The sequence below is a fragment of the Gilliamella sp. wkB7 genome (assembly GCF_001693435.1).
GTDB lineage: Bacteria > Pseudomonadota > Gammaproteobacteria > Enterobacterales > Orbaceae > Gilliamella > Gilliamella apicola_N.
This window is the reverse complement of the sequence record NZ_CM004509.1, coordinates 1,960,829-2,076,171: the sequence shown is the minus strand read 5'-3', so window position 1 is coordinate 2,076,171 and position 115,343 is coordinate 1,960,829. Positions and strand designations below refer to the sequence as shown.

Annotated in this window: 103 protein-coding genes, 3 tRNA genes, 3 rRNA genes and 1 other RNA gene (1 of these 110 cut by a window edge); 54 read left to right on the top strand and 56 right to left on the bottom strand. The window is 35.1% G+C overall.

Going from position 1 to position 115,343, the window contains the following annotated elements:
- The 6 genes from A9G17_RS09185 to A9G17_RS09160 form a co-directional block, all read right to left on the bottom strand.
- Nucleotides 1-448, bottom strand: the 5' end (the start) of a protein-coding gene (locus A9G17_RS09185; RefSeq protein ID WP_065738447.1) for a BglG family transcription antiterminator. It extends 1,616 nt beyond the left edge of the window; only the first 448 of its 2,064 coding nucleotides appear in the window; the start codon lies at nucleotides 446-448; its stop codon lies off the left edge, out of view.
- Between the two features lie 93 nt (nucleotides 449-541).
- Nucleotides 542-1,924: a PTS galactitol transporter subunit IIC gene (locus A9G17_RS09180; RefSeq protein ID WP_065738446.1), complete on the bottom strand. Its 1,383-nt coding sequence runs from the start codon at nucleotides 1,922-1,924 to the stop codon at nucleotides 542-544.
- Between the two features lie 9 nt (nucleotides 1,925-1,933).
- Nucleotides 1,934-2,212, bottom strand: a complete 279-nt coding sequence (locus tag A9G17_RS09175; RefSeq protein ID WP_065738445.1) for a PTS sugar transporter subunit IIB — start codon at nucleotides 2,210-2,212, stop codon at nucleotides 1,934-1,936.
- A 9-nt stretch (nucleotides 2,213-2,221) separates the two neighbouring features.
- Nucleotides 2,222-2,698, bottom strand: a complete 477-nt coding sequence (locus A9G17_RS09170) for a PTS sugar transporter subunit IIA (protein WP_065738444.1) — start codon at nucleotides 2,696-2,698, stop codon at nucleotides 2,222-2,224.
- 310 nt (nucleotides 2,699-3,008) lie between these two features.
- On the bottom strand, nucleotides 3,009-4,364 hold the full coding sequence (locus A9G17_RS09165; RefSeq protein ID WP_065738443.1) for a PFL family protein: 1,356 nt from the start codon (nucleotides 4,362-4,364) through the stop codon (nucleotides 3,009-3,011).
- A 37-nt stretch (nucleotides 4,365-4,401) separates the two neighbouring features.
- Nucleotides 4,402-4,671, bottom strand: coding sequence for an ACT domain-containing protein (locus A9G17_RS09160; protein ID WP_065738442.1), 270 nt, complete (start codon nucleotides 4,669-4,671; stop codon nucleotides 4,402-4,404).
- A 145-nt stretch (nucleotides 4,672-4,816) separates the two neighbouring features.
- On the opposite strand from A9G17_RS09160, the gene A9G17_RS09155 reads away from it, so the two are divergent.
- Complete coding sequence (locus A9G17_RS09155; RefSeq protein WP_065738441.1) at nucleotides 4,817-6,031, top strand: pyridoxal phosphate-dependent aminotransferase; 1,215 nt, start codon at nucleotides 4,817-4,819, stop codon at nucleotides 6,029-6,031.
- Between the two features lie 366 nt (nucleotides 6,032-6,397).
- Here the strand turns inward: A9G17_RS09155 and A9G17_RS09150 are convergent, their stop codons facing one another.
- Nucleotides 6,398-7,153, bottom strand: coding sequence for a M48 family metalloprotease (locus A9G17_RS09150; protein WP_065738440.1), 756 nt, complete (start codon nucleotides 7,151-7,153; stop codon nucleotides 6,398-6,400).
- Nucleotides 7,154-7,339: 186 nt separating this feature from the next.
- On the opposite strand from A9G17_RS09150, the gene queA reads away from it, so the two are divergent.
- Nucleotides 7,340-8,383 (top strand): tRNA preQ1(34) S-adenosylmethionine ribosyltransferase-isomerase QueA, encoded by a 1,044-nt coding sequence (gene queA, locus A9G17_RS09145; RefSeq protein WP_065738439.1) that lies wholly within the window; start codon nucleotides 7,340-7,342, stop codon nucleotides 8,381-8,383.
- A gap of 89 nt (nucleotides 8,384-8,472) precedes the next feature.
- Here the strand turns inward: queA and A9G17_RS09140 are convergent, their stop codons facing one another.
- Nucleotides 8,473-9,156, bottom strand: coding sequence for a M48 family metalloprotease (locus A9G17_RS09140; RefSeq protein ID WP_065738438.1), 684 nt, complete (start codon nucleotides 9,154-9,156; stop codon nucleotides 8,473-8,475).
- A 138-nt stretch (nucleotides 9,157-9,294) separates the two neighbouring features.
- On the opposite strand from A9G17_RS09140, the gene tgt reads away from it, so the two are divergent.
- The 4 genes from tgt to A9G17_RS13475 all read left to right on the top strand — a co-directional run bounded on the left by tgt (nucleotide 9,295) and on the right by A9G17_RS13475 (nucleotide 11,099).
- A complete protein-coding gene (gene tgt / locus A9G17_RS09135) occupies nucleotides 9,295-10,443 on the top strand; it encodes a tRNA guanosine(34) transglycosylase Tgt (protein ID WP_065738437.1) in 1,149 nt (382 codons plus the stop codon).
- 60 nt (nucleotides 10,444-10,503) lie between these two features.
- Nucleotides 10,504-10,580 (top strand) — tRNA-Pro (locus A9G17_RS09130).
- Between the two features lie 40 nt (nucleotides 10,581-10,620).
- Nucleotides 10,621-10,744, top strand: a non-coding RNA gene (locus A9G17_RS09125) — RtT sRNA.
- A gap of 247 nt (nucleotides 10,745-10,991) precedes the next feature.
- A complete protein-coding gene (locus A9G17_RS13475) occupies nucleotides 10,992-11,099 on the top strand; it encodes an Arm DNA-binding domain-containing protein (RefSeq protein ID WP_367301807.1) in 108 nt (35 codons plus the stop codon).
- Between the two features lie 207 nt (nucleotides 11,100-11,306).
- Here the strand turns inward: A9G17_RS13475 and A9G17_RS09120 are convergent, their stop codons facing one another.
- The 3 genes from A9G17_RS09120 to A9G17_RS09110 all read right to left on the bottom strand — a co-directional run bounded on the left by A9G17_RS09120 (nucleotide 11,307) and on the right by A9G17_RS09110 (nucleotide 16,847).
- Nucleotides 11,307-13,073 carry an ABC transporter ATP-binding protein gene (locus A9G17_RS09120; RefSeq protein WP_065738436.1) on the bottom strand — a complete coding sequence of 589 codons (1,767 nt, stop codon included), beginning with the start codon at nucleotides 13,071-13,073 and terminating at the stop codon, nucleotides 11,307-11,309.
- Complete coding sequence (locus tag A9G17_RS09115; RefSeq protein ID WP_176714265.1) at nucleotides 13,063-14,721, bottom strand: ABC transporter ATP-binding protein; 1,659 nt, start codon at nucleotides 14,719-14,721, stop codon at nucleotides 13,063-13,065. Before A9G17_RS09115 ends, A9G17_RS09120 begins: the two co-directional genes overlap by 11 nt.
- A gap of 125 nt (nucleotides 14,722-14,846) precedes the next feature.
- A complete protein-coding gene (locus A9G17_RS09110; protein ID WP_065738434.1) occupies nucleotides 14,847-16,847 on the bottom strand; it encodes a TonB-dependent receptor in 2,001 nt (666 codons plus the stop codon).
- 149 nt (nucleotides 16,848-16,996) lie between these two features.
- Between A9G17_RS09110 and A9G17_RS09105 the strand changes: the two genes are divergently transcribed.
- On the top strand, nucleotides 16,997-17,926 hold the full coding sequence (locus tag A9G17_RS09105) for an AraC family transcriptional regulator (RefSeq protein ID WP_065738433.1): 930 nt from the start codon (nucleotides 16,997-16,999) through the stop codon (nucleotides 17,924-17,926).
- Between the two features lie 8 nt (nucleotides 17,927-17,934).
- Here the strand turns inward: A9G17_RS09105 and A9G17_RS09100 are convergent, their stop codons facing one another.
- On the bottom strand, nucleotides 17,935-19,122 hold the full coding sequence (locus tag A9G17_RS09100) for an MFS transporter (protein WP_176714264.1): 1,188 nt from the start codon (nucleotides 19,120-19,122) through the stop codon (nucleotides 17,935-17,937).
- Nucleotides 19,123-19,952: 830 nt separating this feature from the next.
- Nucleotides 19,953-20,984, bottom strand: a complete 1,032-nt coding sequence (locus A9G17_RS09095) for a LacI family DNA-binding transcriptional regulator (protein ID WP_065738431.1) — start codon at nucleotides 20,982-20,984, stop codon at nucleotides 19,953-19,955.
- 328 nt (nucleotides 20,985-21,312) lie between these two features.
- Here A9G17_RS09095 and A9G17_RS09090 point away from each other — a divergent pair, with 328 nt between their 5' ends.
- The 4 genes from A9G17_RS09090 (at nucleotide 21,313) to rimL (ending at nucleotide 24,176) form a co-directional block, all read left to right on the top strand.
- A complete protein-coding gene (locus tag A9G17_RS09090) occupies nucleotides 21,313-21,756 on the top strand; it encodes a PTS sugar transporter subunit IIA (protein WP_065738430.1) in 444 nt (147 codons plus the stop codon).
- A gap of 30 nt (nucleotides 21,757-21,786) precedes the next feature.
- The gene (locus A9G17_RS09085; RefSeq protein WP_065738429.1) at nucleotides 21,787-22,059 is read left to right on the top strand and encodes a PTS sugar transporter subunit IIB; all 273 of its coding nucleotides are present in this window, start codon (nucleotides 21,787-21,789) and stop codon (nucleotides 22,057-22,059) included.
- 20 nt (nucleotides 22,060-22,079) lie between these two features.
- Nucleotides 22,080-23,441 carry a PTS ascorbate transporter subunit IIC gene (locus A9G17_RS09080; protein WP_065738428.1) on the top strand — a complete coding sequence of 454 codons (1,362 nt, stop codon included), beginning with the start codon at nucleotides 22,080-22,082 and terminating at the stop codon, nucleotides 23,439-23,441.
- Between the two features lie 183 nt (nucleotides 23,442-23,624).
- The gene (gene rimL / locus A9G17_RS09075; protein WP_065738427.1) at nucleotides 23,625-24,176 is read left to right on the top strand and encodes a 50S ribosomal protein L7/L12-serine acetyltransferase; all 552 of its coding nucleotides are present in this window, start codon (nucleotides 23,625-23,627) and stop codon (nucleotides 24,174-24,176) included.
- Between the two features lie 167 nt (nucleotides 24,177-24,343).
- Here the strand turns inward: rimL and A9G17_RS09070 are convergent, their stop codons facing one another.
- The 3 genes from A9G17_RS09070 to A9G17_RS09060 form a co-directional block, all read right to left on the bottom strand.
- Nucleotides 24,344-25,792, bottom strand: coding sequence for an APC family permease (locus tag A9G17_RS09070; protein ID WP_081301727.1), 1,449 nt, complete (start codon nucleotides 25,790-25,792; stop codon nucleotides 24,344-24,346).
- A 195-nt stretch (nucleotides 25,793-25,987) separates the two neighbouring features.
- Complete coding sequence (gene adhP, locus A9G17_RS09065) at nucleotides 25,988-27,022, bottom strand: alcohol dehydrogenase AdhP (protein ID WP_065738426.1); 1,035 nt, start codon at nucleotides 27,020-27,022, stop codon at nucleotides 25,988-25,990.
- A gap of 496 nt (nucleotides 27,023-27,518) precedes the next feature.
- Nucleotides 27,519-28,838 (bottom strand): MFS transporter, encoded by a 1,320-nt coding sequence (locus tag A9G17_RS09060; RefSeq protein ID WP_065738425.1) that lies wholly within the window; start codon nucleotides 28,836-28,838, stop codon nucleotides 27,519-27,521.
- A 245-nt stretch (nucleotides 28,839-29,083) separates the two neighbouring features.
- Here A9G17_RS09060 and A9G17_RS09055 point away from each other — a divergent pair, with 245 nt between their 5' ends.
- Nucleotides 29,084-30,118: a tagatose 1,6-diphosphate aldolase gene (locus A9G17_RS09055; RefSeq protein WP_176714279.1), complete on the top strand. Its 1,035-nt coding sequence runs from the start codon at nucleotides 29,084-29,086 to the stop codon at nucleotides 30,116-30,118.
- Between the two features lie 145 nt (nucleotides 30,119-30,263).
- Here the strand turns inward: A9G17_RS09055 and grxB are convergent, their stop codons facing one another.
- Both grxB and A9G17_RS09045 read right to left on the bottom strand, forming a co-directional pair.
- Nucleotides 30,264-30,914 carry a glutaredoxin 2 gene (gene grxB, locus A9G17_RS09050; RefSeq protein WP_065738423.1) on the bottom strand — a complete coding sequence of 217 codons (651 nt, stop codon included), beginning with the start codon at nucleotides 30,912-30,914 and terminating at the stop codon, nucleotides 30,264-30,266.
- A 2-nt stretch (nucleotides 30,915-30,916) separates the two neighbouring features.
- Complete coding sequence (locus tag A9G17_RS09045; RefSeq protein ID WP_141677578.1) at nucleotides 30,917-31,537, bottom strand: Pr6Pr family membrane protein; 621 nt, start codon at nucleotides 31,535-31,537, stop codon at nucleotides 30,917-30,919.
- 840 nt (nucleotides 31,538-32,377) lie between these two features.
- On the opposite strand from A9G17_RS09045, the gene A9G17_RS09040 reads away from it, so the two are divergent.
- From A9G17_RS09040 to A9G17_RS08970, 16 genes are all read left to right on the top strand, one after another.
- A complete protein-coding gene (locus tag A9G17_RS09040) occupies nucleotides 32,378-35,152 on the top strand; it encodes a type VI secretion system Vgr family protein (RefSeq protein WP_065738421.1) in 2,775 nt (924 codons plus the stop codon).
- Between the two features lie 25 nt (nucleotides 35,153-35,177).
- Entirely contained in the window at nucleotides 35,178-37,553 is a 2,376-nt protein-coding gene (locus A9G17_RS09035; protein ID WP_141677577.1) for a hypothetical protein, read from the top strand.
- 32 nt (nucleotides 37,554-37,585) lie between these two features.
- Nucleotides 37,586-38,545, top strand: a complete 960-nt coding sequence (locus A9G17_RS09030) for a hypothetical protein (protein ID WP_065738419.1) — start codon at nucleotides 37,586-37,588, stop codon at nucleotides 38,543-38,545.
- On the top strand, nucleotides 38,542-39,180 hold the full coding sequence (locus A9G17_RS09025) for a hypothetical protein (protein ID WP_065738418.1): 639 nt from the start codon (nucleotides 38,542-38,544) through the stop codon (nucleotides 39,178-39,180). The genes A9G17_RS09030 and A9G17_RS09025 overlap by 4 nt, the downstream gene beginning before the upstream one ends.
- Before the next feature lie 63 nt (nucleotides 39,181-39,243).
- A complete protein-coding gene (locus A9G17_RS09020; RefSeq protein ID WP_065738417.1) occupies nucleotides 39,244-39,843 on the top strand; it encodes a hypothetical protein in 600 nt (199 codons plus the stop codon).
- 382 nt (nucleotides 39,844-40,225) lie between these two features.
- A complete protein-coding gene (locus A9G17_RS09015) occupies nucleotides 40,226-40,591 on the top strand; it encodes a hypothetical protein (RefSeq protein ID WP_065738416.1) in 366 nt (121 codons plus the stop codon).
- A 152-nt stretch (nucleotides 40,592-40,743) separates the two neighbouring features.
- Complete coding sequence (locus A9G17_RS09010; RefSeq protein ID WP_065738415.1) at nucleotides 40,744-41,328, top strand: hypothetical protein; 585 nt, start codon at nucleotides 40,744-40,746, stop codon at nucleotides 41,326-41,328.
- Between the two features lie 334 nt (nucleotides 41,329-41,662).
- Nucleotides 41,663-42,436 carry a hypothetical protein gene (locus tag A9G17_RS09005; RefSeq protein ID WP_065738414.1) on the top strand — a complete coding sequence of 258 codons (774 nt, stop codon included), beginning with the start codon at nucleotides 41,663-41,665 and terminating at the stop codon, nucleotides 42,434-42,436.
- Nucleotides 42,433-42,843, top strand: a complete 411-nt coding sequence (locus tag A9G17_RS09000; RefSeq protein ID WP_065738413.1) for a hypothetical protein — start codon at nucleotides 42,433-42,435, stop codon at nucleotides 42,841-42,843. Before A9G17_RS09005 ends, A9G17_RS09000 begins: the two co-directional genes overlap by 4 nt.
- An 88-nt stretch (nucleotides 42,844-42,931) precedes the next feature.
- Entirely contained in the window at nucleotides 42,932-43,096 is a 165-nt protein-coding gene (locus A9G17_RS13085; protein ID WP_176714263.1) for a hypothetical protein, read from the top strand.
- A gap of 294 nt (nucleotides 43,097-43,390) precedes the next feature.
- Nucleotides 43,391-44,290 (top strand): site-specific tyrosine recombinase XerD, encoded by a 900-nt coding sequence (gene xerD / locus A9G17_RS08995; RefSeq protein ID WP_065739133.1) that lies wholly within the window; start codon nucleotides 43,391-43,393, stop codon nucleotides 44,288-44,290.
- 25 nt (nucleotides 44,291-44,315) lie between these two features.
- Nucleotides 44,316-45,020: a bifunctional protein-disulfide isomerase/oxidoreductase DsbC gene (gene dsbC / locus A9G17_RS08990; RefSeq protein ID WP_065738412.1), complete on the top strand. Its 705-nt coding sequence runs from the start codon at nucleotides 44,316-44,318 to the stop codon at nucleotides 45,018-45,020.
- An 80-nt stretch (nucleotides 45,021-45,100) separates the two neighbouring features.
- On the top strand, nucleotides 45,101-46,837 hold the full coding sequence (gene recJ, locus A9G17_RS08985; RefSeq protein WP_065738411.1) for a single-stranded-DNA-specific exonuclease RecJ: 1,737 nt from the start codon (nucleotides 45,101-45,103) through the stop codon (nucleotides 46,835-46,837).
- Between the two features lie 123 nt (nucleotides 46,838-46,960).
- A complete protein-coding gene (gene mpl, locus A9G17_RS08980; RefSeq protein ID WP_065738410.1) occupies nucleotides 46,961-48,355 on the top strand; it encodes a UDP-N-acetylmuramate:L-alanyl-gamma-D-glutamyl-meso-diaminopimelate ligase in 1,395 nt (464 codons plus the stop codon).
- A 70-nt stretch (nucleotides 48,356-48,425) separates the two neighbouring features.
- Entirely contained in the window at nucleotides 48,426-49,910 is a 1,485-nt protein-coding gene (locus A9G17_RS08975; RefSeq protein ID WP_065738409.1) for a bifunctional ADP-dependent NAD(P)H-hydrate dehydratase/NAD(P)H-hydrate epimerase, read from the top strand.
- 46 nt (nucleotides 49,911-49,956) lie between these two features.
- Nucleotides 49,957-50,316: a helix-turn-helix domain-containing protein gene (locus tag A9G17_RS08970; RefSeq protein WP_065738408.1), complete on the top strand. Its 360-nt coding sequence runs from the start codon at nucleotides 49,957-49,959 to the stop codon at nucleotides 50,314-50,316.
- Nucleotides 50,317-50,409: 93 nt separating this feature from the next.
- On the opposite strand, the gene A9G17_RS08965 is transcribed toward A9G17_RS08970, so the two are convergent.
- Together A9G17_RS08965 and A9G17_RS08960 are read right to left on the bottom strand one after the other, a co-directional pair.
- A complete protein-coding gene (locus A9G17_RS08965; protein ID WP_065738407.1) occupies nucleotides 50,410-51,777 on the bottom strand; it encodes an L-serine ammonia-lyase in 1,368 nt (455 codons plus the stop codon).
- A gap of 196 nt (nucleotides 51,778-51,973) precedes the next feature.
- The gene (locus A9G17_RS08960) at nucleotides 51,974-53,275 is read right to left on the bottom strand and encodes a serine/threonine transporter (RefSeq protein WP_065738406.1); all 1,302 of its coding nucleotides are present in this window, start codon (nucleotides 53,273-53,275) and stop codon (nucleotides 51,974-51,976) included.
- Between the two features lie 422 nt (nucleotides 53,276-53,697).
- On the opposite strand from A9G17_RS08960, the gene proS reads away from it, so the two are divergent.
- From proS to A9G17_RS08945, 3 genes are all read left to right on the top strand, one after another.
- The gene (gene proS, locus A9G17_RS08955) at nucleotides 53,698-55,419 is read left to right on the top strand and encodes a proline--tRNA ligase (RefSeq protein WP_065738405.1); all 1,722 of its coding nucleotides are present in this window, start codon (nucleotides 53,698-53,700) and stop codon (nucleotides 55,417-55,419) included.
- A gap of 23 nt (nucleotides 55,420-55,442) precedes the next feature.
- Nucleotides 55,443-56,027: a fused DSP-PTPase phosphatase/NAD kinase-like protein gene (locus A9G17_RS08950; protein ID WP_081301726.1), complete on the top strand. Its 585-nt coding sequence runs from the start codon at nucleotides 55,443-55,445 to the stop codon at nucleotides 56,025-56,027.
- Between the two features lie 119 nt (nucleotides 56,028-56,146).
- On the top strand, nucleotides 56,147-57,601 hold the full coding sequence (locus tag A9G17_RS08945; RefSeq protein WP_065738404.1) for a beta-barrel assembly-enhancing protease: 1,455 nt from the start codon (nucleotides 56,147-56,149) through the stop codon (nucleotides 57,599-57,601).
- A 68-nt stretch (nucleotides 57,602-57,669) separates the two neighbouring features.
- Here the strand turns inward: A9G17_RS08945 and A9G17_RS08940 are convergent, their stop codons facing one another.
- Together A9G17_RS08940 and rluC are read right to left on the bottom strand one after the other, a co-directional pair.
- Nucleotides 57,670-58,332 (bottom strand): histidine phosphatase family protein, encoded by a 663-nt coding sequence (locus A9G17_RS08940; protein WP_065738403.1) that lies wholly within the window; start codon nucleotides 58,330-58,332, stop codon nucleotides 57,670-57,672.
- 17 nt (nucleotides 58,333-58,349) lie between these two features.
- Complete coding sequence (gene rluC / locus A9G17_RS08935; RefSeq protein ID WP_065738402.1) at nucleotides 58,350-59,339, bottom strand: 23S rRNA pseudouridine(955/2504/2580) synthase RluC; 990 nt, start codon at nucleotides 59,337-59,339, stop codon at nucleotides 58,350-58,352.
- Between the two features lie 148 nt (nucleotides 59,340-59,487).
- Here rluC and dsbB point away from each other — a divergent pair, with 148 nt between their 5' ends.
- The 4 genes from dsbB (at nucleotide 59,488) to rapZ (ending at nucleotide 62,370) form a co-directional block, all read left to right on the top strand.
- Nucleotides 59,488-60,006: a disulfide bond formation protein DsbB gene (gene dsbB / locus A9G17_RS08930; protein WP_065738401.1), complete on the top strand. Its 519-nt coding sequence runs from the start codon at nucleotides 59,488-59,490 to the stop codon at nucleotides 60,004-60,006.
- 92 nt (nucleotides 60,007-60,098) lie between these two features.
- The gene (gene rluA / locus A9G17_RS08925) at nucleotides 60,099-60,755 is read left to right on the top strand and encodes a bifunctional tRNA pseudouridine(32) synthase/23S rRNA pseudouridine(746) synthase RluA (protein WP_065738400.1); all 657 of its coding nucleotides are present in this window, start codon (nucleotides 60,099-60,101) and stop codon (nucleotides 60,753-60,755) included.
- Between the two features lie 85 nt (nucleotides 60,756-60,840).
- On the top strand, nucleotides 60,841-61,437 hold the full coding sequence (locus A9G17_RS08920; protein WP_065738399.1) for an XTP/dITP diphosphatase: 597 nt from the start codon (nucleotides 60,841-60,843) through the stop codon (nucleotides 61,435-61,437).
- Between the two features lie 84 nt (nucleotides 61,438-61,521).
- A complete protein-coding gene (gene rapZ / locus A9G17_RS08915; protein WP_065738398.1) occupies nucleotides 61,522-62,370 on the top strand; it encodes an RNase adapter RapZ in 849 nt (282 codons plus the stop codon).
- Here rapZ and A9G17_RS08910 read toward each other — a convergent pair whose 3' ends face one another.
- Together A9G17_RS08910 and envC are read right to left on the bottom strand one after the other, a co-directional pair.
- Nucleotides 62,371-63,201 carry a divergent polysaccharide deacetylase family protein gene (locus tag A9G17_RS08910; RefSeq protein WP_065738397.1) on the bottom strand — a complete coding sequence of 277 codons (831 nt, stop codon included), beginning with the start codon at nucleotides 63,199-63,201 and terminating at the stop codon, nucleotides 62,371-62,373. It abuts the gene before it with no gap.
- The gene (gene envC / locus A9G17_RS08905) at nucleotides 63,189-64,400 is read right to left on the bottom strand and encodes a murein hydrolase activator EnvC (RefSeq protein ID WP_065738396.1); all 1,212 of its coding nucleotides are present in this window, start codon (nucleotides 64,398-64,400) and stop codon (nucleotides 63,189-63,191) included. Before envC ends, A9G17_RS08910 begins: the two co-directional genes overlap by 13 nt.
- A gap of 209 nt (nucleotides 64,401-64,609) precedes the next feature.
- Between envC and glyQ the strand changes: the two genes are divergently transcribed.
- The 4 genes from glyQ (at nucleotide 64,610) to ybaK (ending at nucleotide 69,077) form a co-directional block, all read left to right on the top strand.
- Entirely contained in the window at nucleotides 64,610-65,542 is a 933-nt protein-coding gene (glyQ, locus tag A9G17_RS08900; protein ID WP_065738395.1) for a glycine--tRNA ligase subunit alpha, read from the top strand.
- A gap of 10 nt (nucleotides 65,543-65,552) precedes the next feature.
- Entirely contained in the window at nucleotides 65,553-67,622 is a 2,070-nt protein-coding gene (gene glyS, locus A9G17_RS08895) for a glycine--tRNA ligase subunit beta (protein WP_065739131.1), read from the top strand.
- Between the two features lie 67 nt (nucleotides 67,623-67,689).
- The gene (locus A9G17_RS08890; protein WP_065738394.1) at nucleotides 67,690-68,493 is read left to right on the top strand and encodes a hypothetical protein; all 804 of its coding nucleotides are present in this window, start codon (nucleotides 67,690-67,692) and stop codon (nucleotides 68,491-68,493) included.
- 98 nt (nucleotides 68,494-68,591) lie between these two features.
- Nucleotides 68,592-69,077 carry a Cys-tRNA(Pro) deacylase gene (ybaK, locus tag A9G17_RS08885; protein WP_065738393.1) on the top strand — a complete coding sequence of 162 codons (486 nt, stop codon included), beginning with the start codon at nucleotides 68,592-68,594 and terminating at the stop codon, nucleotides 69,075-69,077.
- A 137-nt stretch (nucleotides 69,078-69,214) separates the two neighbouring features.
- On the opposite strand, the gene A9G17_RS08880 is transcribed toward ybaK, so the two are convergent.
- The 4 genes from A9G17_RS08880 to A9G17_RS08865 all read right to left on the bottom strand — a co-directional run bounded on the left by A9G17_RS08880 (nucleotide 69,215) and on the right by A9G17_RS08865 (nucleotide 72,315).
- Complete coding sequence (locus A9G17_RS08880; protein WP_065738392.1) at nucleotides 69,215-69,487, bottom strand: HU family DNA-binding protein; 273 nt, start codon at nucleotides 69,485-69,487, stop codon at nucleotides 69,215-69,217.
- Nucleotides 69,488-69,661: 174 nt separating this feature from the next.
- Nucleotides 69,662-70,255 carry a YjaG family protein gene (locus A9G17_RS08875; RefSeq protein WP_065738391.1) on the bottom strand — a complete coding sequence of 198 codons (594 nt, stop codon included), beginning with the start codon at nucleotides 70,253-70,255 and terminating at the stop codon, nucleotides 69,662-69,664.
- Nucleotides 70,248-71,321 carry a uroporphyrinogen decarboxylase gene (gene hemE / locus A9G17_RS08870; protein WP_065738390.1) on the bottom strand — a complete coding sequence of 358 codons (1,074 nt, stop codon included), beginning with the start codon at nucleotides 71,319-71,321 and terminating at the stop codon, nucleotides 70,248-70,250. The genes A9G17_RS08875 and hemE overlap by 8 nt, the downstream gene beginning before the upstream one ends.
- Before the next feature lie 88 nt (nucleotides 71,322-71,409).
- The gene (locus A9G17_RS08865; RefSeq protein ID WP_065738389.1) at nucleotides 71,410-72,315 is read right to left on the bottom strand and encodes a LysR family transcriptional regulator ArgP; all 906 of its coding nucleotides are present in this window, start codon (nucleotides 72,313-72,315) and stop codon (nucleotides 71,410-71,412) included.
- A 207-nt stretch (nucleotides 72,316-72,522) separates the two neighbouring features.
- Between A9G17_RS08865 and rpiA the strand changes: the two genes are divergently transcribed.
- Nucleotides 72,523-73,188 (top strand): ribose-5-phosphate isomerase RpiA, encoded by a 666-nt coding sequence (gene rpiA, locus A9G17_RS08860; protein WP_065738388.1) that lies wholly within the window; start codon nucleotides 72,523-72,525, stop codon nucleotides 73,186-73,188.
- A gap of 68 nt (nucleotides 73,189-73,256) precedes the next feature.
- The gene (serA, locus tag A9G17_RS08855) at nucleotides 73,257-74,498 is read left to right on the top strand and encodes a phosphoglycerate dehydrogenase (RefSeq protein ID WP_065738387.1); all 1,242 of its coding nucleotides are present in this window, start codon (nucleotides 73,257-73,259) and stop codon (nucleotides 74,496-74,498) included.
- Between the two features lie 212 nt (nucleotides 74,499-74,710).
- Here the strand turns inward: serA and srlR are convergent, their stop codons facing one another.
- The 6 genes from srlR to srlA all read right to left on the bottom strand — a co-directional run bounded on the left by srlR (nucleotide 74,711) and on the right by srlA (nucleotide 78,844).
- Nucleotides 74,711-75,490 carry a glucitol operon DNA-binding transcriptional repressor SrlR gene (gene srlR / locus A9G17_RS08850; protein WP_065738386.1) on the bottom strand — a complete coding sequence of 260 codons (780 nt, stop codon included), beginning with the start codon at nucleotides 75,488-75,490 and terminating at the stop codon, nucleotides 74,711-74,713.
- Nucleotides 75,491-75,593: 103 nt separating this feature from the next.
- Nucleotides 75,594-75,959, bottom strand: coding sequence for a transcriptional regulator GutM (locus A9G17_RS08845; protein ID WP_065738385.1), 366 nt, complete (start codon nucleotides 75,957-75,959; stop codon nucleotides 75,594-75,596).
- 73 nt (nucleotides 75,960-76,032) lie between these two features.
- The gene (gene srlD / locus A9G17_RS08840; RefSeq protein WP_065738384.1) at nucleotides 76,033-76,812 is read right to left on the bottom strand and encodes a sorbitol-6-phosphate dehydrogenase; all 780 of its coding nucleotides are present in this window, start codon (nucleotides 76,810-76,812) and stop codon (nucleotides 76,033-76,035) included.
- A 12-nt stretch (nucleotides 76,813-76,824) separates the two neighbouring features.
- Nucleotides 76,825-77,193 carry a PTS glucitol/sorbitol transporter subunit IIA gene (srlB, locus tag A9G17_RS08835; RefSeq protein ID WP_065738383.1) on the bottom strand — a complete coding sequence of 123 codons (369 nt, stop codon included), beginning with the start codon at nucleotides 77,191-77,193 and terminating at the stop codon, nucleotides 76,825-76,827.
- Between the two features lie 90 nt (nucleotides 77,194-77,283).
- Entirely contained in the window at nucleotides 77,284-78,276 is a 993-nt protein-coding gene (gene srlE, locus A9G17_RS08830; RefSeq protein WP_065738382.1) for a PTS glucitol/sorbitol transporter subunit IIB, read from the bottom strand.
- Nucleotides 78,277-78,295: 19 nt separating this feature from the next.
- Complete coding sequence (gene srlA / locus A9G17_RS08825; RefSeq protein ID WP_065738381.1) at nucleotides 78,296-78,844, bottom strand: PTS glucitol/sorbitol transporter subunit IIC; 549 nt, start codon at nucleotides 78,842-78,844, stop codon at nucleotides 78,296-78,298.
- 274 nt (nucleotides 78,845-79,118) lie between these two features.
- Here srlA and A9G17_RS08820 point away from each other — a divergent pair, with 274 nt between their 5' ends.
- From A9G17_RS08820 to A9G17_RS08770, 11 genes are all read left to right on the top strand, one after another.
- The gene (locus A9G17_RS08820; protein WP_025314541.1) at nucleotides 79,119-79,679 is read left to right on the top strand and encodes a Dps family protein; all 561 of its coding nucleotides are present in this window, start codon (nucleotides 79,119-79,121) and stop codon (nucleotides 79,677-79,679) included.
- An 82-nt stretch (nucleotides 79,680-79,761) separates the two neighbouring features.
- Nucleotides 79,762-80,310, top strand: a complete 549-nt coding sequence (locus A9G17_RS08815) for an NADPH-dependent FMN reductase (protein ID WP_065738380.1) — start codon at nucleotides 79,762-79,764, stop codon at nucleotides 80,308-80,310.
- Between the two features lie 69 nt (nucleotides 80,311-80,379).
- A complete protein-coding gene (mutH, locus tag A9G17_RS08810; RefSeq protein WP_065738379.1) occupies nucleotides 80,380-81,063 on the top strand; it encodes a DNA mismatch repair endonuclease MutH in 684 nt (227 codons plus the stop codon).
- A 216-nt stretch (nucleotides 81,064-81,279) separates the two neighbouring features.
- A complete protein-coding gene (locus tag A9G17_RS08805; RefSeq protein ID WP_065738378.1) occupies nucleotides 81,280-81,699 on the top strand; it encodes a PTS sugar transporter subunit IIA in 420 nt (139 codons plus the stop codon).
- Nucleotides 81,700-82,191, top strand: coding sequence for a PTS sugar transporter subunit IIB (locus A9G17_RS08800; RefSeq protein ID WP_065738377.1), 492 nt, complete (start codon nucleotides 81,700-81,702; stop codon nucleotides 82,189-82,191). It begins immediately after the preceding gene.
- A gap of 34 nt (nucleotides 82,192-82,225) precedes the next feature.
- Entirely contained in the window at nucleotides 82,226-83,044 is an 819-nt protein-coding gene (locus A9G17_RS08795; protein ID WP_065738376.1) for a PTS mannose/fructose/sorbose transporter subunit IIC, read from the top strand.
- Between the two features lie 18 nt (nucleotides 83,045-83,062).
- On the top strand, nucleotides 83,063-83,893 hold the full coding sequence (locus A9G17_RS08790; RefSeq protein WP_065738375.1) for a mannose/fructose/sorbose PTS transporter subunit IID: 831 nt from the start codon (nucleotides 83,063-83,065) through the stop codon (nucleotides 83,891-83,893).
- Between the two features lie 160 nt (nucleotides 83,894-84,053).
- The gene (locus A9G17_RS08785) at nucleotides 84,054-85,298 is read left to right on the top strand and encodes a zinc-binding dehydrogenase (protein ID WP_065738374.1); all 1,245 of its coding nucleotides are present in this window, start codon (nucleotides 84,054-84,056) and stop codon (nucleotides 85,296-85,298) included.
- Nucleotides 85,299-85,406: 108 nt separating this feature from the next.
- Entirely contained in the window at nucleotides 85,407-86,378 is a 972-nt protein-coding gene (locus A9G17_RS08780) for a sugar-binding transcriptional regulator (protein WP_065738373.1), read from the top strand.
- 175 nt (nucleotides 86,379-86,553) lie between these two features.
- Nucleotides 86,554-87,969, top strand: a complete 1,416-nt coding sequence (locus A9G17_RS08775) for a glycoside hydrolase family 28 protein (RefSeq protein WP_081301725.1) — start codon at nucleotides 86,554-86,556, stop codon at nucleotides 87,967-87,969.
- 570 nt (nucleotides 87,970-88,539) lie between these two features.
- The gene (locus tag A9G17_RS08770) at nucleotides 88,540-89,793 is read left to right on the top strand and encodes a PTS ascorbate transporter subunit IIC (protein WP_065738372.1); all 1,254 of its coding nucleotides are present in this window, start codon (nucleotides 88,540-88,542) and stop codon (nucleotides 89,791-89,793) included.
- An 86-nt stretch (nucleotides 89,794-89,879) separates the two neighbouring features.
- Here the strand turns inward: A9G17_RS08770 and argA are convergent, their stop codons facing one another.
- The 6 genes from argA to aroE all read right to left on the bottom strand — a co-directional run bounded on the left by argA (nucleotide 89,880) and on the right by aroE (nucleotide 96,369).
- Nucleotides 89,880-91,208: an amino-acid N-acetyltransferase gene (gene argA, locus A9G17_RS08765; protein WP_065738371.1), complete on the bottom strand. Its 1,329-nt coding sequence runs from the start codon at nucleotides 91,206-91,208 to the stop codon at nucleotides 89,880-89,882.
- 247 nt (nucleotides 91,209-91,455) lie between these two features.
- Entirely contained in the window at nucleotides 91,456-92,751 is a 1,296-nt protein-coding gene (locus tag A9G17_RS08760; protein WP_065738370.1) for an MFS transporter, read from the bottom strand.
- A 69-nt stretch (nucleotides 92,752-92,820) separates the two neighbouring features.
- Nucleotides 92,821-94,020, bottom strand: a complete 1,200-nt coding sequence (locus A9G17_RS08755; RefSeq protein WP_065738369.1) for an MFS transporter — start codon at nucleotides 94,018-94,020, stop codon at nucleotides 92,821-92,823.
- Nucleotides 94,021-94,299: 279 nt separating this feature from the next.
- Nucleotides 94,300-94,812, bottom strand: coding sequence for a shikimate kinase AroL (gene aroL, locus A9G17_RS08750; protein WP_065738368.1), 513 nt, complete (start codon nucleotides 94,810-94,812; stop codon nucleotides 94,300-94,302).
- A gap of 223 nt (nucleotides 94,813-95,035) precedes the next feature.
- Nucleotides 95,036-95,389 (bottom strand): Aca2/YdiL-like domain-containing protein, encoded by a 354-nt coding sequence (locus A9G17_RS08745; protein ID WP_065738367.1) that lies wholly within the window; start codon nucleotides 95,387-95,389, stop codon nucleotides 95,036-95,038.
- 149 nt (nucleotides 95,390-95,538) lie between these two features.
- Complete coding sequence (aroE, locus tag A9G17_RS08740) at nucleotides 95,539-96,369, bottom strand: shikimate dehydrogenase (RefSeq protein ID WP_065738366.1); 831 nt, start codon at nucleotides 96,367-96,369, stop codon at nucleotides 95,539-95,541.
- Between the two features lie 688 nt (nucleotides 96,370-97,057).
- Here aroE and rpmB point away from each other — a divergent pair.
- Both rpmB and rpmG read left to right on the top strand, forming a co-directional pair.
- Nucleotides 97,058-97,294 (top strand): 50S ribosomal protein L28, encoded by a 237-nt coding sequence (gene rpmB, locus A9G17_RS08735; protein ID WP_025314527.1) that lies wholly within the window; start codon nucleotides 97,058-97,060, stop codon nucleotides 97,292-97,294.
- A gap of 15 nt (nucleotides 97,295-97,309) precedes the next feature.
- Nucleotides 97,310-97,477: a 50S ribosomal protein L33 gene (gene rpmG / locus A9G17_RS08730; RefSeq protein ID WP_025314526.1), complete on the top strand. Its 168-nt coding sequence runs from the start codon at nucleotides 97,310-97,312 to the stop codon at nucleotides 97,475-97,477.
- 261 nt (nucleotides 97,478-97,738) lie between these two features.
- Here rpmG and gltP read toward each other — a convergent pair whose 3' ends face one another.
- From gltP to A9G17_RS13465, 16 genes are all read right to left on the bottom strand, one after another.
- A complete protein-coding gene (gltP, locus tag A9G17_RS08725; protein WP_065739129.1) occupies nucleotides 97,739-99,049 on the bottom strand; it encodes a glutamate/aspartate:proton symporter GltP in 1,311 nt (436 codons plus the stop codon).
- 87 nt (nucleotides 99,050-99,136) lie between these two features.
- On the bottom strand, nucleotides 99,137-101,827 hold the full coding sequence (gene gyrA / locus A9G17_RS08720; protein ID WP_065738365.1) for a DNA topoisomerase (ATP-hydrolyzing) subunit A: 2,691 nt from the start codon (nucleotides 101,825-101,827) through the stop codon (nucleotides 99,137-99,139).
- 98 nt (nucleotides 101,828-101,925) lie between these two features.
- Nucleotides 101,926-102,504, bottom strand: coding sequence for an SIS domain-containing protein (locus A9G17_RS08715; RefSeq protein ID WP_065738364.1), 579 nt, complete (start codon nucleotides 102,502-102,504; stop codon nucleotides 101,926-101,928).
- Nucleotides 102,505-102,520: 16 nt separating this feature from the next.
- Nucleotides 102,521-102,889, bottom strand: a complete 369-nt coding sequence (locus A9G17_RS08710; RefSeq protein WP_065738363.1) for a YraN family protein — start codon at nucleotides 102,887-102,889, stop codon at nucleotides 102,521-102,523.
- Nucleotides 102,858-104,693, bottom strand: a complete 1,836-nt coding sequence (locus A9G17_RS08705; RefSeq protein WP_065738362.1) for a penicillin-binding protein activator — start codon at nucleotides 104,691-104,693, stop codon at nucleotides 102,858-102,860. The genes A9G17_RS08710 and A9G17_RS08705 overlap by 32 nt, the downstream gene beginning before the upstream one ends.
- Before the next feature lie 22 nt (nucleotides 104,694-104,715).
- Nucleotides 104,716-105,798 (bottom strand): 23S rRNA (cytidine(2498)-2'-O)-methyltransferase RlmM, encoded by a 1,083-nt coding sequence (gene rlmM, locus A9G17_RS08700; protein ID WP_065738361.1) that lies wholly within the window; start codon nucleotides 105,796-105,798, stop codon nucleotides 104,716-104,718.
- A gap of 46 nt (nucleotides 105,799-105,844) precedes the next feature.
- Nucleotides 105,845-106,795, bottom strand: a complete 951-nt coding sequence (lpxL, locus tag A9G17_RS08695; RefSeq protein ID WP_065738360.1) for an LpxL/LpxP family Kdo(2)-lipid IV(A) lauroyl/palmitoleoyl acyltransferase — start codon at nucleotides 106,793-106,795, stop codon at nucleotides 105,845-105,847.
- A 224-nt stretch (nucleotides 106,796-107,019) separates the two neighbouring features.
- Nucleotides 107,020-107,814: a thymidylate synthase gene (thyA, locus tag A9G17_RS08690; protein WP_065738359.1), complete on the bottom strand. Its 795-nt coding sequence runs from the start codon at nucleotides 107,812-107,814 to the stop codon at nucleotides 107,020-107,022.
- Nucleotides 107,811-108,680: a prolipoprotein diacylglyceryl transferase gene (lgt, locus tag A9G17_RS08685; RefSeq protein WP_065738358.1), complete on the bottom strand. Its 870-nt coding sequence runs from the start codon at nucleotides 108,678-108,680 to the stop codon at nucleotides 107,811-107,813. The genes thyA and lgt overlap by 4 nt, the downstream gene beginning before the upstream one ends.
- Entirely contained in the window at nucleotides 108,677-109,249 is a 573-nt protein-coding gene (gene rppH / locus A9G17_RS08680; protein WP_039128604.1) for an RNA pyrophosphohydrolase, read from the bottom strand. The genes lgt and rppH overlap by 4 nt, the downstream gene beginning before the upstream one ends.
- A gap of 96 nt (nucleotides 109,250-109,345) precedes the next feature.
- Entirely contained in the window at nucleotides 109,346-109,906 is a 561-nt protein-coding gene (locus A9G17_RS08675; protein WP_081301724.1) for a YgjV family protein, read from the bottom strand.
- 184 nt (nucleotides 109,907-110,090) lie between these two features.
- A 5S ribosomal RNA gene (gene rrf, locus A9G17_RS08670) occupies nucleotides 110,091-110,206 on the bottom strand.
- 128 nt (nucleotides 110,207-110,334) lie between these two features.
- Nucleotides 110,335-113,233 (bottom strand): 23S ribosomal RNA (locus A9G17_RS13470).
- A 215-nt stretch (nucleotides 113,234-113,448) separates the two neighbouring features.
- A tRNA-Ala gene (locus A9G17_RS08660) sits at nucleotides 113,449-113,524 on the bottom strand.
- A gap of 57 nt (nucleotides 113,525-113,581) precedes the next feature.
- Nucleotides 113,582-113,658, bottom strand: a tRNA-Ile gene (locus tag A9G17_RS08655).
- 56 nt (nucleotides 113,659-113,714) lie between these two features.
- Nucleotides 113,715-115,252, bottom strand: a 16S ribosomal RNA gene (locus A9G17_RS13465).
- Together the 16S, 23S and 5S rRNA genes with 2 tRNA genes alongside form the textbook arrangement of a ribosomal RNA operon.
- Nucleotides 115,253-115,343 lie beyond the last annotated feature (91 nt).

Below are 115,343 nucleotides of genomic sequence, written 5' to 3'. Positions count from 1 at the left end.
TGTAACCATTTTCACGGTCATAACTTATTTGTAGATGATATTGCACTATCATGAGTTGTACTTTTTTAATATCATTAATAACAGTATTTTGGCTAACAGTCAGCGCTGAAGATAAATGTATTAATGAAAATCTTTCGGTTCGGGTTAATAAAAAGAACAAAAGCAAATGGACTCGCTCATCTTCTGAATATATATAACGTCCGATAGCCTTTGAAACAGGTTCATCTCTAAATGTTTCAATGACATGTTTTGGTACACTAAATTTTCCTGTTTTAAAACGTTTAATTAATTCAAGATTAGAAGACTCAAGGAAATCATTAATTTTCTTAAATGTATAACTAAGTTGTTTGCGTGTTAACCCAAATTCAGCTTGAAGTTCTACGCCACTGACACTGGGATTTTGAATCAAGGCATTTAGAACAGTATGAATTCTCTTATCAACAACCATATAACAATTACCTTTTTGTTCGTTGTCTGATGGTAATTATCATTACCATCAGAGATACTAAACACTATTTTCAACGAATGTTTAAATGCTCATTTATCCATTACTTTCAGCTAAATCTTGTATTGTTTCCCTGCGCAGTTCACGGGCATAAAAGAAATATCCTACACACCAATAGACTGCAAAAATTAAGGGTACAAAATAACCTTGCAAACATTGCCAAATAAAAGAAAACGCATAGGTAAAGACCGGTGCATCAATAGAACTATTTGAAATTAATTGATTGGTTGGAATATCAATTGCTTTAGTTGATAAACCTAAATCTGTGATAATAGGCGCAAATTGGGTACCAACAAATAAGAAAAATGGCACACCTATGATTGCTAAAATCACCATTCTCAAAGTATTACCTTTAGTTAAAATATAAGCAGGAACAATAAGAGCAATGTTGATAATGCCAGCAAATGGTAAAAGTTTATTACCCGGTAAAATAACAGCCCAAATTAAAGTAAAAGGAATAGCAACAATTATAGTAAACCAAATCTCACTGGCTCCTCCCATAAATGGCCAGTCCAAACCGACAAACAATTTACGTCCAGCAAAACGCTTATTCATGTAATCACTAATTGCTTCAGAAATTGGCGAAAGTGCCTGCATAAATAATTTAGAAATCATTGGAAATAACATTAATGCGGTAGCAGCTTGCACACCTAACATTAAAATGGCTGCCACATCATAACCGGCAATAATTCCAAAGGTCACGCCCAATAAAAAACCAATCACATGATTTTCAGCAAAAATACCAATTTTGGCGCGTAACGTTGCTGCATCCATTGGTTTATTTAAAATAGGAATTTTGCGAAGTAACAGATCAAAAGGATAATAAATTGCACTGAAAAATAACATTCGATGAGTACATGTAACGCCTGGTATACCGGTTAATTTTTCAATACGATGTTGATTAATATCACCAGAATTAAGTTCCAATATGATTTGTAATGTGGCAACAATAAAAGCAAGAACCAATGCCACAACAGCCCCTAAAATTGGTGTAGCAACGGCGACAACAATAAAAGCTGTAAAAATTTTTCCCCATACATTCCATAAATCAGCGTTAAATGTATCTGTCTTTTTTAAAACGAGCATTAAAATATTGACGCCCACTTGTAAAGGAAACATAAGAAAAGCATACGGCCAAGCCCAAGATACGTTTGCCATAGTTGTCCAACCGCCATCAACAATACTAAGTTCTATGCCTGTGCGTTCCATCATAGTTTGTGCTGCTGAGCCAATAGCGCTTACCATAAAACCGATCAACATACTCATACCAACAAATGCAACACCTAATGTAATAGCGGCTGATGCACCATCTCTAAATTTCATTCGGACAATTAAGCCAGCAATGAGCATAATGAAAGGTACAAAAACTGGAGCACCTAAATTTAAAATATAATTTATAATTGTTCCAAGAAAATCCATAATGCACTCCTATTTACAGGCATCGATAATTTTTTGTAATTCAGTTTCCATATTTATTCCCGTTAAAAATGCAATGCCATTAATCACTGGGATAGGGTATTGTTTTTCAATTTTGGTTATCGCTATGTATGCCGCGCTACTTTTGATATGAGAATCAACCGATTTCAGATCAACAACTTCGACCTTTATGTCTTCAAGATTTCGTTCTTTTAATAAACGTGTAACCTTACTTGCAACTGTTTGAGATGTAGCAACTCCACTGCCACATGCAACAATAACTTTTTTCATAATGCCTCCTTATAAATTAATATTCGACGTGAGTAGTGTAAAAACTTCATGTTTGTTTTTTGCATGGAAAAGCGACTCTAAAAAACATGAATTCACAAAGCAGGACATTAATTTTTGCAACAAATCAATATGTCCATTTTTTTCGTTAAACCCGAGTAAAAAAACAAAATTAGCTTTTAAAACATGGTCATTATTTGCCATTTCGCACCATGGAATGGTTCCTTTAACTCGAGTAAAAAAGATAAATGGTTTAATCACATGTTCAATGTCAGTATGAGGCATAGCAACTACATAAGGTTCTGTAGGTAAAGCGGTTGGGAATGAAGATTCTCTTTTTTTAATTGCTTCTAAGAAAGAGTCATTAACATATCCTTTCTTTCTTAAAACAGAAAATGTGAACTCAAAAAATTGATTAGTATTTTGGAAGTCTTTATCTAAAAGAATTAAATCTTCAAAAAACATTTGCTCGCTAGATTCATTCCCCATTTCATCCTCCATCATTATGTGATCAGCAAATTTTTAAAATATTAGTCATTTGCTACTGCTAGAATTAAATTAGCATTGTTTAGATGTGATTGATTTTAGGAAATAAAAATAAAAGAAACTAATGGATTTGATACCAAATAGTCGCCATGGTATTGCTCATCATAGGGAGCGTTATAACACCAGTAATCACAATTTTACTGAGCAGAGTTTTATAAATATATTTTTGAGGAAAAATAGAAGATAAATAGATTGATATCCGTCTGCTTTCCACAGACGGAATATGGAAGATAACCAATTTATTATTAATTGATTAGTTTTTGAATGAATGAATTGGAGCCGGAATTCGTCCACCACGATTGATAAAATCACAAGAGGAAAATTTATTTACTGACATCACTGGCGCATGTCCAAGTAACCCACCGAATTCAATATTATCCCCTACTTTTAAACCAACAGCTGGAATAATTCGCACCGCAGTAGTTTTGTGATTAATGACACCAATTGCAGCTTCATCAGCAATAATTGCCGAAATAGTTTCTGCTGGGGTATCGCCCGGAATGGCAATCATATCAAGCCCTACTGAGCAAACACAGGTCATTGCTTCAAGTTTTTCCAAATTTAATGCACCATTATTTACTGCATCAATCATCCCCGCATCTTCTGATACAGGAATAAAGGCACCGCTTAAGCCGCCCACATGTCCACAAGCCATTACACCGCCTTTTTTAACGGCATCATTTAGCATTGCCAGTGCTGCCGTTGTTCCATGAGTGCCAACGGCTTCTAAACCCATTTCCTCTAAAATGTGTGCAACAGAATCACCAATAGCTGGAGTTGGTGCTAAGGATAGATCAACAATACCGAATTTCACCCCTAAACGCTCTGATGCTTCTTTACCAACAAGCTGCCCCATTCGAGTAATTTTGAATGCGGTTTTTTTGATTGTTTCAGCAACAACATCAAACGATTCACCTTTCACTTTTTCAAGCGCTCGTTTTACAACGCCAGGACCGCTGACCCCCACATTAATAACACAATCCGCCTCACCGACACCGTGAAATGCCCCAGCCATAAAAGGATTATCTTCAACTGCATTAGCAAACACCACTAATTTGGCGCATGCCATACTGCTATTATCTGCCGTTAATGCCGCGGCTTCTTTAATGATCTGCCCCATTAGTTTTACAGCATCCATGTTGATGCCCGTTTGCGTGGAGCCAACATTAACCGATGAGCAGACTCTTTCTGTTTGTGCTAATGCTTGAGGAATTGATTTAATTAAAATTTCATCGCCTTTATGGCATCCTTTTTGTACTAATGCTGAAAAACCACCAATAAAGTTAACACCCACTGCTTTAGCTGCGGCATCAAGCGTTTTAGCGAACTCAACGTAATCTTTATCGTCACTCGCACCAGCAATCAGCGAGATAGGCGTAACTGAAATACGTTTATTAATAATTGGAATGCCAAATTCTGAGGTAATCTCATTCCCAACTTTGACAAGATCTTTCGCTAATCGCGTAATTTTTTCATAGATTTTTTGACGAGCTTTTTCACCATCACTGTCTATACAATCCAGAAGAGAAATACCCATGGTAATTGTGCGGATATCAAGTTTTTCTTCCTCAATCATTTTAATCGTTTCGAGGATTTGTTTAGTTTCCATAAGTATTATCCTTTAATAATAAAGTACAAAATTTAGATTATAAACGATGCATCGCATCAAAAATTTCTTCCCGTTGAATATTCACTTTTACTTTTAGTTTGTCACCAGTCTCAGTCAATGCAGTCTTAACATCATCAAATGACATATTAATTTTAGATAAATCTAATAACATAATCATGGTGAAATATTCACCCATAATGGTTTGACTTACATCTAAAATATTAATATTTAACTCATATAATTTCTGACTGATACCTGCAATAATCCCCGTTTGATCTTTTCCAATTACCGTTAAAATAGTTTTCATAACACACTCCGCACAAATTTCACACAATCAAAAGATATTTCTTAGGCTAATTATAATAACATCTTCAAAAATTATCTAAATAGGAGTAGATTGTTTTTTTAATTAAAAAATAAAAACTATCACAATAAATAGAAAGGGTAGAATCATGGTAAATTTCCAAAAATCCAATAAATTGGATCATGTTTGTTACGATATACGTGGACCAATTCTTGAACATGCAAAACGTCTTGAAGAAGAAGGTCAAACTATCCTCAAACTCAATATTGGAAATCCCGCCCCGTTTGGTTTTACTGCTCCTGATGAATTATTAGTGGATGTCATTCGCAATCTACCTACTTCGCAAGGATATTGTGATTCAAAAGGTCTCTACTCTGCCCGTAAAGCGGTTATGCAATATTATCAATCCAGAGGAATTACTAATTTAGATGTGGAAGATATCTATATCGGAAATGGTGTTTCAGAATTAATCGTTCAATCAATGCAAGCACTACTTAATAGTGGAGATGAAGTTTTGGTTCCGATGCCTGATTATCCATTATGGACAGCCGCAATTAGTCTATCTGGAGGTAATGCGGTTCACTATTTATGTGATGAAGAGGCTGATTGGTCACCAGATTTAGAAGATATTAAGCGCAAAATCACTTCCAAAACAAAAGGAATTGTGATTATTAATCCTAACAATCCAACAGGTGCAGTTTACAGTAAAGAGGTATTACTTGAGATTGCCGAAATTGCTCGACAGAATAATTTGATTATTTTTGCTGATGAAATTTATGATAAAATTTTATTTGATGATGCTGTTCATCATTCAATCGCAGCTCTAGCACCCGATCTTTTTGTCATAACCATGAGCGGTTTATCAAAAACGTATCGAGCAGCAGGATTTAGACAAGGATGGATGGCACTTTGTGGACCAAAACAGCACGTAAAAGGTTATGTTGAAGGTTTAAACATGCTAGCTTCAATGCGTTTATGTGCAAATGTGCCACTGCAACATGCCATTCAAGCGGCTTTGGGGGGGTATCAAAGTATTAATGAGTTTATTGTACCTGGCGGGCGACTCTATGATCAATGTATGCTGGCATGGCAATTACTCAATGATATTCCTGGCGTATCATGCACTAAACCACAAGGTGCTTTATATTTATTCCCAAAACTTGATCAGAAAAAATTTAATATTCATAACGACCAAAAATTAGTTTTAGACTTTTTGTTACAACAAAAAGTATTATTGGTACAAGGAACTGGATTTAACTGGCATCAACCCGATCATGTTAGGATTGTCGCCTTACCTCATACAGGTGAACTTGAAGATGCGATTGAAAGATTTGCTAAATTTCTATCTTCCTATAAACAGTAAAATACAAAATAACCCCAGTCCTTACTGGGGTTAATGACAGAAATATTTTAAATTCAGTTATGAACCACATCAAACTTACAAAGTGTTTTCCACTTCTTCAATATTAAGTCCTAATACTGTTAGTAGATTTTTATAAATAAAATTTATTTTGTTGTCATTGAGTAAGACTAATTATTTCCACCATATTACTTTCGCCATACTTATCTTGAGTATACTGAATTACGAAAAGAACCATACATTACTTAATGGGTATAAGAAAAGAAATAAGTTTACTGACAATAATTTTGTACTAATTTAGAATTGTAATTGCATAAAAGTTATATAAAAAAACGCCATGAATGGCGCTTTTATAATATTAGGTCGTTTTTATTTTTTTATTTCTGCAAGTTTTTTGCGGATATTTGCTGCTCGTGATTTAGAAGATGGGTGACTACTCAATATTGAAGAATCTCCACCACCTAATTTATCAAATGCAGTAGCAAGTCCTGCTGGATTAATTTTTTTCTTAACTAAGAAATCAAATGAATAATTATCAGCTTCTTGTTCTTGTTTTTGTGAGAATTGAGAATTAACAACTGCTGATGCTAAAGCACCTAACTTAGATTTAGATATTGAAGCGATTGCTGCATTACCAGACGCAGCGGCAGCATCTTGAGCAATTTCGGTTGCATAAGCAATTTGCATTGCTTTTTTACTATGACCTAAAGCAACATGACCTAACTCATGACCTAAAACACCTTGAATTTCATTATCTGTCATCAAGTCCATTAAACCACTATAGACACGTACACAACCATTCGCCATTGCCCAAGCATTAACATCTTTAGTGATATATACTTTATAATTAACTGGTGTGCCATCAATTTTGTTACCTAAACCTTTAACGATTTTCTTTAATCTTTTAGTATAAGCGTTATTTGCAGAAGCAACTTTTGACTGAGCGTCCATTTGTGCACAAGCATCTTTACTTAATTGTTTAACTTCATCGTCACTTAATGCTGCAGCTTTAAGACCTTTCATTCCTAGGTTAGCTAAATCATCTGGATTCATATTACAACCAGTTAGAGACATAGCTGCAACTAAAGGTAATGCAACTAATAATGTTTTTTGATGTTTTTTCATAATATTTTCCTTATTTAAATAATTATTTATATCCATCTAAACTAAGTTAAGTTAGACGCAGGAATTTTAAACTAACTTTAATAATAATCAATAAATAATTGCTTGTTTTAACACTTGAAAAATAATTACTTGATTACTCAGTATATGAGATTTAGACTAATCACCCATTTTTTAAGGTACAAACTTATGCAATTATCTGATTTCGATTTTACACTTCCTAAAGAACTCATTGCCAAATATCCAGCAAAAACGAGAAGTGCATGCCGACTTTTATCGCTTGATGGAAACACAGGTAACATTAACCATGTTTTTTTTACTGATATTGTCGACAAAATTAATCCAGGCGATTTGCTTATTTTTAATAACACTAGAGTTATACCTGCTCGCGTTTATGGAAAAAAATCATCTGGTGGTAAAATTGAAATACTTATTGAACGATTATTAGATGGGAATCGTGCACTTGCACATGTAAAAGCGTCAAAATCGCCTAAAGAAGGAGCAGAATTAATATTAGGAGAAGACTCATCGGTTATTGTAACTATGGTAGCTCGTCATGATAGCCTCTTTGAATTACAATTTCCGGACGATGTACTTACTATTTTAAATAAAATTGGTCATATACCTTTACCACCTTATATTGACAGACCTGATGATGACCAAGATCGTGAAGTTTATCAAACCGTATACAATAAAGTACCTGGAGCGGTTGCAGCCCCTACAGCTGGACTTCATTTTGATGAAAGCTTATTAGAAAAATTGAAACAAAAAGGCGTTGAAATGGCTTTTGTCACTTTACATGTTGGTGCAGGGACATTTCAACCGGTAAGAGTTGAGAATATCGAAACGCATGTTATGCACGCAGAGTATGCGGAGGTTCCGGAAGAAGTTGTTAAAGCGGTATTAGCCTGCAAAGCCAGAGGTAATAAAGTCATCGCTGTGGGAACTACCTCGGTTAGAGCTCTTGAAAGCGCAGCACAAAAAACTGGGGAAATTGCTCCTTTTTTTGCTGATACACAGATATTTATTTACCCAGGCTACCACTTTAATGTCATTGATTCACTAATCACAAATTTTCATCTACCCGAATCAACATTAATTATGCTTGTATCAGCATTTGCAGGATATGAAAATACAATGAATGCTTATCAAGAAGCGGTTAAGCAACAATATCGATTTTTTAGTTATGGTGATGCAATGTTTATCACTAAACAATCGAATGAATCACGCTAAAATTTTATCAACATTTAATGGAAAGTTGCTTAATCAAGCTGATATGGCAAATTTGGTTGGTAACTTTTCCATTTAACCATTTTTATTACCTATTTATTCTTTAATTTATCTAAAATATTATTCTTGCGATGCAAATTTGATGGATGAGATGTCGGATATTCTGATGCATGAATGGGCATTTTAGATAACATATTTACCAAACCTATGGGATCAATTTTTTCTTTTAATAAAAGATTCAAAGCATATTCATCTGCCTCAACTTCATATTGTTGTGCAATTTCTTGTTTTACCATGATAATAATTTCATTGGCTTTATCAGTAATTTCAATATAAGGAGCCTGACGAAATGATTTTATAGTATGTTTAAGTGCAATATGTCCTTGTTCATGCGCCAATACGGCTTGCAATTCATTATCCGTTAATAATTTAATCAATCCACTGTTCACTCGAATACATCCATTTGCAGTTGACCAAGCATTGGGTTCCGTATTCAAATAAACCTTATAATTTATTTCGTTATTATTAATATTGTTAGGTAATGTTTTAGCGATTTTATTTAAGCGTTTACTTAAAGCATGATTATTGGCTGGAATTGTCGCCCTATGATCCATTTCATTACACGCTTGCTGACTAATAGCAAGTATGTCTTGTTCGGATAAAATTTTTACTGCTTCAGACGGTATTCGTTCAGCTGTACGAATGTTTGTATGATTTTGGCATGCGGTCGACAAAAATATCAATAATAATGAAAATATCAATATAATATAGTTCACAATTCTTAAAATCCTTTCAAAAGTTGTTAATTCAAGTCAAGCACGATAAACTATCCGCCGCAATGTAATAGTACACAACGCATTATATCAATAATTCGCGCCAAACTGTTTATTTGGTCGCAAGAGGTAAATAAATAAATGAAATTTGAATTAGATAATACCGACGGTTTAGCTCGTCGTGGACGTATGAAATTCGATCGTCGTGGAGTCGAATATACGGTAGAAACCCCTGCATTTATGCCTGTCGGAACTTATGGAACGGTAAAAGGTATGACGCCGGAAGAAGTAGCCGCAACGGGAGCTCAAATCTTATTAGGCAATACTTTCCATTTATGGCTAAGACCTGGTCAAGAAATCATGCGTAAACATGGTGATCTGCATGATTTCATGCAATGGCATGGCCCAATCTTAACAGATTCAGGTGGTTTTCAGGTATTTAGTTTAGGTGATATTCGAAAAATTAAAGAAGAAGGCGTCTACTTTAGAAATCCAATCAATGGAGATAAAATCTTTTTATCACCCGAAATTTCTATGGAAATCCAATATGATCTTGGTTCTGACATCGTCATGATATTTGACGAGTGTGCACCATTTCCTGCCGATTGGGATTATGTCAAAAAATCAATGGAGATGTCACTACGTTGGGCCAAACGCAGCAGAAAACGCTTTGATGAATTAGGCAATAAAAATGCCTTATTTGGTATTGTTCAAGGTGGTATACATCAAGAATTACGTGACATATCAATTAAAGGATTAACAGAAATTGGGTTTGATGGTTATGCTGTCGGAGGTCTTGCCGTTGGCGAACCTAAAGAGGATATGCATCGTATTTTGGAAGGTACATGCCCACAATTACCAGCTGATAAACCACGTTATTTGATGGGCGTTGGTAAACCAGAAGATTTGGTGGAGGGTGTGCGTCGTGGCATCGATATGTTTGACTGTGTAATGCCAACTCGTAATGCACGCAATGGTCACCTATTTGTAACCGATGGTGTAATCAAAATTCGTAATGCCAAATATAAAGATGATACAACACCGCTGGATCCTCATTGTGATTGTTACACATGTAAAAATTATACAAAATCTTATCTACATCACTTAGATAAATGTGGGGAAATTTTAGGTGCACGATTAAATACTATTCATAATTTGCGTTATTACCAACGCCTAATGGCAGAGATTCGTGAAGCTGTGGCAAATAAACGTTATGAAGAATTTGTTATCGAATTTTATCAACGTATTGGTAAAAAACCTGCCCCATTCACAAAATCTGAAAATAACTAGTATATTTTTTTAGGTAAGTATTGACACTTTTTAGTTAGCGCAGTATTATGCGCTTCCTAACGGCGAGTAGCGCAGCTTGGTAGCGCAACTGGTTTGGGACCAGTGGGTCGGAGGTTCGAATCCTCTCTCGCCGACCAATTTTAAATAAAAAAGCTTACTCATTGAGTAGGCTTTTTTATTATCTGCATTCTGAGAGGATGAGAACCGACCAGAGGTTCGAGTCGAGCGCAGCGAGACAACGTTGCTTTAGCAACGACCCGCAGAGCGAGCATGAAATGCGAGTAATCCTCTCCGCCGACAACCTTTTTTAGTGTTCATAAATCCCTACTAAATACATAAAACATGTTATTCAATTAGTTACAAAACGCCACTATTCTTGCAAGTCCTATGTCGTCCCTTGATATCCAAGAAGATTTGATGACCAAAATGAAGTCATTATTCTAACAAAAAGATGTGACCCGATGAAACTGACAGACACTTTTATTCGTAATGTAAAGTCAAAAACAAAGTCATTTAAACTCACTGATAGCTGAAAACTTTATTTATTAATATCTCCTACCAGTTCAAAATCGTGGTATCGTAGATTTCGATTTTCAAGCAAAGAAACGCAGATAGGATTTGGCTCTTATCCAGCCGTATATACCCAGAGAACTTAATATAAAATTGTATGAAGTCGGTAATACAGCAAAATATACACTGTTTTAATTTAACCGGCATACTATTGTAGCGGTCACCGAAAAATAAGCATAATGAGTCTGTGTTCGGGGAATTAATTTTACCGCTCCCGTTTTACCGCCTGATATATCACATCACATTGTGTAAAATCGTTTAATTTTATCTGTGTTGAAGTAGTCATCGCGTTATCATTCCTCGTTTGATGGGGTAAGCTGCCATGAAAGCGATTGCTGTTGACGCTGCCACAATTGAGCATAAAGACCATTTTGGCGAAGCAAGCCCTCATGCTCCCCTTGTTCCACCAAACATCCAGCGTTCATAACAAGTATTTTCTGAGCTTTTTGTATTGTGTTTAAACGATGAGCAATAATTACAACAGTACAATGCTGAGACAAGTTTTCTAATACTCTATGTATTGCCAGTTCAGTGGAAGCATCAATACTGGCTGTCGCTTCATCCAATAAAATGATAGGGGCTTTTTTTAATAATGCCCTAGCAATTGAAAGTCGTTGACGTTCTCCGCCTGATAATGAGTAACCGTTATCACCAAGAATTGTTTGATAACCATCGGGCAACTGCTGAATAAATTTATCCGCTTGAGCTAATTTAGCAGCCTTAATCACTTCCTCAGTTGTTGCAGTCTGATTACCCATCAAAATGTTGTCAAATACTGATGCAGAAAACAAAACCACATCTTGAAATACCATGGCAATATTGCGATGTAAGATCTCACTAGAAATTATCTTAGTATCATGTTCACCCCAAAGAATCTGACCGGAGCTTGGTATCCACATTTGACCAATCAGTTGCAACAAAGTGCTTTTCCCTGAACCACTTGGACCAACAATAGCTGTTATGCCATTACCATGAATGTGGCAGTTAATATTTTGTAAGGTCGGACTGGATTGCTCAGGATAGGTAAAACTGACCTGTTGCACAGTAATTTCATTGGATTCAGGGATTACAGAGGAATTCCCATCATTATATGTGGTGACCGGTGTTTCACTCAGTAGTTTTTTGATACGTTCCATGGCTCGTGAACTAAATCGAAGTTTTATTAATCCATCGCCAAGTATTTGTAACTGTCGATAGACAATCAGTGAAAAAAAATTGATCAGGATAAAGTGCTGAATATCTAAATGTTCCTGAAACAACAAATATCCACCTGATACGAGTAATAATAGAAAACTGGACTCACAGACAAAACCAAACAATGCGACTAATGCAGAGGGTTTAGTTTCCAACATCAGTTGCGCTTGATATTGTCGAAACAACGCATTAGAAAGACGCTTCCAGGCTATACCAAACTGACCAAAGCAGCGAATAACGTTAATGCCCTGTATATAATCATATAACTCTGCTTGTGCATCACTGGCAGTATCCAACATTTTTTCATCATAACGACTAATGACTCGCTGTGTTAATGTCATAACCCAAAAGGAAAAGGGAATCGTTATAATGACCAGCAAAGCTAAAAAGATATCAATCCAACATAGAAGTGCCAATATTAATAGCATCGTGACTATTGTACTGGTAAAGACAGCCAAAAAATGCGACCACAACCATTCGATTAGCTCAAGATCGGATGTTAAACGAACACTTAAATCACCTGTTCGTTTAGCTGAAAACCAACCTAGTGGTAAAGCGTGTAGATGGTTAATAATTCGAATTCTAGCTTCAGCCATCATGGCATAAGTACCACCAAAAACGTGGCTTAATGCCAAATTACTTAAATATATTCGCCCCAACAGGCAGGACAATAAACCGACCGTGCTTAGCAGGATTATCTGTAACGAAATGGTTGTATTGAAAACGGATAGGATAAGTTGTGCAATAATGTAATAATTTACTGTCAATAAACAACCATCAAGTGCCGCCAGAAATAATCCTTTCGTTAACCGACGATCTTGATAACCAGCCAACTGATAACCGGCGCGAATAAATTTAATGATCATCTATTTTCTCTCCATCCAACTCAATATCTTGCCAGAGTTGGCAATAACAGGGACAATTCAAAAGCAGTTCGTCATGGCGTCCCTGACCAACCAATTTCCCTTGATCGACAACAATTATTTGATCGGCATGAATAACCGTTTTTAGGCGATGAGCAATCATTAGAACACTTCGCCCATTACAAAGATTGGAGATAGCCTGTTGAATAAGCCACTCGTTCTCACTATCTGCATAAGCAGTTGCTTCATCCAAAATTAAAAGAGGAGCATCTCTTAATAATGTTCTGGCAATGGAAAGGCGTTGGCGTTCGCCTCCCGATAAGCGAGCGCCATTTTCACCAATTTGGGTGTCATATCCTTGTGGTAGAGAGAGAATAAATTCATGAGCACAGGCTGCCTGTGTTGCTGCAATTACCTGCTCATTATTGGCATCCGGTCGGCCGAGTAATAAATTTTCCATAACTGTGCCATTAAAAAGATATACATTCTGAGATACCATTGATATCTGTTTAAACAACTCTTCCACAGGCCAATGCTGGATATTGAGCCCACCTAAAGTGATTTCACCGTTATCACAGTCAAGTAATCGTGTTGCTAAACGTGCAATTGTTGTTTTCCCTGCCCCACTGGGTCCAACAATAGCCGTTAACCCATGTGGCAACGTATTAAAGGTTACTTCTTGAAGGGCTGTTTTTTGCTGATCGTAACAGTAAGAAACGAGAGAGAACGACAGCACAAGGTTTCCCGTTGGTAAACTCGCCGTATCAATCTCATGAGATACCATCATCTGTGATGCATTAACTATCTGATTAAGACGATCTAAAGAGCCCTGCCGCTGGGCTTGCTCCGAAAACGCAAATACAAGGCGTGAAAACGGCTGAAGTATCACAGGAGCGACCAATAAACACAGTAACCAATCAACTGGTGTTAAACTCCCTTGAAAACAGCGCCAAGCTCCAATAGGAGCCACTAAGACTAAATTGCTTGAAAGTAAACAATTAAAACAATTCCAACCAAACATATTCTTTTTACAGTAGTTTTCTATCCAAGGTGCGACATCACGAATTGTCTGACTGAGTTGACGAAACGAATCAGCCCTCAGCCCAAAGCTTTTAATCACTACAATGCCACGGATATATTCACTCACCTTTTGCGCTATATTGATCTGTAATTCTCCCCATTGACGCGCTTGTTCATTACTGTGTCGCATAGATAACCACTGGCACCAAACCGCCACTGGCAATAATAGGACGGCAGTAAACGCCATCGGTGCATCTACGTAAATTAACAATGATAATCCGACGATCGGCACAGTAAGCGCTGAAGCTACATCAGGCAAAAAATGAGCTAGAAAACTTTCTAATGCGGCAGTATCATCGTTAATTACTTTACGTAAATCACTTGCTGTATGAGTACTGAAAAACGATAAAGGAACTAATCCCAGCTTGTGAGTTAAATGTAACTTTAAATGATAAGCTAGTTTTAATGCACCGTGATGAGCACTAACATGGCTAATCACAATTAATCCCCAGCGAAGCAACATTACAATGAATGCCACAGCCAGACATGAATAGATAAGTTCAAGAGACACTGTGGCAATAGTCAGTTCTTCTACCATGAGGTAAAGTATCCAAATGGGTACCAGCGTCATAATGGTTGAGATGATTGCTGTCAGTATTGATATCCAAAAAGCCTTACCCATTAACTTTACTAATAGGATAAAACTGAGTGGTTCAGAAATATTCATGACTTTGCCCGAACTTATATGTGCCAAACTTAAAATAACTCAATTTTTATGTTAGCGCCCGCAGTTAAGCCTTCGTTGAATTGAGCAAAAGCTCTATTACCTCGGGCGTAACCGTATGTACGGTAGCGTTTATCAAAAATATTGTTGATATAACCGTACACAGTAGTTCGTTCATTGATTTGCCAGCCAAGACTAATATCAGTTGTACTATAACTACCCTGACGTAGTTGATTGCTACCATCAAAGTAAAGAGGACCAGTCACATTCACAGCTATTCTAGGCATTACAGCACCTATTGACGTTGCAACCAAGCCATCTACACTAAACCCAGCGCCATACCTAGGAATAAAAGGAACTCGATTATTAGCATAATCATCAGCAGTTACATTACTGGCAAACTTAGAGTGGGCTAAATTGCCATTTAGTGTTGCGGCCCATCCGGTTGTAAATAACCATTTTGCATCAGCTTCAATACCAAAGGCATTTGCACTACCCGCATTTTTCAATGTTTGAGAACCCATCGGACCAGAGTAAAGCTGCATATTTCGAGTATGGGTATAGTAGAGGGCACTTTGAAGCTGAAAATCTTCCATTTCATAGCGTGAACCAATCTCATAGTTAATTGATTTTTCAGCAACAAAAGGCTTTGCAGGAGTACCGGCTTGTGGTGTAATAGTAAAACCAGCAGACTTATATCCTTGTGCGACGCGCGTATAGACACGCCAGTTCGGTGTTAAAAGATAACCAGCTGAAAACTGTCCTAAGAGTTGATTATCACTATTATTCCCGGCGGACCAGTTGCTATTTTTACCATAATGCGTCTTCGCTTTATCATGAGAAGCGCGTAAACCTGCTCCCAAATCAAATTGGGAAACATGCCAAGTTCCATCCATATAAATGGCTAATGATTGCGAGGAGACTGAAGAATCTGTTGAACTGGATTTACGACTTTCATCAATATCCAGTCGGTATAACCCCAATACCCCATCCCATAAGCGGTCATCGCCTTGTGTTGCCGCGCGAATTTCCTGTGTATTTTGATTCCAATGCTCTGAGGATTGTGCTGAGAAAGGACCATAAGGAAAACGACGTTCATATTTCAGTTGTTGCCAAGCACTACTAGCCGTCAGTAACCAATCGCCGAAATCATAACTTCCATTTAGAGTCTGACTATGTGTACGACGATGCATACGCGGATCTAAACTACCCGCAGACGTTAATAATTTGCGGCTGTGTGTATTTTTATAGTCTAAATATGTATCCTGAGTTGAATGAGTTCTATCTTCTGTTGCACTAAAATTGATTTCCCAAGGTGCGGCTATCGGAGCTAACCTGAATTTAATATTACCCGTATTTTCATCTGATCCCCCCAATCTTTGCGAACCAGTGGATGGGTTATTGAATGCCCCCGGTTGTTTCTGACGCAGCAATGTGATGCTGCCATAGAATACATCCTCTACCAGAGGACCACTGAGATTCAAACGGCTATGGTAGCCTTTTCGGCTAGCACCACCACCATCAATGTAACCGCGAAATAGGTTATTAGGCTTGGCAGTACTAATATTAACTATACCGCCCTGCGCACTGCGACCATAAAGAGTGGCTTGCGGGCCTTTCATCATGGAGACATGATCAACGTCGATCAAAGACTGGACTAAATTAGTCGACAATTGTGGTACGCCATCAACATAAAATGTGATTGCAGGTGTATATAAATCCTGAGCAGAAGAGATACCTCTTAGTGATATCGCAGGGAATAGCAAATTACCACTGCTTTGTATATTCAAGCCGGGCAATACCCGAGAAAGTTTATTAGTATTATCTACCCCCGCGGCTTCGAGTTTAGCCTGAGAAATGGTATTAGAAGATACATTCAGTGAAGATGCTGCATTATTAGATTGTTTACTTGCAGTTACAATAATAGTATCAAAGTTAGTTTCTCGGTCGCTTTGTTTAGATACTTGTTCTGCCAGCAATTTCTCATTATATAACAAACCTAAAACGCACAAATATATAAGTTTTTTTTTCATTGATTATTATCCACTGTTACTTTTCTTTTTGAGCTAAAAACTCATTGTAAAATAGAAATTTGATAATGCTGGTGTACAAAATCTTCAAAAAAAGTATAATTAAGGATAATGATAATTATTATCATTTGATTATAATAAAGAGGTGACTGATGAAAACCATTCGCTATAGTAAAAATACTCCCAAACTGGCAAAAGACAAACAACTCTTTGAAAACACCGAATGGTTTAATATACAAGGATTGCTTAATGCTGGCTTCGTAGAAATGGCTCCGTTACAAGATATTCGAAATAACACAAAGGTTGATAAGCATTTATCATTAGTGTTTATGCTCAATGGGGCTGTGCATCATCATATACATGGATCTAAATCAGTCGTGTCTTATCAACCCAATAGAGTCTATCTCTCTTACTCACACGATACCATATATGGCACTGATTTTTTTCCTGCTAATTACTGTTATAACATCATATTGTTACAATTCCGTCCCGACGAGTTATTAGAGATATTCAATGAGCGCTCACTAAATAGCTATCGTGCTAATATGCAATTTTCTTCACCTAATTTCTGTATTTGGCGTTTAACACTAACACCTGTCCTCAAAGATATAGCACAACGATTGCTAGCTGCCAGAAGATCTTCTGATGCTTTATCACTACTCAATATACAGAGATTAAGCCTTAACGCGCTGTGGTTAACATTAGAACAATTAAAATACTCCTCATCGACAGATGGAGAACCAATGAGGAGCAACTTAACTGGTCGAGATCGCAAAAATGTAATAAATGCACAATTATTTATACACGAGCACTTTCAAACTCATTTAATCATAAAAGATATTGCTAAAGTTATTGGAGTGAGTGAGTCTAAATTAAATAGAGACTTTAAAAAGATGTTCAATATTGGTATACACCGCTATATTATCAACTATCGCTTGCAACAGGTGACAAAATTACTCAATGAAAGCACATTAACCATCAGTGACATTGCAATTCGATGTGGCTTTACCTGTGCTGGTCATCTCTCCAGACGATTTGTTGAGGTGTTTGGTGTCACACCTCATGCTTATCGTTGCAATTAATACAAAATCTATACTGCTTTTAAGATTGAGCTTCGATATAAAAAAATAAGTACGAATAAAGCACAGCCTAAAGTAAGATTGAAGAGTGTAACGTAACCCATATAATGAGCAACTATACCACCGATATAACCAGAACATCCTGCAGCAAGCGCTGCTCCGCATTGAAATAATGTAAAATCTAATCCAGCTTGCTTCAACGATGCTTGTGTGGTTAGGAACGAGTAAAGACAAACTAAGCCCACGGAAAAAGTATAGTTAAAAAACAGATAGCTAACAATAAGCCCTATTGGATTTATATCAGGCTGAAGACTTAATATGATAAAGCAACTGATTGACAAGCATTTAAATAAGGTCGCCAATAAGAGTGCCCAGCGATAGCCTATAATCCGGATAAAGAGCATACCTGATAAAGTGCCTAGCATCCCACAAGCAGCACCGCCAAAACTGGTTACTTTGCCTAAATTCTCTAAAGAAAGTCCGGCGTCAATCGCAAAAGGAGATAGCATAGATGAAATTAAACGACCACTAATCTCAAAGAAAAAGACTAAAACGATCGCCTTTAGCATCATTGGTTGCTTTAGTGTTTTAATGAGAGATGGTCTCTGATAGCTTTTTTCTGTAACAGGAAGCTGATTGATACTCGGTGCTAATAACAAAGGTAGCAATAAAAAGAGTAGTAATCCACTATAAACAAGTAAGGAGAATTGCCATCCCCATTTATCACATAGATAGATTAACCCACCACCGCCTACTGCCATTCCTAAATAACCACATCCAATTCGTAATCCATTGCCGATACCGTATGATTTTGAATTTAAATTCTCAATCATATAAGCATCACAAGCAATCTCACTCGTGCAACAAACTAATGATAATAAAATTAATAGTGAGATTAGTGTGATGAACATATTTTCATGAATGAATGATAGGCCAATTAATATCACCGCCAGAGCCACTTGTCCTGTAATGACAATTTGTTTGCTGCGAATTTTCCCAGATGCAGTGACTCTATAACGCTCAACGCCACCCGCCCAGAGTACTCGAAGTGTCCAAGGAATCATAGCAAGTGACACTAAACCAATTGTGTACAAATCCACATTATGACTCCGTAGCCAGGCCGGTATCGCTTGAAAGACAATACCACCGATTAATGTTTGAACAAAATAAAATGAGCCAATTGCAAATATAAGTTTCAAAAGAACGCCACCATTAAATATAAAAATATCCACAAAAGTACAAAGTTTTTTTCATCAATTATTATCCACTGTTACTTTTTTGGAGCAAAAAACCCATTCTAAAATAGATATTGGATAATGCTGGTGTACAAAATCTTCAAAAAAAGCATAATCAAGTTTAATGATAACTATTATCATTTGATTATAATAAGTATTACTTAATTTTTAGTCGTTATTTTTATAATAGTTATGATTAAAATGGTAAGGCTTTATTATGATGTGTGTATCAATTTTCCAATTGTTCAGGCTCCGCAATATATTTTCGAACAATTTCATTTTTTATTTCACTTTTATTTGTCATCAAACCTCCAATAGATTATTCATTTATATTTATTAGAAATTGAAATAAGAAAGAAAGTAAGTAATAAAAAGTAATAAAAGGTATATTTCATCGGAAAGAGCGTCATCCATATAGCGCTTAGCAGTATTATTCTGCATATTGTAATAAATAACCCCAAAATATTAATGTCTCGCTGTCATCTTTTATTATCTCGATCCCTATCTGAGTTTGGATCGTAAATATGCCATTGAAGCACAAAGGAGCCTATTTTTTGCTAATAGTTTTCTGACTTTGCAAATCTGTCGTTAGCTATGTAGCAAATATTCTTAGAATAATAAGGCTATTTGCTATATAGCTAATGCAATGCGAGTAATCCTCTCTTGCCGACCAAAATTAAATAAAAAAGCTTACTCATTGAGTAGTTTTTTATTATCCATATGTTAGAAGATGAAAACCGACCGTAGGTACGGGTCGAACGTAATAATTTAAATACCCTATCTTATTAAGCTATTTAAACGCTCGCTCGCAATCGAACGACTGGTGCTAACGCTGATAAATCTGTTTCATGTGTTACTTTTTTATTCTTTAAATTATCTAACAGCAGAGAGGCTGAATATTCACCGATTTCTTTATACGGTAAAGCGACCGTTGTTAATGCAGGAAAGCTCACTTGGCTAAACTCATTATCACCAAAGCCAGTTACAGCTAATTGATAAGGTACTCGAATATGTCGACGCTGACATTCATATAGGACTCCACAAGCTAATTCATCAGTTGTACAAATTAATGCGTCTAGTTCTGGCCAATTTAATAACATATCGGGTAATAACTCACTTCCAGTACTAAAATTGGCTGGTTTAGCAGCATTAATAACTCGATGTGTAGGGCGATGATAAGCTAACATGGCTTTATACCAGCCGTGTAGACGCTGTTGAAAAATTTGATATTCTTGATTAGCACAAAGTAACCCAATGTGTTGATAACCTTTTTTAATGACATGCTCAGTGAGCATATACATAGCCAAACTATCATCTATTCCAACATCCATATTAGTTAATCCATCATAATCTTTACCAATATTCAAAATAGGAACAATTTTATTTTGTAAAATTTGCTTAATAAAACTTTCATCTTCAACTTGAAATAGTAATATTGCTTCAAGGTTATGACTATATAAAGCATCTAACATTTGTGATTCAAAATTATAATAATGATAAGATTCAATAAGTAAGGTTGTGTACCCCTCTTTTGCTAAGTGTGTTTGAAGCGAATTTAACCATAGTTGAGCTGAATGATCGTATATTTTGGGTGTGATAACTGCAATGACTCGATTTGCCGATGCGGAGGCTAGCAAACTTGCAGCAACATTGGGTTTATATCCTAAAGCATCGACAGCAATTTGAATTTTTTGACGAAGTTTATCTGAAACTCGATCTGGAGTTCGTAAAGCTCTAGATACGGTCATTGTTCCGACACCCGCATATCTAGCGACATCGAATAAAGTAATCTGTCCAGTAGTTTTACGCTTCTTTATTTCTTGCATCTTTCATTCCGATTGAATTTAATCTAAATTTTTTCAAATAAATCTTATATTAGTAGTAGCAAAGCAGAAAAATCGATAATAGACAATCAATAATAGAAAAGTGTGATATAATCACTTCGAAATCACTCTCATTTCTATAATATTATTACGTCTAAATAACTAATTTATAATCGTTATATCAAAAATGTTACTTTCATCACAAAATGAGAAAAATTTTCATCAAGTTTGATAGCGCTATCACACTTCTAATATTTTTTTATTTCTATTCTTATTTAGTATGTTATTTTTTAAACTAACAATTGATGATATCAGGTTTAATGGAGGAAAAATGTTAGGTAAATGGTTAACCAGCCAAACAGTCAATGTTGTTGATTCTGTTGAAGATTGGAAAGAAGCGATACAAATTTGCGCAAAACCATTATTAGAAAATAATGCCATTTCGCCAAATTATGTCCAAGCAATTTTTCAATTACATGAATCAATTGGACCTTACTATGTATTGGCACCGGGTATCGCTATGCCGCATGCTAGACCAGAGCAAGGTGTCAATCAACTGGGCTTATCTATGTTACTGGTCAAACAAGGCGTGAAATTTAATTCAACAGAAAACGACCCCGTATATTTAATTACTTTATTAGCGGCCAGTGATAGTTCAAGCCATATTGAAATGTTAACTCAATTAGCTGAGCTGTTTAGTGAATCAAACGATATGCAGACAATTTTTAAGGCACAAAATAGTGATCAAATATTAGCTGTGATCAATCGTTATTAAATTTAATAAAATTAGAAAAGGATAAATAAAATGAAAATTATGGCAGTTTGTGGTTCAGGTCTTGGTAGCAGTTTTATGGTTGAAATGAATATCAAAAAAGTTCTAAAAAAATTAAATATTGATGCAGAAGTAACGCATGCAGATCTTGCATCAGCAACACCAGAACAAGCTGATTTATTTGTTATGACTAAAGATTTAGCAGACAGTTCTGGCATTCCTAGCGATAAACTGGTAGTTATAAATAATATAATTGATATCAATGATTTGGAGTCCAAACTCGTTGAACATTTTGATAAGCAATAGTCTGATAATGAGGTGTTGCGATGATTCAAGAAGTTGTTAAATTTTTCGTTGATATTTTAAAAGTACCGGCCGTATTAGTTGGTATGATTGCTATGGTTGGGTTAATAGCCCAACGCAAATCCTTTGCTGATACGGTAAAAGGAACAATTAAAACTATTTTAGGATTTTTAGTATTGGGTGGTGGCGCAACTGTACTTATTAGTGCGATTACACCATTAGGCATGATGTTTGAAGAGGCTTTTAAACTACAAGGTATTGTCCCAAATAATGAAGCTATCGTATCTATGGCATTAAATGATTATGGTGCAGCAACAGCATTAATTATGGCTTTTGGAATGATTGCTAATATTGTGGTTGCGCGTTTTACATGCTTAAAATTTATCTTTTTAACTGGACATCATACCTTTTATATGGCGTGTATGATCAGCATTATTCTAACGGTTGCGGGTTTTGAAGGTTGGCAATTAGTCTTTACTGGAGCCCTAGTACTTGGGTTAATTATGGCATTTTTCCCTGCAATAGCTCAACCATATATGCGCAAAATCACAGGAAATAATGATGTTGGATTTGGTCACTTTGGTACCTTAGGTTATGTATTGGCAGGAGCGCTTGGTCAAGTAGCTGGTAAAAACTCTCGCTCAACGGAAGAGATGAATTTACCTAAAAATCTAAGTTTCTTGCGTGATAGTTCAATTTCAATTTCATTAACAATGATGATTATCTATTTGATCCTTGCCGTTTTTGCTGGACCTGATTATGTCCAAACAAAGTTAAGTAATGGTGATAATTACCTAGTTTATGCAATTATCGAAGCAATTACCTTTGCTGCTGGGGTATTTATTATTCTACAAGGCGTACGGTTAATTCTTGCTGAAATTGTTCCAGCATTTACAGGTTTTTCAGAAAAACTCGTGCCGAATGCCAAACCAGCATTAGATTGTCCAGTTGTTTTCCCATATGCACCAAACGCTGTATTAATTGGTTTTTTATTTAGTTTCCTTGGTGGATTAGTTGGTCTATTTGTATTAGGTCAATTAAATGCTGTACTAATTCTACCTGGCGTAGTTCCTCATTTCTTCTGTGGTGCAACTGCTGGTGTTTTCGGTAATGCTATGGGCGGACGTCGAGGTGCAATGCTTGGCGCATTTGCTAATGGTTTATTAGTCACATTTTTACCTGTCCTTTTATTACCTGTTTTAGGTTCGCTTGGTTTTGCTAATACGACTTTCTCTGATGTCGATTTCTGTGGTATTGGTATTATTTTAGGTAATATGGCTAAATGGTTTAACAAAGATATAATAATGATTATTGTTGTTGCTATTTTTGCTCTTCTGGTTATCCATAACTACATGTTAAAAAATAAGAAAACCGCAAATGATTAAGCTTAAAATTTTTTAATTAATTTCAGGTAACAATTAAATTACCAGATCAAATGATCTGGTAATTTTTTATAATTAATGCTAAAGATAAAACTAAAAATATAATTCTTTAATTAAGTAAAGATTATGTTATTCTTTAATTTATATTAACACAGAATTGGTTATACTCTCTTAAAGGAATAATTAATGACAAATACCAATCAACAAAGTATCTTTGTCAATGAACATATTCATTTAGTGCCATCAGATCGACAATACTCAACTAAGTTATACAATATTATTGATGTTAATCGTGATAGTTTTAGTCAATTTATGGCTTGGCCTAAGTTTGTCAATAATGAAGCAGACACATCAAATTTTTTAGATAATTGTTCAGTCGAGCATCAAAAAGATATTACCAAAACTTATGTAATTTTACTAAATAATAACCCTGTCGGCTTACTGTCTTTCAATCGAATAGATAAAAACAATAAGACAGCCTATATTGGTTATTGGCTCAATAGCCAAGCAGAAGGTAAAGGTATTATGACACAAGCAATTCAAGCACTTACTCATTACTATGCATCACAAAAAATAATTAAACGATTTGTTATTAAATGCTCAGTGGATAATCCTAAAAGTAATGCGGTTGCTAAGCGATGCGGTTTTAGTTATGAAGGAACGCTCAAACAGGCTGAATACTTAAATGGAATTTATCATGATCAAAATATTTATGGTCTAATTTCAACATATATTTAAAATTTTCACCAAACTGTAACAAAATGATTACTCACTAACTTTATATTAAATATTTTATTAATGATTAATTTAAAGAAAAATTACGCACAAAAAACCGACTAATGTCGGTTTTTTAGTTTTATAACGTTTAAATGACTCATTTTGCAATAAATTAAATTAATCACTTATTATTTACTTACCATGCCACCATAAAGAGCTAACAGAGCAACGATGATCATTGCAGAAACTGCGATGGTATATTGCATTTTCACTTTATATTTCTTCATTTCACCAAGTGAAAGCTCTTTATTCTTATTCTTTCTGTGGTAATAATAATATAAAGGTAAACCGATTAAAGTTAGAATTATTGACGCAATACCATTAAAAGTTTGATAAACAAGCATACCATAAATAACATACATAGCCCCTAGAATTGCGATAATTGGAATGATTGGATAACCAATAACTTTATAAGATCTTGGGACATCGGCATATTTTTTACGAGCGATGATTACCCCAATAAATGTTAATAAATAAAATACCCAAATTGAAAACATTGAGATTTCAGATAAACGATCAGCATCCAGTAAAATTGAATATAAAAAAGAAAATATCACTAATACACATATAGCATTAACTGGTGAGCGGCTATCATCATCGATTGTACTTAAATAACGCGCTCCAATGATGGTTCCTCGTTCTGCCATACTGAAAATTGTACGAGATAACGTCATAATATAACCATTAATCCCACCTAAAATTGAGATCATAATGCCAACAGCAACTAAATTACCACCCAAATTGCCAAACATACGTTGTGAGGCAACGGCCGAAGCATCATGACCAAGTGATACCATCTCTTGGACAGGAAAAATTTTGAACAATGCAATATTGATACAGGCATAAACAATAACTAAAAATATGATACCCAAAATAATTGCTTTAGGTAGTACTTTTGCCGGATTATGAATTTCACCAGCAACAGAGGCAACTTGAGCCCAACCATCATAAGCAAATAAAGTAGCCAAAATAGCTACAGCAAATGGAGCATAAGTTTCAATCCCTTGACCACTAGCACTAAATAATGCTACTTGACCATTACCTTTCCATAGTCCAAATATGGCTAACAATAAAATAGGAATAAGCTTACAAGCAGTAGCTATGGTTTGCAAATAACCTGCTTGCTTAACACCAATAGCGTTAATAACAGCAATAAATCCTAAAACGCCAGCACTTACTGCCATTTTATAAGAATCATCAATACCAAATAACAGACAAAATACCGAACTAAAATATCCTACCAATGCTCCAACTAATGATGGAGCAAAAAGCACGGTAATCATCCAACCATAAAGATGAGAAACTTTTGAGCCGTAAATTTTTTCCAGATAAACCAACATACCGCCCGTACGTGGAAACATAACACCTAATTCACAAAGCGTTAATCCACCACAAATAGAAAAAATACCACCAATGATCCACGCTAATAGTGCATAGTTATAATCACCGGCAACTTCTAATACAGCAGGTGGTTTCATAAATGCACCAGCCCCTAAAACCATACCAACAACCAGCGACAATGCAGAAACTAAACCAAGATCTTTCCGTAAATTATTTTCTAAATTGTGATCTTCCATATAGGTCCTCTTAAAACGTATTAAATTAGCGAGTAAAATTAATTTATGATAGGGATTTATTAATAAAATACAAGAAAGATTAATATTATTGATAGTAAATGTAGCGAAAGTAAAACGGATAAATTAATATTTGATCAAGAAAAAAGCCAGCATCAAGCCAGCTTTTATTTGCTTTTAACTTAAATGGAAAAACAATTATTTCTGTTTTTTCATTTTCATATCAACAACCATACGACCGCGAATTTTACCTTGTCTCATTTCGTTAATCATATCGTTGATATCTTCTAATGGACGTTTTTCAACAATTGGTACAACTTTACCTTCAGCACTAAATTGGAATGCTTCAGCTAAATCTTCACGCGTACCAACCAAAGAACCTAAAACTTGAATACCATCTAATACTGTTTTAGGAATACTTAAATCCATCGTTTCAGAAGGGAGACCTAAAGCGACAACTCTACCCAAAGGACGAACTGACTCAATCGCTTGATTAAAAGCTGTTTTAGTTACCGATGTTACCACCGCACCATGCACACCACCACCTGTATGTTCTTTAATATAAGCGCCTACGTCTGCCACTTTTTTAGGATTAACAACCAAGTCGGCACCCAGTTCTTTACATAGTTCTAATTGGCTGTCGCTATTACTAATTGCCACGACCTTATTGTTAAACACTTTTTTGCCATATTCAACAGCCAAAGTGCCTAAACCACCAATACCAAATACCGCAAGCCATTGTCCAGGTTTTGTGTCTGCGACTTTAATACCTTTGTAAGTTGTTACTCCTGCACAAGTTACACTGGTTGCTTGAGCGGGATCTAATCCTTCTGGCACTTTAACAGCGTAATCTGCTTTGACAATACACTGTTCTGCCATACCACCATCGACACTATATCCAGAATTTAAAGCATTACGGCAAAAGGTTTCCTGACCTGAAATACAATACTCACACGAACCACAACCTGCATGGAACCAAGCAATACTAACACGATCACCAATTTTTAAGCTTTTTACATCTGGAGCTATTTTAGTAACGATCCCTACTCCCTCATGTCCAATAACACGACCGGGTTTTTTACCAAAATCACCCGCCGCGACATGAAGATCTGTATGACAAAGACCACAATATTCAACTTCAACTAAAGCTTCGCCTGCTTCTAATTGACGGAGAGGAATATCTTTAATATCAACTTGACCATCGCACTCTTGTCTAACAACTGCTGCCTTCATTTTTTTCTCCTAGATAATTTCAAAATAAAATATAACTTGGTTTATTTTATCCTAACTATTATGAAAAAAAATGAGTTATTTCACAAAATTATTAAAAACATTGATTATTTAATAATCTCGATTGAAATGTACGTATAACCTCAAACTTTTTGACAAAAAATTGTGAATTCCTAAAAAATGTCTTTAATTAACTTTATTGATAGTTTGCTCTGCTTTTTATTTTATCCAGTTTAACAATAAACCATATCAATAAACTTAATTGGGATTTGACTAAATAAATTGTTGACTATAAGTAAGTTAGAGATTGATAATCGATAGTAATTAACTCCATTTTACATTCATATTATAAATATTTTTTGAGCAATTAACGATAGTATAAGGCTTTTTGTAAAATTCAGTCATGAAATAAATAGAGGATAAAGGACAGGAAAGTGTTTTTATATTTTAAAGGAACGAGACTGAATACTCGTTCCTTATTTAACATTAGAAATTATGGTTAACCAATATCTTTTGCAATGTATTTTTGACTATTATTATTTATTAATAAAAATAGTCCAATTAATGCACCAAGTGCGAATAACCCAACAACATACATAGCCGGTGCCATTTTGCTCACAAAGTCACTCAAAAACGATATGAGTAAGGGCGTTAATCCACCTGCAATGGCATACGCCATATTAAATGAAAACGACACCCCACTATAACGAATTTGGGTAGGAAAGACTTTCACCATAAAATAGGCAAAAGACCCAACAATACCCACGCAGAATCCTGCTAGTGAATAAGTGATAAATAAAAGTTGATGATTATCTAAGGATAAATAAAAAATAGCGATAGAAAGCGCTGCAATAATACAACCAATCAATATGACCTTACCCATCGCACACTTATCCATCATTATGCCATAAAAAGTACAACTTATAATCAGACCTATTATTGCTAATATATTGCCTTGTAAAGCATCAATTGGTGAATAACCAAATGATTTTTGCAATAAAATAGGAGTCATTAACATAATGACCATAATACCGGCTGATAAAACCCATGTCAGTAACATAGATAATATTGTCTGTGGTAAATATTGAGTTATCACGGTAACGACAGGAATTTTATTAGCCAGTTCTTGTTGTTTACGTTTCTGAATTTCAAGAAAAATTGGAGTTTCTTTTAGCCAACGGCGCAAATACATTGCGATCAAACCAAAAATACCGCCAATAATAAAAGGAATACGCCATCCCCAATCGATTAATTGTTCCGGTGAAATGCTTTTATTCATAACAGTTGAAACCAAAGAACCGATTAAAATACCTAAACTTAAGCCGCTAGTTAAAATTCCACATGCTAAACCAATTTTATCTTTTGGTACGTGCTCAGCGACAAACGTCCAAGCACCAGGTACTTCGCCCCCTACTGCCAATCCCTGGCATAATCGCATAAGTAATAATAATAAAGGTGCAAAAATTCCAATATGGGTATAAGTAGGTAAACAACCGATAAATAACGTCGGTAAGGCCATAAGCAGAATGCTAAGTGTAAACATTCGTTTGCGACCAAACAGATCACCAAAGTGAGCCATAATAATTCCGCCAAAAGGACGAATTAAATAACCTGCTGCAAAAATACCGAATGTTTGTACCTGACTTAACCATGCAGGCATATCATCTGGAAAAAACAGATGACTGATAGTAATTGAAAAAAATACAAATATTATAAAATCATAAAATTCTAAAGCTCCGCCTAAAGCAGACAATGCTAATGTTTTATAGTCTTGTTTATTTAAAGTACGCGTTTGCGTAATTGGTGCTGTGTATGACATGGTCTTCCTTGTAAATTATTTTTTACACATAGTGTATTTTGATGAACCAATATACCTGAACACCATTTTTTTTTAAAGATGATATCCACTAAAACGACAACCTACATTTTATTATCGGCATGAAATAAAAACTTTTTTAAATATAAGTAGATTGATCAAATAAACAGCACTAAATGATTAATATATATTTACAAATTAAAACTACAATCAAAAGATCTTTTTAAATGGAGAGTTATAAAATGGCTATAAAACGTATTACTCGAGGTAAATTCACACGCATGCAACAATTATCTAACCAAGATGGTGTTATTGCGGCATTAGCGATTGACCAACGTGGTTCAATGGTAAAAATGATGGAGTCGGCAGTCGGTAAAGATCGCTATCATGTAGATATGGTGTATGAATTTAAAGAGCTTGTCTCACAAGAATTAACAAAATATGTTAGTGCAATCTTGTTAGATGAAGAGTATGGCTTTAAAGGTATGACTAAAAAAAATAAAGATGCTGGATTAATTATATCTTATGAAAAAACAGGATATGATGCCAATACTCCAGGTCGACTACCCGATGTATTGCCAGAGGACTCTCTACAACGGTTATTAAAAAAAGGAACCGATGCTGCAAAAGTCTTGGTTTATTATAATCCAGATGATCCTCAAGATATTCTAGAAAAAAAACATGCATTTTTAGAACGTATCGGTACAGAAGCGAGAGCAGCAGATATCCCGTTATTTGTTGAGCCGATTGTCTATGATAATGTAGTAACTGATGATAAAAGCCCTGAATTTGCCAAAATAAAGCCTCAAAAAGTCATTAACACCATTAAAGAGTTCACTAAAAATCAATATTATATTGATGTACTAAAAGTTGAAGTTCCAGTACTTTTCAAAAATGTTGAAGGATTTAATGATAATAATGTTGTTGTTTACACCCAAAAACAAGCAGCTGATTATTTTAAACAGGCCAGTGATGTAGCAACTCGTCCATTTATCTATTTGAGTGCTGGGGTACCGACTAAAACTTTCCATCAAGAATTAATTTTTGCGGGTGAAAATGGCGCTAAATACAGTGGTATTTTAGGTGGGCGTGCAACTTGGTTTGAAGGTGTTGCAGCGTATGCAAAAGAAGGTAAAGAAGGCTTAAAACGCTGGTTAGACCAAACTGGACGTGAAAATGTTGAGCACCTCAATAAAATTTTAAAACAGTATGCGACACCTTGGTACGATATTTATGGTGGCAAACAAAACATAGAAGTGATCGATATTAAATTAGGAGATTAATTAATTTCAGATCTAATCCCAATAGTTATAAATTATAGGTAAGCAAAGGTAGAGTACAGGGTTTTATCCTATTTACCTGTACTCTCTTTTAAAGCTCTAAAGATTTTCTGCTAATAAAAGATAAATTAAAACTTCCAGAATGATTTTAAATTGCTTTATCAAAAAATAAGTTCACTTTGGTTAGTTTAGCCATTGACTCGATATAATCCTTAACTTTAGGCGGAAAATGTAATCCTTTTACACAAGTCAAATTACGTAATACAGGAAACAAACAGATATCATCTAAAGATAATTGCCCATTACACGCTTGTGGCGAGATAATCAATGGTTCAAGCTCGTTTAATAACTTGGATATTTCAAATACCAATGAATCAGTTTGTGCTAAACATTCATCAAATGAGCCGATTTTTTTAGTTTTACTCGTGACAAAGTAATTAATCGCACTTTGAGTTGCAAATTCTGCTAAGCCAAGTTTGATATAACGTGGACACTCTAATTTATAATCATATTGCTGTAGTTGTTTAATTAATTTTTCAATATTTGGCGATTTTGGGCCGATTAAGATAGGCTTTCCTCCATAATGATTATCGACATAATCAACAATATCCAGACTTTCAGGCATATAACTACCATCCTCTTTTTGTAAAATTGGTGCCATCTTTTGACCAATCATACTTTCAGGAGACTTAAAATCATCACTCAAAAAGACATGTAGCTCAACAGGGATATCTTTTAAACCAAAAATCATTCTAGCCCTTACACAAAAAGGACAGTGTTCATAAATATATAATTTCATTTCTACCTCCTTAAGCAATCAATCGCCCATAATAAATAGGCAAACCCTATAAATGCCAGCATGACAATGCTCGCATTAAACAATGCATGTGGATAACCGATTTTTGTCACATTGATAAAAGGATACGGATAATAATGAGTAAAAAAACCTAGTACAAAAATATAAACGGCATAAATTAACATGGTAGTTAATGATCCTATAATGACGCGAAAGCTAATGCGTCGAAATGGTCCCCAAATCAGCCAACTCAATATGCCTAGTAGAGGAATAACAACATGTAAACTTTCATTAGCAAATCGCATAAATATATTTGGTGGAACATGAATGCCACGTAAAAGCGAGTTATACACAATAGCTGTTATAATTACACCTACCAACCCATTTAATCGAATAATGCGAAAAATAAAACGATTACAATTCGGACTAAAAGCTAACCATAAACAACTTATTGCCAACATAAGGTTAGATAATACAGTAAAAAAACTATAATAAAACACCATACGCCCTATTGATGTTGCTGGCTGCCAACTTCGAAGCTGCATATGCCAATAAGTATAAGTTTCAAGACCAACAACCAACATCACATATAATGCGATAAAAAGATTAATATTTCGTTTTAACATAACAAACATAAAAAAATAAAACCGTATTGCAGTATATATCAGTAAATCTAAAAAAAAGAAAATATAAAAATAGATTAATTTGTTATTTTTATTAAAAATAATGTCAAAACGTTTTATCCTATTGGGGTATTTTAATAAAAGTCGTTTTTTAGATATAAAAGCTCAACCTAAATTCTACTCACTGTTCACTATTGTAAATTGCGTTTAGAATTTAAATTTAGAATGTTTTTATTATGAAATGGTATAGACTCCTGAATATTTTTTACAAAATAAATTATAGCCTACTGATATAATTAATTTTTTAAATAAAACTCAACCCAATTATTTATTCAAACTAAAATCCTATTTTTTGTCCTAACAATAATTAAAAAAATTTTTCATCATTGTACAGTCCGTTATTTTTGTCAAAAAGTTTCAGGTCATGGCTATGTTTGAGTAAAAATGATTATTGTATATAAATCTTAATAAAATTCAGTGAAAAATTATCCAATAAAAAATCTGCAAAAAACCAAATTCTTTTAGTCCTTGTTTGATCATGTTTAGGTGACAAACTTTTAACGATATTTCATTTTATTTATTAATAATATCAGTAAGTTATACATATAATTAAAATTTAAAGAAATGTAAAAAAAGATTGCAAAACATTCAAAACAGTGTAATTTATACCATTTTTAGATTGTTTTTTAACTTAAATTCATTAAAAAAGCGTTTTATTTGTAATAAATTTTCAAATAATCAAATTGTTATTAAAAACATAATACTAAAAATTATTAATAATAATAAATAATTCAATAAAACAAAGTTGTATTTGCAGTGCACGTGAAATATATCGAGGATAACATGGATAAAGGATTAACCAATTTGATGGAACAATTGGGCAATGGTTTAAGTCGGGGTTTAAAGCAAGGTTTGGTTAATGGAGTCGGTCATAATCGCTATACGTTAAATATTGATGGTTTGTCTGCTGAGGTTTCAATCTTACAAGTCGAGGGTAATGAGCAGCTTAACCAGCCTTGGCACTATACGATTACTTTCACCTGCTCGGATAAACAACTTTCTGTTGAGTCATTTCTTAACAAAAATGCCCATTTGAGTTTTAATCCTGCTAATTCTGGCAGTTTAAGCGACTTTGCAACTCAAGGACTTAATGCACTTAATTCCTTAACTTCGGCTAATCCATTAGATGCATTAAAACACTCTGAGCCATTAAAACAGTTAGATAAGCTCAAGCAATCCAATCCAATCGACTCACTTAACTCTTTAACCCAATTTAATCCGCTTAATCCGTTAAATTCACTATTATCTCAAGGCAGCTCACGCACTCTTTATGGTGTGATAACCCAGTTCAGTCAATTATCAGTCAGTAACGATGAAGCCCGTTATCAGGTTGTTTTATCCTCGCAATTAGCCAAACTGGCATTAAGTCATAACTGTGCCATTTTTCAAAATCAAAGCGTTATCAGTGTGGTTGAAGAGGTCTTACGTGGTCATGGTTATACAGGGATTGATTATCGTTTAGCACTTAAAGAGCAATATCCGGAGCGTGAATTTATCACCCAGTGGCAGGAGAGTGACCTTGAGTTTATTCAAAGACTGCTTGCTGATGTGGGGGTCTATTTCCGATTTGAAACGCATGGTGAACACAACTGTGATGTGTTGGTCATCAGTGATTATGAGCAAGGTTATCAGCAGGTGGCTGATATTGTGTACAAACAACCGAGCGGCACACTGGATAACAGCGTTGAAAGTGTCTGGGATATAACCTTACACAGTCAGATGGTGGAATCTTCGGTACAAGTACAGGATTATAACTACCGCGATGCAGAGGCGAATTTACTGGGTGAGGTTAACAGCCAACAGAAAGATAACACCACTTACGGTACTGATTACCGTTATGATGAGCACTATAAAGGGTTAAATAGCAATGGTAATGGTAGTAATACCAATAACAATGATATAAATAATCATAACAGTAATAATGATGAAAACAGTGGTGATATCGATACCGACGGCAGTCAAGGCAGTAACGGCAATAGTAATGACAACGAAAATAATAGCGTTAACACTAACAGTAGTAATAGCAATAACAACAGCAGTGATATTAACCGTAATCAAGCTAACACGAGTAATGGTGTTGAAAGTGGTGTATGGTATGCTCGCATTCGCCATGAACACGCCATTAGCCGTCAAATTGTTATCCGGGGTAAAAGTAATCAGGCCAATTTAGCTCCGGGTCAACATATCCGCATCAAAGGCAGTACGATTGCCGGAATAGATGAGGGGGTAATGATATTAACGGTGCAAGGACAGGGAAACCGCAGTGATGCTTATGAACTGAGTTTTACCGCCATACCTTACCAGCCATTAAAACCTTACCGCCCGGAGCCGATTCCTTTTCCGACTATTGACGGCACCTTACCGGCAAGGGTAACCAGTCCGAATAATGACACCTATGGTTATATTGATACACAAGGGCGCTATCGAGTTAAATTTAACTTTGATTTAAAAGAGTGGCGAAACGGTGAAGAAAGTTTATGGTTAAGACTGGCTAAACCGTATGCAGGCAGTACCTATGGTTTTCACTTTCCTCTGATTGACGGCACAGAAGTTGCAGTTGCATTTACTAACGGTAATCCGGACCGACCTTATATTGCTCATGCGATGCATGACAGTGGCCACCCTGACCATGTGACTACCATAAACAAACATCGAAATGTAATTCGTACTCCTGCTAACAACAAACTGCGGATGGATGATAAGCGCGGACAAGAGCACATTAAGTTAGCGACCGAATACGGTAAAACCCAGCTTAACATCGGGCATTTAGTTGACCAAAACAAAGAGCAGCGTGGTGAGGGATTTGAACTGCGCACCGATGAGTGGGGGGCAATTGCTGCCAATAAAGGTTTATACCTGACCAGTCAGACCGAGCCTAAGGCACAGGGTAAACAGCTTGATATGCAAGGTGCCATTACCCAGCTTGAAAATGCATTATCAATTGCTAAAGCACTGCAAAATGCAGCAACTGCCTCTGAAGCTCATGGTGCGGATACCGACAGTCAAGAGCAACTTAAAGCGACATTAACCCAATTAGCCCAAAGTGGCATTATTGCTTATGCGCAAGAGGGCATCGCTTTAACCAGTCCGGAAAACATCCAACTGTCCACATCAAACAGCGTATCGGTGACCAGTGAAAACCAAACTGACATCAATGCGTTAAAAAACATTACTGTCTCATCCGGTGAATCCATCGGTCTGTTTGCTCATAAATCAGGAATGAAAGTCTTTGCCAATCAAGGTGATGTTGAGGTACAGGCACAAAATGCCAACCTGAATATGGCCGCCAAACAAGATATTAAAATAGACAGTGTGGATGGAAAATTAACAGTCACCGCAAGTGAAGAGCTGAAGTTAATGTGTGGTGGTTCATACATCAACCTCAGTAGTGCCGGGATTGAACTGGGTACGGTGGATAATGTTTATATAAAAAGTAGTGCACTACAAAAAATGGGGCCTAGTACATTAGATAATGAGAAACGGAGTTTCACAAAAAATATGCTTGAAGTAGCTATAGTACGTTTAATAAACAGCCATTATGTTAATTTTTCAGGATAATCTATAAAGGAATAATAAAATGTCCATGAAAAAAACAACGAAATTCATTTTTCCGGTTGGTGAAAAAGAATTAAGCCAAGATACTTATTATAGAGCGTTATCCGAAGCTGATCATGGTTTTTATCCATTTGGAGAAAATGGTTTATGGCATGGTGGAATACATCTCGATAAAAAAGTATTAAACAAGCTTGGTAATGATGAGCAATTATATTGCATGGCTAATGGTGAAGTCGTTGCCTATCGTATCAATGATATCTACTACAACATAACCTATTCAGAAGATAATGTACCTCTTCCACTACGCTCTATTTTAGAAAATGTTGCTTATTTTTCCACTGGTTTCACCTTAGTCAGACATCTTTTACAAATGCCGAAAATCATTGGCGTAAAAGAGGAGCAACCGGCAATAACCTTATACAGTTTGTATATGCATCAGCTTGATTGGTATGGTTATCAGGAAAAAATGAAAGATGAAAAAACAAACGTACAATATCCTCACTATTGGCAACTTGGTTCAGGAAAAGTTGACGAGAATAAGGCGGATACTGTTTTCGGCAGCGTAATTAGAGCAAATGGCAAAGGAACCGAAGTGGTTGGCCTGTTGTTAAAAGGGAGTAAAATTCGTTTAGCTAAACAACACCCAAAGCAACCAGGTTGGTATAAAATTGATTTGATATCAAAAGGAACATTGGTAACCACAACTGAATTTAAAAAACAGTTAGATAATATTACCGGTTATGTTTGGCATAAGGACCTATCTCCGCTACCAACCGGAAACACAGCAGATGCCAATCAAGATTATGAAGTTGTAAAAGAAGACAATAACACTGTTGGTAAGTCAAATGTGAAAGTAAAGGGCATAGCGGTATATGAAGCTGCAGATGACAAACAAAAATTGACTTATTTACCACTAACGGCAACATTTGAATTAGATGGGCAAGAAAACGGATACGCTAAAATTCGTAAGATTAAAGATTGTCATGTTCCAAACTTATTAAAAGAAAATGACAGTGAAGACGCAGCGCATAAAGGTTATGTCAAAGTAACCTCACTGACTTCATTCACGTTTAAACCTGAAAAATTCAATGACATTGTGGTATTAAAATCGCCGATTGCAATTTCAAGTGGCGATTTTATCGGTTATATCGGACATAATCAATATCAAACAAACTATTTTAATGAGCCTACACAACCTCCTATATGTACAATAAAACGACCATCAGATACAAAATTACCGCCTTTGTTACATGTTGAATTATTTACCTGCGAGGATTTATCAGCATTTATTACCAAAACCCGAGCTTTAGCCGATAATTTACCCGAAAGTGAAAAAAACCTAATTCTGGTTGAAAAAAAGGCAAGATTGATAAAAGAATTAAAAGCGGATGGTAACTTAAATTCAGGATTAGGGATAAAGTTTATTAGTAATAAAGATAATTATTACATTAAAATTAATCTGGAATATACCTTAAATTCAAGGGAGTACTATACTGAAAATAATCTAATAACACAACGATATAGGTTTATAAATGATATTGAAGAACTTGGGGACAGGTCATCGAATAAGAAAAAAGAAATTATTTTAACAAATGACCAAAAATTTTGGTTAAAAAATAGATATAATGAAATTCATCCGCAGTTAGCCATTTCAGATATTCCAGATAAGGTTGAACTGGTTGAAATTGATCACACTAGCTCATCTGTCAAAATACGTTTTTGTGTGGATACTAAATATTATTGGGTAGCGTCAAAAGATGTCTCTCACTTATTTGGACAAATTGGAATATTCAATAACGCCATTCCTTATTGGAATAATTTTCCATTATCACTTGATAATCTACCTCCTGCAACCAAAGATAACACGGTACATTTTCCAAGGACCGTATCATTAGATTCATTAAGTAATGAGAATTTAATCACTATAGAAGATGAAAGCACGGGTTCAATTTGGGTAAAAGTCACCGCAGGAAATGAAGATCGTAGGTCAATAACAGGTTGGGTAAACATCAAAAAAGATGCTCAAGAGCACGTTAAACGAATCAGTCCCTGGCATTGGCAAGGATTTGAGACAGTAATCGAAAAAGCTTCTGTAGGAGAATTTTATACTAAAATAAACGATAACCGAGCAGGAACATTAGATATTAAAGAATACACTGATTCAATGAAAGTTATGCATAAAATCTTAATTGAATCACTTTTATATTCTGTTCAGCGAAAAAAAGGACTGCCACCTTTTACTGTTGAATTTCTGAAAGATGGCCTACGCAATAGTTGGATAGCCGAAATGATAGGTCACTTAATAATAAAATATGAAAGTGAATGGTATGCAGACAAAGCGCTAACCAAATGGAATGAAATAGATAATTTACTTGAGGAAGAAAAACAAAAACAAAAAATTTAATTGAAAAACAGTTAGATGAAAATAACATAACGATGCCTTATAAGCGCGATCATGCCTTAAGCATGGTGGATAACGTGCATGAAAAAACTAAATCAATTTGGCAGTTAGAAAAAGAGCAACGTATTAAACCATCCCTTTGGTGGCGAGAAGTAGCACTATCTCAAGCAACCCAATCATCAAACAACCAAACACCACAAACACCCGCACTAAGCAATCTTTCTGCTGATGGCAAAGCATGGTTTATTCATCCAGTATCAGTGATGGGTAGATTTATAAGCCCAGGTATAGTGACATATCATATTTACCACGATGGAAAAATTGAAAGACATATTCCCGAGAATATTAATACAGAATATAAAAATAAATATAAATATGTCTATCACGACAAAAACAGTAATTTTCATCAATTAGGTATTTATGAGTTTATTATAATAAAAAATAAGTATTTATCGAGGTCTGATAAAAGATATGGCAATACTGAATATATTCATCTTATTGATTTAAGAGAAGTAACTCAAAAATACGAAAAATATGGATTAAAATATCGTTTTAATGTTGACTCAAACCAAGAACGTTATTTTATGAATCGAGATACCTTGGCAAGTTTTTTTGGCGCAATGCTTGAAGTGAATTTTACTGATATCAGTTGTAACGGTTTTAGTACTGGAAAAGGCGAATCAGGTGTTAGTAAAAGTCATAAGAATGGTTATCATGGTGACTTCAAATATTTAAGAAAAGACAAGAAACTATATAAAGGAGAAGGATCAAGTCTTAATATCAGATTGAATCCTGGAGAACTGGATGTTGATAGACAAAATCAGTGGATTGATGCTTTGTATAAATTTGGCTGGACAAATATGTTGGGTTGGAGTTATACCTTAAAAGGAGAAAAATACTTTTTAAACCATATTCCAAAAGAAACTACAAATCACGATCATCATTTACATGTTGAATATTATGATATGAAGAAAGTTAAGGAAATCAAAGAATGAAACCATTAATTTATCCCATTATTTTTTTCTTAGCTATGTTAGGAAATGTTAATATTGCAATTGCAGATACTTTTAAAAATGAACTTAAGCATTATAAAAAAATAGCTCTACCTTACACTTCCAATGACATAACTAAATATTATTGGGAAGATGAAGCAGGAGGATTACATATATCACCAAACTCCAAAATGCCATTCAGATTTTCGGCTAAAGAGTTCTCTTATAAACCAAGCTTAGTTAGAATCCCATTAAAATATTCTTTTTATTTTCCTGCTGTTTATTTTAATTATAAAAATATTACTTATAAAGGTATTATCTTTATGACACATATCGATAATGATGAACCAATATTTTATTTTCAATTAAATAGTTATGATAAAAAAGGTAATTTTATTGATGCAATTATGTTAGATGAAAGATATTCAGCTGAGGGAGAGGTATTAAGATGGAGTGATTTTAAAATACTTACTGATGGACAAATAATAGTCAATCAAATGGAGCAAATGCTTATTGATGATGATATGGAGTTTAAGAATGGAGATATTCATTTTCTCACAAAGAATATATATCAAATGAGTTCAACTGGTATTTTTAAAAAGGTCAAAGAAACTATTATCTATGACCGATATAATTAAAACGTAAGAATATAATAATTAACTATTAATAAAGAGTTAATCAAGATTTTAGGGAAATATGCAATGAAAATATCTTATTCTTCAGGCTTGTTATTATTAATATATACATCATTTTGTTATAGTGACACCTATATTATTGATGAAAAATATACAGGTGCACCATTTGTGAAAGATGGTGATATGTCCGGATGTGGTTTTAATTATGATTATTGGCAAGATTTAACAAATGAAGAACGAAAATTGGAGGCAGAGCGTTGCTCTTTAAACACCACTAAATTTAATTTTAATAAACTCTATGATTTAATCGATAAAAAAACGGTCATCTACCGTGATGGCGATTTTGAGCTTATTATGGACAGAAAGCATCAAGAATCTGATAAAAAAGATAAAATAATTTATGATTATGATAATCCAATTCATGACATAGTTTATGAAATAGATTTATCTTTAGTTTACAAAAAGGAAATTAAAAGTAGGATAAGTTTAGCAAGCTATTCTTATAATTCTGATCGTGCTTTTTACCTAAATAGTCAATACTACTATTTTGATGCTAGCGGAGATATCTACATAATTTCATTTAAAGAATACAGTGAAAATATTAAAGATATAAATCATATTCATTATAAAATAGATAAAGATAATTTAAAGTTTATTAAGTTATGATGATTAAAAATCAAATCAAAAACTCAAAATTTATTGTTATTAGGATATATGATTTTATAGGATGAAAAAGATCAAAGCATAAAAGACTTAATTTATCCAATTATTTGCTTGGTTGTGTTAGAGAATATTAACAATACAATTGCAGATACTTTTAAAAATGAACTCAAGTATTATAAAAAAGTAAACTTGCCCTATTGCTCTAAATTTTTATAAAAATTCTATTACTAGGCGGAATATAGATTATTTTCGTCTTCTGATTTTCTATATAACCATCTATTAGAGAAGACTTTCATAATACTTGGTTATCAAATTATATTAGCAATAATCAATTCAACACATTGAAAAATAAAAAATTATAAAAATATTGCAGGGAATTTTAAAAGTGAACGTAAAGGGCATAGCGGTATATGAAACTACTGATGATAAACAAAAATTGACTTATTTACCACTAACGGCAACATTTGAATTAGATGGGCAAGAAAACGGATACGCTAAAATTCGTAAGATTAAAGATTGTCATGTTCCAAACTTATTAAAAGAAAATGACAGTGAAGACGCAGCGCATAAAGGTTATGTCAAAGTAACCTCACTGACTTCATTCACGTTTAAACCTGAAAAATTCAATGACATTGTGATATTAAAATCACCGATTGCAATTTCTAGTGGCGATTTTATTGGTTATATCGGGCATAATCAACTCAAAAAAATAGTTTTAAAGAGCCTACACAAGCATCTATATCCACAATAAAACGACCATCAGATAAAAAATTACCGCAACTGTTACATGTTGAATTATTTACCTGTGAGGATTTATCAGCATTTATTACCCAAACCCGTGCTTTAGCCGATAATTTACCCGAAAGTGAAAAAAACTTAATTCTGGTTGAAAAAGGTGCAAGATTGATACAAGCATCAGAAGCGGATGGAAAATTAAATTCAGGATTAGGAATAAAGTTTACCAGTGATAAAGATAGTTATTACGTTAAAATTAACTTGGAATATACTTTAAATTCACTGGAATACTATTCTGAAAATAATCTAAAATCACAAACTATCTTTAATAATAACACGAAAAAAATTGCTGACAGGCTGTCGAATGAGAAGAAAGAAATCATTCTAACTCACTACCAAAAACATTGTTTAGAAAATAGATATAATAAAATTTATCCGCAGTTAACCATGTCCGATATTCCAGATAAGGTTGAACTTGTTGAAGTTGATCACAATAGTTCATCTGTCAAAATACGTTTTTGTGTGAATACTAAACATTATTGGATTGCGTCAAAAGATGTCTCTCACTTATTTAAACAAGTTGGAACACTCAATACCGCGATTCCTTATTGGAATAATTTTCCGCTATCACTTGATAATTTGCCACCTGCAACCAAAGATAACACGGTACATTTTCCAAGGACCGTATCATTAGATTCATTAAGTAATGAGAATTTAATCACTATAGAAGACGAAAGCACGGATTCAATTTAGGTAAAAGTCACCGCAGGAAATGAAGAGCGTTGGTCAATAACAGGTTGGGTAAACATCAAAAAAGATGCTCAAGAGCACGTTAAACGAATCAGTCCCTGGCATTGGCAAGGATTTGAGACAGTAATCGAAAAAGCTTCTGTAGGAGAATTTTATACTAAAATAAACGATAACCGAGCAGGAACATTAGATATTAAAGAATACACTGATTCAATGAAAGCTTTGCATAAAATCTTAATTGAATCACTGTTATATTCTGTTCAGCGAAAAAAAAGGACTGCTACCTTTTACTGTTGAATTTCTGAAAGATGGCCTACGCAATAGTTGGATAGCCGAAATGATAGGTCACTTAATAATAAAATATGAAAGTGAATGGTATGCAGACAAAGCGCTAACCAAATGGAATGAAATAGATAATTTACTTGAGGAAGAAAAACAAAAACAAAAAAATTTAATTGAAAAACAGTTAGATGAAAATAACATAACGATGCCTTATAAGCGCGATCATGCCTTAAGCATGGTGGATGACGTGCATGAAAAAACTAAATCAATTTGGCAGTTAGAAAAAGAGCAACGTATTAAACCATCTCTTTGGTGGCGAGAAGTAGCACAATCTCAAGCAACCCAATCATCAAACAACCAAACACCACAAACACCCGCACTAAGCAATCTTTCTGCTGATGGCAAAGCATGGTTTATTCATCCAGTATCAGTGATGGGTAGATTTATAAGCCCAGGTATAGTGACATATCATATTTACCACGATGGAAAAATTGAAAAACATATACCACAGGAAATATCGAAAGACTACAAGCAAAAATATAAGTATGTTTATCATGATGAAAAGGATAATGAACATGAAATATGTATTTGTGATTGGCATACTATTAAAAAGAAGCAAAGTGATGAGTCGGCGAATAATCTAAAAAAAGCTCCGAAAATGATACTTTTTGGACACATAGTCCGATTTTATCAAATAACAAAGTATCTGATGGAAATACAAAACACCGAGTCTTTTACGAAAATGGCGATGTTGCCGAGTTTGGTTCTCATGATTCTAAAGGAACGATATGGCGATTATTTAGGGCAACCGCCAATGATACTGAATTGATTAAAATACCCGATTCGCTAAATAAGCAATTTGACAATTTCAAGATTAAATATAGCTTTAGTGACTCCCAACGTCGTTATGCTAATCTAGGGTTATTTGCCGCAATGTTAGGCAGTATCGCTGTTTATAATAAAAGCGTTACTACTACAGGGAGTGCGTTTAAGTGGGGCTCTTGTTTTCCAAGTATAGCTCATATTAATGGTATGAGTATTGATTTTACCTACAAGTCATCTAAAGGGTACAAAACAGTCATAATAAATGGTAAAGAAATTTGGAAGCGTAAATATCATCCACATACTTCTCAACAATATAAGGATGACGAAGCTTTTTTAAATGCGATGCGGTTATTTTTTGAAATAATTCTAGTTGGTAGTGATGATCACTTTGTTGAATTTAGAAAATTATAAAAAGTAAAAGATGGTAAAAGTTTGCATAATTCTCACTTTCATGCGGAATTTTCACTTTCCAAAATTGAAGAAATTAAGGAATAAAATTATGAAATATTCATATTATCTAGCATTATTATGTTTATTAATTAGCCCCCACTGTTACAGTCAGCACTATCAAATAGAAGACAAATATCGTGGCGAGCCATTGTTTAGAAAAATCGATATGAATAAATTAGAAAAAGATTGTACCTATTCTCCAAATTATTGGTAATTGGTTAATTCAAAGCAACAAGAAGTAGATAATCTTTATCCTTTAAAGAGTCTTAAAAATAGACACTAACGTGTTTACAACATTTGGCATAATCCGCTTGATGAAATGATTTTGTCAAAAAGTTTAAGGTTAACTATACGTTTAAGTAAAAAAATGGGGTAAATAGAATAATTGAATATCGAAAAAGTATTATACCAGCCTATAATCTGAACCTATCTGCAACTTATCCTCAGTTGGTATATAATAATTATCATAAATTAATAGTAGAGATGACTTTTGATATCTGATAAAAATATACCAGCACAAAATAAACTGTTAATACAACAATTTTTAGATGCACTATGGCTAGAACGCAATTTAGCTGAAAATACTATTGCATCTTATAAACTTGATTTAATAGCATTAAGTCAATCACTGCAACAACAAGATGTAACGTTATTGACCGCACAAACGGATAATTTACAGAATTTTTTAATGCAGAGAGTTCAAGATGGGTATAAAGCCAGCAGCTCTGCACGTTTACTCAGTGCAACTAAACGATTTTTTCAGTATCTTTATCAAGAAAACTATCGTACTGATGATCCTTCTGCAGTTTTATCATCACCCAAATTACCCAAAAAATTGCCCAAAGATTTAACTGAATCACAAGTTGATGCTTTGCTTGAATCACCAAGTACTGAAGACCCTATTGAGCTTCGAGACAAAGCCATGCTAGAAGTCCTTTACGCCACAGGTTTACGTGTTTCTGAATTGGTTAATTTAGAAATAAGTGATGTCAGTTTACGTCAAGGTGTCGTTCGAATCATCGGTAAAGGTAATAAAGAACGTTTAGTACCACTTGGTGAAGAAGCGATTTATTGGTTAGAATATTATTTTAAATATGCTCGAAATGATCTTTTGAAAAATGGTGCAATTGATGTACTTTTTCCAAGCAGATTAGGAAAAAAAATGACCAGACAGACTTTCTGGCATAGAATCAAATATTATGCCATACTAACCGGCATTAATATTGAGGCACTTTCCCCCCATGTACTTCGACATGCTTTTGCAACCCATTTGCTTAATCATGGCGCGGATTTGCGCGTGGTACAAATGCTACTCGGTCATAGTAGCTTATCAACCACTCAAATTTACACACATGTAGCAACGGAAAGGTTAAAGCAGTTACATAGCAAACATCATCCTCGAGCGTAGTTCTCAACAAAATAAGGATAATTAAATGAAGAAAATAGTTTTAAGTATAGGTTTGGCATTAATCTCAACTTCAGCATTAGCAGATAATGCAGATATTACGAAAAGCTTAAACCGATTAGGTTATGAATCCAAAGATATTAAAATTGAGAATAGTTCAGTAAATGGATTTCAAACCGTTATTACGCCTGATGGCATTTTTTATGTTTCTGATGATGGTAAATACTTAACTCAAGGACCTATTTTTGATGTACAAGGTGATGAACCACAAAATATAGCTAACAGCAACAATGTTAAATTAATTAAATCTATTGAGAAAGATGCTATTGTCTATAAAGCTAACAATGAAAAATATGTTATTTCGGTATTTACCGATTATACTTGTCATTATTGTAAGTTATTGCATGAAAATATTAATAAATATTTAGAGGCGGGTATTTCAGTACACTATTTTGCTTTTCCTCGTGCTGGTGCGGATAGCGAAGTTGGGAAAAACATGCAATCAATCTGGAGTGTAGCGGATCGTAAAGCTGCTTTTGAAAATGCTTACAAAGATAATCCTATCTCTCCAGCAAGCAGTATGATACCTTACGTAACCCAACAATTTAACGTTGGCAAACAAATTGGTATTACTGGCACACCAGCCATTGTTTTAGCTGATGGCCAACTTGTTTCTGGTTATGTTCCTGCTGATAAATTACTGACTATTTTAAATAAAAAATCAGTTAAGTAATATTTAACTAATCAATTTTAATTATTAATTAAAACAAATATAAAGACATATGTTAGCGTTTTGACGCTAACATTTACAATATGAATAAAACCAAAATATTACATCGAAAATTACCCGAATCTTTTCCTGAGTTATCACAAGATATTCCGCGATTATTGCAAAGAATATACGCATTGCGTGGTATTAGATCCATGCATGAACTTGATTATACTACGCAAAATTTATGCAATTTTGATAAATTGGATGGGACACAAAACGCTGTTGAAATTCTTTATTCAGCAATGAAAGAGAATAAACGCATTGTCGTTGTCGGTGACTTCGATACCGATGGGGCAACAAGTACGGCATTAATGGTCACAGCACTTAGAAAAATGGGCTGTCAATTTGTTGATTATATTATTCCAGATCGCTTTGAAGATGGCTATGGATTAAGTATAAGCGTAGTAAAAAAAGCTATTTCACAACACACGGATTTAATTATCACTGTTGATAATGGTATTGCTGCTGTTGAAGCGGTCGAGTTTGCAAAGCAAGCTAATTTAATGGTGATTATTACTGATCATCATCTATGCCCTGAACAGTTACCCAATGCTGATGCCATAATCAATCCTAATTTACCTGATTGTGCTTTTCCATCTAAACATTTGGCTGGCGTCGGGGTAGCCTTTTATTTTATGCTGGCATTAAGAGCAAAATTACGTAAGGAAGATTGGTATACAAAGAAAAATTTAACACCATACAATGTTACTAATTTACTGGATTTAGTGGCCTTAGGTACTATTGCTGATGTAGTAAAACTTGATCACAATAATCGAATATTAGTCCATCAAGGCATAAGCCGAATTCGATCAGGCTATTGTTGTGAAGGAATAAAAGCTTTATTGCAAATTGCTAAAAAAGAGCAGTCTTCTTTCACTGCAACCGATCTCGCCTTTTATGTGGCTCCCCGATTAAATGCGGCAGGAAGAATGGATAATATGTCTTTAGGTGTTGAATTGTTACTTTGTGATGATTTTGATACTGCTTTAGAACAAGCCAAAAATCTTGATATGCTCAATAATGATCGCAAGTTGATTGAGCAGACTATGCATAAAGAAGCATTATCATTTATTCAAAAAATTGAGAATCAAGCAACAGCCATTCCTGACATACTTATTGTTTATCATCCTGAATGGCATCAAGGTATTATTGGTATTTTATCTGCCCGATTAAAAGATAAATATTATCGACCCGTTATCTCATTTGCTTCAACATCAGACGGTTTTTTAAAAGGATCGGGAAGATCAATTGCAGGAATACATTTTCGTGATTTATTAGATGAATTTGATCAGAAATACCCTAATTTAATTGTAAGTTTTGGTGGTCATGCAATGGCGGTAGGTTTAACCATTCGTGAAGAAGATTTTGAACAATTTAAAAATTGTTTTGAAGAGTTAATCAATACAAAATTAATTAAGACATCACTAGAACCAATTATTGAAACAGATGGTGAAATTGATGGTAAAGATTTTAATTATGCAATCGCAAAACATATAAAAGAAGCTGGACCTTGGGGAGAAGGATTTGCGGAGCCTATTTTTGATGGAGAATTTATTATTCATCAACAGCGCTTATTTGCAGAAAAACATCTTAGATTGGTTTTGGAACCCCAAAAAGGGGGACCGGTGATTGAAGGGATATTATTTAATGCTAATTTGCAACAATGGCCAGATCAATCATTAAAAAATGTCAAAATCGTTTATCATCTGATGGTAGATGAATTTCGAGGTAATCAAATGGCAAAATTATTGATTAGATATTTATGGCCTATCGCATAAGCCATAAAAATCGACTATAATTATCCGGACATTTCGGAATTACATCCAATTGCCAATCAAAACGACATTGATAACAAAACAGATATTATTATCAGTACATTTTATTAAAGTTAAGGACTAAAAATGCATATTCATATTCTAGGAATTTGTGGCACATTTATGACAGGAATTGCATTAATAGCCCGTTCGCAGGGTCATCACGTAACGGGTTCAGACAAAAATGTTTACCCGCCAATGAGTACACTCTTACAAAAAGAGCATATTGATATTATTGAAGGATATGATCCTTCACAATTGACCCCTACCCCTGATCTGGTGATCATTGGTAATGCGTTATCAAGAGGTAACCCTTGTGTTGAATATGTGCTTGATAATAATATTCCTTATATTTCAGCTCCCCAATGGTTACATGACAATGTTTTATGCGAGCGCTGGGTTATTGCGGTTGCAGGTACACATGGTAAAACAACCACAGCTGGAATGGTCAATTGGATTTTAGAAAAACAAGGTTATAAGCAAGGTTTTGTTATTGGTGGTGTCCCTGGTAATTTTGACGTATCGGCGAGATTAGGTGAAGGTAATTTTTTTGTTATTGAAGCCGACGAATACGATTGTTCATTTTTTGATAAACGATCAAAATTCATGCATTACTGCCCTAAGACATTAATCATGAATAATTTAGAATTTGATCATGCTGATATTTTTGATGATCTTGCTGCAATCCAAAAGCAGTTTCACCACTTAGTTCGTTTAGTACCAAGTAAAGGGCTTATCATCGCGCCACAAGATGATGTTAATTTAAAACAAGTATTAGCTAAAGGTTGCTGGAGCGAACAAAGCTTTACAGAATCTGAAACAGGTTGGTTAGCACAACGTATTAACAGTGATGCCAGCCATTTTGCGGTTTACTACAATAGCGAAAAAGTGGGCGAAGTTAAGTATTCTTTAGTCGGTGAATATAACATGCATAATGCGTTGATGGCTATTGCTGCAGCTCATAATGTTGGTATTAAGCCGACGGATGCTTGTGCAGCACTCGGTTCATTTATCAACGCCAAAAGACGGTTAGAACTTTATGGTGAAGTTAATAATATAGAAATATATGACGATTTTGCCCATCATCCAACTGCAATTTTGGCAACACTTGAAGCATTGCGTAGTAAAATTGGTGCTAATCGCCGAATTTTAGCTGTTCTTGAACCTCGTTCAAATACAATGAAGCTTGGAGTATCAAAAGATGAGTTGGCGCCATCACTTGGTCGTGCTGATGAAGTTTACATATTCCAACCTGAACAATTACCATGGTTAGTAGCGGATGTTGTTGATGGTTGTATTCAGCCTGCATATTGGTCTGGCGATATCGATTTACTTGTCGAAATGATAACAAAATCGGCTAAACCGACTGATGCCATTTTAATTATGAGTAATGGTGGTTTTAGCGGAATACATAATAAAATATTAGAAAGCCTAAAAAAACAACAGTTAAAAAAGCAAATGAATGAACAATCATTAATCTAATTATTGATTAATTTACCTGTATGATTTTGCCACTTAATGTGGCATCTCATTTACAGAAAGAGGCAGTATCATGCAATACTTAGTTACCTCGTCTGAAATGAAGCATTACGATGCTTATACCTCAAATGAAATTGGCTTACCATCTCTAGTACTCATGGAACGTGCGGCACTAGCCGTTGTGAACCAACTCAATAACAATAACTATAATTTAAATAAAGTGGCTGTAGTATGTGGATACGGTAACAATGGTGGTGACGGTATTGCCATTGCTCGCCTACTTAAATTACAACATATTGATGTGGATGTTTATTTACTTGGTAATCCAGAAAATGCTTCAAACGAAACATTACAGCAAATAAAAGTAGCACAGCATTATAATATTACTTTTGCAACTTCACCCACCGATTCATTTGCCAAGTATACAACTATTGTTGATGCCATTTTTGGTATAGGACTTAATCGTATTGTTACAGGTGATTTTTTTCATACAATTGAATTGATTAATCAAAGTAATATTGAAGTGCTTGCTGTTGATATTCCCTCAGGACTTTGCAGCAATACAGGTAAAATTCTTGGTATTGCAGTCAAGGCCAAACAAACTGTAACATTTGCCTATTCAAAAATTGGTTTATCACTTTATCCTGGGGTCGAATTAGCTGGTGAAGTCACTATTGCAGATATTGGTATCTATGCAAATACTCCAGCAAGTCATTATACTTATCAATCTAATGAGTTGAGTCAATTACTACCATGCCGATCAAATAACAGCCATAAGGGTAGCTATGGTAAAGTATTAATTATTGCGGGTTCAGAAAATATGTCTGGAGCAGCGTTCTTTTCGGCTAAAGCCGCTTATAAAACCGGCGCAGGGTTAGTACGTATTTACACACCAATATGCAATCGTGATATTTTATTAACACAACTACCTGAAGTATTACTTACGCCATATATTCCCAATAAAATTGATATAAAAAAACTTGAAGAATTAATACATTGGGCTTCGGTCATTGTGATTGGTCCAGGAATGGGCGTATCCGATGATACTCATAAAATCTTAGCACACGTATTACAATATGCTACGATTCCTATAATTATTGATGCTGACGGGCTTAATGCCTTGGCTATGAATTTAAAATTACTTCAACAAGCTCAGTCAACAGTTATTGTCACACCTCATCTGGGCGAAATGTCTAGATTAGTCAATCTTCAGATTGAAAAAATTAAAACTAATCTCATCACAACAGCTAAAAAATTTGCACAAGATTTTGACGTAATCTGTGTTCTAAAAGATGCAAAAACCATTGTCGCAATACCTGAACACGCCACTTATATTAACCAATCCGGGAATAATGGTATGTCTACCGGGGGAACGGGTGATGTTTTAACGGGAATAATGGCTGGACTTATCGCTCAACATTTATCACCAACAAAAGCAGCCCCAGTAAGTGTTTACTTACATGGATTAGCAGGTGATGCTGCTTTAAAAAGACATAATAAATATAGTTTATTAGCCAGTGATATCATTGAAAGTTTAAATGATATATTACATGTTTAGCTATAAAAATAACCTTAAATTTTAGTTTACCCAGTAAGGATTATTCATGAATGAAATTAACGACATGATAAAATTGTTATGTCGCCGAATAAAAATGGCTAGAATCGAAAAAAATTTATCGCAACAAGAACTTGCCGACAAATCTCAAATTGGTATAGCAACAATAAAACGTATTGAGCAAGGTGAATCAATCACATTACAAACATTAATTTCAGTTCTTAAAGGATTAGGCGAACTCGATCAGCTTAATAACTTACTTGCCTACAACGAAGTCATTCACAAAACCTCAGCAGACCAACCAAAGCGGAAAAGAAAAAAACGAACAACAAACAAAGAAAAAGTTGACGTACTTGTTGAAAATGATTTTTTACGTTCTAAAGTGAATACCATGCGCTGGAAATACTAAAAAAAATTCAAAAAATAAAACTCTAAAGCTAAGGATCTAACGTAATTTTTATCTTCGCCAATTATAAAAAAGGCGAAGATAATAAATGAACTCTTAACTACAATGTACTGTAATTGCCAATCCACCTCGAGATGTTTCTCGATATTTAGCATTCATATCTTTACCAGTTTCATACATTGTTTTAATCACTTTATCTAAAGTTACTTTTGCTGCCGTTATTCGTCTCAACGCCATTCTTGTGGCATTGATAGCTTTGACGGCGGCAATAGCATTACGCTCAATACATGGCACTTGTACTTGCCCAGCGACAGGATCGCAAGTCAAACCTAAATTATGTTCCATCGCAATTTCGGCAGCCATACAAACTTGCTCGGGATTTCCACCTAAAAGCTCAGCTAAGCCTGCAGCAGCCATTGAACAAGCCACGCCTACCTCACCTTGGCAACCAACTTCTGCACCAGAAATAGAAGCGTTCATTTGATAAAGTTGACCAATTGCACCACAAGTTAAAAAGAATCGAATATAGATATCAGGCGTAACTGGATTAATAAATTTATTATAATAACCCAATACAGCTGGAATAATACCGCAAGCACCATTAGTTGGAGCCGTAACCACGCGTCCCCCTGCTGCGTTTTCTTCACTCACAGCAAGTGCAAACATATTAACCCAATCAATGATCACCATTGGATCGCTAATGATCTGATCTTTCGTTGTAGATAGCTGTCGATAAAGAGAGAAAGCTCGGCGTGGCACTTTAAGTGGTCCAGGTAATAAACCTTCTGTATTCATACCACGTTTGATACATTCTAAAATAGTTTGTCCGACGCGTGAAAAGTAATCTTCAATTTCTTCATACGAATGAAATTGCAGCTCATTTTTCATCATAATACTGGAAATTGATAAAGAATTATCTTCACAATGTTTTAATAATTGTGCAGCAGAAGAAAAACGATAAGGTAGTTTTACTGATTCGGTTTTTTGCTTTGCAAATTGTTCTTCTTCTACAATTTTACCGCCCCCTACTGAATAATAGGTTTTCTGAAACAGGAGCGTTTCACCATTATAGGCACTCAACGTCATACCATTTTCATGGAGAGGTAAAAATTTAGAATGAAACACCATACAACTAGCAAGAGGAAAATCGATTTCGTAGCGATTATCATAAATCGGTAAGCGATGTGTCTGACTGATTTTTTCGATAAAAGATGGAATATCATCAATATTCACCATATCAGGTTTTTCGCCAGCAAGTCCCATAATGATAGCGATATCCGTTTGGTGACCTTTACCAGTTAGCGATAAAGAGCCATAGACATCAGCCACAATTTTGGTTACCGATGACATCATGTTATTACTAATCAGTTGATCAATAAATGCCTTCCCGGCTCTCATAGGGCCAACCGTATGTGAACTTGAAGGACCAATACCAATTTTAAATATTTCAAATACCGAACTCATATTTTTCCCTTTTTGATACTTACGCAACTGTGTTGCGTAAGTTTAAATCTTCATAAATTTACTATTGCAACAAAATGGGCAAGGAGCAAATTTACTATTAAAACTATTTTGCCTATTAAAGAATACGAGCCATCGGCTAATGCCGATGGTTTTGTTCATAAAAAATCAAATCAACTATGATAAATAATGGGATCTTTTAAACTAAATTATAAATAGCAGCTGAAATCGCAATAAATCCCATGATCACAATAAACCCATTACTAAGTTTGCCACGATATTTTGCTAATGCGGGTAATTTATGAATTGCATACATTGGCATTATAAATAATAGGACTGCAAGAATTGGACCACCTAGTGATTCAATTAAACCTAAAATACTTGGATTGAGCGTTGCAATGCCCCATGCTGTTAAAAACATAAATGTTACAGCAAGCTTTTCAAGTTTCTTTTCAGATATTGTTTTATTACGACTACGTAAAGCTTTATTCACGATACCATTAAAACCTTCTTTCGCACCTAAATAGTGCCCCAAAAACGATTTAGCCATAGCAATAAATGCAATAGGTGGACCAATATACTCAATAACTGGCGAATTAAAACGATTCGCTAAATAAGATAACGTTGAAAGATTTTGCGCTTTTGCTTCTAAAAGTTCTGCAGGCGATAAACAAAGTGCACAACTAAACACAAAAAACATCACCGTTGCAACCATCATAATATTACTTGCTGCAATAATTTTAGTACATTTTGATTCGGCATAATTTTCACCGTATTCTTTACGTTTAGCAACAGCTAAAGAAGAAATGATTGGCGAATGATTAAATGCAAACACCATAACAGGAATAACCAACCAAAGTGTCATTAAAATACCATGTCCACTGTAACCATTACTGCTAAAAGAAATATTATTAAAAATTTCTCCATTCCATTCAGGAATTAAAAATAATGCCAAAATCATTAATACAGCGATAAAAGGAAACACCAGAATGGACATAACTTTTACAATAAGTTCTTCACCAAAATGGACAATCGACATTAAAAAAGCGACCAAAATAAATGATAACAAAGCTCTTGGTAGTGACGCCATACCCAGTTGGTGCACCATAAAACTATCGACGGTATTAGTAATACCTACACTATATACTAATAAAATGGGGTAAATAGCAAAAAAATAAAGTATCGTTATCCAATTTCCTGCCGTGCGACCAAACGCTTCTTCAACTACGACAGTGATATCCCCGTCTCTACTTTTGCCTGACAATACAAAACGGCACAAAGCACGGTGAGCAAAAAAGGTCATAGGAAAAGCTAGAATTAACATCACTAATAATGGAATCAAACCACCTACACCTGCATTAATTGGTAAAAATAATACCCCTGCACCAATTGCAGTACCATAAAGGCTCAACATCCATAAAGTATCGCTTTTACGCCATTTAGATAACGCAGCATCCTCTTTAGAAGTTGTTATACCCTCGTTAATGGTTAATTGGCCCATATTGAACTACTCCTTTGTCTAAAATTTTGCGCGTATGATATCAACTTAATACCTTTATCAACGTGATCTACGTCACACAAATGCGAAAAAATTTAATATAATCAATATGATATATTTTTAGAAAAATATCTATTTTGATACTTATTGTGTCCAAAAAAATTAAAGTATCAGTTTTAATACTAAATTTTTATAAAATTGCCTGCAATTTCACAATAATCCCCAATTTATAATGCATGATACTTTTGAGTTAGATTTGGCATTTATCGCAAGTAACTTACTTTGTTTGATACTCTTTTGATGGTCTCATTATCTATTTCACATCAAAAATAACGATAAAATTACTTTAGTGTTGCGCTGGGTACTGCTAAACTAGCAAGCATTTTCAGTATATTTATAAGTAAATTATTTTTCGGGATAAATTCATGCGAACAAGTAAATATCTTCTTTCTACGTTAAAAGAAACGCCAGCTGATGCTGAAGTAATTAGTCATCAATTAATGTTACGTGCCGGTATGATCCGAAAAGTTGCGGCCGGTTTATATACTTGGTTGCCAACTGGTTATCGTGTACTTAAAAAAGTTGAAAACATTGTCCGAGAAGAGATGAATAAAGCGGGAGCAATTGAGGTATTAATGCCTGTTGTCCAACCTGCTGATATTTGGCAAGAAAGCGGACGTTGGGAACAATATGGTCCAGAACTATTACGTATTAAAGACCGAGGTAATCGTGACTTTGTATTAGGACCAACGCATGAGGAAGTAATTACTGACTTACTACGCAATGAAGTGAGTTCATATAAACAATTGCCATTGAATGTTTATCAAATTCAAACCAAATTTCGTGATGAAGTTCGCCCACGATTTGGGGTAATGCGTTCACGTGAGTTTATTATGAAAGATGCTTATTCATTCCATACTTCACAAGCATCATTACAAGAAACTTATGATGACATGTACAAAGCTTATAGTGCCGTGTTTACTCGTGCTGGCTTAAACTTTAGAGCCGTACGCGCCGATACAGGATCAATTGGAGGGAGTTGGTCACACGAATTCCAAGTTTTAGCTGACAGTGGTGAGGATGATATTGTCTTTTCAACTGAATCGGATTATGCAGCCAATATCGAAATGGCACAAGCATTAGCGCCAACTCAAAACCGTGCAGCACCGACTAAAACAATGGAAATGGTTGATACACCAAACGCCAAAACCATTGATGAATTAGTTCAACAGTTCAATTTACCAATTGAAAAAACCGTTAAAACATTAATGGTAAAAGCAACTAAAGAAAGTGGTCATCAATTAGTTGCATTATTGGTACGTGGTGATCATACTCTAAATGAAATCAAAGCTGAAAAAATTGACATTGTTGCTTCACCACTAGAGTTTGCAACTGACGAAGAAATTCGCGCTATTGTCAATGCTGGCCCGGGTTCATTAGGTCCAATCAACCTAAATATGCCAATCATTATTGACCGAGATGTCGCAGTAATGAGTGATTTTAGTGCGGGCGCCAATATTGATCATAAACATTACTTTAATATCAATTGGGAACGAGACGTTGCCCTACCGCGCATTGAAGATATTCGTAATGTGGTTGAAGGGGACATTAGTCCAGATGGTAAAGGCACATTACAAATTAAACGTGGCATTGAAGTTGGGCATATTTTCCAACTTGGAACGAAGTATTCAGAAGCGATGAAAGCAACCGTTCAAGGTGAAGATGGACAAAACCACGTTATGATCATGGGTTGTTATGGTATTGGCGTAAGTCGTATTGTAGCCGCAGCGATTGAACAATGTCACGATGAGCGTGGAATTGTATGGCCAGAAGCCATCGCGCCATTTAGTGTTGTCATTATTCCTATGAACATGCATAAATCTGAAAAAGTACAAGCAACGGCAGAAAAACTTTATGCAGATTTACAAACTGCAGGTATTGATGTGTTGTTTGATGATCGTAAAGAACGACCTGGCGTGATGTTTGCAGATGCTGAGTTAATTGGGATTCCGCACACCATTGTTATTGGTGAACGAAATCTGGATAATGGCGAAGTGGAATATAAACATCGTTGTGGTGGTGATAAAGAGATGGTGAAAATTGAAAACATCATTGAATTTATCCAAAACCGTCGTCAATTGGTTTAAAAATTAATAAATTGTATCTATTTATGTTGTACACAACACAACAATTAAAATCTTGTTATGATTTTATCAAAGTAAAATTAGCAAATTCATTAATGCTGTGTTGTGTCTGCTTGATGATAATTGGCTGTCAATCTAATATGAAACCTAGTGATAATTTACCCGATAATTTTTATAAAATATCTAATGATCTTTCACGATCAGAACAGCCGACCAGAAAACAGATACAATATCTTGAAAAGTTAGGCTTTAAAACCATAATTAACTTACGTTTACTGCATAGTGATCGCGATAAGTTAGAAAATACGGCTCTTTCTGAAGTTTGGATCAAAATACGAGCAGGAAATATTTCTGACGAAAAAATAATTGAGATACTAAAAGCTATTAATCAATCGCCCAAACCAATATTAATTCATTGTTGGCATGGTAGTGATCGCACGGGTGTTGCTGTAGCTATGTATCGTATAGTCTTCCAAAATTGGTCAAAATCTCAAGCCATTAATGAATTAATGAAACCTGAATTTGGTCATCACTATAATGTTTACCCTAATATTGTCAAATACATCGAAAATGTTGATATCGAAAAAATTCGAGCCGCTGTATTCCAATAATTTATTATTTTTTATCATTAACGCCTGATATACCTAACAGTTGATGAGCAATTCAAAGTGAAATTGTCTTTTTTTTCGGCTAAAATAGTAATCAGTTAATATTCTTATAGGTTGAAACAATGTTAAAAAAAGCAGTCGCATTGGTACTATCTACATCGTTATTACTACAAAATGCCCCATTAGTTTATGCCGATAATATCAACCTTCCTGATATAGGTACGGCTGCTGCTTCAACATTAAGTATAGGGCAAGAGATGGAGATGGGTGATTATTATATGCGACTATTACGCGCTGATGCCCCTATCATTAATGATCCTGTTTTAAATCAATATATCAATGATTTAGGTAAAAAATTAGTTTTAAAAGCGGAATCAGTGCAAACACCTTTTCACTTTTATATTATGCGAAGCAATGTACTTAATGCATTTGCTTTTTTTGGCGGTAATGTGGTTATTCACTCTAGATTAATATTGGATACGAATAATGAAAGCCAACTAGCGTCTGTCATGGCTCACGAGATTGGTCATGTTACTCAACGTCATTTAGCTAGGGCAATGGAAAACCAAAATCGCAACAGCCCTTATGTTTGGGGTGCCACATTAGGTTCTTTATTATTAGCATTAGCCAATCCAGAAGCTGGGATGATGGCAATGACAAGTGCCATGGCGGGTTCAACGCAAAGCATGATTAGTTTTACACAAAGTAATGAACAAGAAGCCGATCGTGTTGGTCTAAGAACACTTGCTAAAGCAGGATTTGATCCATATGCTTCATCAGAGTTTTTACAAAAGTTAGCTGATGAAACCCGTTTTAGTAGTAAGCCGCCAGAAATTTTACTTACTCACCCATTACCCAATAGCCGTTTATCCGATATTCGAAATCGTTCAATGCAATATTCTAAAAAAGATATTGCCCCATCACTCAATTATTATTTAGCTAAAGCAAGATTAGCTATTTTAATTAGTAATAATATCAATACAGGCAAATTGTTACTCGAAGATTACAAAAAACTCAATAATGAACAAAGCAAAATTGCTATCGTTTATGGTTATGCTCTAGCCGATTACCGAAGTGGTAATTATCAAAGAGCAAAACAACAACTGCAACCATTATTAGATAATGATCCTAATAACATTTGGTACATAGATTTAATGACGGATATTGATTTAAGTACAAATAACAATAATGCTGCAATTAATCGATTGCAAACGGCATTAAAAAAATCACCAAATAGCTCCGCATTACAACTCAATTTGGCTAATGCTTATGTGAAAAATAAAAATTATCAACAAGCCATAAGTCTACTTCATCGATATACTTTTGATCATAATGATGATACTAATGGTTGGGAGTTGCTGATTTCAGCTTATGGGGGATCGCATTCAAGAGCGAAAGAAATGAGTGCTCAAGCAGAACTGATTGCACTCGAAGGTCAATTTCCACGAGCAATCCAAATATTACAAAATGCTAAAAACCAAACGAAAGGCGATCAAATCATGATTTCGAGGATTGAGGCTCGAATTAAACAGTTACAACAGCTACAACAACGTTACGCACAATACAGTAAAAGATAAACGCTAGATAGGCTTATTATCTCTCATTTTATGTTATTTGAGAGATAATAAAAAATTTACATCACCGATTATTTATCCGTTAAATGATCGACATTGTTATAGTATTTAACCGTAAATTTTCCTTCTGACTCATCATCCGCTTGTTGATAATTAACAACACTTATGCTGGTATTTAACATGCGCGGAAAGTATTGATCATCACGGTGTAAACGCCAATCACCTCCATTTAATACGCAAAGTAATAACCGCAATACCGTTCCATGAGAAACGATTAAAATATTACCCGTATTTTGTGGTGCATTTTGGATTATCGTATTGAGTCCTTGTTTCATACGCGTTAGAACATCAAGATAATTTTCACCTTTATTGACAGAAGCATCAAAATTAGCAGGATCGGTTAAATAAGTCGTAAATTCTGGCACTTCCTTTTTAAGAGTCGGTACATGTTTACCCTCCCAATCCCCAAAATCCATTTCTTGCAAATCAGACAGTTCAAATGTTGGAATATCTTTAATATTTTCCTTAGCGATATAATTACGTGTTTCTTTAGCACGTTGTTGAGTACTGGAATATGCTTGCAAAAAAGGGACATCTTTTAAATATTGCCCTGTTATTTTAGCCCCTAAAACGCCTTGTTCTGTAAGAGGAGAGTTTTGCGATCCTTGCATTTGATCTTTAATATTCCACTCTGTTTGCCCATGTCTAATTAAGTATAAATTGAGATCTTTCATTCGCACTTATTACCTTTTTATTTTAATGATTCTGTTTGTTGGTATTTATCATTTCTAAGCTGATTTAAACATGCTTGCAACTTATCATCCATCGGTGCATTTAACTGCATTTCTTGTAAAGTTTTCGGATGAATAAATTTCACATTAGCCGCGTGTAAAAATAATCGGTTAAGCTTGGTATTTGCTAGTTGCATATCAAATTGGTTATCACCATAACGATCATCAAAAGCAATTGGATGGTTAGCATATTGAGTATGAACTCGAATTTGATGAGTACGTCCTGTAACTGGACTGGCTTTAATTAAAGTTGCAAAATCAAATCGCTCTTCAACTTTAAATCGCGTTTCAGAAGGCTTTCCTTCTTTATCAACTTTGACAACACGTTCACCACTTTTTAATACGTTTTTAAGTAATGGTGCCTGCACCACTTTACATTCTGATGGCCAATTTCCTTTTACTAATGCCAAATAATTTTTTTGCATCTGTTTAAGTCTAAGCTGCTCATGTAACGCTTTTAATGCAGAACGTTTTTTAGCTATTAATAGTACACCCGATGTTTCACGATCAATTCGATGAACTAATTCTAAAAACTTTGCTTCGGGTCTTAATGCGCGTAACCCCTCAATGACACCAAAACTTAAACCACTACCGCCATGAACGGCAATGCCAGAAGGTTTATTAATGGCTAAAATCACATCATCTTCATAGATGATTGCCTTTTCCAGATCAGCAACTTTATTAAGCTTAGTTGAAATTTCGGGTGTTGTTTTTTCAGCAACGCGTATAGGAGGAATACGAATCTCATCGCCATTATTTAATTTATATTCAGGTTTAACGCGTTTTTTGTTAACTCTCACCTCACCCTTTCTTAGTATGCGATAAATCATACTTTTAGGCACACCTTTTAAGTGTGTAATTAAAAAGTTATCAATTCGTTGTGTCGCATTTTCTTCTGAAATTGTGACAAATGAGACTTGCAATTTTGTTTGTGGAACGTTTGAATCCATAAGAAATGATTAATCCGCCATCAATATATAAAAGTCGTTTACATTATCCGAAAATAAACTACACTAGCATCACTTAAAAATTAGATAGATTACTTTCGATATAATTAAAGATAAGTAATTATAACGGAATATGGAGGAATAAAATAGTATGTTATCACTACTCAATCATTACTCAAACGGCAGAGCTGCTTGGTTTTTATTATTCCTTTCTACCTTTATTTTTGAATTAACAGCGCTCTTTTTTCAACATGTGTTAGATCTAGCCCCTTGTACATTATGCATTTATCAACGCTGTGCTATTTTTGGAATTATGATCGCAAGCATTATCGGATTAATTAAGCCTAATAATTATATTTTTCGATTAGTCGGAATTTTGGTTTGGTTATTTAGTGCCTATAAAGGATTTATGTTAGCGACATTTCACGCTCATTTACAATTTGAACCTAATTTTAGTGATACCTGTGCAATTAACGTTCAGTTTCCATCTTGGTTACCTTTAAATCAATGGTTACCAAGTATGTTTAATGCCTATGGCTCATGTGCCGATAAAATTTGGACTTTTTTAACCATCGAAATGTCTCAATGGATGATTATTATTTTTGCTTGTTATCTTTTTGTAGGTCTAACCATATTAATTTCTCAATTCTTTCCAGCAAAGAAAATATAATTTGAAACCAGCGCCGCTTTTATAAAACTGGCGCTTTTTGTTGAGTTTGCTAGAATATATGACAATTTTATTTTAAGAATTGTCATATATAAATGCTTTTGGAATATCATCCCCCTATTGACCCTTGGCTTTCTATCCTACATCAAGATGACCATATTGTCGTTGTTAATAAACAGCCAGGGATATTATCTGTATCAGGTAATAAACCTCAATTTATTGATAGTATTATTCACCGTTTACAACAAAAATACAGTTATGTTGAATCGGTTCATCGTTTAGATATGGCAACCAGTGGTATTATGGTTGCAGCGCTATCAAAATTAGCCGATCGAGACATAAAAAAACAATTTCGTGAACGAATCCCCAAAAAAACATATATTGCTGTGGTACATGGACATCTTGAGCAAGATACTGGACAAGTTGAACTACCTTTAATTTGTGATTGGCCGAATCGTCCAAGGCAAATGGTGGATCTTGAAAACGGTAAACATGCATTAACTGAATATCAAGTTATTTCACGAAATGAGAATAATACTACCCGAGTTAAATTATTTCCGTTTACAGGACGTTCACATCAATTACGTGTGCATATGCAAGCTATTGGACATCCAATTTTGGGAGATAAATTTTATGCACATCCTGAGGCATTTTCGATGTCTCAAAGATTGTTGTTACATGCCCAATCACTGACAATAAATCATCCTAAAACAGGAGAAAGCATGACTTTTACATGCGAGCCTGATTTTTGAAAATATTCATATATTAAATAACGGCTGTTACATAAAATTCACTAATGGTAATATTTGACAAACCAGTTATGGTAAGGAAATTAAAATGCAAAAAATTGTTTTAGCCACAAATAATCAAGGTAAAGTTAATGAGCTACAAAACCTGTTAGCCGATGCTGGTTTTAATGTTGTTGCACAAAAAGAGTTCAATGTACCTGAGGTGGATGAAACTGGTTTAACCTTTATTGAAAATGCGATATTAAAAGCAAGACATACTGCTAAATTTACTAAATTACCAGCAATCGCTGATGATTCTGGATTAGTGGTTAATGCGCTTGATGGTGCGCCGGGGATCTATTCTGCCCGTTATGCAGGCGAACATGGTAACGATGCAAGCAATAATCAAAAATTATTGCAAGAACTAAAAAATGTACCAAGTGAAAAACGTACCGCTTATTTTTATTGCGCATTAGCGTTTATGCGACATGAAAATGATCCAACACCCATTATTTGTTTGGGAAAATGGGATGGCATCATTTTAAATGAAACACGAGGAGAAGGTGGCTTCGGTTATGATCCTTTATTTTATGTACCCGAACTAAATTGTAGCGCTGCCGAGTTAACAAAAGAACATAAAAGTCAGATTTCACATCGAGGACAAGCGCTTAAACAACTTATTACTAGGATTAAAACCGAATATTAAATCAGTATCCTATATTTACTAAATTGTATCTTTACAAACAAACAGTATATACTTGTACAAACAATCAATAATGGAGGTTGAATTGTGATTCTGATGATAGTGAGTGGCCGTTCCGGCTCTGGAAAATCAATTGCTTTACGGGCGCTAGAAGATATGGGATTTTATTGTGTTGATAATATTCCTGTCGCTTTATTACCACAATTAGCCGATTCATTAAAAAACAATGATACGCCTGTCGCTGTTAGCATTGATATTCGCAATTTGCCTATCAATTTTGAATTTGATAATGATATACTGCAAAAACTTCCTGAATCAGTAACGCCTGAAATTATTTTCTTAGACTGTAGCCGTAACACTCTTATCCGTCGTTATAGTGAAACAAGACGAATACACCCTTTAGCCAATCAAAAACATTCACTTGAAGAAGCAATCGATCTTGAAGAAAATTATTTAGAGTCATTAAAATCGCATGCTAGTTTGGTCATTAATACAGATAATCTTTCTGTTCACCAATTATCTGACATTTTAAGAACGCGTATTTTAGGTAAAAAAGAGCGTGAATTAACTATGATTTTTGAATCATTTGGGTTTAAACACGGTTTGCCTATTGATGCCGATTTTGTATTTGATGTCCGTTTTTTACCTAATCCTCATTGGGATATCAATTTAAGGCCTTTGACAGGGTTAGATGAGCCTGTAATTAATTATCTATCAAAACAAGATGATGTAACCAATTTTATCTATCAAACAGCTAATTATTTGCAACAATGGTTGCCAATGTTAGAGAAAAATAATCGAAGTTATTTAACTATCGCGATTGGCTGTACTGGAGGACAACATCGTTCCGTTTTCATTGCAGAGCAATTAGCTGAATTTTTTAAAGCACAAAATAAACAAATACAAATTCGCCATCGAACATTAGAAAAAAAGTAATTATTTATTGAGATCATTATTGAAATTCCATGCATCTTCTAAAGATTTTATACAGTTTTCAAAAATATATTTTAATGTTACTTTCGGTTTAGATTCTATTGTTAATGGCACCACAAGCTGACTAATTTTGATTAATTCAACATCAGACGGTAAGTTAGCTAATTTATTTTTAAGCACATTAAGCGTCTGTGGATGAGGATGCCCAATCGCGATGGCAGAACCATTTTTACGTGCAACTTTGATAGCTAAATCGAATTGTTGACTGATAACAGCTTCATTTTGCTTATCATCTAAAAATACATCTCGTTCTACAACTGGAATATCATAAAGACTTGCCGCTTTTCTGACAGCTGTTTTTCCGACGGTTTTACTATCTAAAAAAAACATTGAGTGGTAACTTAACGCTTTCATAACATTTTCCATTCCAATTTGGCTGGATGTCATTAAGCTGCCCATGTGGTTATTAACTCCAATTGCATAAGGTACATGCGCTACCGCATTTGCTACAATACGATCAACTTCCTCTTCTTCCATATAAGGATACAACGTATCTTTCTCTAACGGCTGCTTACCAAACGGAGCCATTGGTAAGTGAATCATCACATCATTGCCATGCTCATGAGCAATATTGGCAATACGATGTGCATTTGGAGAATTAGGCAACACAGCCACCGTAATATTAGGCGAAAGTTTAATAATTTGCTCTTCATTATGTTGTCTATAGCCAAAATCATCAATAACAATTGCTAACTCTGCCGCCCATACATTGCTTGTTTGTAATAATAGACCAATGGCCATTGAACTGAATAAACGAACCACTATTTTAACCATCCACTAGGATTTAAAGCCTTTCCATCTCGACGAATTTCAAAATATAATCCTGAACTATTTTGTCCGCCACTTGAGCCCACTAACGCAATGGGTTGACCACTATAAATTTTATCACCAACTGCCACAAGCACTCTTTGATTATACCCATATAAACTCATATCACCTTTACCATGATCAATTGCAACAACAAAACCATAACCTTGTAACCAGCTTGCTAATATTACGCGTCCATCGGTTATTGCTTTTACTTGTGTACCATCTTTAGCATTAATTACCATTCCTTTCCAATATAGTTCACCATGTAATGATTCTCCAAATCGATGCAAAACAGATCCACTTACTGGCCAATTAAATTGATGCTTAGGTTTACCAATGCCACTAACTCGAGCCATGAGCGATCGCTCTTCTGGGCTTAAAGTATAATTATTATTTTTTTGTTTTGCTTGAATATTTTTTGCTTGTCTTACTTCTTCTTCTGCTATGCGTCGGCTTTCTCTTTCTGCTTCAGCAATTTTCGCTTGAAGTTTTGCCTCATTTTCATGTAATTGAGCCAGTTTTTGTTGATTAACTTGCATAGATGATTCTAATGAGCTAATCGTTTTTTTTCTATCTTGACGATTTTTTTCAAGGCCAACTTGCTCCTGCTTGCGTTTTGTTTGCAATGCCTGTTGCGAAACTTGCTTCTTTTGTAAAGCTAATTTTTTTTCGTTAAGTTGCTCTTGAGTTTCACGCAGGGCTTTAATATGTTGTTCTCTAGAGTCATTAATGTAACCAAAATAGGTGATAAGACGTTCATTGCGCTCACTTTGTTCACTAGCAAAGATAAGCTGAAAGCCTGTGTTTTTGCCTAGTTTAAAAGCGGTTTCAAGCTGCTTAGCCAATGCGCGTCTTTGCTGCTGTTGTTTAACATTTAACTCATCAATTTGCTTGATTAACTGAGCAATTTCCTTATTAAGTTTATTCAGTGTAGCATTATTTTTTTCAATTGATGTCAGCAGTTTAGCTATCTCGGTTTCTTGTTGTTTGAGATCATTAACTAATTGAGTCCTTTCCTTTTTCTGTTCAGCTAAACGAATTTCTTGCTCTTTAATTGACTGGCGCAAATTTTGTAATTTTTGATTATCATCAATCGCATACAAAGGATTGGCATACATTAATCCAATTAAAATAGGGATAAGAAATTTTTGATAAATAGCCATAGAATTGTAATTAGGATTTATTATCAAACGTAAAAGATAAACCACTATACATACAAATAACTAAATAAGCAAAATGTATACCATCTCGGCGAGTTTAAGAATAATTGCAGCATATAGTATATTAGACATTTCACAAGCACGGATAAAAAGTATAAAATACAAAACTATTTAAATTACCAAAAAATCAATTCAACCATAAAGATAACATCATGCAAAAGTTTAATGTCAAAACCTTTCAAGGGTTAATACTAACGTTACAAGATTACTGGGCTAATCAAGGTTGTACGGTGATTCAGCCGTTAGATATGGAAGTTGGTGCAGGCACTTCGCACCCTATGACTTGCTTACGAGCACTTGGTCCTGAACCAATTAATGCGGCTTATGTTCAACCATCGCGTCGCCCTACTGATGGTCGCTATGGCGAAAACCCAAATAGGCTACAACATTATTATCAATTTCAAGTTATCTTAAAACCTTCTCCTGACAATATCCAAGAGTTATATTTAGGTTCATTAAAAGAGTTAGGTCTTGATCCAACGATTAATGATATTCGTTTTGTTGAAGACAACTGGGAAAATCCTACTTTAGGTGCATGGGGACTAGGTTGGGAAGTTTGGTTAAATGGTATGGAAGTCACCCAATTCACTTATTTTCAACAAGTTGGAGGACTTGAGTGTAAACCAGTTACAGGTGAGATCACTTATGGTCTTGAACGACTCGCTATGTATATTCAAGGTGTGGATAGCGTGTATGATTTAGTTTGGAGTGATGGTGTCTTTGGTAAAACAACTTATGGCGATGTGTTTCACCAAAATGAAGTTGAACAATCGACTTATAATTTTGAATATGCCAATACCGAATTCTTATTTTACTGTTTTGAACAACATGAAAAAGAAGCTAAATTTTTACTTGAACTTGAAAAACCACTGCCATTACCGGCTTATGAACGTATTTTAAAAGCTGCTCACTGTTTTAATTTACTTGATGCACGTAAAGCAATTTCAGTTACTGAAAGACAAAGATATATTTTACGTATCAGAACATTAACTAAAATGGTGGCAGAAGCATACTATGCATCACGCGAAGCTCTTGGCTTCCCTATGTGCCAAAATTCACGTTCTAACCCAAGCGCAGCAAAGTAGGAATTTAAAGATTATGCAAAAAACATTTTTAGTGGAAATTGGTACTGAAGAGTTACCTCCAAAATCACTCCGAACATTAGCTGAAAGTTTTGCAGCTAATTTTATTGAACAACTTGATAATGCCAAACTAGAACATGGTGAGGTACTTTGGTATGCATCACCTCGTCGTTTAGCATTAAAAGTTTTGAATTTAAATGATACGCAACCAGATAGTCAAATCGTTAAACGTGGCCCAGCAGTGAGCGCAGCATTTGATGCAAATGGCAATCCAACTAAAGCAGCTGAAGGATGGGCACGTGGATGTGGTATTAGTGTGGATCAGGCTCAGCGTATTCAAACTGATAAGGGGGAATGGCTTTGTTATACACAAAATCAAAAAGGTCAGCCTGTTGTTAATTTATTATGTGATATGGTAAAAAACGCATTAAGCAAATTACCTATTCCTAAACCAATGCGTTGGGCGGCTCGACAAGTTGAATTTATTCGACCTAGCCATACAGTAACAATGCTTTATGGTGAAGATTTAGTGCCTGGCAATATTTTAGACATTGAATCTAACCGATTGATTCGAGGTCATCGCTTTATGGGTGAGCAAGAATTTACTATTGATAATGCAGATCAATACCCAGATATTTTAGAACAACGAGGTAAAGTCATTGCGGATTATGATAAACGTAAAGCTATCATCAAACAACAAGCGCAAGACGCTGCAACCAAATTAAATGGTAAAGCAGATTTAACCGATAGTCTACTTGAGGAAGTCTCTTCTTTAGTTGAATGGCCAGTTGTATTAACAGCTAAATTCGAAGAACGTTTTTTAGCTGTACCTGCCGAATCACTGGTTTATACCATGAAAGGCGATCAAAAATATTTTCCAGTTTACGATAAGCAAGGCAAACTGCTGCCGAATTTTATTTTTGTGGCAAATATTGAATCAAAAGACCCACAAGTGGTGATTTCAGGTAATGAAAAGGTAGTTCGCCCTCGCCTAGCCGATGCAGAATTCTTTTATCAAACTGATTTAAAACAACATTTAGAAGACCGTTTACCTCGCCTTGAAACCGTTCTATTTCAACAACAATTAGGAACGGTTAAAGATAAAGCGTTACGGTTAGAAGCATTGTCTGGTTTTATTGCCGACAAAATTGGCGCTAACGTTGAGCAAGCAAAACGTGCAGGTAAACTGACTAAATGTGACTTAGTGACAAATACCGTCTTCGAGTTCCCTGAAACGCAAGGTATAATGGGGCGCTATTTAGCACTTAAAGATGGGGAAAGTATTGAAGTTGCAACGGCCATTGAGGAGCAATACAAACCTCGTTTTGCGGGTGATGAATTGCCAAGCACTTACGTATCATGTGCTGTTTCAATTGCCGAAAAAATGGATACTTTAGCGGGTATTTTCGGTATTGGTCAACACCCTAAGGGGGATAAAGACCCATTTGCATTACGTCGTGCGGCTATTGGTGTGCTACGTATTATTGTCGAAAAAGCGTTACCATTAGATTTGACCGACTTGTCAACTTATGCTGTATCACTATATGGCGATAAGTTAAATAATAAAAATGTTGTTGAAGATATTGTTAGCTTTATGCAAGGTCGATTCCGTGCTTGGTACCAAGAGCAAGGTTTTACCATTGATACCATTCAAGCTGTATTAGCACTTAATCCGACGAAACCTGCCGATTTTGATGCAAGAGTTAAGGCGGTAACGCATTTTAGAACACTATCAGAAGCATCATCATTAGCGGAAGCCAATAAGCGTGTTTCTAATATTTTATCTAAAACCGACAGTGTTATTTCTGAACATGTTAATGCCGCCCTATTGGTAGAGGGTGCTGAAGGGGAATTAGCCAAACATGTAGCGATATTAACTGATAAATTAGCTCCTTACTTTAACGATGGGCGTTATCAAGAGGCTTTAGTTGAATTAGCAGCACTTAAAACACCGATTGATGCTTTCTTTGAAAATGTCATGGTGATGGTAGATGATGAACAGGTGAAACTTAATCGTCTAGCCCTTTTGAAAAAACTACAAAATTTATTTTTAAAAGTTGCTGATATTTCACTTTTACAATAATATCCCTTTCGTTAATTATATTTAGTGGTGGCTTTACGGTTACCACTAATAAGGTAAGAATATAAACATGCAAACAGAACTCTCTTTTTCCATAGTTTTTACTCAGGCCGCTAATTTTATTCGAAATCGGTTTTGGCCAATCGTGCTAATCAGTTTATTATTAAATTTATTTGCTACATTAATTTTAAAAAATACGGTTGATATTGCAACTCTTACTCAATTACTTAAAGCAAATAGTCCAAGCGCATTTCCACTTTTATTAAAAATGCTAGTGATTAAATTAGTGTTATTTATAATAATTGATGCGATTCTAATTGCTGTTATTTATAACTATTCTTTCAATGAATATCTTAATTTAAATACAGTGTTATCCAGAATGCTCCCCAATGTACTAAATATGATTGGTTTTGAGTTAGTTTTCTTAATTATATTGCCAATAATTTTCCTATTTGGGGGATTAATATTTATGATTTTGGGCTTAATTATTCCAAAGGCTCTAGTCATTTTCCTATTTGCAATCGTCGCGATTGTGTTTGCTATATTTTTTAATGCGATTTACTACAATTTTTGTGGATTAATTGCCCAACCAACAACTAAAACTTTTTTCGAAAAATTCGCTGAATGTAACAAATCTACCTTAACTCATTGGCGTTTTGCTCTTCCGATGATGTTAATATATTTTCTTGCGGTTTTAGTTATTTCGCTTTTTAATGCTGTCGACAATAATATCTTTTTATCTGTTATTTATTCAACATTATTAACAATATTAAATATTTTTACAATTTGCTTCTTTTATCGTTTGAATATGCTATTAACAAGTAACAAATCAATGCTTGAGCCACCTGAGCAAAATAACAGTTTAATTATTTAAAAATAGCCATTACATTTAATTACCCTATTAATTTTTGTTAATAGGGTAGCTAAAATTCAATTATTAACCTATTTTATTTAATTACAGTAGACATCATTATGACACCTGCAATTAAGCTTCTTAAAAAGTTAAATATCACATTTAAAATTCACCAATATGAGCATGATCCTAATGACACACACTATGGACAAGAAGCTGTAAATAAACTGGATCCTAGTTTAAATGTAGTTGCAGCACAAGTGTTTAAAACATTAATAGTAAGTTTAAATGGTAACGATAAAATGTTAGCAGTTTGTGTATTACCGGTTGATAATCACTTAGATCTTAAAAAAGTGGCTAAAGCACTGAACTGCAAAAAAGTCGAGTTAGCCGATCCTAATTTAGCTCAAAAAACTACAGGTTATTTAGTCGGCGGTATTAGTCCATTAGGTCAGAAAAAGCAATTACCCACTCTTATTGATTCAAGTGCAGTTCAACTAGAAAAAATGTTTATTTCGGGGGGAAGAAGAGGATTAGAAATAGAACTCATCGCGCAAGATTTAGCAAAAATATTAAATGCAAAATTTGTAGAAATAAAATCCTAACCTTGCTTGTATCGGCTTTTATTTTTTAATAAATCGCTGTATGTTAAAAAATTAGACAAAAACATGGCCACAAGACAACGTCTTATGACCAAAGGTACATCCCATCAATATAATAAAATAGGAAGAAATAAACAAACTTATTTGATTGCTTCTTTTAAGCTTTTACCAGATACAAATGCTGGAACTTTACTTTCGGCAATTTTGATTTCTTTACCAGTTTTTGGATTACGACCAATACGTGCTTTTCGTTCATTAACTTTGAATGTACCAAAACCAACTAGTTGTACTGGCTCACCAGCTTTTAATGATTCAGTAATAGCAGCTAATGTTGCTTCTAGAGCTGTTTTTGCAGCAACTTTTGTAATATCTGCTTTGCTAGCAATAGCATCGACAAGTTCTGTTTTATTCATGGAAATATCCTTACATAATTATTTTATTGTTAAAGTTAACATTATAAGCAATGCCGAAAATCAACTTTGCTTCTGTAAACAACGTTAGATTACATTGCTATTAAATGTAGTCTATATTCCTCCAATGTTAAAGGAAAATTTGGTAAAAAATAAAAAAATGACACATTTAAAAGCTTAATTGCTCAAAAAAACACCAATATTACTTATTGCAGATTCTCGAATATCTGCTTTTAAACCTTTTATTAAGTCAATCATATCGTTATTTTCATCTCGTAATATTCGAAATATTTCCCATTGAAAATCAAATTCATCAATCACACTAGGTAAAGTTTGTTGCTCATCTTCACTTAGAACAATATTTGATTTTGTCATTTCAAATTCTGCAACGGTTGTTGCCGATATACTACTCACTTTTGCTGCATGTTCGGTTACTTCACCGGTTAAATATGAATGTAAAACCTCACTTAATGCCTGACATGCATCAATAGCAGGGTAAATAATATAAGGACTATCTTCGGTAATACTAGGAATAATCACTTCTAACTTTTCCAGCTGTAAATCAAAATTGATTTTTACATTCTCAACTAATAAAGATTCCCACATCAGATCAAGTATCTTCTTATAACTTTTAGCATCATCCTCATTTTGCTGTTGTTTTGCGTAAAAGACAAAATTTGGGTACATTCTTTCACACAAACAAAGCATGAATAAACGTTGTTGCCATAATGCTAATTTTTCGATTCTTAACTGAACTGGATTTTTAATCATAATGAAACCTTTTGGAGCGTTGATGTACAGCCTCAATTAAATATTGTACATGTTCTACTGGAGTATCTTGATGAATACCGTGCCCTAAATTAAAAATATGCCCATTATGAGTACCATATTCTTTAAGAACAGTATCAACATTAGATTCTATTGTTTGTCTATCAGCATACAAAACTGACGGGTCTAAATTACCTTGCACGGCAATTTTACCTTTTTGTCGAATATCACTCAAATTAACTGTCCAATCAACACCAATAGCATCACAACCAGTGTTAGCAATGCTATCTAACCATAATCCGCCACCCTTGGTAAAAAAAGTAACAGGCACATATGAGGTGACATCCTGAGTTTTATTGCCTCGTTTTAACTTTGATAAAATTAATTGCATATAGTTTAAAGAAAACTCTTGATAACTTTGATGACTTAACACGCCACCCCAAGTATCAAATATCATTATTGATTGAGCTCCCGCTTCAATTTGTGCATTTAAATACAAAGCAACACTCGTCGCCAATTTTTCAAGTAATAGATGCAGTGCTTTGGGATGACTATAAAGCATTTTTTTTATTTTGGTAAAGGTTTTACTGCTCCCCCCTTCAATCATATAAGTAGCTAACGTCCAAGGACTGCCAGCAAAACCAATTAAAGGAACTTTGCCATTTAACTCTTTTTTAGTCAGACGTATTGCATCCATTACATAGCCAAGAGATAACTGCGGATCGGGAATCGGTAATTTTTCAATATCAGATAATTGAGATAGGGATTTAGTAAATTTGGGTCCTTCGCCTGCTTCAAAATACAATCCAAGTCCCATTGCATCGGGAATGGTTAATATATCTGAAAAAATAATAGTCGCATCGAGGTCAAAACGACGCAAAGGTTGTAATGTCACTTCACATGCCAATTCTGGTGTTTGGCACATCGTCATAAAATTACCCGCTTTGGCTCGTAACAGTCGATACTCAGGCAGATAACGACCGGCTTGCCGCATCATCCAAATAGGGGTGTAATCAACAGGTAAACACTGTAATGCGCGTAAATAACGATCATTTTTTAATTGACTCATATTATTTGCTCTGTAAGTGGTTATTGCACTTTGTAAAGAAGTTTCAGGTTTGCACTACGTCTTAGTAAAAAAAATTAAATTTTATTCATTACTTCCTATCTTGTGGTTGAGATAAGGAACATTGTGCATAACGAATTAAAGTCTCAGAAATATTTTGCATTACACTACTTTCAGGCGCAAATCGGTGCCAATAAAGCATACGTCTTTGGTATAAACCTTCGGTCAGATTTACCAATTCACCATTTTTTAACTCTTGCTCAACCTGTAACATTGGTATCATACAACAGGCAGATCCCTGCTTAGCAAGCTGAACAAAGGCCTCTGATGAACTGGTAATATGACAAATTACACTACCAGGGGTTAGATTAAAGTTTTCTTGTAGAAAAGCTTGATGCATATCATCCAAATGGTCAAAAGCAACCGCTGGTGCTTTTAAAAGCGAAGATCGAGTTACCCCATTCGGAAAGTACTTTTTAGCAAACTCAGGCGATGCCACAAAAATATAATCAAGCGCCCCTAATAAATCAGATAAGCAACCAGGTAATGGATTAGGTTGAATACTGATTGCTGCAACTACAGTGCCTAAACGCAGTAGTTCTAAAGTATGTTCTTCATCCCTTACTTGAATATCAAAACGAAGAATATTTTTATCCAATACGGGTTTTAAAGCTGGTAAAAGCCATGTTGCTAAAGAGTCAGCATTAATTGCAATAGATAACGACAATGGCGTTGTGTTTTGTTCATTATCACCTAACCATTGCTGTTCTAATAATTCAACTTGATGCAATAATCCTAGAAGATGCTCTCCTTGCTTGGTGGCTTTCGGCGGTATAGTTCTAACCAATAATTGCTGACCGAAAAAGCTTTCTAATTGTTTGATACGTTGCGATACGGCTGGTTGTGTGATACACAATTTATCAGCTGCACGTTCAAATCCCCGTTCTTTTATCACTGCATCTAATGCTTGTAATGCTCTATAATCTGGACGCTTCATAATCTCTTTACTAATGATTTGATCATTGCTTGGATATTAAAGCTACTTTAATATCGTAAAAAATTTTTAACCTATCGAAAATTAATATATTTATTAAAATACTAATGATTTTTGCTTTCCAATTGGGTACTATGCCATATCTTTAATAATTTTTCTTTTAAAATTTTATTTTTTTAAGAAAAAGTATCCTTAAAATAGGATGATATCATGACACAAGACGAATTAAAAAAGGCGGTAGGCTGGTCAGCCTTGAAATATATTAAACCAGATTCATATGTAGGAGTGGGAACGGGCTCTACGGCATCTCATTTTATTGATGCGTTAGCGACAATCAAAGATCAGATTAAAGGCACTGTTTCAAGCTCCGAAGCCTCGACACAAAAATTGAAAAGCTATGGCATTCCAGTACTAGACTGTAATGATGTTGATAGTTTAGATGTATATGTTGATGGCGCTGACGAAATAAATCAACAATTACAAATGATCAAAGGCGGAGGAGCCGCTTTAACACGTGAAAAAATAGTTTCAGCTCTTGCAAAACAGTTTATCTGTATTGTGGATGAATCAAAGGTTGTCGATGTATTAGGAAAATTCCCATTACCTGTAGAAGTAATTCCGATGGCTCGTTCCTATGTTGCCCGTGAGTTATTTAAACTTGGCGGTAAACCAATATATCGACAAGGAGTTGTGACCGATAATGGCAATGTTATTTTAGATGTGCATGATCTTCTTATTACCAGTCCTGTGGAATTAGAACATCGTATTAATAATATTGCTGGTGTGGTAACTGTTGGATTATTTGCTAATAGAGGGGCAGATATTGCACTAGTTGGATGCAGCTCAGGTGTAAAAGAGTTAAATAAAACTATTTAATTTTTAAAAGATTAAAATCTAAAATCATAATAAAAACCTATTATATTTTGAAAGATAGAGAGGAAATAATGGTTGTTCAGGCGTTAACGAAAGATGAAAATAAGTTTGTATTACTTGAAGGGATCCACCCTAGCGCGGTTGAAACACTTAAATCAGCAGGTTATAACAACATTGAATATCATAAAGGTGCATTATCTAAATCTGAACTTAAAGATGTATTAAAAGATGCAAGATTTATTGGTATTCGCTCAAGGACACATTTAACAAAAGATATCATTGATGCTGCACCTAAACTTGCTGGAATTGGTTGTTTCTGTATTGGAACCAATCAAGTTGAACTTGAAGCTGCTACCGTTAAAGGAATTCCTGTTTTTAATGCGCCATTTTCTAATACTCGTTCTGTTGCAGAGCTAGTATTAGCTGAAGCGATTTTATTACTTCGTCGAGTACCAGAAGCCAATGCTAGAGCTCATCAAGGCAAATGGAACAAAATAGCCACAGGCTCTCACGAAGCACGAGGTAAAAATTTAGGCATCATTGGTTACGGTCATATTGGTAGTCAATTGAGTGTACTTGCTGAATCATTAGGTATGAATGTTTACTTTTATGATATTGAAACGAAATTGCCATTAGGAAATGCCAAACAAATTGCAACCATGAAAGAATTACTTGCTATGAGTGATATTGTTAGTATGCATGTTCCTGAAAATGCGACAACAATTAAAATGATTGGCAAATCAGAAATTGATATGATGAAATCAGGTGCAATTTTGCTTAATGCTTCCCGCGGCAGTGTGATCGATATTGATGCACTCACTCAAGCGCTAGAAGCGAATAAGCTTAGTGGCGCAGCAATTGATGTATTTCCGACTGAACCTGCTAGCAATAGTGATCCATTTGAATCACCACTGTGTAAATTTGATAATGTCATTATCACCCCCCATATTGGCGGTTCAACCAGTGAAGCTCAAGAAAATATTGGTATTGAAGTAGCAACAAAACTTGCTAAATATTCAGACACGGGGGCTACACTTTCCGCAGTTAATTTTCCTAAAGCTGCTTTGCCAATTCCAGCGAAAGGCTCAAGTCGTTTTCTCAATATTCACCACAATCAACCTGGCGTATTAACGGCAATTAATACGTTATTTGCAGAACAAGGTCTCAATATATCTGCACAATATTTGCAAACCGATCCTAAAATTGGTTATGTTGTTATTGATATTGATAGAGTCGAACAAACTAAAGCCGAAGAGTTATTAGTTAAATTAAAAAATGTAGAAGGTACCATTAGGGCTAGATTATTATTTTAATTTATTTTAGCAACGCGTTCGGGTGATCATTTGTAAAAAATTTAATGAATAAAAAACTTCGAACGCATATCTATACTATCGGAAATAACCTAAAACTGTTAAAAACTCAAAGCTTATTATTAAACCAATTTTAATAAGCTTTGATATTTATTATTAAGTTTGATGCATTACTTTAGGCTAGACCCTTTCTAAGATTTTTTAATTAGATTTTCTTACTTATTTAACGGCTTTACTTTTATCACTTTAATGCCCTTTTGGGCTAACGCATCATAATATTTATCATCTAAATTATTGTCTGTAATTATAGTATCGACAGCACTTAAATCACACACCACATTTGGACTGCGTCTTCCAAATTTTGAAGAATCCGCTAATAAGATTAATTTCGCAGCCGCTTTACTCATTGCAACACTACCATGATAGCTTTCATTAAATGTGGTAACCCCACCAATTAAATCTACACCATCTGCACCCATAAAAAGTTTATCAAACGTGTAGGATTCAAAAGCAGCAATCGCGGATGCATTATTGCTATGGAATGAGGCTGATTTACGGCGAAATGTTCCGCCCGTTAAGATAATAGTTTGGTCATTATCATTCGCGACCAGTTCATTTACCATATGTAGGCTATTGGTCATAATAGTCAAATTATTGAATCTAGCAAGCATAGGGATCATTTGAGCAACCGTGCTACCGGCATCAAAAATGATTGAATCACCTTCATGGATCAATTTAGAGGCTTCTTCGGCAATCGCCTTTTTTTGAGCAGTATTAATGTAAGTTTTATGATCGATGGCTCGGTCACCAATTTCACGGTTTAGCATAGCACCACCATAAGTACGTAAAACTAAACCACTTTCATGAAGTTGTGTAAGATCTTTACGGATAGTTGTGCCAGTAGTTTTAAAGTGTTCAACCAATTCATCAACACTAACTTGTCCATGATTTTGCAAATATTCTAAAATAGCTGTCTGTCTTTGCCTTACCTTCATGCTTGGATCCCATCACTATAACTAGCGGATAAAAAATTTTTATTTTATATAATTATTATACTTTATAATGAAAGAAAATACTTTTCAAAATAAAAGTTAATTTTCATTTATTGGCAGTCAAAGCGACAGTTAATGCACTTTGTGAAGACGGCTCATTAGGGAATACCTTTTCAGGTATGATATCTAAAACGGACAATCCATGTAATTGTGAGATAGGTTTGGGTATAGCAAAAACCGTAATCCCTTTCATAATAACCGAATCAATGACTACCTGATTTTCATCTAACGAAATCGCAATTAATACTCTGGGTTTAAAACGTTTATTTTTACTACGACCAACTCCCAAGTACATACCTTTTTTTAAGGATAAAAAAGCATGATTAAAACGGCGTATTTGAAACCAACTAAAAATAATTTGGATACACCACGCAATCAATGCCAAGACAATTAGCGTATTGGTCATATTCATCATTTGTCCTTTTTATATCAATTAAATAATAAAGTGCGATAAGTTTTAAATTAACTTACGCACTTTATTCTCATTAAAACATTACTTGACCACCCGTTATATTAATTGATTGTCCTGTACAATAAGAGGCTTTGTCACTTGCATAAAATAATAAGACATTAAGTACATCTTGATAATCACAACCACGTTTAAGTGGTACTTTATCAATATAAACTTGCTCAACTTGATCTTCTGCAATACCTAACTTTTTAGCATACTGAGGTATTAATGATTGGAACATTGGCGATTTTAATAAATTACCTAACATTAATGAGTTGACTGTAATTCCATAATCAGCAAGATCCAGCGCCAGTGATTGAGTTAACCCAACACCGCCAAATTTAGCCGCACTGTATCCAGAGTTATGTTTACTGCCAACTTTACCTGATTTAGAGTTAATTTGAATAATTCGACCAGGGATTTTATGATTTACCATTAATTTAGCAAATTCACGTGCACATAAGAAATAACCAGTAAGGTTTACATTCACTGATAGTTGAAAATCGCTTAATACGAAATTAGTAATTGGCGCAGCTTTAGCAACGCCGGCGCTGTACACCATTAAATCCGCACGTTTAAAAGTATCATTAACATCATTTGCCAACTGAATAACACTTTCTTCGTTTGTTGCATCAACCCCAAAACCTTTAGCAGTACCTGCACCATGCTTTTGGTTTATCTCGTCTGCAACTTTATTGGCGTTTGCGATATTTAAATCAGCAACGGCAACGTTGTATCCAGCATCAGCAATACCCTTACATAAAAATTCACCTAAAGTTTGACCACCACCTACAATAACTGCTACTTGTTTCATCTTTTATGTTCCTTAATTATTTAAAATTTTAATTTCATCACCTACAAAAAGTTTTTCAGGGATTTCACCCTTTACATGCACCGTTCCGGGTAATTCAGCTTGACTATTACCATCAAACCTTATTGTGATATGTCCTAATTGTTGAAAATTAACATTTGCTACATCACCTACCGCTGTAATGTTATAAATATGATTACCTAAATGAATCACTTGTCCGACTTGTATATCCTGCTTTAAAACATCATGACTATGAATAAAGCAGTAATCGGCTAAATCGGCTGGCGCACCGGTTTTAAATAGAATTAGCATGCCATCAGCTAATGCTTCTGACGCAAATTCACCAATTTGATTAATGTTTGATTGATAGATAACATTTGACATTCTTAACCTTCTTATTTTCTGTACTAAACACTCATTTTTATTGCTATTGTTAGTTTAAAACGGGATGCGCAATCCCATTTTTTAATCGGTTTATTGATAGATAAATAATGAAACGCCCCAAGCAATTAATACGGTTGGTGCTCCCGTTAAAAAGCGACTAACAAGTACCGAAGGAACGCCAACTCTAACTGTATCTTGCTTAGCTTCTGCCAGTGACAAACCAACCGGTATAAAGTCACATGCTGCTTGCGCATTAATGGCAAATAATGCAGGTAAAGCGAGATGAGGTGGAATATTACCCAGCCCTATTTGCACCCCAACTAAGGTACCAATAACTTGTGCAATAACAGCGCCCGGCCCTAAGAAAGGTGAAAGCAAAGGAAAAGAACAGATTAGCGCCAATATAACTAGACCAAGTGGATTATTAGCTAATGGCACAAGACCATGTGCAATAAAGTCGCCTAGTCCAGATGCGATGATAATTCCGATTAATGCCGATACAAACGCCATAAAGGGAAGAATGGTTTTAAGTACGGTATCTATAGTGTCACGACCCGCTTGGAAGAAAACGGCAACACCTGATCCCATTCCGATACCGATTTTTGCTAGTAAACCATCACTTTGTTCAGTAATTTTTTTACTGCTATCATAATCTTTAAATTCAGAAGTAGTTTTGCTCGCTTGCGATGCAGTTTGGTCAACAACATCCCCCTCTTTTTCAATTAATGTGATATTGTTTGGTTTTACTGCTGAAACATAGATATCTTCAACAATATATTGAGCAAGAGGCCCTGATTTGCCCGTTGCATGAATATTAATAGTTGGTATACGATTTTTTGGATAAATACCGCAACGTAATGTGCCACCGCAATCAATAACCGCCACGCCAATTTCTTCTTTAGGTGGTTCGCCCTCTTTAAAACCATCGATTGCTTGCCAGCCTGTTAATTGAGTGAGTGTGTCAACTATTGCAGGTCGCGTACCTGCTGCAATATAGACGATTTTTTTTCCAGCAATGATAGGAAGTTCTAAAGGTCCACCCCAACCAGATTCACCTTTTTCTATACGAATAAATTTAGCCATTTTGTGTTCCTTACCATTGTTATAAATGCACTTTTCTATCTAATTTAATGCCCATTTTTTTTTCAAAAATGGCAGTACAAAAGTCTGTGATCCAACCTCTAAAGAAGTTGGTGCCTAAACCGACAAGGAAATAGCTAACCGCTAAAGGACCTAACGGTAAATTTAAAGTGGTTAAGCCAGCAGCTACCCCTAAATAAACAAAAAGTTCACCAGGGTTAACATGAGGAAATAAACCATTCATTGAATGGCAGCTATAAGATGAAGCAGCGTAATAACTTGGTTTATAAAACTCTGGCATAAAACGACCTAAACTTAATGTCATTGGATTACAAAACACAAAAGTACCAATTAACGGTAAAATTAAATAACGAGAAACAGGATTACCAGCACAAGCTTGAGCTAAACGTTCGATACGTTCTTGTCCGATAAATTTAATAAGAGCATTCATCACAACGAGTAATGAAATTAATAATGGTAAAATCGACGTTACCATCCCCACAAAAACTTTGCCTCCTTCTTGGAATAAACCAATAAACCATTCGGCACCAAATGAAATAGCATCAATCATAATGTCTCCTATTGAGTTAAATTTCGATTAAATACTATCAACTTCAAAAACAAATAACTTTTAACTCGATCACATTTTGAAATATTTTCTTTTATTGTGAAAGAAATTTATTAGAAAATAATCAAAAAGGAGGGTGTATGAAATAAGTGTTATCCATAGATTGCTAAAATAGCAGTGATAGCCAACAATAGCTCATTTTGATTGGACTTTGATTGCTAGTTAGCGTAATTTGTAAATACACACTTATTTTGTTTTTCAACTTAAGGAGAATCTCATGGCTAAAAGTATTACCTCGTCTAAATCTAAAAAAGCGGCTAGCGCAAAGAAACTACAGCAAGCGGCAATTTTGTTTCCTACTGATTTAGGTCAAAAAGCATCAAAAGATATTTCTGGTGCAATGAACTCTGTATTAGCAGACGTATTTGCCTTATATTTAAAAACTAAAAACTTTCATTGGCATGTAAGTGGACCTCATTTTCGTGACTATCATTTAATGTTAGATGATCACGGTGACGAATTATTCGCAATGACCGATCCAATTGCTGAACGTGTGCGTAAATTAGGTGGTACAACATTGCGCTCTATTGGTCACATTTCAAAATTACAAAGTATTTCTGATAATGATGCGGATTTTGTAGAGCCTTCAGATATGATTGCAGAACTCTGCCAAGATAATATTAAACTTACTACTCGTATGCGTGTTGCACATGATATTTGTGATAAATATAACGATTCGGCAACAGCAAGTTTAATTGAAGAGTGGATAGATCAAACTGAAAAACGTGCTTGGTTTTTGTTTGAAACCAGTCGTAAATTGGATTCTTCAGGTCACTAAAAATTTAGTAATGCTGAATCATTATCCCTAATAAGAGACACACTATTGTGTCTCTTTATCTTTCTATTAAGGGGAATTACAAATGAGTAAAAAAATAGCCGTACTTGTTGGTAGTTTACGTAAAGATTCTTTCAATTTAAAAGTAGCTAAGGTATTTAAGCAAATTGCACCACAATCACTGTCACTCGATATTATCGAGATCGGCGATTTACCTTTTTATAATGAAGATATTGATACAGACACCCCACCCCAATCCTACGATCGTTTTCGTCAAGAAATTGCCAATTGTAATGGTGTAATTTTTGTTACCCCAGAATATAACCGAGGTTTACCAGCTGTAATTAAAAATGCTTTGGATGTGGGCTCTCGTCCTTATGGTAAAAGTGTTTGGTCCAAAAAACCTGCGGCGGTAATTTCTGTATCACAAGGCGCTATAGGCGGTTTTGGTGCTAATCATCAATTACGACAATCATTCGTTTTTCTTGATATGCCAACCTTACAGCAACCTGAAGCCTATATCGGTAATATTAATAACGCTTTTGATGAAAATGGTAATATGAACGAGAAAACCAAAGAATTTCTTTCCGCTATTATCACCAGTTATGCACATTGGGTTGAAAAGTTAAGTTAATTATGTTTTATTGAGTACCCACAGTTCTAATAAACTGTGGGTTTATTTCGCAATTGATAAAGTTTTCACATGACAACAATTTATTTTCCAACCAATGAACAACAATTATTAAACCGTGCCCAATTAGTTGCAGGGTATACCTTTGGTGAAATAGCCGATTACCTCAATATGCCGGTACCAAATAATCTTAATAAGCAAAAAGGCTGGGCGGGTAATCTTATTGAGACCTTTTTAGGTGCAAATGCTGGAAGTAAAGCGGAACGCGATTTTGCTAATTTAGGAATTGAACTAAAAACAATCCCAATCAACAAACAAGGTAAACCATTAGAAACGACCTTTGTTAGTGTTACGCCATTAATGGCGAATCATGGTGTGATTTGGGAAACGAGCCATGTCAAATATAAACTCAGTAAAGTACTTTGGATCCCAATTGAAGGAGAAAGAACCATTCCTCTTGCAGATAGAAAAGTTGGGCATCCTATTTTATGGACACCAACGCACGAACAAGAGCAACAGCTTAAGCAAGATTGGCAAGAATTGATGGATATGATAGCACTAGGTCAAGTGGAAAAGATTACCGCTCGCTATGGTACTTATCTACAAATCAGGCCTAAAGCGGCAAATGGAAAAGCATTAACTGAGGCGATTGGTGAAAATGGACAAATTATCCTAACCCGCCCAAGAGGATTCTATCTTAAAAAATCTTTTACTTTACAGATTCTACAAAACGCAACACCTTCTTTTATTAAATAATAATCATAATTCAATTTTCCCCCCTCAAATTTATAAAGCTTAACCTTACAAATTACTACTTTTTTATATCACCATAAAAGAAATTTCTTTTATTTTGCAAGAAAATCAAATCTAAATCACATTTTTTCACATTTGTGATTTACTTTGATTATTTGTGAATATAAATTCACCTAAACATTTGTGAAGCAACAAGAGAATTTGTGAAAGAGGTGTGATATGAACTTTATATTAGCTGGCCATGGAAACATTGCTATTGAAATGAAAAAGAGTATTGAAATGATAGCTGGAAAATATGCAAACCTACATGCTATTACTTTTCAATTAGGTGAAGGTATTGAGAGTTTAAAAGATAAATACCTAAAAATTATTAGTCAATCAACTGAGCAACCATTCATTATTATCACTGATATATTTTCCGGTAGCCCCTATAACGCAGCGGCAATGTTGGCAATGCAAAATGGCAATATTGAAGTCATCAGTGGCTTATCCTTACCACTTTGTTTAGCGTTATTACATATTGATTACTCCTCAATCAGCTTAGAAGAAACTTTTGAACAACTTAACGACATGAAAGCAGATTTCATCAAATCTTTCAGTCAACTATCCAAAAACATCGCTAAACATGAGGAATTTTAAATGATTATAAATTTAGTCCGTATTGATGACCGTTTAATACATGGTCAAGTAACAACTGTTTGGACCAAAGAGGCCAAAGCAGAAAGAATAATTGTTGTTAGTGATGAAGTGGCTAATGACGAAATTCGTTCCACTTTAGTTAAACAAGCAGCGCCTCCAGGAATTAAAGTTTCTGTGGTGAGTATTGCTAAAGCGGCGGCTGTTTATAAAAACCCCAAATATGAAAATGATACGGTATTTTATCTTTTTACCAACCCAACAGATGTCATGCGACTGATTGAAGAAGGTGTACCAATTAAAAGTATCAATATTGGCGGTATGTCTTTCAAAACAGGCAAAAAGCAGATTACTAAAGCCGTTTCACTCGATGAAAACGATGTATCAGCATTTAGAAAAATGCATCAGATGGGGGTTGATCTGTGCTTAAAAGTGGTAATTACCGATCCTACCGTCGATTTTATCAAATTGCTTGATCAAGAATTTCCATATTAACAACCATCATTAGCAATAAATAAGGAGGTAGAAAATGGAAATTTCATTATTTCAAATTGTGTTAATTTTTATTTTTTCTTGTATCGCAGGAATGGGAAGTGTACTTGATGAGTTTCAAACCCATCGGCCATTAATTGCTTGTACCGTGATAGGTTTAATCTTAGGCGATATAAAAACAGGTATTATTTTGGGTGGTACGCTTGAATTGATAGCGTTAGGTTGGATGAATATAGGGGCCGCTCAGTCACCCGATTCAGCACTCGCTAGCGTTATATCAGCAATTTTAGTTGTCGTTGGTAAACAAGATATTCAAACCGGAATTGCAATCGCCCTACCCGTCGCTGCCGCTGGACAAGTTTTAACGGTATTTGCAAGAACCATCACTGTTGCCTTTCAACATGAAGCGGATAACGCCGCTGAAAAAGTTCAATTCAAAAAAATAGAGCTTTTGCATTTTAGTGCGCTGTTTGTACAAGCATTGCGAGTGGCAATACCTGCAACTTTAGTTGCCATTTATGTTGATGCAAACACCGTCAAAAGCTTATTAAATCTGTTACCAGATATTGTTACTGGGGGACTTGCTGTTGCCGGTGGTTTTATTGTTGTGGTTGGCTATGCAATGGTTTTGAACATGATGATGGTTAAATATCTGGCACCTTTCTTCTATTTAGGGTTTGTTCTTGGCGGGTATTTGAATTTTAGTTTACTGTCATTTGGCATTTTAGGTGTCATTTTCGCCATCATTTATGTTCAATTAAATTCTAAATTTAATACGACTAAAAATAATGAAACAAACATTAATGTCGTGACCAATAACCATTCAATCATTGCTGATGATGAATTAGATGATTAATAAGTAAAGGGTTTTATTATGAAAGAAGTATTAAATACTATACAAAAGAAAGATATTGTCAGTACATTTATTCGATCTAATTTTCAACAAGCATCTTTCAACTATGAACGAATTCATGCTTTAGCTTTTTGTGTCGATATGATTCCTACAATTAAACGGGTATACAAAACAAAAGAAGAGCAACGAGAAGCATTAAAAAGACATCTAACCTTTTTCAATACGACACCTGCAATGTGTGGGCCTGTTTTGGGCGTCACCATGGCAATGGAAGAAGCCAGAGCAAATGGTGCAGATATTTCTGATGGCACGATTAACAGTTTGAAAGTTGGTCTTATGGGACCTTTAGCGGGTGTGGGAGATCCATTAGTTTGGGGCACATTACGTCCAATTACCGCAGCTCTTGGTGCATCATTAGCGCTTACTGGAAATATCGCTGGTCCATTACTGTTTTTTATCCTCTTTAACTTAATTCGAATTGCGATGAAATGGTATGGCTTAACTTATGGGTTATCGAAAGGAATCGGAATTGTTAAAGATCTATCCGGTAATATTCTTCCAAAATTAACTGAAGGTGCGTCTATTTTAGGGTTATTCATAATGGGCGTATTAGTCACCAAATGGACCTCGATTAATGTCCCACTTATTGTGTCACAAACTACGGGCATTAATGGTGAAGAGGTCACTATGACAGTACAAGGCATTCTTAACGATCTGGTGCCAGGATTACTCCCTTTAGCATTAACACTGTTAATGATGAAATTATTAAGAAAAAAAGTTAGTCCAATAACTTTAATCTTTGCATTATTTGCGGTAGGCATTATTGGCTATGGTTTAGGTATTCTTGGTTAAAAGATAGATTCAAAACAAAAAATTCACCGCCCAAAATTAATTAACAGGTTCAAAGTCATTACAAAGTGATCGGATCACACTGATTTTTAACCAGTAATACAGTTACTTTGAACCTTTTTTACTGAGCAAATTTAATCAATTTTAAAAATAAGAGGAATATATGAAAACTCATGCAGTTAGACTATATGGAAAAAATGATTTGCGATTGGAATCATTTGAACTTCCCAAAATTACTGATGATGAAATTCTAGTGACAGTCATTGTTGATAGTATGTGTATGTCTTCATTAAAACTAGTCAATCAGGGTGAAAATCATAAAAAGACACCACCTGATTTAAAAAATAATCCAATTATTATTGGTCATGAATGTTGTGGTGAAATTATACAGGTTGGAAAAAATTGGCAGCATAAATTTAAGCCAGGACAAAAATATGTTGTTCAAGCCAATTTGCAACTGACTGATAGTCCATATTGCGTAGGATACTCCTATCCTTATACTGGTGGTTGTGCAACTTACATGATAATCAACCATGATGTATTAAAACAAGATTGTTTGATTCCTTATGATGGACAAACTTATTTCGAAGGTGCATTAATTGAACCTTTATCATGTATTATCGGCGCGTTTAATGCTAATTTTCACTTAAAACCCAATAGTTATGAACATATTATGGGTATAAAACCTAATGGTAATTTGATTATTTTAGGTGGTACCGGTCCGATGGGAATGCTGGCAATAGATTATGCATTAGGTGGTCCTATTGCACCTAAAAAGATAGTCGTAACCGGTCGCAGTAAAGAAAAAATAGAACACTTAAAAACCCTTTACCAATCCCGCAATGGTATTGAATTAGAATTTGTGGATATATCAAAGACCGATGATCAAGTTACCCTATTAAAAAATAAATCAACAACAGGTAGTTTCGATGATGTTTTTGTTTTCTTACCTTCACAAGAGTTGATTCAACTTGCCTCTCAATTATTGGCAATTGACGGTTGCCTTAACTTTTTTGCTGGTCCACAAGATAAAAACTTTTCTGCTGAAATTAACTTCTACGATGTTCATTATAACTTTACCCATATCGTTGGTACTTCAGGCGGTAATACTAATGACATGCGCGAAGCGGTTAAACTTATTGAATCGGGAGCAGTCGATGTAGCAAAAATCGTATCGCATATTATGGGTATTGATCACGCGAGTAACATCACTCAAATTCAAGACCAGATTAAAGGAGGAAAAAAATTAGTTTATACTCATAAAAAGTTTGATCTTAAAAATTTGGAATCATTAAATGATGATGCAGATGATGTTGCTTTACACAAGATATTGTCTAAAAATCATGGCATTTGGTCAAAAGAGGCCGAAGATTATGTTTTAAACTATTTTCCTGATATCGATTCTTGATTTTTTGGTATACTCTATTCACTTCAAGTTGTCATACAAAAATGACTTCTTGATGTGAATAAAAACACGGAGTTTTTTAATAACTAAAAATAATAAGATAACGCTACTATGATTAATCAAAATTTTCGCAACGACGAGTTTGAACAACACAAGATGTTAATTAAGATTGCTCAGTTGTATTATGAAGAAAATAAAACACAATCAGAAATAGCAAAAATTGTGAATATACATCGTTCAAGCATTAGTCGCATGTTAAAAACAATACGCGAGCTCGGTATTGTTTCGATTTCGATTAATTATAATTTGTTACCCGATATCGCGTTAGAAGAAAAAATTCGTAAGAAATATCATTTAAAACAAGTTATTGTCGTACCAGTCAATCTTGATATAGACAATGAAAGTAAAAATCAGATTGTTTGTAATGTCGCATCAAATGTTCTACTCAAAAATATTACCGAGAATGATGTAATTGGTGTGTCTTGGGGGCGATCGATCAATTATATAGTTAATAGCTTAAAAAATGATAATGCTACATTCGAAAACGTTACCATCGTACCAATGATTGGTGGCCCTTCTGGCAAGATCGAAACAAAATACCATGTAAATAATATAGCTTATAAACTTTCGGATAAACTTAAAAGTAACGCGATATTAATTGACTACCCTGCCATCGTCGATACAGCTAATTTGAAAACTGAAATCGAAAAAACTCAGCATATGAAAGAACTTAATAATTGGTGGAATAAAATTACCGTTGCTTTATTTAGTATAGGCTGTCCTGCAATATCCAAAAACTCCATTTGGTATGGTTTTTATGGTGAACTTTTTCAAAAAATTACCAACAAAAAAATTGTCGGAGATATTTTGTCGCGATTTTACGATAAAAACGGTAAGGAATTACAAACCCCTTTTCATGATCAAATCATCGGTGTTACCTTAGAAAATCTCAAAAAAATTCCTTTAAAAATATGTGCGAGTGGTGATGCGGAAAAACTCAATAGTTTGATTGCGGCATTAAATGCAAATTATATTGATATATTAGTCATTAGTGATGAAATGGCCAATCAATTAGCTAATTAAGCCATTAGATAAACAAATAGATAATTAACACACACCAAAAATAAAACTTCATTTCAATTTTTATAAACTATTTTCCTGTTTTGTGATTCTATTAACAGATTCTTTTACAGTTAACCTAGATAATCATTTGTATATTCACTATTTTGTCTTTTTTACTTTTGATTAAGGAAAAATTATGTATCGGTTAACTATAAAAAATGGATTATCTATTGGTCTATTCTCTCTCACGGCTAGTTTTGGTGTTTTTGCATCGCCTTCATTTTCCCCTGTTACGTTAGAAAAATTAAATATTCCTAATAAACAATGTAATGTTAGAGACTATGGTGCTGAAGCAACAGGTATTTGGTATGACACAAAAGCATTTCAAGCGGCTATCGATGATTGTGTTCAAAAAGGCGGGGGTAAAGTTATTGTCCCTGAAGGTTATTATTTATCAGAACCACTTTTTTTAAAAAGTAATATTGAATTTCATTTAGAAAAAGGTGCTGTTTTACAAGCTTCTGCTGAAGAAAGTGCTTATCATCCCACAGAAAAACAACAAAAATGGTCAAGCTCGGCTAAATCATTGCCATTGGCTGAACAATGGATTGGCTTTATTAATATTGCAGAAGAAAAGAATATCGCTATCACTGGTGAAGGTATTATTGATGGACAGGGTTCAACGCTTTTAGAAAAATATCGCGCGGAGACTCGTAAGGCAGGAAAAAAAGGACCAACAAATCGTCCACGTTTACTTTTATTTAAAGACGCGAATAATATCTTAATTGAAGGCGTCACTATACAGAATTCACCAAGTTTTCATATCGTTTTTAAAAATGTAGAAGATATTACGATTAACAAAACAACCATATCCGCTCCTGCTTGGTGGCAAAATACTGATGCAATTGATCCAATGAATAGTAGAAGAGTCAGCATTACCAAAAATAATATTAGTGTTGGCGATGATCACGTTGCAATCAAAGCGACCGAAAACAACCTTAGCCATGATTTTTATATTGCTGATAATAACTTTATGCTTGGGCGTGGGTTATCTATTGGCTCAGAAACAAATGGTGGCGTGAGTAATCTGCTTGCTGAAAATAATACTTTCACCGATGCAATGTATGGCATTCGAATAAAATCTCCTCGAGGTAAAGGTGGAGAAGTCAAAGATATTCAATATAACAACAACACAATGATAAATGTAAAAACACCAATTGTACTGTCAGCTTATTATAAAGGAGGACCAACAACTAAAGATGCGAGAATTAAAGCGTTGCAAGAAGGCGAATTTGCAGGTGGATTTATGCTAGGCGACCAAATCTATCCTGCTGATAATGAACAACCTAAAGAGTATAAAGAACACGAAACGCCATACTTTAATAACATAAGCTTTAATAATCTTACAGTTAAAGGTAAAACCAATTATGCAGGTTTTATCATTGGAACCCCTGAAAAACCATTTGATAATATTAAATTTTCTAACATTAATATTGAATCTGAACTTGGTTTTAAAATTCGTAATGCATCCGTAGAGTTCAGTAAAACGACAATTAAGGTAAAAAAAGGAACAGATATTATTAAAGAAAAAGGCAGTAAAATAACTAAGTAATAATAATTTAATGTGTTAGTTTAGATTGAACTGGATAAAAAGCTAACAACAGAGGGCGGTTATCTGTTTTGATATAAAATATTAAATCGACAATCAAAACAGGTAACGCTCATTTCATATATTCAAAACTCAATAAAACGGTATAGACTCTTGAATTATTTTTACAGATAAATATTAATATACTCAAGTAAGTGTTATCTAAAAAAGACAATCAATAAAATAGTTGCTGACAACTGTGGGGATAATGTCACTGCCTGAAATAACTTTGATTCAAAAAATATAGTGATGACATCTTTATCAACTTCTTTTTATCTTAAAAATCCTTTTCTTATATTCAAAACTCAATGAAACGGCATAGATTCCTGAATTATTTTTACAGATAAATATTAATAAACTCAATTAAGAGTTATCTAAAAAAGGTCAATTAATCATCCTTAATTAAGATAAATATTTGCTTATAATTAATTATTTTTTTATTACATTTGCTAATTTGTGATCCAAAACACAAAATGAAATAGCGTTTCATTTATAATGATTTATAATTTTATTATTAGGTTTTGGAGTGGAAACATGGAGCTTTTTCTAAATATATTTGGTCAACCAGCTATCATTATTGCATTAGTAGCTTTTATCGGTCTGGTATTACAGAAAGCAAAAATTTCTAAAATTATTACTGGAACGCTGCTTTCATTCATTGGATTTGTGTTAATAAAGACTGGCGGAAAAATTTTGGGTGGTGTGTTAATTATGTTTAGTAACATGTTTACTCACGCGTTTGGTATGCATGGCGTAGTACCAAGTAATGAAGCCATTACCGCATTGACAATGGAATCACTTGGCACAAGTGCTGCTTTTATCCTCTTTTTTGCGATGATCATTAATCTACTATTAGCAAGATTTACTCGCTTTAAATCGATTTATTTATCACTGCATTTAGTGCTATTTATGGCATTTTCGTTCACTGCCGTATTACAAGGTATGGGCTATAATGGCTATATAATTGTTGCTACTGGCGCAATTATTATTGGGCTTTATATGGCGATATTTCCAACTTTACTCTCTAAATTCAGCCGTAAAATAATAGGCAATAATGATTATTGTATTGCTCATGCAGGGACTATCTCATATTTGATAGGTTCTTATTTAGGTTCATTGTTAGGAAATAAAAAAAATGATATTGAAAATATCAAAATAAACGATCGTTTTAGCTTTTTAAGGCAGTCTGATGTGGCGACATTTATTACCATGTTTGTCTTACTATGTTTATCTGGCGCGTTTTCTTCTGCTGATTATTTAAAAGATATTCTTAAAAATAACACGTTCATTATTTTTGCACTGGAACAATCAGCTATTTTTGCAGGCGGTTTATATATTGCTAAAAAAGGGGTAGCCATTTTTACTGAAGAAATTATTCCAGCTTTTAAAGGATTTGCTCAAGTTGTCGCACCTGGTTGTGTACCAGCTGTCGACCCTATGGTGTTATTTGATAAAGCACCCAATTGTGTATTGGTCGGTTTTATTGTGAGTTTCTTCACTGAAATAGCCTGCGTTGTTGTTTTTCCTTTTGTTGGCTTACCCATTATTATTCCAGGAATTATGGCAAGCTTTATCACAGGTGGAACCGCGGCTATTTTTGGTAATTCAACTGGCGGAGCACGAGGTACAATAATTGCTGCTTTTATCAATGGGCTATTGTTATGTATATTACCTGCCCTAGCGTTACCTCTTTTTGCATTTCTTGGTGTAGAAGGCGTTACATTTGCCGATCCTGACTTTACCAGTTTGTCGTTGATCACCGAATTTGTAGTGAAATTGTTTAACTAGCACTAAAAGCGCTTTCGCTTTTATTAAGTTAAATATTCATGATTGGTTAAAAGTCTGCCGAATAAGCAGACTTTTTAATGATTATTTCATTCAATATTAAACATTAATATTTTTGAATTTCTTTGATAATTATAGAGTTGTTTCTTTTTAATTGGTAAATCATCCACTTCTGCTGGATTAAAACCCTTTTCTCTAAACCAGTGAATACTACGGGTAGTTAATACAAATATTTTTTCTAACCCTAAGTTATTTGCACTTTCCATGATCTTTTCAATCAATAAATCACCACGAGATGAATTACGATAATCAGGATGGATTACAACACAAGCCATTTCACCCATTTTTTCTTCTAGATAAGGGTAAAGAGCAGCACAACCAATCGTCATATTATCACGTTCAATAATGGTGAATTTATCAATTTCCATCTCTAATTGTTCACGTGAACGCTTAACTAATACACCTTGTTCTTCTAATGGTCGGATGAGTTCTAATATGCCGCCAATATCATTAATGGTTGCTGAGCGAATCTGTTCTGAATGTTCCATTGAAACTTGTGTTCCAATACCATCACGGGAAAAGAGTTCTTGTAAAATAGAGCCATCAACTAAATAACTGACTAAATGGCTTCGTCTAACTCCACAACGGCATGCTTTAGAGGCTGCCCGTAAAAAACGTGCTTCACTTGATAAATGCTTACCTTGTTGCTCTTTATTATTTACATAATTATCCGCATCAATAGGATAAAGATCGGTAATAACTCGACCATTTTCATCGAGAACTCCTTGTTCTGCGCAAAAACTGATTAGTTTATCGGCCTTTAAGCGAATAGCGACTTCAGCAGCGACATCTTCAGATGCTAAATTAAAACTTTCGCCTGTTACCGAAACGCCTACAGGACCGAGTAATACAATAGAGCCACGCTCTAATTGTTCTTCGATGGCTTCGTTATTTATGCGGCGAATTTTACCTGTATGACAATAATCAACTCCGTCATCAACCCCCAATGGTTGAGCAATGACAAAGTTACCGCTAACGACACTAATATGAGCGCCTTGTAACGGTGTATTATTTAAACTCATTGATAAACTTGCGGTAATGTTGAGCTGCAATAGGCCAGTAACTTGCTTGATGATATCTAATGTTGCTGCATCAGTGATACGAGTATTTTTATGATATTTAGGTACAATGTTATGATTTTTTAACGATCCATCAATTTGATTACGTGCACCATTAACAATAACGAGTTTAATACCGAGGCTGTAGAGCAATCCAATATCACTAATAATACTTGAATAATTATCGCTTTTAAGGACCGCTCCAGTAAGTAAAATCACAAATGTTTTACCATGATGGGCATTTATATAAGGCACTGAATGTCTTAAACCTTCAACTAACTCAGTTGTACGCTCTTTCATTTTCACAACCTTTCATCATTGAATATTTATTCATTATTTGTGTATTTTTATGTATTTTTATTTTAATCGCAAGCAGTTTTTAAAAAAATAATTCAGAAAGGGATTTTTACTAATATAAAAATAAAGAATTTAAATTATCAAATTGAAATAATTGATTTTTCAAATGTGGTTTATTTAATAAATATAAAAAAAGAGCATACCAATAACTGTATGCCCTTAATATCAGAGTATTTTGTTAAATGAATAATTAAGCTTTATCTACACTTTTAGGAATATTAAATATTTTTCGGTAACGGATTAATACAACTACCGCTAATAATGTCCCTAAACCAGCAATAATTGCATCGCTAAGCATAACATAACGCAAACCTAGATTTGTTGATATCCAACCAATGAAAAATGGTATCACGGCTGTTGCAACACTCGATGATGTAAAGAAAATCCCCAATACTTTTCCTTTACCCGATGGAAAAAATTCGGCCATTGTGGTTAATGCTAACTGCAACACACCACCTGCTGCAGTGAAACCAAGCACGAAACCGCCGATAATACACATCATTGGTGTTGGATAGCTATATAGAATAATTAACATTAAGGTTGAAAGTAATGGGTATAGAACAACAATATAAACAGGTCTTACCAGACTTTTTACTAAAATTGAGGTTAAAAATACACTGGCTAATGTACCAATGCCGTATGATGAAAACGCCTGAACTGCCCCAGATGAATCCATACCAGCAACCGTTTGTGAAAAATCTTTTAAACAAGAAGAGACTAAATAAAAAGTTGCTGTAGATGTAAAACCAATAACAATAAAACATAAACCTTCAATATAAAAATTAGCTTTTTGTTTTAATATCGGCATCTGGTTTTCAAGAGTTTGTAGGTCTTTCTCTTTTTCCTCTGGAGTAATTTTATAATTCGGAAATGGCATTTTTAATACAATTAATGCATTCAACCCTAAAATAATACAACACAGTATAAATGACCAACCATAATAACCTTGGGTAGCCATGATAATACCCATAATAATTGGTAGTACAGATTGACCTGCGGCAATGGCTGCTTTAATTAAAATTGACGCCGAACCCGGTGATTTTGGAAATGCTTCCATCAAAGCAGGATAAGTACCCGCATCTAATGTTGAGTTGGCTATACCACCTAAGATTGCAAACATAAAAGCAATTTGTACATTCGGACTAACTAAAATACCAAGTAAGAATCCTATATAAAATAGACCACCTAAAACGATAAATGGTTTACGTCCAAATTTATCTGAGAGAGTCCCCATGATAAATAATACTAATAATCGACCAACACCTAGCCCCATCATGACATTATAAACACTTTGTTTAGCTTCACCGACTAATCCAATTTGTTCTGGCGTTAATGAATCTTTTGAAGTATTAAATAAATAGGCAAGCTCTGGGTTAAATTGTGCCGCTAAATAATCAATATTTAGCCCAAGAATTATAGCTCCCATTCCGTGCACAAAATAGTTCATATATAAACAAACTGAGGTGCCTAAATATTTATTTATCATCTATTATTTCCTATAAACATTCATTTTTTTGATTATTAGTAATTTTTTTAAATTTATTAATATTTTGTTTTATATTTTTGTCATATCGATTACTTGTTTAAATCGATAAAGGACAATAGAACCAAGTATGACACTTGCTAAGGCGATAAAAAAGTCGATCAAAATAGCATAACTTACATCATACATAGCCAATTTTGGAACGATAAGCGGAATAACGATAAAGGATAACCCACTAAAAGTATACATACAGCCTACCGCTATGCCTTTGCGTGTTGGGAACAATTGCTGCATAACAACTAGAGTTAATTGAAGCACGCCACCTGCTGCCGTAAAACCCATACCAATTGCAGCGATAACGCACATCATAGGTGAAATATTAAAGTAAAATAGCATTAATACTATTGCCGACAATAAAGGTAAAATAATGATACAAAATATAGGTTTTAATAAGTGTTTAACGATAAATGCCGTTACAAAGACTGAGATAATTGATGCGGTGCTATAGTAACTAATCAATTGTTTAGCTTCAAGATCGCTCATATTAACCCCATTAATCGCAATGGTTGGTAACCACTGTAAAATTATGACAAATGTTGCCGTTGTGGTGAATCCCATAAGGATCAATAAAATGCCTTCAAATTCAAACTTTGGTTTAGCTTTGAAATAATCTTCAGTACCACCATTGCCTTTTATTGCGGTATCTTTGTTAGGAAAATTTTGAGGAAATAAAATTAAACCATTAATAACTAAATAAGCCGTAAAGCCAAGAAATGCCCAACCATACCATATTTCGTTTGTATTAAAAAAAGTAACAATAAATGGAAGAATTAGCGTTCCAATAGAAATAAATGCTTTAATGAGGACACTTGCAGAACCCGCTGAACGAGGAAAACACTCGGTCAAAGCAGGCATTGAACCAGTATCTAAAAAAGAATTGCCTGCCCCTACTGCAATTGCAAGACAAAAAGCGATATGAATATTGGTACAAAAAGTCATGCCAATAAAGAAGATAGCATAGCAAGCCATACCCAGATAGATAAAAAGTTTTCTTCCAAATTTATCCGATAGTATTCCACCTGCAAACATTAAAAAAATCTTGCCAATACCTATACCAGAAGCAACATAACCAAGACCAAGCAAATCAGTATTAAGCTGCTTTGTAAGATCTTGAGAAAATTGCATAATCACAATCAATGCAATACTTTGAATAATATAATTGGCATAAATAGATCCGACAATTCCATAAGAATTAATTTTTCGATTATCCATTTGTGATACTCCATATGTAAAATTAAATTTTTGAGCATTTGATTGTATTCAATATATAAATATTCATCTGAAAACGTTTACGCCAAATTTATTATTAAACTTTTCGTTTTTTATATTTATCTACAGTTTTTAAATTATGTATAAATAAAATTAGAATAATATTGAATAAAAATCGAACTCATCAATAGATGTTTTTATAAGTTTCTAACTTATTATTTTTATTTATCATTAATAAAAAATACCACTCTATTAAGTGGTATTTAATAAAAGGGTAGTAGATTAATTTTGCAACATATGAAGTATATTATTAAGTATTAGAGCTTCATCCTGTTCAACATTAACTACATGATGTGCTGCATCATGATATAACGGTAACCGCTCTGCCAACACTTTTTCCATCTCATCAAAAATAGATAGACCCGTCAGTGATGGGCGCTGAGCAACATTAGGATCTTTCATTAAACGTGCAGCTAATGTTGCAGCTGTAGCTGATAAAAAAATGACAGTACCATTTTGTTTCATAAAATGGCGATTGTGATCGGCCAGTACCATTCCTCCACCTGTAGCAATGACTCGATTTGGCTTAGTTGTATCGATTAAAATCTGGCTTTCTCTGGCTCTAAAGCCTTCCCAACCTTCTTTTTCAACAATTTCAGCTACTGTTTTTTGAGTAGTCTCAAGCAAATGGCAATCTGTATCAATGAAAGAAAACGATAGCTTATTTGCAAGCATTTTTCCCATTGTCGTTTTGCCAGCTGCTCTGGCGCCTACTAAAAAAATAGTATTATTCATATTGAGTCCTGTTCCTTCAAATTTACAGCTTACAGAATATACCGTCTATGCTAGTGATTCACTTTAAATTTTGCAATATTTTTTTTACATATTATTATATATTTTTAAAAATCATTGATTTTTATAAAATAAATAAATAAAATTTAATTTTAATCCGTAAAAAATAATTTACACTTTTATTGGAGATATCTCTAAACTTAAATGGTGGTTGTATCATTTTTTGTTAACACAATTTTTCTAAACCACGAAAATATAACTCTGTCGCAATAGATTGATGTAATCGCCACTGAATGATGTCAAGTTCTGGATTGACTTTTTTGAACTCTTCATAGGTCATAAAATAACGGATAGTATTACTACCAACACGATCATTAATACTATTAATAATAATATTTACTTTATCAGTTCGGAATTTTTTCAATTCTTGCATTGCGGTAACAACATATTGGGGAACAGGAACAGTACCTTTTTCCCAATTATGCCATGTACTAACATCAGTTTTACCAATATATTCACTTGCCTCTGACACTTTTAACATAAGGAAACGACGATACGCTTGCAATTCTAAGTTAGTCATAAATACTCCTCCTTATCGTATTTTTACTTATACAGTAACTTTACATATGACATCGATATCATTTATATAAAGAATTTAAAAAATTTAAACGTATAGATATCAGCAATACATCTAATTTAAATTAGATGTGTATACTTTTATTTATTTAATTATTTACCTGCTAGGGCATCAATTACGGCTTGTTTTGCCCGTTCAGAAAGATCTTTACCCGTCCAAATTTTAAATTGTGCATTCGCTTGCCCAATAAACATTTCTCGACCGGAAATTGATTCCCAACCTGCTTTTTCAGCTTCTTGTCTAAAGCGAGTATTATATGGCGTATAAACGATATCGTACGCAATACCTTTACCTTTAAACCATGCTTGTTCATAAGGTGTTTGATCTTCAAATTTACCTGTCATACCTAATGGAGTCGAATTAATAATTATTTGCGCTTCTACTTTATTTCGATCTTGCCATGCAACGGTTTTAAGATTGAATTCTTTAGCTAATGATTGAGGTAAATCATCAACAATGTCAGTTACAGTAATATCGGTATAACCAAGATCTTGTAAACCAACAACGGCAGCTCGTGCAGCACCACCGGCCCCAAGTAATAAAACTTTTTTGTATTCAGCAGGCAAATTCTTCGCTCTAAGTGGCTCCATGAAACCTACAATATCAGTATTGTCACCGCAAAGCTTGTCGCCATCCCAATACACTAAATTCGCTGCTCCCGCCTTTTTTACATGTTCAGTTACTTCATCTAAATAAGGAATAATGGTTTGTTTATGTGGAATAGTGACACATAATCCACGTATATTTAATAATCTTACAGATTTAAATAATGTTGGAATTTCTTCCGGAGGAGTAGGAAATGGTACTAAAACAGCAGAAATACCATAATCTTGAAATGATGTGGTATGAATAAGTGGACTCATACTGTGTCCTAAAGGATAACCGATAATGCCGTATATGCTATATGGCTGAAACTGGCTCATATAATCTCCTTGAAAGTTGGAAAATCAAAAGGAATAAATAAAATCTTCATCCTAATTATTAAAACACATTTATTATAAAATTAAATCATTTTTTCTAAAATCACAGACAAAGTTAACATTTTGTTTTATAAAAATTTGTTTAATATGTAAAAAATAATATCTACTCTATTAATAGAATATTTTGAACAGAATTTAACTTTTTAATTATTCACCGTCTTAAGCTAATATTTTTGACACATCAAATAGTAAGATAATTTTCCAAGCTCCCCCAAAATAGCATTGTCATTATATTTAATTAAGATATGTTCAATTAGAAAGCAATAAAACTTTTGCTCTGTGGGTAATATATGATAAGGTGAACAACATTAAACTCATTCAAGAATGAGTACTCTTGCTATAATGTCTATACCATAATAGATCGAAACCAAATCCATCACGGCACTTTCTATCTCAATTTGGGTTTTATGTGAACTACATTTATATAAACTTATTTTAAGCTTAAATAAGATAATGCTTGAGAATTTGTGTATAACAGCGTATACTTCGCTACCTCATTATTGTGGGTGTAGTGTGAGAGGTTAGACTGCTTCTCAGATAGAACTGCAGCAAACTAAAAGCCTGACGAGGTTAATTCCATTAACATATTACGCCCAAGGCTTAAGCATAGAAATTTCGGAGAATTATTGACATGTCACGAGTATGCCAAGTAACAGGAAAAGGTCCTTTAGTAGGAAATAATCGTTCTCATGCGATGAATGCTACTAAACGTCGTTTTCTACCAAATCTTCAAACTCACCGTTTCTGGGTTGAGAGCGAAAAACGTTTTGTAAAATTGCGTATATCTGCTAAAGGTATGCGAACTATCGATAAAAAGGGTATTGATGCAGTTTTAGCTGAACTTCGTGCCCGTGGTGAAAAGTACTAATAAGGAAACCATATCATGGCTAAAGGTGTACGCGAAAAAATTAGATTAGTTTCTTCTGCTGGTACAGGTCATTTTTATACCACTAGCAAAAATAAAAGAACTATGCCTGAGAAAATGGAAATCAAAAAATACGATCCCGTTGTTCGTCAGCATGTTATTTATAAAGAAGCTAAAATTAAATAGTTATCTAATAAATAAAAAGCCCAGCAAATGCTGGGTTTTTTTATATCTTTAATAAAGATATGCTTTTAATATTAGTTGTAATCAATATAGGCATATTTTTCTTCATCTGTAATGAACAAAAGGTTCACTATTTATTTTAGATATTAATGATTGATATCATTCTTAATTATATCTGCCCCAGTGAAGTAAATTATTTATTAATATCTTTAAACAAAAAAGCTTCAGTAAAAACTGAAGCTTTTTAAGAAAGTAGTTAATCTATTATTTCAAATATTGTTGTTCGTAGACTTTTGCTTTTTTATCATCAAAAACATGTTCCCAACGAGCAATAACAATCGCTGCTAATGCATTACCGACAACATTAACAACCGTTCTACCCATATCTAAAATACGCTCTACGCCCATAATATAACCAATACCTTCAAGCGGAATACCCACACTGCCTAGGGTTGCAGATAGAACAAGGATTGAAGCACCCGGTACGCCAGCTATACCTTTAGAGGCAATCATCAATGTTATAACAATAATAATCTGATCTAAAATGGTTAAATCTATATGGAATAGCTGAGCCAAAAAGATAACCGTAATACTTTGATAAAGCGTTGAGCCATCAAGATTAAATGAATAACCTGTTGGAATAACAAAACTTGTGATCGCCTTTGGAGCACCGTATGCTTCCATCTTTTCAATAATTTTTGGTAATGCAGTTTCAGAACTCGCTGTTGAAAATGCGATAACTAACTCTTCTTTTAATATTTTTAGTAGAGTAAAAATATTAAATTTACAAAGTTTACATACAAGTCCTAATACCACCAATGTGAAAATAATCATGGCTGAATAAACAGTCAAAATTAATTTAAACAACGGCATAAGAGAGGCAAATCCATATTTAGCAACGGTTACAGTAATCAGCGCGAAAACACCAATTGGTGCGTAGCGCATAATCATGTTCGTTACTTTAAACATGGTGTCAGATACAACTTTTAAGAAGAAAACAAATGGTTCACGTTGTTTGTCTGGTAACGACATTAAACCTAAACCGAAAAAGACACAGAAGAAGATAACAGGTAAAACAGCGCCATCACTCATAGCTTTGAAGATATTAGCTGGGATCATATCTAATATCATAACAATCAAGCCATGAGGCTTTCCGCTCAATTCTTCTGCGGCTTTAGTATACTTACTAATATCGGTCGTTGCTAAGGTTGTAGAGTCAATTCCCGCACCCGGTGCAAAAATATTTCCCCAGAAAAGCCCTAGTAAGATAGCAATCGTTGTAATAATTTCAAAATAGAGAATTGTTTTAAAACCCAACGTCCCTAATCTTTTTGAACCACCAATACCTGCAATACCTAAAGTGAGCGTACTAAGTATAATAGGTAATACAATCATTTTAATTAAACGAATAAAGATATCACCAGCTGGTTGAAAAATATTAACTATCGAAAATTGATAATATGAATGTAAAGGATGGCTTGGGACAGAAAGTTCAAATAAATAAGCGCCCACCGCTACACCTAGTATCAAAGCAATTAAAATTTGCCATGCAAGATTTGTTAAGATTTTCTTTATTAAAAATGACATTTAATACTATTCCTTTTCTGGATATTATAAATAAAAAAGGATTAGTTATAACTAATCCTTTTTGATAATTAAAACTTATTCTTCGGACTCCGGAGCTGAACTCTGCCGTTCATCTCCTTGAGAAAAATCGGATTCATTTTCCTCCTCCTCAGTTTCAGCTATTCTCTGTAATCCAACGACTTTTTCGTTATCTGCTGTACGAATAAGCATAACACCTTGTGTATTTCGACCTACAATACTTACTTCTGAGACACGTGTACGTACAAGCGTTCCTGCATCAGTGATTAACATAATTTGATCTGTTTCATCAACTTGAACAGCACCAACGACTTTACCATTTCTTTCACTCACTTTGATAGAAATAACACCTTTAGTCGCTCGTGATTTGGTTGGGTATAACTCTTGTTGTGTACGTTTACCATAACCGTTTTGCGTTGCAGTTAATATCGCACCATTCCCTCGTGGAACAATCAGTGATACGACTTTATCATCACCTTCTAATTTAATACCTCGAACACCTGTCGCAGTTCGTCCCATACAGCGAACTTTATTGGCTGGGAAGCGAACCACTTTACCATTAGCAGAGAACAACATAATATCTTCTGTATTAGAGATTTGAGAGACCTCTTCATCATTATCAGTCTCATCAACAATTACATCGTCATTGAGTTCATCATCAACAGTATCAGACGTTTCATTACTTGTTAGATCAACACCGATTAATTCATCATCATCACGTAAATTAATTGCGATAATACCACCAGTTCTTGGACGACTAAATTCATTTAATGAAGTTTTCTTAACGGTACCTTGAGCTGTTGCCATAAATACACAGTGTTCATCGTCAAATTCTCGAACTGGTAGAATCGCAGTAATACGTTCACCTGCTTCAAGTGGTAATAAATTAATAATTGGACGTCCACGTGAGCCACGACTTGCTTCAGGTAGTTGATAAACTTTCATCCAATATAAACGACCGCGGCTTGAGAAACAAAGAATCGTATCGTGGGTATTAGCTACAAGTAATTTTTCAACAAAATCTTCTTCTTTGATTTTAGTTGCAGATTTACCTTTGCCACCTCGACGTTGAGCTTCGTAATCAGATAAAGGCTGATATTTTACATAGCCTTGGTGTGAGAGAGTTACAACAACATCTTCTTGAGCAATAAGATCCTCAATATTAATATCAGCACTGCTTGCTGTAATTTCAGTTCTTCTTGCATCTTGGAATTGATCACGAACCGCTTCAAGCTCTTCATGAATCACTTCCATTAAGCGTTCTGGACTTGCTAAAATGTGCAGTAACTCACTAATTTGAATCAGTAATTGTTTATACTCATCCAAAATCTTTTCATGTTCTAGACCCGTTAATCGATGTAAACGAAGATCTAAAATAGCCTGGGCTTGTGCTTCTGATAGGTAATAATAACCATCACGAATACCAAATTCTGGCGCTAAATCTTCTGGTCGAGCAGCATCGTTACCCGCTTTTTCGAGCATTGCTGCTACATTACCAAGCTGCCAAGCTTGAGATAATAATTTGCTTTTAGCTTCAACTGGAGTTGAGGCTGCACGAATTAATTCAATAATAGGATCAATATTGGCAAGTGCAATAGCTAACCCTTCTAAAACATGCGCTCTTTCACGAGCTTTACGTAATTCATAGATAGTTCTACGAGTTACCACTTCACGTCGATGAAGCACAAAGGCTTCAATCATCTCACGTAAATTTAGAAGTTTAGGTTGCCCTTTGTGTAAGGCTACCATATTGATACCAAATGAGACTTGCAATTGTGTCAATGAGAATAAGTTATTTAATACAACCTCACCGACAGCATCTCGTTTAATTTCAATAACAATACGCATCCCATCTTTGTCAGATTCATCGCGTAGCGCCGAGATACCTTCAACTTTTTTGTCTTTAACTAATTCAGCTATTTTCTCGATCAGTTTTTTCTTGTTAACTTGATACGGAATTTCATTAACAATGATTGTTTCACGCCCACTATGATCATCAACTTCAATAGTTGCTTTAGAACGAATATAGATAATACCACGTCCTGTTCGGTAGGCATTTTCAATACCCTTTCGACCATTAATTAAAGCAGCAGTTGGAAAGTCAGGGCCATGGATATGTTCCATTAATCCATCAACTGAAATATTTTCATCTTCAATAAAAGCAAGGCAACCATTAATGACTTCAGATAGATTATGAGGAGGGATATTTGTTGCCATACCAACCGCAATACCTGAAGAACCATTTATCAGTAAATTAGGAATACGCGTTGGCAATACATCAGGGATCATTTCAGAGCCGTCATAGTTCGGCGAGAAATCAACGGTTTCTTTATCAAGATCAGTCAATAACGCACCTGCAAACTTTTGCATACGTATTTCGGTGTAACGCATTGCCGCAGCCGAATCACCATCAACAGAACCAAAGTTTCCTTGACCATCAACTAACATATAACGTAATGAAAATGGCTGTGCCATACGTACAATCGTGTCATAAACAGCAGAGTCACCATGTGGATGGTATTTACCAATAACATCCCCAACAACACGAGCAGATTTTCGATAAGGTTTATTCCAATCGTATCCTGCTTCATGCATGGCAAAAAGGACCCTTCTATGGACCGGTTTTAAGCCATCGCGTACATCAGGTAAAGCACGCCCGACAATGACAGACATTGCATAGTCAAGATAAGAGGATTTTAGCTCATCTTCAATATTAACGGGGGTTATTTCTTTGGCTAGTTCGGTCATAACACCATATTCTCTTATTAAATTAGGTCATCAAAATAGCTTGTAATTATAGCATAAAATTCGTTATTAATGCAGGACTATACCGTTTTTATTTCAACTTATTCATGTTGAATAAACAAAGTATTTTCAATTAATTGGCATAAACAATTTAAAATCATAGCATGCATTTCATATGCCATTACTTTTTTATAAGATGGAACTCTTATTTCAATATCATTTTGACCAAGTAAGCCGATAACTTCACCACCATCAAAAGCAGTTAAAGCAACAATTTTCATATCTTTAATCACAGCTTCTTGAACAGCGCGAATAATCGAACGGCTGTTACCTTGGCAAGTCAATACGATCAAAATATCACCTTGCTGACCTAAGGCTTGTATCTGGCGAGCATAGACTTCTTCATGATTGGCGATCGCACTTAATAATACATTATCAGACACCAAAGCTATAGCGGGTATGCTGGGTCTTTCTATATTAATACTGGTAATTAATCGAGAAGTAAAACTTTGTACATTTGCCGCTGATGAGCCATTACCACAACTCATAATTTTATTACCGTTGAGTAAACCTTGAACAATAATGCTTGCCGCTTTTTCAATTGATGACCCTAAAGACTCAGCCATTACAATTTGAGTTTGAATACTTTCAGTAAAATAATTTTTTATTAAATCTTGCACGTTTTTCACCTAAAAATTAAAACGCATTAATAATCCATTTTTGGTTTTTGCCTGTAATAGCAAAAATATCAAATCTAAATTCTGTATCATCAATATTCATATTTTCTGATAACATCCAGAGTTGTGCCGCTTGCTTGATTTTATTTTGTTTACTTAATGTTACGGTCATTTCGGCATTACCAAAATTGGCATTTTTTCTATAACGTACTTCAACAAAAACGAGACATTGTTTATCACGCATAATTAAATCAATTTCACCTAAACGATATTGACTATTTTGAGCAATAAATGAAAGCCCTTGTTTTAGTAAATACTGGCAAGCAATATCTTCGTAATGCTTGCCAATTTTTTTGTTATTCTTCTGAATTAGATTGGGATAATGCATGAATATATTGTTGCCAAGATAAAGCACGAGTGACTTCACATTGATCCTTCGTCGATAATCTACCCGTCATACCATTTAAAAAGTCAGTTTGATTGGAATTCATTTGATTAAAGCGATTTGCAAGTCTCCAAGCATCTATCCCCATCGCATATAAACGCAATAATGAATAATTTTTTTGGATATTATTAGGGATGATTTCTGACATTTGCTCAGAAGAATTAACGATCATTGGAATTTCAGCATATTCAGTTTGATCCATATCATAATTAAAATCATCCGAAGCATTAGCTACATGACTTTTGGAGCTAGTGTAGATCATAAGTGAAGATGAATTACCTACTGATTTACCGGCTGCCATATCAATCATTGGTTTTATAAGAGTTAATTCATCGTATGAAGCATAAATATAGACAGCGTCAAAATTGTCTGATTGATCTTCTGTATAATCGGTTAAAATAGGGGTTCCAGTAAGTGTTATTCCTATATTACGATTCATACCAGAACTTAATGTACTTTTATTGCCAAAATATTGTACATAAGCTTGTGAACTATTAGATGATAATTCAGACCATTTTTTAGCAAAACTTTGAGCTACACGTTGACCGAGATCATTTTGCGGTACCAGCAATAGTGGCTTTAATTTGTTTTGTGCATAAATATGATCTGCTGCATCTTGTGCTTCATCTTCTGGTGATAACGCGAAATAACACATTTTATTCGTTGTAACTGAACTATTATCCACTTTATTCAAGGCTAAAACAGGTAAAGACGGTGCTAATTGTTTAATCTTAATCACTTCATCTTTCAGTAAAGGACCAACGATCAATTCAACATTTTGTTCTTTAGCTTGACTTATAAGAGCATCCATATCAGCACTTGTTGTATCAAGCAAAACTACATTTTGTTGTGGTTCTTGTGGGAAAAATTTAATTGCATCAAAATAACCTTGTCGAATAGTATCACCAAAAAGACGTGATGATCCTGTTAGTGGTAATAATAATGCCACTTTTTTAGCATTAACATCATCAACATTTAATGCTTGTTCTCCTGTTAATACAGAAATAATATTTTTAGCGGGATGATCTGGATATTGTAGTAACCAATCTTTTACCGCCCGTTTTAATAATTCGTTCTGTTTTTGTACTTTCTCTGCAATAATTTCAGGCGTATCATCTTCTTGTGTTTTTGGTTCTATATTATTACTTTTATAAGCATCCGCTAAATTAATCCATCCTTGTAAAGTTACTTCATTTTCATAAACTAAAATGGTATTAACTTGTTTGGTATTTAATTTACTAAAAAATTTCCATGTATTATTTAATATTTGGTTTTTCTGTTTTTCTGGCGTATATTTTTCTAGTTCAATATAATCATGGGCTTGCCCATTGATATCTCTATTGTTTTCATCCAAACTTAATTTAATAGAGTAGTAACGGTATAATTGTGAATTGGTTAACCCATCAGTTGTTAACTTTTTAATATTAAATGGTTTTTTCAATTTTACTGCAATTTCACCTTGCAACAATAATTTTTCTTTCTGTTGTTCATCATTAAGATCAGAGGATATTTGAGATAACAAATCTTTTGCTTGAGAAACTTTATTTTCTTTAATTAATGCCTGAATAGCTAATAATTGCCAATTGGTTTTAGCATTTCCAGAACTTTCATCCGCTAGAGATAAATAATAACTAGAATTTTTAGTTCCATCATAATCACTTATTTGAGATTGATTACCAGGACATCCAGTTAAAAATGTCAATAATATAGACATTAATATTGTATAAAAGAAAATTTTTAAATTCATACACCCACTCTCTTGTTATTTACTATCCCCAAATTCGTTGTACATGAACAGTAATTTCTTCACGATCATGATAAAGCTGCTTGGCCTGAATTTGAACATTGATTTGATTATTATTTAATTCGTCATTGAGTAACTTTATATTTTGTTTTACTTCTTCATACCGTTTTTTCATTGGTAATTTAAGATTAAAAATGGTTTCTCGACACCAACCATTAATCAGCCATTTAGCTATTAATTGCGTCACCTTGGTCGGTTTTTCAACCATATCACAAACTAACCAATAAATATTATGTTTTTTAGGCGTAAATTTAAAGCCATCTTCACGATAATGTTTAACTTGTCCAGTTTCCATTAGTTTGTTATTCATTGGACCATTATCAATAGCGTAAACCATCATACTTCTTTTAACTAGTTGATAAGTCCAACCGCCTGGGCAAGCACCTAAATCAACTGCATTCAAACCACCTTTTAAGCGTTCATCCCACTCTTCATAAGGAATAAAAATATGGAACGCCTCTTCCAATTTTAATGTAGAACGACTTGGTGCATCAGCTGGAAATTTTAGTCTAGGGATCCCCATATAAAAAGGTGAGTTATTTTGACTTAATGAATAGCCTACATAACAACTATTACTACTTGTAAAAAATAGATGAATAACAGGTTTTTTTGGATTTTCAACTTTTAATAAAATACGTTTGCTTCGTAGCGCTTGACGAAGAGGTACTGTAAATTTGCGACAAAATCCAGCTAGTTCTTTACCTTCATTGGTATCAGCAACTTCTACGCGCACATCACCTGCGTTATCTATCAAACCCGATAATGCATTAATTATTCGAGTGATCCGATCATTGGCTGGTAGATCAGTCAATAAATCACCTGATACAAACATCTGTCTAGCAAAGATTAGAGTACGAAACGGAAGTTTTTTTATCAGTATTGTAGCTTGATCGTCTTGATAACATTCAAAAGTGACATAACCACTATTTTCTATAACTTTGGCAAAACCAAATATTTCCAGTTGTGCAGCTCTATCTGTGATTTCAGCAGCACATTCTTTTTCAAATCCACAGCGACAGTATAGAATAATTTTATTTAGTTTTTGCATTTCGTATTTTTACTCTTCAAACAGACATTATAAAAAAACAATTGATTTAGTCAGATTGAACATCATTAGTATATAAAGGAGCTTCCCCCTTAGGACGGGTTTTAAATCGTCGGTGTAACCACATATATTGTTCTGGAGCTTTTAAAATTTCTTGTTCAATAGCTTTATTCATAAAAGTTGCAGCTAATACATCATCATCAATAGGATAACCTTCAAGCGCCGGTGTTACATAAACGGTATAATGACCATTTTCCTCACGCTTAGGTGTAAATGGAATAATGCCGGGTTGGCCTAATTTAACCAATATACGTGTACCTATCGTCGTTGCTGCTTTTTCTACTGAAAATAATGGGGCAAAGACACTATTTTTAGGTCCATAATCATGATCAGGAGCATACCAAAGTAACTCACCATTTTTTAATGCACGGATCATACCTTTAGTATTATAGCGATCTAACATGTATTTATTAGATTTGAGTCTACCTTTAAGCTGAACATAATCCATTACCAGATTATCATTTGGTCGATAAACACCTACACCGGGATGACTCATTCCTAAAATGCGCGCCCCTAATTCTAATGTTAAAAAATGAATTCCAATAAGTAAAACACCTTGACCTGATTGCTGTATATTTTTGATATATTGGTCCCCGACAATAGATGAATGTTTAGCTAATCTTTTGTCAGACCAGAACCAAGCTATCCCTGTTTCGAAAATAGCCAATCCTGTAGAAATAAAATTGCCCCGCAACAGTTGATCACGTTCAAGCTGTGATTTTTCAGGAAAGCAAAGTTTAAGGTTTTGTCTTGCTGTCTCTTTACGTTTACCAATTAATTTCATTGAGAGCAACCCTAAACTTTTTCCTAATTGATAAATTACTGGATAGGGTAATAAAACGATTAAATATAAGATACCAATACCAAACCACGTTAACCAGTAACGAGGGTGTAGTAGGCGTTTAGTAAAGATAGGACGAATTTCCTGATTTTGACTCATATTAAGATTAAGTTATTGTTAATAACAAAGTTGATTATTATATACTATATATTGATTTTAAGGGCAGAAAATTAGAAAGATCTTCCCTACATTAATGTATCTAACAAGGTATAGTTTAAACAGATCACAACAATATATAATTAGTTGCTGTGATCTTCGTTCTTAAGGTTTTTTAAAATTTTATACTCAAACGTAGGCTTTTCCTGAAATTTCTTTACAAGAATTTAAACCGCAACGGGTGCTTTGATTGCAGGATAAGGATCATAGTCAATAATTTCAAAGTCCTCAAACTCATAATCAAAAATTGTTGGGGGTTTACGTCTAATAACAAGTTTTGGTAGTACTCTAGGCGTTCGACTCAATTGTAAATGAGTTTGTTCCAAATGGTTTGAATATAAGTGCGTATCACCACCAGTCCAAACAAAATCACCCACATCTAAATTGCATTGTTGAGCAATCATATGAATTAATAACGAATAGCTAGCAATATTAAATGGTAACCCTAAAAACACATCACAAGAACGTTGGTAAAGCTGGCAAGAAAGCTTTCCATCCACTACATAAAATTGAAAAAATGCATGACAGGGAGCTAACGCCATTTGGTCTAATTCTCCAACATTCCAAGCAGAAATTATTAGGCGTCTTGAATCAGGATCATTTTTGATTTGATCAATTAATTGCGATATTTGATCAATATGCTGGCCATTTGGTGCTGTCCACGCTCGCCACTGTTTTCCATAAACAGGACCTAAATCACCATTCTCATCAGCCCATTCATCCCAAATGGTCACTTTATTATCTTTTAAATATTTAATATTTGTATCACCTTTTAAAAACCAAAGTAATTCATGAATAATTGAACGTAAATGGCATTTTTTTGTAGTGACTAATGGAAATCCATCCTGTAGATTAAAGCGCATTTGATGACCAAAAATGGATAATGTTCCAGTTCCTGTTCGATCTGACTTAGGCGAACCTTCAGCTAAAATCTTTTGCATAAGTGCTAAATACTGTTTCATCGTGTTGTCGCCTTTTTGTTAACTCTATATGTATAAAAAAGAAATAAAATACCAGCAAAAATCATTGGTAGGCATAAAATTTGCCCCATACTAATGATATTAAAAAATAGTCCTAGTTGCTCATCGGGTTGTCTAAAGAATTCGATTACAAATCGAAATAAACCATAACAAAGCAAAAATAATCCTGAAACAGCGCCAGTTGGTCTGTTTTTACGAATGAACAAATTCAAAATGATAAATAGAACAATTCCTTCAAACATCATTTCATAAAGCTGTGAAGGATGCCTTGGTAAAATGCCATTAAGAGAAGTATAGAGCGATAACCATTCAGGATGTGTTTGTACAAACATAAAATCAGCATGAGAGGAAGTCGGAAATAACATACCAATATGAGATTGAGTCACACGTCCCCAAAGTTCACCATTAATAAAATTACCAAATCGTCCAAACATTAAACCAATAGGTACTAAAGGAGCGACAAAATCAGCCACTTGCATAAAGGTTTTATGGTTCATTTTTGCGAAAATAGCAATAACACAAATTGCACCGATTAGACCGCCATGGAATGACATACCGCCTTCCCAGACTTTAAACAATATCACTGGGTCTTTGATAAAAACGTTAAAATTATAAAAAAGGATATAGCCTAATCGTCCACCTATAAAAAGCCCTAAAAAACCCCAGAATAGCAAATTCTCAACTTGTTGTGTTGTCCATTGGCTATTAGGTTTATTTGCTCTTCGTTTGGCTAAATAAAGCGCCCCAAGCACTCCAAATAAGTACATTGCACCATACCAATGAAGCGATATAGGGCCAAGTGAAAAAGCAATTGGATTGAAGTTAGGAAATTGTAAGTATTGATTCATTTTTTAATACACTGTTTATTTTTTCGTTTATGAGCAAAGAAATTAAATCGTTTCTTTTTAGAAACATTTGCTATTGGTGCTTCCGCCTCGGATTGGATGCTAAATACTGGCAATGAAAATTCTTTCATTGCTTTTCGATAAACATCGCGTTTAAAAGCAATAACCTGACGAATAGGATACCAATAACTAACCCACTTCCAATCATCAAATTCAGGAGTTGAAGACTTATTGAGATTAATTACCGATGTATCAGATATCAATTCTAATAAAAACCATTTCTGTTTTTGACCAATACAAACGGGTTGATTTTCCCAACGTATCATTCGTTTAGGTAATTTATATCGCAACCAACCGTTAGTAACGGATAGAATCTTTACATCTTGAGGTAATAATCCTACTTCTTCGTTTAATTCACGAAACATTGCCTGCTCAGGCGTTTCGTTTAGTTTTATTCCGCCCTGAGGAAACTGCCAAGAATTTTGTCCATAACGACGAGCCCAAAGTACTTGACCATACCTGTTACAAATAACTATTCCTACATTTGGACGGTAGCCATCATTATCAATCACTGACTACCTCAAAAAATTTATTCTTATATGGCTAAATTGTTTCATACATACAGCAAGAAATAAATAGGAAAATGAATTAATCGAGTAAATATCCTATCACGCAGTTTGTTTTTTAGATAATTTGATAATTGTAATAATATTAATTATGGCAAATGTTACTTCTATAGCCAGACTTCCTAAAGAGCCTATCCATAAACTATAAATAATCCATAAAATACTGCTCATCAATATAAGTAGTCGCATTTTCTGTTGTTGTAAACGAAATAATGCAATGGTAACTAATGTCGTACCAATAACAGATAAATAATGTATAAATTGTGTCGGATCTGGAGTAGTAAGAAAATAAAATATCCACATTAAAGCAATAAAAAATAACATTGCTAACATATTTTTTGTGTAATTCGAAGCAACATTTCTAAATATATTTACTATATTAAGAATTGCTGCCGGATAAGACTCCGGACCCAATAAGTAAAAGTGCAAAGTCATAATTACATTAACGATTGTTAACTGCCAACGAAAAGCATTATCGCTACGTTGTAAAAAAGCACTGATACCTACAAGATAACCTAAAATACCAATTAATTGAGGTAAAGTAGTATATCTATCAATAAAATCTGAACCCACGAATTGATATAAAAAGTTTAGATTATCCATCGTTCACTCCATAGATGAATGGATCTAAGTAATTAATAACCTATTTATAAATGATTTAGAAAAAAATTTATTAAATGTTATTAATAAATAATCACATCTTTAAAACATAAAATTTTAGTCAGTTTTATAATCTCTATATGCAAAAAAGCCCAGCATTCCTGCTGGGCTCTCTCTATATTTAAAAGTCTGGCGGCTCCCTACTCTCACATGGGTAATACCCACACTACCATCGGCACTTCGGCGTTTCACTTCTGAGTTCGGCATGGGGTCAGGTGGGACCACCGCGCTATTACCGCCAGACATATTCTGTCTTCTCTTTCTCTCAATCAGTGCATTATCTCATATCTGCACTCATCTCTCAATCCGGAACAAACTGTTCGATTATCTCATAATCAACTACTCGCGTATCCAAAACAACTCCGAGTTGTAAGGTTAAGACTCTCGGTTCATTAGTATCAGTTAGCTCAATGTATCACTACACTTACACACCTGACCTATCTACGTCTTAGTCTCAAACGGACCTTACTGACTCTCATCAGGGAAAACTCATCTCGAGGCTAGTTTCGTACTTAGATGCTTTCAGCACTTATCTATTCCGCACGTAGCTACCGGGCAATGCAATTGGCATCACAACCCGAACACCAGCGGTGCGTTCACTTCGGTCCTCTCGTACTAGAAGCAAACCCTCTCAATTTTCCTACGCCCATGGCAGATAGGGACCGAACTGTCTCACGACGTTCTAAACCCAGCTCGCGTACCACTTTAAACGGCGAACAGCCGTACCCTTGGGACCTACTTCAGCCCCAGGATGTGATGAGCCGACATCGAGGTGCCAAACACCGCCGTCGATATGAACTCTTGGGCGGTATCAGCCTGTTATCCCCGGAGTACCTTTTATCCGTTGAGCGATGGCCCTTCCATTCAGAACCACCGGATCACTATGACCTACTTTCGTACCTGCTCGAGCCGTCACTCTCGCAGTCAAGCTAGCTTTTGCCATTGCACTAACCTCCTGATGTCCGACCAGGATTAGCTAACCTTCGTGCTCCTCCGTTACTCTTTGGGAGGAGACCGCCCCAGTCAAACTACCCACCAGACAGTGTCCCTTACCTCGATTCAGAAGTATAGGTTAGAACATCAAACATTAAAGGGTGGTATTTCAAGGTCGACTCCATGCATACTGGCGTACACACTTCTTAGTCTCCCACCTATCCTACACATTAAGGCTCAATGTTCACTGTCAAGCTATAGTAAAGGTTCACGGGGTCTTTCCGTCTTGCCACGGGTACACCGCATCTTCACGGCAATTTCAATTTCACTGAGTCTCGGGTGGAGACAGCCTGGCCATCATTACGCCATTCGTGCAGGTCGGAACTTACCCGACAAGGAATTTCGCTACCTTAGGACCGTTATAGTTACGGCCGCCGTTTACTGGGGCTTCGATCAAGAGCTTCTGCTTACGCATAACCCCATCAATTAACCTTCCAGCACCGGGCAGGCGTCACACCGTATACGTCCACTTTCGTGTTTGCACAGTGCTGTGTTTTTATTAAACAGTTGCAGCCAGCTGGTATCTTCGACTGAGTTCACCTCCGTCCGCGTGGGACTTCAATTACAATCAGCGTGCCTTCTCCCGAAGTTACGGCACCATTTTGCCTAGTTCCTTCACCCGAGTTCTCTCAAGCGCCTTAGTATTCTCTACCTGACCACCTGTGTCGGTTTCGGGTACGATTAACTATAACCTGAAGCTTAGAGGATTTTCCTGGAAGCAGGGCATCAATTACTTCACTACCTTAGTAGCTCGTCATCACGCCTCAGGGTCTCAGTGACCGGATTTGCCTAATCACACCCCTACACGCTTAACCCACCATCCAATAGGTGGTAAACCTAGCCTTCTTCGTCCCCCCATCGCAGTTATAGCCAGTACGGGAATATTAACCCGTTTCCCATCAGATACGCCCTTCGGCCTCTCCTTAGGGGTCGACTCACCCTGCCCCGATTAACGTTGGACAGGAACCCTTGGTCTTCCGGCGAGCGGGCTTTTCACCCGCTTTATCGTTACTTATGTCAGCATTCGCACTTCTGATACCTCCAGCATACCTCACAATACACCTTCAACGGCTTACAGAACGCTCCCCTACCCAACACACTTTCGTGCGCTGCCGCAGCTTCGGTGCATAGTTTTAGCCCCGTTACATCTTCCGCGCAGGCCGACTCGACTAGTGAGCTATTACGCTTTCTTTAAATGATGGCTGCTTCTAAGCCAACATCCTAGCTGTCTAAGCCTTCCCACTTCGTTTCCCACTTAACTATGACTTTGGGACCTTAGCTGGCGGTCTGGGTTGTTTCCCTCTTCACGACGAACGTTAGCACCCGCCGTGTGTCTCCCATGATTAAACTTGTCAGTATTCGTAGTTTGCATCGGGTTGGTAAGCCGGGATGGCCCCCTAGCCGAAACAGTGCTCTACCCCCAACAGTTACTCATGAGGCGCTACCTAAATAGCTTTCGGGGAGAACCAGCTATCTCCCGGTTTGATTGGCCTTTCACCCCCAGCCACAGGTCATCCGCTAATTTTTCAACATTAGTCGGTTCGGTCCTCCAGTTAGTGTTAACCAACCTTCAACCTGCCCATGGCTAGATCACCGGGTTTCGGGTCTATACCCTGCAACTTAACGCACAGTTAATACTCGGTTTCCCTTCGGCTCCCCTATTCGGTTAACCTCGCTACAGAATATAAGTCGCTGACCCATTATACAAAAGGTACGCAGTCACTATTACCCAACGGTAACAGCTCCCACTGATTGTACGTACACGGTTTCAGGGTCTATTTCACTCCCCTCCCGGGGTTCTTTTCGCCTTTCCCTCACGGTACTGGTTCACTATCGGTCAATCAGGAGTATTTAGCCTTGGAGGATGGTCCCCCCTTCTTCAGACAGGATATCACGTGTCCCGCCCTACTCTATAAGCTTCCACATCATGCATTTTCATGTACGGGACTTTCACCCTCTATCGTGCGACTTTCCAGACGCTTCCATTAATACATCATGCTACCCGCTTGGGCTTCTCCCCTTTCGCTCGCCGCTACTCAGGGAATCTCGGTTGATTTCTTTTCCTCGGGGTACTTAGATGTTTCAGTTCTCCCGGTTCGCCTCATCTGACTATGAATTCATCAGATGATAGTGCAGTCACCTGCACTGGGTTTCCCCATTCGGACATCAACGGTTATAGCGCCTTTTATCGACTTACCGTTGCTTTTCGCAGATTAACACGTCCTTCTTCGCCTCTGATTGCCTAGGCATCCACCGTGTACGCTTAATTTCTTAACCTTACAACTCACAGTTGTCTTGGTTTTCATTACGCTTTTTTCTCTTTCTTATACCAAACCAACATATCTTCATACATCAGCTCAACATAAAAACGAGAACTCGTTTCTTTCAGCTTGTTCCTAATTGTTAAAGAGCTTTATACTTCTATTCACTTTACCATCTCGCGACTTCAAGTAAATACAAACATAATTTAATTTAAAAAGAGACTTCTTTAATGGTGGAGCTAAGCGGGATCGAACCGCTGGCCTCCTGCGTGCAAGGCAGGCGCTCTCCCAGCTGAGCTATAGCCCCATTTTATTTCACTTCTTCAACCCGTTAAAGCCAAAATCAGCAAAAATTAAGTTGAATTGGTGGGTCTGAGTGGACTTGAACCACCGACCTCACCCTTATCAGGGGTGCGCTCTAACCACCTGAGCTACAGACCCAATAAAGTGACTCTTTTCTTAACAAACAATCTGTGTGAACACTTACGAGCTCTTCGTAAGGAGGTGATCCAACCGCAGGTTCCCCTACGGTTACCTTGTTACGACTTCACCCCAGTCATGGACCACACCGTGGTAAACGCCCCCCCGAAGGTTAAGCTATCTACTTCTGGTGCAACCCACTCCCATGGTGTGACGGGCGGTGTGTACAAGGCCCGGGAACGTATTCACCGTGACATTCTGATTCACGATTACTAGCGATTCCGACTTCATGGAGTCGAGTTGCAGACTCCAATCCGGACTTAGACGTACTTTATGAGGTCCGCTTGCTCTCGCGAGGTCGCCTCCCTTTGTATACGCCATTGTAGCACGTGTGTAGCCCTGGTCGTAAGGGCCATGATGACTTGACGTCGTCCCCACCTTCCTCCGCTTTATCAACGGCAGTCTCCTTTGAGTTCCCGGCCGAACCGATGGCAACAAAGGATAAGGGTTGCGCTCGTTGCGGGACTTAACCCAACATTTCACAACACGAGCTGACGACAGCCATGCAGCACCTGTCTCACAGTTCCCGAAGGCACTCTCGCATCTCTGCAAGATTCTGTGGATGTCAAGACCAGGTAAGGTTCTTCGCGTTGCATCGAATTAAACCACATGCTCCACCGCTTGTGCGGGCCCCCGTCAATTCATTTGAGTTTTAACCTTGCGGCCGTACTCCCCAGGCGGTCGATTTATCGCGTTAGCTTCGGAGCCCATCACTCTAGGCAACAAACTCCAAATCGACATCGTTTACAGCGTGGACTACCAGGGTATCTAATCCTGTTTGCTCCCCACGCTTTCGCATCTCAGCGTCAGTATCTGTCCAGAAGGCCGCCTTCGCCACCGGTATTCCTCCACATCTCTACGCATTTCACCGCTACACGTGGAATTCTACCTTCCTCTACAATACTCTAGTTAACCAGTTTTAAGTGCAATTCCTAGGTTGAGCCCAGGGCTTTCACACCTAACTTAATTATCCGCCTACATGCCCTTTACGCCCAGTCATTCCGATTAACGCTCGCACCCTCCGTATTACCGCGGCTGCTGGCACGGAGTTAGCCGGTGCTTCTTCTGTAATTAACGTCAATTGATGCACCTATTAGATACACCACCTTCCTCATTACCGAAAGTACTTTACAACCCGAAGGCCTTCTTCATACACGCGGCATGGCTGCATCAGGGTTCCCCCCATTGTGCAATATTCCCCACTGCTGCCTCCCGTAGGAGTCTGGACCGTGTCTCAGTTCCAGTGTGGCTGGTCATCCTCTCAGACCAGCTAGAGATCGTCGCCTTGGTAAGCCATTACCCTACCAACTAGCTAATCCCATATGGGTTCATCAAATGGCGCATGGCCCGAAGGTCCCATGCTTTGGTCTCTCAACTTTATGCGGTATTAGCAGTCGTTTCCAACTGTTGTCCCCCTCCATTCGGCAGATCCCCATACTTTACTCACCCGTCCGCCACTCGTCATCAAGTGCAAGCACTCATGTTACCGTTCGACTTGCATGTGTTAAGCCTGCCGCCAGCGTTCAATCTGAGCCATGATCAAACTCTTCAATTTAAAGTTTGATGCTCAATAACTGTCTCTGACATAATTCAAATGAATCTTCAGTGTCACTTATCAAGACTTAATTTTTTTAGTCCGTAGACTT

Bases quoted from the DNA above. Each gene is read 5' to 3' on its own strand.
- A9G17_RS09180 (WP_065738446.1), bottom strand. From the start codon at position 1,924: ATGGATTTTCTTGGAACAATTATAAATTATATTTTAAATTTAGGTGCT.
- A9G17_RS09175 (WP_065738445.1), bottom strand. From the start codon at position 2,212: ATGAAAAAAGTTATTGTTGCATGTGGCAGTGGAGTTGCTACATCTCAA.
- A9G17_RS09170 (WP_065738444.1), bottom strand. From the start codon at position 2,698: ATGGGGAATGAATCTAGCGAGCAAATGTTTTTTGAAGATTTAATTCTT.
- A9G17_RS09165 (WP_065738443.1), bottom strand. From the start codon at position 4,364: ATGGAAACTAAACAAATCCTCGAAACGATTAAAATGATTGAGGAAGAA.
- A9G17_RS09160 (WP_065738442.1), bottom strand. From the start codon at position 4,671: ATGAAAACTATTTTAACGGTAATTGGAAAAGATCAAACGGGGATTATT.
- A9G17_RS09155 (WP_065738441.1), top strand. From the start codon at position 4,817: ATGGTAAATTTCCAAAAATCCAATAAATTGGATCATGTTTGTTACGAT.
- A9G17_RS09150 (WP_065738440.1), bottom strand. From the start codon at position 7,153: ATGAAAAAACATCAAAAAACATTATTAGTTGCATTACCTTTAGTTGCA.
- queA (WP_065738439.1), top strand. From the start codon at position 7,340: ATGCAATTATCTGATTTCGATTTTACACTTCCTAAAGAACTCATTGCC.
- tgt (WP_065738437.1), top strand. From the start codon at position 9,295: ATGAAATTTGAATTAGATAATACCGACGGTTTAGCTCGTCGTGGACGT.
- A9G17_RS09120 (WP_065738436.1), bottom strand. From the start codon at position 13,073: ATGATCATTAAATTTATTCGCGCCGGTTATCAGTTGGCTGGTTATCAA.
- A9G17_RS09115 (WP_176714265.1), bottom strand. From the start codon at position 14,721: ATGACGCTGGTACCCATTTGGATACTTTACCTCATGGTAGAAGAACTG.
- A9G17_RS09110 (WP_065738434.1), bottom strand. From the start codon at position 16,847: ATGAAAAAAAAACTTATATATTTGTGCGTTTTAGGTTTGTTATATAAT.
- A9G17_RS09105 (WP_065738433.1), top strand. From the start codon at position 16,997: ATGAAAACCATTCGCTATAGTAAAAATACTCCCAAACTGGCAAAAGAC.
- A9G17_RS09095 (WP_065738431.1), bottom strand. From the start codon at position 20,984: ATGCAAGAAATAAAGAAGCGTAAAACTACTGGACAGATTACTTTATTC.
- A9G17_RS09090 (WP_065738430.1), top strand. From the start codon at position 21,313: ATGTTAGGTAAATGGTTAACCAGCCAAACAGTCAATGTTGTTGATTCT.
- A9G17_RS09085 (WP_065738429.1), top strand. From the start codon at position 21,787: ATGAAAATTATGGCAGTTTGTGGTTCAGGTCTTGGTAGCAGTTTTATG.
- A9G17_RS09080 (WP_065738428.1), top strand. From the start codon at position 22,080: ATGATTCAAGAAGTTGTTAAATTTTTCGTTGATATTTTAAAAGTACCG.
- rimL (WP_065738427.1), top strand. From the start codon at position 23,625: ATGACAAATACCAATCAACAAAGTATCTTTGTCAATGAACATATTCAT.
- A9G17_RS09070 (WP_081301727.1), bottom strand. From the start codon at position 25,792: ATGGAAGATCACAATTTAGAAAATAATTTACGGAAAGATCTTGGTTTA.
- adhP (WP_065738426.1), bottom strand. From the start codon at position 27,022: ATGAAGGCAGCAGTTGTTAGACAAGAGTGCGATGGTCAAGTTGATATT.
- A9G17_RS09060 (WP_065738425.1), bottom strand. From the start codon at position 28,838: ATGTCATACACAGCACCAATTACGCAAACGCGTACTTTAAATAAACAA.
- grxB (WP_065738423.1), bottom strand. From the start codon at position 30,914: ATGAAATTATATATTTATGAACACTGTCCTTTTTGTGTAAGGGCTAGA.
- A9G17_RS09045 (WP_141677578.1), bottom strand. From the start codon at position 31,537: ATGTTAAAACGAAATATTAATCTTTTTATCGCATTATATGTGATGTTG.
- A9G17_RS09040 (WP_065738421.1), top strand. From the start codon at position 32,378: ATGGATAAAGGATTAACCAATTTGATGGAACAATTGGGCAATGGTTTA.
- A9G17_RS09035 (WP_141677577.1), top strand. From the start codon at position 35,178: ATGAAAAAAACAACGAAATTCATTTTTCCGGTTGGTGAAAAAGAATTA.
- A9G17_RS09030 (WP_065738419.1), top strand. From the start codon at position 37,586: ATGCCTTATAAGCGCGATCATGCCTTAAGCATGGTGGATAACGTGCAT.
- A9G17_RS09025 (WP_065738418.1), top strand. From the start codon at position 38,542: ATGAAACCATTAATTTATCCCATTATTTTTTTCTTAGCTATGTTAGGA.
- A9G17_RS09020 (WP_065738417.1), top strand. From the start codon at position 39,244: ATGAAAATATCTTATTCTTCAGGCTTGTTATTATTAATATATACATCA.
- A9G17_RS09005 (WP_065738414.1), top strand. From the start codon at position 41,663: ATGATAGGTCACTTAATAATAAAATATGAAAGTGAATGGTATGCAGAC.
- A9G17_RS13085 (WP_176714263.1), top strand. From the start codon at position 42,932: ATGAAATATTCATATTATCTAGCATTATTATGTTTATTAATTAGCCCC.
- dsbC (WP_065738412.1), top strand. From the start codon at position 44,316: ATGAAGAAAATAGTTTTAAGTATAGGTTTGGCATTAATCTCAACTTCA.
- recJ (WP_065738411.1), top strand. From the start codon at position 45,101: ATGAATAAAACCAAAATATTACATCGAAAATTACCCGAATCTTTTCCT.
- mpl (WP_065738410.1), top strand. From the start codon at position 46,961: ATGCATATTCATATTCTAGGAATTTGTGGCACATTTATGACAGGAATT.
- A9G17_RS08975 (WP_065738409.1), top strand. From the start codon at position 48,426: ATGCAATACTTAGTTACCTCGTCTGAAATGAAGCATTACGATGCTTAT.
- A9G17_RS08970 (WP_065738408.1), top strand. From the start codon at position 49,957: ATGAATGAAATTAACGACATGATAAAATTGTTATGTCGCCGAATAAAA.
- A9G17_RS08965 (WP_065738407.1), bottom strand. From the start codon at position 51,777: ATGAGTTCGGTATTTGAAATATTTAAAATTGGTATTGGTCCTTCAAGT.
- A9G17_RS08960 (WP_065738406.1), bottom strand. From the start codon at position 53,275: ATGGGCCAATTAACCATTAACGAGGGTATAACAACTTCTAAAGAGGAT.
- proS (WP_065738405.1), top strand. From the start codon at position 53,698: ATGCGAACAAGTAAATATCTTCTTTCTACGTTAAAAGAAACGCCAGCT.
- A9G17_RS08950 (WP_081301726.1), top strand. From the start codon at position 55,443: ATGTTGTACACAACACAACAATTAAAATCTTGTTATGATTTTATCAAA.
- A9G17_RS08945 (WP_065738404.1), top strand. From the start codon at position 56,147: ATGTTAAAAAAAGCAGTCGCATTGGTACTATCTACATCGTTATTACTA.
- A9G17_RS08940 (WP_065738403.1), bottom strand. From the start codon at position 58,332: ATGAAAGATCTCAATTTATACTTAATTAGACATGGGCAAACAGAGTGG.
- rluC (WP_065738402.1), bottom strand. From the start codon at position 59,339: ATGGATTCAAACGTTCCACAAACAAAATTGCAAGTCTCATTTGTCACA.
- dsbB (WP_065738401.1), top strand. From the start codon at position 59,488: ATGTTATCACTACTCAATCATTACTCAAACGGCAGAGCTGCTTGGTTT.
- rluA (WP_065738400.1), top strand. From the start codon at position 60,099: ATGCTTTTGGAATATCATCCCCCTATTGACCCTTGGCTTTCTATCCTA.
- A9G17_RS08920 (WP_065738399.1), top strand. From the start codon at position 60,841: ATGCAAAAAATTGTTTTAGCCACAAATAATCAAGGTAAAGTTAATGAG.
- A9G17_RS08910 (WP_065738397.1), bottom strand. From the start codon at position 63,201: ATGGTTAAAATAGTGGTTCGTTTATTCAGTTCAATGGCCATTGGTCTA.
- envC (WP_065738396.1), bottom strand. From the start codon at position 64,400: ATGGCTATTTATCAAAAATTTCTTATCCCTATTTTAATTGGATTAATG.
- glyQ (WP_065738395.1), top strand. From the start codon at position 64,610: ATGCAAAAGTTTAATGTCAAAACCTTTCAAGGGTTAATACTAACGTTA.
- A9G17_RS08890 (WP_065738394.1), top strand. From the start codon at position 67,690: ATGCAAACAGAACTCTCTTTTTCCATAGTTTTTACTCAGGCCGCTAAT.
- ybaK (WP_065738393.1), top strand. From the start codon at position 68,592: ATGACACCTGCAATTAAGCTTCTTAAAAAGTTAAATATCACATTTAAA.
- A9G17_RS08880 (WP_065738392.1), bottom strand. From the start codon at position 69,487: ATGAATAAAACAGAACTTGTCGATGCTATTGCTAGCAAAGCAGATATT.
- A9G17_RS08875 (WP_065738391.1), bottom strand. From the start codon at position 70,255: ATGATTAAAAATCCAGTTCAGTTAAGAATCGAAAAATTAGCATTATGG.
- hemE (WP_065738390.1), bottom strand. From the start codon at position 71,321: ATGAGTCAATTAAAAAATGATCGTTATTTACGCGCATTACAGTGTTTA.
- A9G17_RS08865 (WP_065738389.1), bottom strand. From the start codon at position 72,315: ATGAAGCGTCCAGATTATAGAGCATTACAAGCATTAGATGCAGTGATA.
- rpiA (WP_065738388.1), top strand. From the start codon at position 72,523: ATGACACAAGACGAATTAAAAAAGGCGGTAGGCTGGTCAGCCTTGAAA.
- serA (WP_065738387.1), top strand. From the start codon at position 73,257: ATGGTTGTTCAGGCGTTAACGAAAGATGAAAATAAGTTTGTATTACTT.
- srlR (WP_065738386.1), bottom strand. From the start codon at position 75,490: ATGAAGGTAAGGCAAAGACAGACAGCTATTTTAGAATATTTGCAAAAT.
- A9G17_RS08845 (WP_065738385.1), bottom strand. From the start codon at position 75,959: ATGAATATGACCAATACGCTAATTGTCTTGGCATTGATTGCGTGGTGT.
- srlD (WP_065738384.1), bottom strand. From the start codon at position 76,812: ATGAAACAAGTAGCAGTTATTGTAGGTGGTGGTCAAACTTTAGGTGAA.
- srlB (WP_065738383.1), bottom strand. From the start codon at position 77,193: ATGTCAAATGTTATCTATCAATCAAACATTAATCAAATTGGTGAATTT.
- srlE (WP_065738382.1), bottom strand. From the start codon at position 78,276: ATGGCTAAATTTATTCGTATAGAAAAAGGTGAATCTGGTTGGGGTGGA.
- srlA (WP_065738381.1), bottom strand. From the start codon at position 78,844: ATGATTGATGCTATTTCATTTGGTGCCGAATGGTTTATTGGTTTATTC.
- A9G17_RS08820 (WP_025314541.1), top strand. From the start codon at position 79,119: ATGGCTAAAAGTATTACCTCGTCTAAATCTAAAAAAGCGGCTAGCGCA.
- A9G17_RS08815 (WP_065738380.1), top strand. From the start codon at position 79,762: ATGAGTAAAAAAATAGCCGTACTTGTTGGTAGTTTACGTAAAGATTCT.
- mutH (WP_065738379.1), top strand. From the start codon at position 80,380: ATGACAACAATTTATTTTCCAACCAATGAACAACAATTATTAAACCGT.
- A9G17_RS08805 (WP_065738378.1), top strand. From the start codon at position 81,280: ATGAACTTTATATTAGCTGGCCATGGAAACATTGCTATTGAAATGAAA.
- A9G17_RS08800 (WP_065738377.1), top strand. From the start codon at position 81,700: ATGATTATAAATTTAGTCCGTATTGATGACCGTTTAATACATGGTCAA.
- A9G17_RS08795 (WP_065738376.1), top strand. From the start codon at position 82,226: ATGGAAATTTCATTATTTCAAATTGTGTTAATTTTTATTTTTTCTTGT.
- A9G17_RS08790 (WP_065738375.1), top strand. From the start codon at position 83,063: ATGAAAGAAGTATTAAATACTATACAAAAGAAAGATATTGTCAGTACA.
- A9G17_RS08785 (WP_065738374.1), top strand. From the start codon at position 84,054: ATGAAAACTCATGCAGTTAGACTATATGGAAAAAATGATTTGCGATTG.
- A9G17_RS08780 (WP_065738373.1), top strand. From the start codon at position 85,407: ATGATTAATCAAAATTTTCGCAACGACGAGTTTGAACAACACAAGATG.
- A9G17_RS08775 (WP_081301725.1), top strand. From the start codon at position 86,554: ATGTATCGGTTAACTATAAAAAATGGATTATCTATTGGTCTATTCTCT.
- A9G17_RS08770 (WP_065738372.1), top strand. From the start codon at position 88,540: ATGGAGCTTTTTCTAAATATATTTGGTCAACCAGCTATCATTATTGCA.
- argA (WP_065738371.1), bottom strand. From the start codon at position 91,208: ATGAAAGAGCGTACAACTGAGTTAGTTGAAGGTTTAAGACATTCAGTG.
- A9G17_RS08760 (WP_065738370.1), bottom strand. From the start codon at position 92,751: ATGATAAATAAATATTTAGGCACCTCAGTTTGTTTATATATGAACTAT.
- A9G17_RS08755 (WP_065738369.1), bottom strand. From the start codon at position 94,020: ATGGATAATCGAAAAATTAATTCTTATGGAATTGTCGGATCTATTTAT.
- aroL (WP_065738368.1), bottom strand. From the start codon at position 94,812: ATGAATAATACTATTTTTTTAGTAGGCGCCAGAGCAGCTGGCAAAACG.
- A9G17_RS08745 (WP_065738367.1), bottom strand. From the start codon at position 95,389: ATGACTAACTTAGAATTGCAAGCGTATCGTCGTTTCCTTATGTTAAAA.
- aroE (WP_065738366.1), bottom strand. From the start codon at position 96,369: ATGAGCCAGTTTCAGCCATATAGCATATACGGCATTATCGGTTATCCT.
- rpmB (WP_025314527.1), top strand. From the start codon at position 97,058: ATGTCACGAGTATGCCAAGTAACAGGAAAAGGTCCTTTAGTAGGAAAT.
- rpmG (WP_025314526.1), top strand. From the start codon at position 97,310: ATGGCTAAAGGTGTACGCGAAAAAATTAGATTAGTTTCTTCTGCTGGT.
- gyrA (WP_065738365.1), bottom strand. From the start codon at position 101,827: ATGACCGAACTAGCCAAAGAAATAACCCCCGTTAATATTGAAGATGAG.
- A9G17_RS08710 (WP_065738363.1), bottom strand. From the start codon at position 102,889: ATGCATTATCCCAATCTAATTCAGAAGAATAACAAAAAAATTGGCAAG.
- A9G17_RS08705 (WP_065738362.1), bottom strand. From the start codon at position 104,693: ATGAATTTAAAAATTTTCTTTTATACAATATTAATGTCTATATTATTG.
- rlmM (WP_065738361.1), bottom strand. From the start codon at position 105,798: ATGCAAAAACTAAATAAAATTATTCTATACTGTCGCTGTGGATTTGAA.
- lpxL (WP_065738360.1), bottom strand. From the start codon at position 106,795: ATGAGTCAAAATCAGGAAATTCGTCCTATCTTTACTAAACGCCTACTA.
- thyA (WP_065738359.1), bottom strand. From the start codon at position 107,814: ATGAAACAGTATTTAGCACTTATGCAAAAGATTTTAGCTGAAGGTTCG.
- lgt (WP_065738358.1), bottom strand. From the start codon at position 108,680: ATGAATCAATACTTACAATTTCCTAACTTCAATCCAATTGCTTTTTCA.
- A9G17_RS08675 (WP_081301724.1), bottom strand. From the start codon at position 109,906: ATGGATAATCTAAACTTTTTATATCAATTCGTGGGTTCAGATTTTATT.